General features: G+C 67.0%; 70 protein-coding genes, 3 tRNA genes and 1 riboswitch (1 of these 74 cut by a window edge). Of the genes, 19 read left to right on the forward strand and 54 right to left on the reverse strand.

What is annotated here, in order from left to right; genetic code table 11:
- From NGB94_RS13045 to NGB94_RS13105, 13 genes are all read right to left on the reverse strand, one after another.
- Nucleotides 1-69 (reverse strand) — tRNA-Ile (locus NGB94_RS13045) (it extends 5 nt beyond the left edge of the window).
- A 97-nt stretch (nucleotides 70-166) separates the two neighbouring features.
- Nucleotides 167-1,351: a glycosyltransferase gene (locus NGB94_RS13050; RefSeq protein ID WP_325791090.1), complete on the reverse strand. Its 1,185-nt coding sequence runs from the start codon at nucleotides 1,349-1,351 to the stop codon at nucleotides 167-169.
- Nucleotides 1,352-1,396: 45 nt separating this feature from the next.
- A complete protein-coding gene (locus NGB94_RS13055) occupies nucleotides 1,397-2,329 on the reverse strand; it encodes a DMT family transporter (RefSeq protein ID WP_325791091.1) in 933 nt (310 codons plus the stop codon).
- Between the two features lie 24 nt (nucleotides 2,330-2,353).
- Complete coding sequence (locus NGB94_RS13060; RefSeq protein ID WP_325791092.1) at nucleotides 2,354-2,983, reverse strand: CDP-alcohol phosphatidyltransferase family protein; 630 nt, start codon at nucleotides 2,981-2,983, stop codon at nucleotides 2,354-2,356.
- Nucleotides 2,984-3,016: 33 nt separating this feature from the next.
- Complete coding sequence (locus tag NGB94_RS13065) at nucleotides 3,017-3,850, reverse strand: phage holin family protein (RefSeq protein ID WP_325791093.1); 834 nt, start codon at nucleotides 3,848-3,850, stop codon at nucleotides 3,017-3,019.
- A 64-nt stretch (nucleotides 3,851-3,914) separates the two neighbouring features.
- Entirely contained in the window at nucleotides 3,915-5,303 is a 1,389-nt protein-coding gene (locus tag NGB94_RS13070; RefSeq protein WP_325791094.1) for a sugar porter family MFS transporter, read from the reverse strand.
- A 238-nt stretch (nucleotides 5,304-5,541) separates the two neighbouring features.
- Entirely contained in the window at nucleotides 5,542-6,699 is a 1,158-nt protein-coding gene (locus tag NGB94_RS13075) for an NADP-dependent malic enzyme (RefSeq protein ID WP_325791095.1), read from the reverse strand.
- A gap of 329 nt (nucleotides 6,700-7,028) precedes the next feature.
- A tRNA-Asn gene (locus tag NGB94_RS13080) sits at nucleotides 7,029-7,101 on the reverse strand.
- A 129-nt stretch (nucleotides 7,102-7,230) separates the two neighbouring features.
- Nucleotides 7,231-7,303, reverse strand: a tRNA-Asn gene (locus NGB94_RS13085).
- A gap of 51 nt (nucleotides 7,304-7,354) precedes the next feature.
- On the reverse strand, nucleotides 7,355-9,322 hold the full coding sequence (dnaG, locus tag NGB94_RS13090; RefSeq protein WP_325791096.1) for a DNA primase: 1,968 nt from the start codon (nucleotides 9,320-9,322) through the stop codon (nucleotides 7,355-7,357).
- A gap of 36 nt (nucleotides 9,323-9,358) precedes the next feature.
- The gene (locus tag NGB94_RS13095; protein ID WP_325791097.1) at nucleotides 9,359-10,642 is read right to left on the reverse strand and encodes a deoxyguanosinetriphosphate triphosphohydrolase; all 1,284 of its coding nucleotides are present in this window, start codon (nucleotides 10,640-10,642) and stop codon (nucleotides 9,359-9,361) included.
- A 6-nt stretch (nucleotides 10,643-10,648) separates the two neighbouring features.
- Nucleotides 10,649-11,821 carry a tRNA dihydrouridine synthase DusB gene (gene dusB / locus NGB94_RS13100; protein ID WP_325791098.1) on the reverse strand — a complete coding sequence of 391 codons (1,173 nt, stop codon included), beginning with the start codon at nucleotides 11,819-11,821 and terminating at the stop codon, nucleotides 10,649-10,651.
- 241 nt (nucleotides 11,822-12,062) lie between these two features.
- Nucleotides 12,063-13,487 carry a YibE/F family protein gene (locus NGB94_RS13105; protein WP_325791099.1) on the reverse strand — a complete coding sequence of 475 codons (1,425 nt, stop codon included), beginning with the start codon at nucleotides 13,485-13,487 and terminating at the stop codon, nucleotides 12,063-12,065.
- Nucleotides 13,488-13,635: 148 nt separating this feature from the next.
- Between NGB94_RS13105 and NGB94_RS13110 the strand changes: the two genes are divergently transcribed.
- Genes NGB94_RS13110 through NGB94_RS13120 form a run of 3 tightly spaced genes read left to right on the forward strand, consistent with a single transcriptional unit; the run spans nucleotide 13,636 to nucleotide 17,040 of the window.
- Complete coding sequence (locus NGB94_RS13110; protein ID WP_325791101.1) at nucleotides 13,636-14,313, forward strand: ATP-binding cassette domain-containing protein; 678 nt, start codon at nucleotides 13,636-13,638, stop codon at nucleotides 14,311-14,313.
- Nucleotides 14,313-16,436, forward strand: a complete 2,124-nt coding sequence (locus NGB94_RS13115) for a YhgE/Pip domain-containing protein (protein WP_325791102.1) — start codon at nucleotides 14,313-14,315, stop codon at nucleotides 16,434-16,436. The genes NGB94_RS13110 and NGB94_RS13115 overlap by 1 nt, the downstream gene beginning before the upstream one ends.
- Before the next feature lie 40 nt (nucleotides 16,437-16,476).
- Nucleotides 16,477-17,040 carry a TetR/AcrR family transcriptional regulator gene (locus NGB94_RS13120; RefSeq protein WP_325791103.1) on the forward strand — a complete coding sequence of 188 codons (564 nt, stop codon included), beginning with the start codon at nucleotides 16,477-16,479 and terminating at the stop codon, nucleotides 17,038-17,040.
- 76 nt (nucleotides 17,041-17,116) lie between these two features.
- Here NGB94_RS13120 and NGB94_RS13125 read toward each other — a convergent pair whose 3' ends face one another.
- From NGB94_RS13125 to NGB94_RS13135, 3 genes are all read right to left on the reverse strand, one after another.
- The gene (locus tag NGB94_RS13125; protein ID WP_325791104.1) at nucleotides 17,117-18,022 is read right to left on the reverse strand and encodes a GNAT family N-acetyltransferase; all 906 of its coding nucleotides are present in this window, start codon (nucleotides 18,020-18,022) and stop codon (nucleotides 17,117-17,119) included.
- On the reverse strand, nucleotides 18,022-19,410 hold the full coding sequence (locus NGB94_RS13130; RefSeq protein WP_091606354.1) for a glycine--tRNA ligase: 1,389 nt from the start codon (nucleotides 19,408-19,410) through the stop codon (nucleotides 18,022-18,024). Before NGB94_RS13130 ends, NGB94_RS13125 begins: the two co-directional genes overlap by 1 nt.
- Nucleotides 19,411-19,567: 157 nt before the next feature.
- A complete protein-coding gene (locus NGB94_RS13135) occupies nucleotides 19,568-20,554 on the reverse strand; it encodes a DMT family transporter (RefSeq protein WP_325791105.1) in 987 nt (328 codons plus the stop codon).
- A gap of 111 nt (nucleotides 20,555-20,665) precedes the next feature.
- Here NGB94_RS13135 and NGB94_RS13140 point away from each other — a divergent pair, with 111 nt between their 5' ends.
- Nucleotides 20,666-20,896 (forward strand): RNA-binding S4 domain-containing protein, encoded by a 231-nt coding sequence (locus tag NGB94_RS13140; RefSeq protein ID WP_325791106.1) that lies wholly within the window; start codon nucleotides 20,666-20,668, stop codon nucleotides 20,894-20,896.
- A gap of 2 nt (nucleotides 20,897-20,898) precedes the next feature.
- Here NGB94_RS13140 and NGB94_RS13145 read toward each other — a convergent pair whose 3' ends face one another.
- Complete coding sequence (locus NGB94_RS13145) at nucleotides 20,899-21,552, reverse strand: alpha/beta hydrolase (RefSeq protein WP_325791107.1); 654 nt, start codon at nucleotides 21,550-21,552, stop codon at nucleotides 20,899-20,901.
- A 187-nt stretch (nucleotides 21,553-21,739) separates the two neighbouring features.
- Between NGB94_RS13145 and NGB94_RS13150 the strand changes: the two genes are divergently transcribed.
- Nucleotides 21,740-22,531, forward strand: coding sequence for an SGNH/GDSL hydrolase family protein (locus NGB94_RS13150; RefSeq protein WP_325791162.1), 792 nt, complete (start codon nucleotides 21,740-21,742; stop codon nucleotides 22,529-22,531).
- 7 nt (nucleotides 22,532-22,538) lie between these two features.
- On the opposite strand, the gene NGB94_RS13155 is transcribed toward NGB94_RS13150, so the two are convergent.
- From NGB94_RS13155 to NGB94_RS13165, 3 genes are read right to left on the reverse strand one after another with little or no spacing between them, the layout of a single operon-like run.
- On the reverse strand, nucleotides 22,539-23,072 hold the full coding sequence (locus NGB94_RS13155; protein WP_325791108.1) for a DUF3995 domain-containing protein: 534 nt from the start codon (nucleotides 23,070-23,072) through the stop codon (nucleotides 22,539-22,541).
- Nucleotides 23,073-23,097: 25 nt separating this feature from the next.
- Complete coding sequence (metX, locus tag NGB94_RS13160; RefSeq protein WP_325791109.1) at nucleotides 23,098-24,234, reverse strand: homoserine O-acetyltransferase MetX; 1,137 nt, start codon at nucleotides 24,232-24,234, stop codon at nucleotides 23,098-23,100.
- On the reverse strand, nucleotides 24,231-25,547 hold the full coding sequence (locus NGB94_RS13165; protein WP_325791110.1) for a bifunctional o-acetylhomoserine/o-acetylserine sulfhydrylase: 1,317 nt from the start codon (nucleotides 25,545-25,547) through the stop codon (nucleotides 24,231-24,233). Before NGB94_RS13165 ends, metX begins: the two co-directional genes overlap by 4 nt.
- 65 nt (nucleotides 25,548-25,612) lie before the next feature.
- Nucleotides 25,613-25,729, reverse strand: a riboswitch (SAM riboswitch).
- Nucleotides 25,730-25,853: 124 nt separating this feature from the next.
- Here NGB94_RS13165 and NGB94_RS13170 point away from each other — a divergent pair.
- Nucleotides 25,854-26,495 carry a VOC family protein gene (locus NGB94_RS13170; RefSeq protein ID WP_325791111.1) on the forward strand — a complete coding sequence of 214 codons (642 nt, stop codon included), beginning with the start codon at nucleotides 25,854-25,856 and terminating at the stop codon, nucleotides 26,493-26,495.
- 406 nt (nucleotides 26,496-26,901) lie between these two features.
- Nucleotides 26,902-27,852, forward strand: coding sequence for a type IV toxin-antitoxin system AbiEi family antitoxin domain-containing protein (locus tag NGB94_RS13175; RefSeq protein ID WP_325791113.1), 951 nt, complete (start codon nucleotides 26,902-26,904; stop codon nucleotides 27,850-27,852).
- Nucleotides 27,853-27,932: 80 nt separating this feature from the next.
- On the opposite strand, the gene NGB94_RS13180 is transcribed toward NGB94_RS13175, so the two are convergent.
- Together NGB94_RS13180 and NGB94_RS13185 are read right to left on the reverse strand one after the other, a co-directional pair.
- Nucleotides 27,933-29,729, reverse strand: coding sequence for a glycoside hydrolase family 2 protein (locus tag NGB94_RS13180; protein WP_325791114.1), 1,797 nt, complete (start codon nucleotides 29,727-29,729; stop codon nucleotides 27,933-27,935).
- A gap of 7 nt (nucleotides 29,730-29,736) precedes the next feature.
- Nucleotides 29,737-30,516, reverse strand: coding sequence for a type II CAAX endopeptidase family protein (locus NGB94_RS13185; RefSeq protein ID WP_325791115.1), 780 nt, complete (start codon nucleotides 30,514-30,516; stop codon nucleotides 29,737-29,739).
- 138 nt (nucleotides 30,517-30,654) lie between these two features.
- Here NGB94_RS13185 and hutH point away from each other — a divergent pair, with 138 nt between their 5' ends.
- Both hutH and NGB94_RS13195 read left to right on the forward strand, forming a co-directional pair.
- Nucleotides 30,655-32,271: a histidine ammonia-lyase gene (gene hutH, locus NGB94_RS13190; protein ID WP_418910655.1), complete on the forward strand. Its 1,617-nt coding sequence runs from the start codon at nucleotides 30,655-30,657 to the stop codon at nucleotides 32,269-32,271.
- A 9-nt stretch (nucleotides 32,272-32,280) separates the two neighbouring features.
- Nucleotides 32,281-32,598, forward strand: coding sequence for an acylphosphatase (locus tag NGB94_RS13195; protein WP_325791117.1), 318 nt, complete (start codon nucleotides 32,281-32,283; stop codon nucleotides 32,596-32,598).
- A 259-nt stretch (nucleotides 32,599-32,857) separates the two neighbouring features.
- Here NGB94_RS13195 and NGB94_RS13200 read toward each other — a convergent pair whose 3' ends face one another.
- The 9 genes from NGB94_RS13200 to NGB94_RS13240 form a co-directional block, all read right to left on the reverse strand.
- Nucleotides 32,858-33,622, reverse strand: coding sequence for a hypothetical protein (locus NGB94_RS13200; RefSeq protein ID WP_325791118.1), 765 nt, complete (start codon nucleotides 33,620-33,622; stop codon nucleotides 32,858-32,860).
- Nucleotides 33,623-33,776: 154 nt separating this feature from the next.
- Complete coding sequence (locus NGB94_RS13205) at nucleotides 33,777-34,862, reverse strand: FAD-binding oxidoreductase (RefSeq protein WP_325791119.1); 1,086 nt, start codon at nucleotides 34,860-34,862, stop codon at nucleotides 33,777-33,779.
- Nucleotides 34,855-35,658, reverse strand: a complete 804-nt coding sequence (locus NGB94_RS13210) for a hypothetical protein (protein WP_325791120.1) — start codon at nucleotides 35,656-35,658, stop codon at nucleotides 34,855-34,857. The genes NGB94_RS13205 and NGB94_RS13210 overlap by 8 nt, the downstream gene beginning before the upstream one ends.
- A 20-nt stretch (nucleotides 35,659-35,678) precedes the next feature.
- Nucleotides 35,679-36,572, reverse strand: coding sequence for an aminoglycoside phosphotransferase family protein (locus NGB94_RS13215; protein ID WP_325791121.1), 894 nt, complete (start codon nucleotides 36,570-36,572; stop codon nucleotides 35,679-35,681).
- Nucleotides 36,573-36,695: 123 nt separating this feature from the next.
- Entirely contained in the window at nucleotides 36,696-38,213 is a 1,518-nt protein-coding gene (gatB, locus tag NGB94_RS13220) for an Asp-tRNA(Asn)/Glu-tRNA(Gln) amidotransferase subunit GatB (RefSeq protein WP_325791122.1), read from the reverse strand.
- Nucleotides 38,213-39,715, reverse strand: a complete 1,503-nt coding sequence (gene gatA / locus NGB94_RS13225) for an Asp-tRNA(Asn)/Glu-tRNA(Gln) amidotransferase subunit GatA (RefSeq protein ID WP_325791123.1) — start codon at nucleotides 39,713-39,715, stop codon at nucleotides 38,213-38,215. Before gatA ends, gatB begins: the two co-directional genes overlap by 1 nt.
- A gap of 8 nt (nucleotides 39,716-39,723) precedes the next feature.
- Nucleotides 39,724-40,020: an Asp-tRNA(Asn)/Glu-tRNA(Gln) amidotransferase subunit GatC gene (gene gatC, locus NGB94_RS13230; RefSeq protein ID WP_091606413.1), complete on the reverse strand. Its 297-nt coding sequence runs from the start codon at nucleotides 40,018-40,020 to the stop codon at nucleotides 39,724-39,726.
- 167 nt (nucleotides 40,021-40,187) lie between these two features.
- Nucleotides 40,188-40,682 carry a GNAT family N-acetyltransferase gene (locus NGB94_RS13235; RefSeq protein WP_325791124.1) on the reverse strand — a complete coding sequence of 165 codons (495 nt, stop codon included), beginning with the start codon at nucleotides 40,680-40,682 and terminating at the stop codon, nucleotides 40,188-40,190.
- Between the two features lie 134 nt (nucleotides 40,683-40,816).
- Nucleotides 40,817-41,263, reverse strand: coding sequence for a TraR/DksA family transcriptional regulator (locus NGB94_RS13240; protein WP_325791125.1), 447 nt, complete (start codon nucleotides 41,261-41,263; stop codon nucleotides 40,817-40,819).
- A gap of 333 nt (nucleotides 41,264-41,596) precedes the next feature.
- Between NGB94_RS13240 and NGB94_RS13245 the strand changes: the two genes are divergently transcribed.
- Nucleotides 41,597-41,848 (forward strand): hypothetical protein, encoded by a 252-nt coding sequence (locus tag NGB94_RS13245; protein WP_325791126.1) that lies wholly within the window; start codon nucleotides 41,597-41,599, stop codon nucleotides 41,846-41,848.
- Between the two features lie 39 nt (nucleotides 41,849-41,887).
- On the opposite strand, the gene NGB94_RS13250 is transcribed toward NGB94_RS13245, so the two are convergent.
- The 5 genes from NGB94_RS13250 to NGB94_RS13270 all read right to left on the reverse strand — a co-directional run bounded on the left by NGB94_RS13250 (nucleotide 41,888) and on the right by NGB94_RS13270 (nucleotide 46,938).
- Entirely contained in the window at nucleotides 41,888-42,559 is a 672-nt protein-coding gene (locus NGB94_RS13250; protein ID WP_325791127.1) for an ABC transporter ATP-binding protein, read from the reverse strand.
- Nucleotides 42,549-43,457, reverse strand: a complete 909-nt coding sequence (locus NGB94_RS13255; protein ID WP_325791128.1) for an ABC transporter ATP-binding protein — start codon at nucleotides 43,455-43,457, stop codon at nucleotides 42,549-42,551. Before NGB94_RS13255 ends, NGB94_RS13250 begins: the two co-directional genes overlap by 11 nt.
- Nucleotides 43,454-44,320, reverse strand: coding sequence for an ABC transporter permease (locus tag NGB94_RS13260; protein WP_325791129.1), 867 nt, complete (start codon nucleotides 44,318-44,320; stop codon nucleotides 43,454-43,456). Before NGB94_RS13260 ends, NGB94_RS13255 begins: the two co-directional genes overlap by 4 nt.
- Nucleotides 44,313-45,275 (reverse strand): ABC transporter permease, encoded by a 963-nt coding sequence (locus tag NGB94_RS13265; RefSeq protein WP_325791130.1) that lies wholly within the window; start codon nucleotides 45,273-45,275, stop codon nucleotides 44,313-44,315. Before NGB94_RS13265 ends, NGB94_RS13260 begins: the two co-directional genes overlap by 8 nt.
- A gap of 61 nt (nucleotides 45,276-45,336) precedes the next feature.
- The gene (locus NGB94_RS13270; RefSeq protein WP_325791131.1) at nucleotides 45,337-46,938 is read right to left on the reverse strand and encodes an ABC transporter substrate-binding protein; all 1,602 of its coding nucleotides are present in this window, start codon (nucleotides 46,936-46,938) and stop codon (nucleotides 45,337-45,339) included.
- 148 nt (nucleotides 46,939-47,086) lie between these two features.
- Here NGB94_RS13270 and NGB94_RS13275 point away from each other — a divergent pair, with 148 nt between their 5' ends.
- Nucleotides 47,087-47,464, forward strand: coding sequence for a helix-turn-helix transcriptional regulator (locus NGB94_RS13275; RefSeq protein WP_325791132.1), 378 nt, complete (start codon nucleotides 47,087-47,089; stop codon nucleotides 47,462-47,464).
- 6 nt (nucleotides 47,465-47,470) lie between these two features.
- Here NGB94_RS13275 and NGB94_RS13280 read toward each other — a convergent pair whose 3' ends face one another.
- Together NGB94_RS13280 and ligA are read right to left on the reverse strand one after the other, a co-directional pair.
- Complete coding sequence (locus tag NGB94_RS13280; protein WP_325791133.1) at nucleotides 47,471-48,271, reverse strand: inositol monophosphatase family protein; 801 nt, start codon at nucleotides 48,269-48,271, stop codon at nucleotides 47,471-47,473.
- On the reverse strand, nucleotides 48,268-50,514 hold the full coding sequence (gene ligA, locus NGB94_RS13285) for an NAD-dependent DNA ligase LigA (RefSeq protein WP_325791134.1): 2,247 nt from the start codon (nucleotides 50,512-50,514) through the stop codon (nucleotides 48,268-48,270). The genes NGB94_RS13280 and ligA overlap by 4 nt, the downstream gene beginning before the upstream one ends.
- 174 nt (nucleotides 50,515-50,688) lie before the next feature.
- Here ligA and NGB94_RS13290 point away from each other — a divergent pair, with 174 nt between their 5' ends.
- Entirely contained in the window at nucleotides 50,689-51,132 is a 444-nt protein-coding gene (locus NGB94_RS13290; protein ID WP_055240360.1) for a YciI family protein, read from the forward strand.
- 4 nt (nucleotides 51,133-51,136) lie between these two features.
- Nucleotides 51,137-52,426, forward strand: coding sequence for an RNA polymerase sigma factor (locus tag NGB94_RS13295; protein ID WP_325791136.1), 1,290 nt, complete (start codon nucleotides 51,137-51,139; stop codon nucleotides 52,424-52,426).
- Here the strand turns inward: NGB94_RS13295 and NGB94_RS13300 are convergent.
- From NGB94_RS13300 to NGB94_RS13330, 7 genes are all read right to left on the reverse strand, one after another.
- Nucleotides 52,423-52,776 (reverse strand): hypothetical protein, encoded by a 354-nt coding sequence (locus NGB94_RS13300; protein WP_325791137.1) that lies wholly within the window; start codon nucleotides 52,774-52,776, stop codon nucleotides 52,423-52,425. The genes NGB94_RS13295 and NGB94_RS13300 overlap by 4 nt on opposite strands.
- 178 nt (nucleotides 52,777-52,954) lie before the next feature.
- The gene (locus NGB94_RS13305) at nucleotides 52,955-53,590 is read right to left on the reverse strand and encodes a hypothetical protein (protein WP_325791138.1); all 636 of its coding nucleotides are present in this window, start codon (nucleotides 53,588-53,590) and stop codon (nucleotides 52,955-52,957) included.
- A 398-nt stretch (nucleotides 53,591-53,988) separates the two neighbouring features.
- The gene (locus tag NGB94_RS13310; RefSeq protein WP_325791139.1) at nucleotides 53,989-54,471 is read right to left on the reverse strand and encodes a hypothetical protein; all 483 of its coding nucleotides are present in this window, start codon (nucleotides 54,469-54,471) and stop codon (nucleotides 53,989-53,991) included.
- Between the two features lie 2 nt (nucleotides 54,472-54,473).
- Complete coding sequence (locus tag NGB94_RS13315; RefSeq protein WP_325791140.1) at nucleotides 54,474-57,257, reverse strand: hypothetical protein; 2,784 nt, start codon at nucleotides 57,255-57,257, stop codon at nucleotides 54,474-54,476.
- Nucleotides 57,258-57,309: 52 nt separating this feature from the next.
- Nucleotides 57,310-57,693, reverse strand: a complete 384-nt coding sequence (locus NGB94_RS13320; protein WP_325791141.1) for a DUF6507 family protein — start codon at nucleotides 57,691-57,693, stop codon at nucleotides 57,310-57,312.
- 3 nt (nucleotides 57,694-57,696) lie between these two features.
- Nucleotides 57,697-58,002: a pore-forming ESAT-6 family protein gene (locus NGB94_RS13325; protein WP_325791142.1), complete on the reverse strand. Its 306-nt coding sequence runs from the start codon at nucleotides 58,000-58,002 to the stop codon at nucleotides 57,697-57,699.
- A gap of 38 nt (nucleotides 58,003-58,040) precedes the next feature.
- The gene (locus NGB94_RS13330) at nucleotides 58,041-58,376 is read right to left on the reverse strand and encodes a hypothetical protein (RefSeq protein ID WP_055240353.1); all 336 of its coding nucleotides are present in this window, start codon (nucleotides 58,374-58,376) and stop codon (nucleotides 58,041-58,043) included.
- A gap of 234 nt (nucleotides 58,377-58,610) precedes the next feature.
- Here NGB94_RS13330 and NGB94_RS13335 point away from each other — a divergent pair, with 234 nt between their 5' ends.
- The 6 genes from NGB94_RS13335 to NGB94_RS13360 are packed head-to-tail and all read left to right on the forward strand — an operon-like array spanning nucleotide 58,611 to nucleotide 66,769.
- Nucleotides 58,611-59,003 (forward strand): hypothetical protein, encoded by a 393-nt coding sequence (locus NGB94_RS13335; protein ID WP_325791143.1) that lies wholly within the window; start codon nucleotides 58,611-58,613, stop codon nucleotides 59,001-59,003.
- Nucleotides 58,979-60,316 (forward strand): type VII secretion integral membrane protein EccD, encoded by a 1,338-nt coding sequence (eccD, locus tag NGB94_RS13340; protein ID WP_325791144.1) that lies wholly within the window; start codon nucleotides 58,979-58,981, stop codon nucleotides 60,314-60,316. The genes NGB94_RS13335 and eccD overlap by 25 nt, the downstream gene beginning before the upstream one ends.
- Nucleotides 60,317-61,345, forward strand: coding sequence for a hypothetical protein (locus NGB94_RS13345; RefSeq protein ID WP_325791145.1), 1,029 nt, complete (start codon nucleotides 60,317-60,319; stop codon nucleotides 61,343-61,345). It begins immediately after the preceding gene.
- A complete protein-coding gene (gene eccCa, locus NGB94_RS13350; RefSeq protein WP_325791146.1) occupies nucleotides 61,342-65,349 on the forward strand; it encodes a type VII secretion protein EccCa in 4,008 nt (1,335 codons plus the stop codon). The genes NGB94_RS13345 and eccCa overlap by 4 nt, the downstream gene beginning before the upstream one ends.
- A complete protein-coding gene (locus tag NGB94_RS13355; protein WP_325791147.1) occupies nucleotides 65,346-65,759 on the forward strand; it encodes a hypothetical protein in 414 nt (137 codons plus the stop codon). Before eccCa ends, NGB94_RS13355 begins: the two co-directional genes overlap by 4 nt.
- A complete protein-coding gene (locus tag NGB94_RS13360) occupies nucleotides 65,759-66,769 on the forward strand; it encodes a DUF6177 family protein (protein ID WP_325791148.1) in 1,011 nt (336 codons plus the stop codon). Before NGB94_RS13355 ends, NGB94_RS13360 begins: the two co-directional genes overlap by 1 nt.
- An 80-nt stretch (nucleotides 66,770-66,849) precedes the next feature.
- Here NGB94_RS13360 and NGB94_RS13365 read toward each other — a convergent pair whose 3' ends face one another.
- The 9 genes from NGB94_RS13365 to NGB94_RS13405 all read right to left on the reverse strand — a co-directional run bounded on the left by NGB94_RS13365 (nucleotide 66,850) and on the right by NGB94_RS13405 (nucleotide 83,678).
- Nucleotides 66,850-67,860 (reverse strand): RDD family protein, encoded by a 1,011-nt coding sequence (locus NGB94_RS13365; protein ID WP_325791149.1) that lies wholly within the window; start codon nucleotides 67,858-67,860, stop codon nucleotides 66,850-66,852.
- Nucleotides 67,861-67,917: 57 nt separating this feature from the next.
- A complete protein-coding gene (locus NGB94_RS13370; RefSeq protein WP_325791150.1) occupies nucleotides 67,918-68,622 on the reverse strand; it encodes a hypothetical protein in 705 nt (234 codons plus the stop codon).
- Between the two features lie 146 nt (nucleotides 68,623-68,768).
- Entirely contained in the window at nucleotides 68,769-70,388 is a 1,620-nt protein-coding gene (locus NGB94_RS13375; RefSeq protein ID WP_325791151.1) for a serine/threonine-protein kinase, read from the reverse strand.
- Nucleotides 70,385-71,998, reverse strand: coding sequence for an FHA domain-containing protein (locus tag NGB94_RS13380; RefSeq protein WP_325791152.1), 1,614 nt, complete (start codon nucleotides 71,996-71,998; stop codon nucleotides 70,385-70,387). The genes NGB94_RS13375 and NGB94_RS13380 overlap by 4 nt, the downstream gene beginning before the upstream one ends.
- Nucleotides 71,964-72,821: a PP2C family serine/threonine-protein phosphatase gene (locus NGB94_RS13385; protein ID WP_325791153.1), complete on the reverse strand. Its 858-nt coding sequence runs from the start codon at nucleotides 72,819-72,821 to the stop codon at nucleotides 71,964-71,966. The genes NGB94_RS13380 and NGB94_RS13385 overlap by 35 nt, the downstream gene beginning before the upstream one ends.
- A 56-nt stretch (nucleotides 72,822-72,877) precedes the next feature.
- Complete coding sequence (locus NGB94_RS13390) at nucleotides 72,878-75,355, reverse strand: transglutaminase-like domain-containing protein (protein WP_325791155.1); 2,478 nt, start codon at nucleotides 75,353-75,355, stop codon at nucleotides 72,878-72,880.
- On the reverse strand, nucleotides 75,352-76,551 hold the full coding sequence (locus NGB94_RS13395) for a DUF58 domain-containing protein (protein WP_325791156.1): 1,200 nt from the start codon (nucleotides 76,549-76,551) through the stop codon (nucleotides 75,352-75,354). The genes NGB94_RS13390 and NGB94_RS13395 overlap by 4 nt, the downstream gene beginning before the upstream one ends.
- Before the next feature lie 10 nt (nucleotides 76,552-76,561).
- Nucleotides 76,562-77,533: a MoxR family ATPase gene (locus tag NGB94_RS13400; protein WP_325791157.1), complete on the reverse strand. Its 972-nt coding sequence runs from the start codon at nucleotides 77,531-77,533 to the stop codon at nucleotides 76,562-76,564.
- 46 nt (nucleotides 77,534-77,579) lie between these two features.
- The gene (locus tag NGB94_RS13405) at nucleotides 77,580-83,678 is read right to left on the reverse strand and encodes an Ig-like domain-containing protein (protein ID WP_325791158.1); all 6,099 of its coding nucleotides are present in this window, start codon (nucleotides 83,676-83,678) and stop codon (nucleotides 77,580-77,582) included.
- Nucleotides 83,679-83,907: the final 229 nt, after the last annotated feature.

Consider the following 83,907-nt stretch of genomic DNA (forward strand, 5'->3'; position numbering starts at 1 on the left):
CTGGTGGGGCTTGAACCCACGACCCACGGATTATGAGTCCGCTGCTCTGACCGGCTGAGCTACAGCCCCGCGTACTGCCGCGGGGTTTCCCCAAAGGCAGTAGGAACATCCTAATCGGCTGCAGCCCCGGGCACCGAATCCAGCGATGCCCGGGGTGCGGCTGGGATTAGCTGGGACTCTCGGTCTGGTAAAGCTTCTCGAACGTGGCCAGTGTGCCTTCAAGGCTGTGCGAATCCACCATCGCACGGCTGTGCTGGCCCATCTTCACGCGCTCGGCCTCGGGCAGTTCCAGGATTTCGGTGATCCGGCCGGCAACTTCGGTGCTGTTGCCGGGTTCGAACAGGAAGCCGTTCCGGCCCTGTTCCACCAGGTGGGGCAGGGCCATGGCGTTGGCCAGCAGCACCGGAGTGGAAGCAGACATCGCTTCAAGCGTCACCAGGGACTGCAGTTCGGCGGTCCCGGGCATGCAGAAGATGTCTGCGCGCAGGTAGGCCTCGCGCAGTTCCTCATCGCTGACCAGGCCGCGGAACGCCACCCGGTCTTCGATTCCCAGCTGTTTGGACAGGGCGATGAGGGTCGGCTTGACCTCTCCTCCACCAACGATCTCAGCGTGGACGTTCAGTTCCCGCGGGGTCTTGGCAACGGCGTTGATCAGCACGTCAACATGCTTCTCTTCGGCCAGGCGGCCCACGAACAGCACAGTGGGATGGTCCGGACGGTCAACCGATTCACCGGTGCGGAGTTCGTAGGTGGACGCGTCGATTCCGTTGGACAGCGGCATGACGTCCGGGAGGCGTGCGTACTTGACCATGGCCTTGGCGGCCAGCGGGGTCGGCGTCGTCACGACGGCCGCCTTGCCCATGACCTTGCCCATGTCCCGCCAGGAGTTCCGGGCAACAATACGCTTGAACCACTTGGGGAACGGCAGGAACGGATCCAGGTTCTCAGGCATGAAGTGGTTGGTGGCTATCACCCGGATGCCGCGCTTGCGGGCCGCGTAGAGGGTGTATTCGCCAACCATGTAGTGGCACTGGATGTGCACGACGTCGGGCTTGACCTTGTCCAGCAGCATCGAGATGTGCTTCTTGATTTCCCACGGAAGGCAGATGCGCCAGTACTCGTGTGTCGGCACCCCGTGCGAGCGGAGGCGGTGCACGGTCCAGGGACCGTCTGTCTCAGAGTGGGCGGGCCCGCTCTCCGGGCTGGGTGCCAGCACGTGCACGTTGTGGCCTCGTCCGTGCATTCCCTGCGCCAGGCGGAAGCCGAACTGGGCGGCGCCGTTGAGGTGGGGCGGGTAGGTGTCGCAGGCGATCAGGATGGTCAGCGGTTTGTCTGCCGGTTCCTCGGTCACGTAAGAAGTCCTCTATTGGTGTTGTGGCGGTCGGGCCATACGGTATCAGGGCTTGCGGGTGGCCCCGGTCCGGGTGGACGCGGGCTTTTGCCGCCGCTTGTTCATTGCCCGGCGCTTTATGACGTCCGGGTGGTAGCGGGACAAAGCGACCACCCCAACAATAGCAATCACAGCGCAGACGCCCATCGCGACTCCCAGTACGGCGGGGACATCGGGGCGAAGTTCGTTCAGCACGCCGATTCCAATGGCGATGCCCACCATCGGATCGATCACGGTCAGGCCCGCGATGACCAGGTCGGGCGGGCCGCTCGAATAGGCACTCTGCACGAACCAGGCGCCCAGCCCGCCCGCAACGGCGATGCCCACAATGGTGTACCAGGGGACGTTGAGCAGGAACCGGCCGTTGGGATCCAGCAGGTCGGCGGCGATGGTCTTGGTCAGCACTGCAACGAAGCCAAAGAGGATGCCTGCTCCGAGGATGTGTGCGATCGCCCCGAGCCGCTTGCCGAAGACGAGGTTCAGCATGCCGAAGAACGCGACGACGACGGCGAGGATCAGGACGATCACGATCTCCTGCCGCGGCTCAACCACCGCCTCGCTCCTGGTCGCTCCCACTGCGAGCAGCACAAAGAGCATGCTGCCGAGCACGCACGCCACAATTGAAACCACAGTCACCCGGTTCAGGCGCAGGCCCTGGTCGCGGGAATTCACTATGGTCGTGATGACCAGGGCGAGGGACCCGATGGGCTGCACAACCGTCAGCGGAGCCATCGCCAGGGCAGCGACGTTCAGGGCAGTTCCGGTTCCCAGCAGCAGGAGGCCGAAGAGCCACCGCGGGTTGCGCAGCAGGCGTCCGAGGCCGGCGGAATTAAGGCTGAGCCCGCCGGTATCCGCGCTGACCGCGCTCCCCTGGCGCTGGGCACCAAAGGCGAGGAAGACGGCGCTGGCAAGCGCACAGGCGATCGCGACGGCGGTCATGGCGGAGGCGTCCCCCGCCCGGGCCTAGGAACCATGGGCGTCCCCGGCCGTCGCGAGCTGCCGCCGGTGCTTCTGCCAGGAGGCCCGGAGGTAGCCAAAGAAGGCCGCGATGTGGCCTATGCAGCCAAGGACCAGAACCGTGTTGCCGGCAATGACCAGCCACTCATAATCGAAGCCCGGAACTTTCTGGAGCAGCAGCATCGGCGCACCAACGAGCAGCAGCGCCGTCCGGATCTTGCCGATGTTGCTTACCGGGAGATTGGGACTGCCGCGGAACAGGATCAGTGAATTGATGATCAGGATGATGTCCGGGATGACGATTGCCCAGATAAACCAGCCCGGCGCGATCCGGTCCACAACGAAAACGGTGGCAACGATGATCAGGGCCAGCCGGTCCGCTACTGGATCCAGCCATTTCCCGGCCGCTGAAACCTGGTCCAGGCGGCGCGCAAGATAGCCGTCCACCCAGTCCGTGGAACCCACGATGACCAGCGTGATGAACGCTGCCCCGTAGTTGTCCTGCACGATCAGCCAGACAAACAGCGGTACGCCCAAGAACCGCAGGATGGTGATCAGGTTGGGGATCGTCCAGAAGGTTTCCAGGACCCGCTCGCCCCGGCCCGGTCGTGTCCCGGCGCCGATGAGCCTGATCACTGCTGAACTCCTTCTGCCTTCCTTATCAAGGCGTTATTTTCGCAGGAGCCTGCGCAGCAGGATCCCCATGGCCAGCAGGGAGGCACCAAGCACCGCAAGGGGCTGCTTGCGTTCGCGGAACATGGCACCGACTTCGTCTGCCATGCCCTCGCCCTGCCGGGCGCCGGATCCGGCCGTACCGTTCCGGCGGTCTGCCGCGCGGCGGGCCTTGAGGTCCGCCATCTGCTTCTTGACGTCTGCTTTCTCGCCCAGTCCGTCGCGGACGGCGGCAATGTGTTCGCGGCGCTGGCGCAGCCGGATCCGCAGTTCCTCGGGGGTCGGCTTCTGCACTGCGTCCTCGGGCTTTTCCTGCTTGCCGTCTTCGGGCTTCTTTTCCTTGGGCTTCGCATCAAGGGTTGAGGGATCGAAGCTGCGGCCTTCCTTGAGCACACCGAGGTCGTAGCGGATGCCGCGGAGGGCGTCCTCGGGCAGCAGCGGCATGGTCTTCTTGAACCGGTTCACGCCCACCAGGGCAGCGACAGCGGCAATGATCAGGAACAGTGCGGCGACCAGCAGGGCTGCCAGCCAGGCCGGCATGACGGTGGCGAGGCCCAGGATGGCAGCGGCAATCAGTGCCACGCCCAGGGCGGCAAGGAAGAGAAGCGCGACGACGAGGAAAGCGGCAGCGACGCCGGCCTTGATCCCCTTCTGCTTCATCTCCGCCAGGGCCAGGGACAGTTCGTCGCTGACCTGGCGCGGCAGCAGCCGCGCCATCACCTTGGTAAGTCCAGCGAGGGAGGAGCTTCCGTTAGCCCGCTGGGTCCTGGTGCTTGCGGAGCTGTTCATCGGCTCTGCCTCCGTCTGCTCATTACTGTTCGCCGTTGCCATTACCCAAAATTACCATTCTCCTCAGGATTCACTAGCCGATGCCCAGCCGCCCCAGCACCATCAGTCACAGTTTGTCCCGGTTCTCCTCCAGCTCCCGACCGGAGAGTTCGGGAAGCCGGGTCTTGACGAACCAGAAGGACACCACGGCGAAGATCGTAAAGATGGCGTACATGATCCACAACCCGAAGTTCTCGCTGACCCAGGGGAAGGAGAGCGTGACGATGAAATTGAAGATCCAGTTCACCATGGTGCTCAGGCCCAGGGCGAGCGACCGGATGTTGTTGGGGAAGATCTCTCCCAGCGTCACCCACATGACCGGTCCCCAGGTCGCAGCGAAGAACACGACGAAGAGGTTGGCGCCGATCAGCGCGATGGCTCCCCAGGGCTGGGGCAGCACGATTTCCCCGCTGCTGTTGTCCGCCTGGAAGAAGGACACGGTAGCCGCCAGCAGGCCGATGAACATGCCGATGGAACCGGTCATGAGCAGTTTCCGCCGGCCCACCCGGTCCACGAACGCGATTGCGACAATGGTCATCAGCACGTTCACCACGGAAGTGATGACCGACGTCGTGAAGGAGTCCGATTCGCTGAAGCCAACCGACTGCCACAGCGTGGTGGAGTAGTAGAAGATCGCGTTGATGCCGACCAGCTGCTGCAGGGCGGCAATGGACATGCCGACCCACAGGATGGGTTTGAGCCCGAGCATGGTTCCGCGCAGGTCCGCGTAGGTGGCGCGTTCTTCGTTTTCGAAGCTTTCCCGGATCTCGCTGATCTTCTTGTCCGTGTCGCGGACCCCGGTGATGTCCCGCAGCACCCTGGCCGCTTCCTCGTCGCGGTTCTTCCGCACCAGGTACTGCGGGGATTCGGGGATTGTCAGGGCCAGGATCCCGTACACGATGGCCGGAGCGACGCCCACCAGGAGCATCCACCGCCACGCGGCCATGCCCCACCAGAGTTCGTTGAAGGCGCTGCCGGCCGCGCTCGCGAGCCAGGCATCGGAGAGCAGGGCGGCGAAAATACCGATGGTAATGGCCAGCTGCTGCACGGAGCCCAGCGCGCCGCGCCATTTCGCCGGTGCAACTTCGGCGATGTATCCGGGAGCGATGACCGACGCCGTACCGATAGCCAAGCCGCCGATCAGCCGCCACAGCATCAGGTCCCAGACACTGAACGCCCAGGCCGATCCGACTGAGTTGGCGGCAAAGAGGATGGCTGCAGTGACCATGACGGTCTTGCGGCCAAGCCGGTCCGCCAGCTGGCCGGCGAACCACGCGCCAATCGCGCAGCCCAGCAGCGTGATGGCGACCGTGAAGCCCAGGACGCCTGCACTGAGCGAGAATTCGCCGCCGATCGCGTCCACGGCTCCGTTGATGACGGCAGTATCAAAGCCGAAAAGCAGGCCGCCGACGGCGGCCGCCACGGTAACGGCAATGACCTTCGCCGGATGCGACACACTTCCGGTGCTTCCCTGGCTAGGGCCTGTCTGGCTGGCGCCCATCGGTTCCTCGGCTTTCCTAATACTGGGAAATAACCAATAAAGCCTACTCCAACACTAAGCATGCTTTAGGTGGCTGGGAACTGCGGCAGCGTGATTCAGGGCTTTGGGGAAAGGCCCGGTGTGTGTTCCCCGTGCACGGCACGAAGAACGCACGCCTGGCCCAAGCCGGACCGGGGCGCCTCCCCCGCCCGGTCTAGCCAGCCGCGGCGGCGACTGCGGAAGCCACCGCGGGTGCCACCCGGGGGTCGAGGGGGCTGGGCACTATGTGGCCGGCGTCCAGGTCACTGCCCACGAGGTCCGCGATGGCACGGGCTGCGGCAACCTTCATGGCAGGGGTAATGCGCCGCGCACCGCTGTCCAGTGCTCCGCGGAAGACTCCGGGGAAGGCGAGGACGTTGTTGATCTGGTTGGGGAAGTCGCTGCGGCCGGTAGCGACAACGGCGGCATAGCGGGCAGCGATGTCCGGGTGAACTTCGGGATCGGGGTTGGAAAGGGCAAAGATGACCGCTTCCGGGGCCATCGTGGCCAGGATTTCTTCCGGTACGGTGCCGGAGGAAACCCCGATGAAGACGTCCGCGCCTGCCAGGGCCTCGGCCGGACCGCCTTCGAGGCCGCGCGGATTCGTGCGGGCAGCGAGTTCTCCCTTGACGCCGCCCAGTGCGCGCCCGGAGGAGATGATCCCGCGCGAGTCCAGGACAACGACGTCGTCCACCCCGGCCTCCAGGAGGATATTGGCGCAGGCAACCCCGGCGGCTCCCGCTCCGGAGATCACCACCCGGAGGTCTGCCATCCCGCGGCCGGTGACCCGGGCGGCGTTGGTCAGCGCGGCAAGCACCACGATCGCGGTGCCGTGCTGGTCATCATGCATCACCGGGCAGTCCAGCGCTTCAATGAGGCGCTGTTCAAGTTCGAAGCAGCGCGGCGCGGCGATGTCCTCGAGGTTCACCGCGCCGAAGCTGGGACGCAGCCGCACCAGGGTCTCGATGATCTCGTCCACGTCCGTGGTGTCCAGCACCAGCGGGATGGAGTTCAGGCCGCCGAAGGTCTTGAAGAGCGCCGATTTGCCCTCCATGACCGGCAGGGAGGCTGCAGCACCGATGTTACCCAGCCCCAGGACGGCGGTTCCGTCGCTGACCACGGCTACCAGCCGGGACGCCCAGGTATGGGTGGCTGCCAGCTGCGGATCGGCGGCGATTCCCCGGCTTACCTGGGCCACGCCCGGGGTGTAGGCCACGGAGAGCGCGCGGGTTGAATCCAGTGGCTGCGTGGTTTCGACGGAAAGCTTCCCGCCTTCATGGAAGGCAAAGATTTCCTGCTGGCTGATGGCTGCGGGTGCGGCGGTAGAGGTCATGGCTGTACTCCTGATGACGGAAGAGAAGAGGACCGCGGCTGAGGTTCCCGCTGGATCAGCGGCCTCGTGTGCGCGGTTACGCGGCGGAACAGTACGGTTCCGGCATGGGCATCAGGATAGGTACGCCCCTGGCGCCTGCGGCACCGGATTGTTGTGGGTCCAGTGCTCTTTGCGGCGGCAGATCCCCAGTGTAGCCACGCCCGGCGCGGATTCCGCAAACCGGGCGGCGGGTGTGGCGCGGCCGGGACACCGGGACGCCGCTCCGGAAACCGGCCGGCAGCACGAAAGCACGAAGGCCCGTAACAGCAGTTACGGGCCTTCGGCAGTTGCTCCCCCGACTGGACTCGAACCAGTAACCCTTCGATTAACAGTCGAATGCTCTGCCAATTGAGCTACGGGGGAAAGCGGCGACAATCAGTCTACACCGAACAGGCAGCTGCCACCGACCGCCTGTCCTGCCTTCCCGCTTTCGGAGACCGACGCAGGAAGAAGGCTCCTGACCTGTTTTTATACAGGTCAGGAGCCCATTTGCTCCCCCGACTGGACTCGAACCAGTAACCCTTCGATTAACAGTCGAATGCTCTGCCAATTGAGCTACGGGGGAAAGCGCGACTATTACTTTACAGACGAAGCGCGCAGAAACGAAATCCGCGTCTCACTGCATCTCGCGCAGGGCACGGCGCTGCATTTCAAGCTCCATCAGCTCGCGGTTGAGCTGCTGGAACAGGGCCGGATCCGCGTTGGGATCCAGCCGCTGCAGCTGGCCGAGCTTCTCTGCCTTCAGGTGCGTCACCTGCAGTTCGAAAAGCCGGTTAAGGATGTCGCGGCAGTACATGGCCAGTGCATCCGCGTCGCGTGCCGGAATGGGGGTGACAGCCAGTTCGCTGACAAAACCGCGCAGCGCGTCCGGCAGCTCCTGGCGGACCTGCTCCACCCAGGCAGCCGCTGAGGCAGGTACGTCTCCGGCGGCCCGCACGGCGTTGTGCACGGCAACGTACGCCGGCACGGTGAACCGCGCTGCCTTGAACCGCTCCCACTGCCCGGCGTCCAGGAGTCCGGGCTGCTGGAGCACGACTTCAAGCGCCTGGCGCTCCATTCTTGCTGCAGGGTCGTTGGGATCCGGGCGGGTGAAGGACTGGGTTTCCGGTACGGCGCCCTGCGGAGTCCCGCCGCGGCCGGCGTCATGCCCGGCATGCGGCTGGCCCTGCTGGCCGTGCTGTCCGGACTGGCCGTGCATTCCCTGCTGGTTTTTCTGCTGCTGCGGGCTGTTCGGATCCCGGGCCTCGCGCTGGCGCTTGGCTGCTGCGTTGACGGCGCGCAGGACGTCGTCAACTTCGCTGCCCAGCCATCCGGCAAGCTCCCGTGCATAGGCGGGGCGCATAGCAGAGTCACGGATCTCGGCCACCACGGGAGCGGCCGCCCTGAGGGCTGAGATGCGTCCCTCCACGGTGTTCAGGTCGAACTTGGCCAGGGTGGAGCGGATCGCGAATTCGAAGAGCGGGCGGCGGGAACGGATCAGCTCGGCAACCGCCGTGTCGCCCTTCTGCTGGCGGATGTCGCAGGGATCCATTCCGTTGGGGTCAACGGCCACGAAGGTCTGGGCGTTGAAGCGCTGGTCTTCCTCGAACGCGCGCAGTGCCGCCTTCTGTCCGGCGGCATCGCCGTCGAACGTAAAGATGACCTCTCCCCCGGTGCCGTCGTCGGAAAGCAGCCGGCGGGCAATCTTGATGTGGTCGGTGCCGAAGGCGGTGCCGCAGGTCGCGACGGCGGTGGTGATCCCGGCCAGGTGGCAGGCCATGACGTCCGTGTAGCCTTCCACCACTACCAGCTGCCGGTCCTTGGCGATGGAACGCTTGGCCAGATCGATCCCGTAGAGCACCTGGGACTTCTTATAGAGCGGGGTTTCGGGCGTGTTCAGGTACTTGGGACCCTGGTCGTCCTCGTAAAGCTTGCGGGCGCCGAAGCCGATGGTCGCACCCGTGAGGTCCCGGATGGGCCAGATGAGCCGGCCGCGGAACCGGTCGTAGAAGCGGGAGGCATCCTGTCCGGTGGAGAACATGCCGGTCTGGGCCAGTTCCTCCCGGGTGAAGCCACGGCCCGTGAGGTGCTTGAGCAGGGAATCCCAGCCCTGCGGTGCGTAACCGACGCCGAAGTGCTCCGCGGCGGCCGGATCGAAGCCGCGTTCGGCCAGGAAACTGCGGGCTGCGGCAGCTCCCGGGATGAGCAGCTGCTCCCGGAAGAACTCTGCGGCAACCTTGTGGGCGTCCAGCAGGCGCTGGCGCTTGCCGACGTCCTCGCGGCGCGGGCCGGTGCCGCCGTCTTCATAGTGCAGTTCGTAGCCCAGCCGGGACGCGAGTTTTTCCACCGTCTCGGAGAACGTGCCGTGGTCCATCTTCTGCACGAAAGAGATCACGTCGCCGCTCTCCCCGCAGCCGAAGCAGTGGTAGGTGCCTACCTGGGGCCGGACGTGGAAGGACGGGGAGCGTTCGTCGTGGAAGGGGCACAGCCCCTTGAACGAACCGATGCCGGCGGACTTGAGCGTGACATACCCGTCCACTACCGCCTTGATGTCGGTGCGGGAGCGTACTTCATCAATGTCTTCGCGTTTAATCAGGCCGGCCATGGTTCTACCTTATTCCCCGGCACCAAACCCGGATTCCTACCAGAGGGCCGGAACCGGGCCCACCAGGCGTTCGTGCAGGGCCAGCGCGGAGCCGTCCGTGAGCGAGGCCACCTGGTCGATGACCACGCGGAGCCTGGCGCCGTCGTCGGCAGCTTCCCGCCAGTCCGCAGCGAACATCGGTTCGAGGTGGCGGTCGCCTGTGGCGGAGAGCTGGGCAACCAGGTTGGTGAGGACCTCGCGCTGGCGCTCGTAGAGCGGCTGGCGCTGGTCCGTGGTCATCACGAAGGTTGTGGCCAGGCCCTTCATTACGGCGATTTCGAGCTGGGTTTCCTCCGGCACCACCATCTCCGCGTTGTAGCGGGTCAGCGGGTCCGGCCCGTAGATCTCCCGGGTGGCGTCCATGGCGCTGGAACAGAAGCGGCCGATCAGCTGGCTGGTCATGTCCTTCAGCGCCGCCATCGAACGGCGGCTGCCGTCGGCTTCGCGGACCCAGACGCCTTCGGCTTCCAGCCGGGCGAGGGCGGCGTCGACTGCGGCGGGATCAGCGGTGGGCACGTACCACTGCTGGGTGTAGCCGATCACCCGGGCGCGCTGGTCTGGGTTGTCCAGCCACTTGAGCTGCACGTGTCCGGCGACGATCGCGTCTTCGACGTCGTGCACGGAGTAGGAAATGTCATCGGCCAGGTCCATGACCTGCGCTTCCAGGCAGGACCGGCCCACCGGGGCACCGTCACGCAGCCAGGTGAAGACCGGCAGGTCATCCTCGTACACGCCGAACTTGGTGGTGCGGTGGCCGTTGACCAGCGGGGCGTCGACGGCGGACCACGGGTACTTGCAGGAAGCATCCAGGCTGGCCCGGGTCAGGTTCAGGCCGGCCGGCGACCCGTCCGGCGCGATGATCTTCGGTTCCAGCCGGGTCAGCAGCCGCAGGGTCTGTGCGTTGCCCTCGAACCCGCCGATCGCGTGCGCGATGTCGTTCAGCGCCGTCTCGCCGTTGTGCCCGAACGGCGGATGCCCCAGGTCGTGCGAGAGGCAGGCGGCATCAACGACGTCGGGATCGCAGCCCAGCGCGTTGCCCAGTTCGCGTCCCACCTGCGCGACCTCGAGGCTGTGGGTGAGCCGGGTCCGGACAAAGTCGTCGGTGTCCGGAGCCACAACCTGCGTCTTGGCGCCGAGCCGCCGCAGGGCCGAGGAATGCAGTACCCGGGCGCGGTCGCGGCCGAACTGGGTCCGGTGCGTGCTCTTGGCCGGTTCGGTTACCCAGCGCGCCAGATCGACGTCCGTGTAGCCGGCGGTACGGAAAACCTGCGGAAGGGTCATGTGTTCTTAGCCACCTGATACATCGAGTTCGGCTGCCGCAATGATGGCTTTCTGGGCGGGATTCAGTTCCCGGCCGTCCAGCCACCCTTCCGGCAGGGCTGTCTTCTTTGGTGTGCCGGCCCGCCCGCGCGGGCCTTCGGCATCCGCGCCCGGGTAGGGCGCAGTGGGATCGAGTTCCGCCAGGAGCCCGCGGAGCACCTCCAGGGAGGGCACAGTCGCCAGCTTAGCCCGCAGCTCTCCCCCTACGACGTAGCCCTTGAAGTACCAGGCCATGTGCTTGCGGATGTCCCGCAGTGCAATGACTTCGTCGCCGAAGGTTTCCACCAGGAGTTCCGCGTGGCGGTAAACACTGTCCGCGACTTCCTTCAGCCCGGGGCGGTGCCGTTCGTCACGGCCTTCGAAGGCTGCCTGCAGGTCGGCGAAGAGCCACGGCCTGCCCTGGCAGCCGCGGCCAATAACGACGCCGTCAACACCGGTCTGCTCGACCATGGCGATGGCGTCCTCGGCCGACCAGATGTCTCCGTTGCCCAGCACCGGAACATCGGGCAGGGATTCACGGAGTTCGGCAATCGCGTTCCAGTCGGCCTTGCCGGAGTAGAACTGCGAGGCGGTACGGCCGTGCAGCGTCACTGCGGCCACGCCGGCGTCGCGGGCGATCTTGCCGGCCTCGCGGAAAGTCAGGTGGTCCTCGTCGATGCCCTTGCGCATCTTGATGGTCAGCGGGATCCCGCCCTTGGAGGCTTCCCGGACTGCGGTCTGGACGATCGCGGTGAACAGGTCCAGCTTCCAGGGCAGGGCTGAGCCGCCGCCCTTGCGGGTGACCTTGGGGACGGGGCAGCCGAAGTTCAGGTCAATGTGGTCCGCGCGGTCTTCGTCCACCAGCATCCGGATGGCTGCGCCGACGGTCACGGGGTCCACGCCGTAGAGCTGGACCGAGCGGATCGACTCGTCGTCGTCGTGCTGGATGATGCGCAGCGACTCCGGCGAGCGTTCTACGAGCGCCCGCGAGGTCACCATCTCCGTGACGTAGAGTCCGCCGCCGTACTCACGGCACAGCCGGCGGAACGCCTTGTTGGTAATGCCTGCCATGGGAGCCAGGATCACCGGCGTATCAATGGTCAGTTTGCCCAGCTGCAGCGGCGGCAGTTCGAGCCTGGTCTTAGTGGTTGCAACGCTCACCTTCCTATTCTCGCAAGCGGGTGCAAATCCTGCGCTGCTTTCGGCCGGGGGTGTTGCTGCCGGGGGTCTCCCCGGGGTGCCGGTGCGGCTGGTGTTGCTGCTGTGCCGGTGCGGCTGCGACACTGCGGGGTCGCCCCGTTCCTCCACTTCGGGACATCCCGGCCGGTTGGGGACAATCCTCCGCGGCGCCGGGGCAGGATTGTCCCGAAGTGGCAGGGGTGTCCCCTACCGGAGCGGCCTGCTAGTCCGGAACCTGGTCCTCCGCAGTCACGCCGGACGCCGAGCGCCGGGCCCTGGCACTGCGCCGTGTGCCGGGGGTGTCCAGGGCAGTCCCGTCCCCGGTTTCAGTACCAGCCGGAATCCAGGCCGGTTCACGTTCTGCAGCCCCGGCACCCTGGAGTTCCTCCGGGTCCCCTGCCACACCGCCGCCCGAATCCGCCCGGGCACCGGAGAGACCCACGGCCTTGACCACCAGAACCGCGACGGCGGTGGTCACCGGGATCGCCAGCACCAGTCCAATCGAGCCGACCAGGGTGCGCACCACTTCCTCGGCCAGTTCTCCGCTGGTCAGGGTTTCAAGCAGGGTGCGGTCGTACAGGGAGACCAGGATCAGGACCGGCAGGGCGGCACCGGCGTAGGCGAACGCGATGGTGTAGACGGTGGAGGCAATATGGTCCCGGCCCACGCGCATTGCGCCGGCGAACAGCCGCCGGGCAGAGGCACCGGGTGCCAGTTCGTACATTTCCCAGACCGCGGAGGACTGGGTGATGGTCACGTCGTTAAGCACGCCGAGGCCGGAGATGATCAGGCCGCACAGAATGATGCCGGAGATGGACAGCTCATCGGAGGCGTTGATCAGCGTGTAGGCGTTCTCGTTGTCGACGCCGATCAGGTGCGCGGCATCGGTGGCCCAGGCAGCCAGTCCCGCTGTGATGCCCAGGCCAAAGAGTGTGCCGAGCAGCGCCGTCGACGTCCGGGCGGAGAATCCGTGGGCGAAGTACAGGACGCCGATCATGATCACGCTGGATCCGACCAGTCCCAGCAGCAGCGGAGGCTTGCCCTCGACCAGGCCGGGCAGGATGAACCCGGCGAGCACGGCGTACGCACCGCCCAGCCCGATCAGGGCACGCAGTCCGCGCCAGCGGGCGACGGCGATGACGACGCCGGCGTACAGCACGGCGAGCGCGGCGATGGGAACACTGCGGACGAAGTCCATGAAGATGTACGGCGGCGCCCCGCTGTCCACCATCACGCCCTCGAGGTTGAGGTAGCGGATGCTGTCCCCTGCCTCGATGGCGTTGGTCTTGGCGACTTCGGGCGGAACTTCCACCGCTACGGCCGCGCCGCCGGAAGACGGGAGCACGTGGGCTACCTGGCACTGCTGCGCCTGGGCGCCGGCCTGGGTAAGTGTTGCCGAGGACGGGCAGTCCTCGATTCCCACCCGCTGGACCGAGCCGGTGTCGATGCTGACGCCCTGGGCCGTGGCGTAGGGGTCGGCAATGGTGATCTCCCCCGGCTGGCCGCTGGGCCAGAGCGCGATCATGCCTGCCACAGCCAGGAGGCCGAGGGGAACAAGGAGCGCCGTGAGCAGGCGGTTGGCCCTTCGGCGGGCGGCGAGCGCCGCGCGGCTGGGGGTTCCGGCGTCGTGCTGGTGGCTGTGTCCCATGCAGGTCCTCACTGGGTTGGGCTGACCGGATGCCCGGTGCGGGGCGCCCTCCATTCTCCCCATGCGGCAGGCGGATTTCCGAATTCGCCGCCCTCAGGGTCTAGACTGACTGGTCAGTACAAAAAGTCGATTTCCCGAAAGGCACTTCGTGCAACCGGTTATCTCTGCGGAAGAGCTCAGCCTCACCGCTGCCAGGGGCCGCGTCTACGGCCCGCTTAGTTTCACTGTCAAAGATCCGCTCACCGTCCTGTGCGGTCCGGCGGGGAGCGGTAGGACGAGCCTGCTGCTTACCCTGTCCGGGCGCATGAAAGCCGGAAGCGGGAGCCTCGAGGTGCTGGGTGCGGCACTCCCCCGGGACGCGCGCCAGGTCCAGAAGCAGACCGGCATTGCCGGGTTTAGCGGGATAGACGACCTGGAGCCGGGCGTCACCGCCGGCGCAGCTGTTCGCGAGCGCCTGGCCTGGCTGGCCCCGTGGTGGCAGTTCGTTCCCAAGGTCTCCGACCGCCAGCTGGCCCGGGTCTGCAGCCCCGTCTTTGGCAGCCTGGACGTACCTGCCGCTAAAACCGTGATCTGGGACCTCGGCGAGGCGGAGCAGTTCCTGCTGCGCATTTCGCTGGCCATGCTTTCCCGCCCGCGCATCCTCTTCGTTGACGACCTGGAACAGGTGCACAGCAGCCAGGCGCGCGCCCTGGTGGAGGAACGGCTGGCGGCCATCGCCTTGTCCGGTACCGCCGTCGTTGCCGGAGCAGCCTCGGTGCCAACCCAACCGTGGAGCGGTTCCGAGACTGAGCCCGCCACCGTGCTGATCGCAGAGGAGTCGCACTGATGTTTGCCATGTTTTCCCCCGGCACCGAACTGAGCCGGTTTAGGCGCGGCACCCTTCCGAAGATCGCAGTGGTTGTCATGCTGTTCATTCCGCTGATCTACGGCGCCCTGTACCTGTGGGCCTTTGACTCCCCGGACAAGCACCTGGACGGACTGTCCGTGGCACTGGTCAATGAGGACAAGGGGGCAGACCGGGACGGTGAAGCCCTCAACGCCGGAAAAGAACTCGAACAGAAGCTCCTGGACGGCGCAGACCTGGACTGGCATGCCACGGATGCCGCAGATGCGGCCGACGGCGTCTCTGACGGGACGTATTACCTCTCCCTGACGATTCCGGAAGACTTCTCCGCGAGCGCAGTGTCCGTGGGAACCGACCATCCCGTGGCAGCGAAGCTCAAGGTCGACTACAACGACTCCAACAACTTCCTGGCCGGTGTGCTCGGCAAGCAGGCGATGGCACAGGTCCAGGCTGCGGTCTCCTCCCAACTGGGCAACCAGGTTGCCTCCACGCTCCTGGTGGGCCTGAACGACGCCGGAACAGGCCTGCGGGACGCAGCTGCCGGTGCCGGTGAGCTCACCGAGGGAATCGATTCCGCCGTATCCGGTGCCGGCCAGCTGACCGCTGGACTGGGCAGCCTGGCGGACGGAACGCTCACCCTGCAGGACGGTGCATTCCGCCTCTCCGCCGGAGCCGGCTCGCTGGCCTCCGGCCTGAACGACCTCTCTTCCGGAACCTCAGCCCTGTCTGCTGGCAGCGGCGACCTCGCCGCGGGTGCGCAGTCCCTCTCCGACGGAACCGCCCAGCTTTCCATCGGCGCCTCAGGCGTGGCAGCCGGCGCCCAGTCGCTGGAAGAGAACCTGGCCCTGCTCTCCGGCAAGCTCAGCGGCGCGGTTCCGCAGGCGCAGAAGCTGGATGCCGGCGCTGCACAGGTCTCCTCCGGACTGGACCGGGTGATAGCCGGAATCACCGCCCAGGATCCGAACAGTCCGCTTCTGGCACAGCTCCAGCCGCTGGCCGAAGGAGCACACCAGGTGGCATCCGGAACGGACACCCTCCAGGCCGGCATCGGCGAAGCAGCAAACGGTGCGGGCCAGCTCGCGGCCGGAAGCTCCGACCTCTCCGCCGGCGCGGCCCAGGTTTCCGCAGGGGCACAGTCCGCGGCGGACGGGGCAGCTGCCCTCTCCTCGGGCGCCTCGGACCTTGCGGCGGGCTCTGCGCAGGTCGACGCGGGTGCCCGGTCCGCTGCCCAGGGTGCCGCTGAACTGAACGCCGGAGCTGCCACCCTCAGCGGAGGCACCACTGACCTGGCGGCCGGCGCCGGTGAGCTGCTCGACGGCGGTACCGCGCTGTCTGAAGGGGCCGGGGAACTTTCCGCCGGCAGCCACACCCTTGCAGATGCACTTGCCGACGGCGGGGACGCCCTTCCGCAGGACGATGACTCCCTGATCGGCGCCAAGGCAGCCGTTGCGGCGGACCCCGTGGAGCTCGACGCCGGTTTCGCCACCCAGGCGGACAGCTTCGGTGAAGGCTTCGCTCCGTTCTTCCTGGCACTGGCCACCTTCGTGGGCGCGCTGATCACCTGGCTGCTGCTCCGTGCCCTGCCCACCCGGGCACTGGCCGCGGGGATTTCCGGTTTCCGCGCCGCAGCCACCGGCCTCATCCCCGCCCTGGCCATCGGCCTGGGACAGGTGCTGATCATGATGGCCGTGCTGGTCTGGGGACTGGACATCCATCCCGCGTACCTGCTGGGCACCGGCGCTTTCCTCTACCTGACCACCGTGGCGTTCCTGGCCCTGCAGCAGATGCTGATCATCGTGCTGGGAACGGCCGCCGGCCGGGTGGCCTCCCTGGTGCTGCTGATGCTGCAGCTGAGCTCCTCCGGCGGCACCTATCCGGTGGAAACCACGCCGGGCTTCTTCCAGGCCCTGCATCCGTTCATGCCCGCAACCTATGTGGTGAACGGGCTCCGCGCCCTGATCACCGGCGGCGTGGATGCCCGGATGTGGACCGCCGTCGCCGTCCTGGGCCTGCTGACCGCGGCCTGCGTGGCGGTAAGCGCCCTAAGTGCCGGCCGGCAGCGCATGTGGACCATCAAGCGGCTGCACCCGGAGCTGCACCTCTAAGATCAGAGGGGAAGCACCGGAGAAACAAAGGACTCACTGCATGCCACGGGTAACAGGCACCAAGCGCTCCATCCTGGATGCCGCATTGGAACTGGCGTCACTGAACGGGATCACCGGCACCACCATGGAAGACGTCGCGGTGCGTGCCGGGGTGGCCAAAGGCAGCGTCTACTACAACTTCTCGTCCAAGGACAAGCTCTTCGAACAGCTGCTCCTGGACGGGATCGGCGCGCTGGCGGAAACCCTGCGGCAGGCCCGGGAAGGCAAGTCCGGAGCCGGCGCACTGGGTGCCATGATCACCGCCATGCTGGAGGTGATCGCCGGAAACCAGCCGCTGGCCAAGCTCATCGCGGCAGAGATCTTCCGCACCGATCGGTCCTGGCAGACCCATCTGCAGACGGTTCGGCGTGAGGCGCTCGCGGAGTTCACGGCGGTCATCCGCGAAACCCAGCCGGAGCGAACGGACGCGGAGCTGATGGCGGGCACCGTCTTCGGTGCCGTCCTGGTGGGCGGCATCGAGTGGCTGGCGTTCTCTCCCGAGCGCAGCGTGCGGGAAGTCTCCGAGTCGGTGCTCTTTACGCTCTCCGGGCGGCTGACTGCCTAAAAACCGATACCAGCAACGACGGCGCCGGATCCCCTCAGGGATCCGGCGCCGTCGTTGTTTGGGTCCTGCTCCCGGCCTAGCTGGACAGGATCAGGGTGTCCGGCCCGTCCTGCCGGGCGGCACCCGCTGCCAGCAGCGGCTCCAGGACCCGCACCAGCGCGGTCATCGAGTCATCGACTTCCAGCTGCACCGGGTACTGGTAGGCGAGCATGGCCAGCAGAGATTCAACCGCAGCTTCCGCTTCGGTCTCCTCCAGCGAGGTGTCCCAGCCCAGCAGCACGTCCGCCGGGGCGTCGGTGCGCTCGGAGGTGTAGCTCACGGCGAAGGCCGCGATCTTCCCGCCTTCATGCTTCGGCTTGTCCCGCAGCACCACGGCGCCGGAGGCACCAGTCGCCTCGTGCAGCAGCATCTGCTGGGCACGGCCGATCCCCATGTCCGCCCGGTCCCAGCCGTGGACGGCGTTGTAGAAGTCGGCGACGGCGCGGGTCAGTTCCACCGACCCGGTTGCCGCTTCCTCCAGCTGGGGTCCGTGGTCTTCGAAGACGGGCAGCTTGAGCTTGCCCGGTTCAACGATCACTGACCGGGAACGCTGGATCGGCTCCAGCCCGGCGGCAGCAGCGAACGCCGCCCCCGGGGTGTCCGGGGATACCTTGGCGCGGAGCTTCGTGACGCCCGACGGCGCGTTCTCGGCTTCCTTGCGCAGCATTCCCAGCAGGGTGGAGCCCAGGCCGGCGCGCCGGTTCTCCCGGGCCACCTCGATGTAAGCCCACAGCCGGTCCGGGTGCAGGCTGGTCTCGTAGACAACGCCGGCGGCCACGGGCACGCCGTCGTCCTCAGCCACGATGCACCGGCTCCACGGCTCGTTCGCCGAAGGCCGCAGCACGGAACGAAAGTGCGCAGCCTCACCGGTCTCCGGGTCCCCCCAGAGCTGGATCAGGGCGAGGTCGTCGTCCTCACGCCATTCGCGGAAAGAGATTGCCATTACGCGCCGATCAGCCGTTCGGCCAGGTAACCCTGCACCTTGTCCAGGCTCACGCGCTCCTGGGCCATGGTGTCCCGTTCGCGGACGGTGACGGCCTGGTCTTCGAGCGTGTCGAAGTCCACCGTGATGCAGAACGGGGTGCCGATCTCATCCTGGCGGCGGTAGCGGCGGCCAATGGCGCCGGCGTCGTCGAAGTCGATGTTCCAGTTCCGGCGCAGCTGGGCAGCCAGCTCCTTGGCCTTCGGGGACAGGTCCTCGTTGCGGCTCAGCGGCAGTACGGCTGCCTTGACCGGGGCCAGGCGCGGGTCAAGGCGCAGCACAGTGCGCTTGTCCACGCCGCCCTTCGCGTTGGGAGCCTCGTCCTCGGTGTAGGCATCCACCAGGAAAGCCATGAAGGAACGGGTCAGGCCGGCCGCAGGCTCGATCACGTACGGGGTGAAGCGTTCGTTGGTGGCCTGGTTGAAGTAGCTCAGGTCGGTGCCGGAGTGCTTGGAGTGCGTGCCCAGGTCGAAGTCGGTGCGGTTGGCGATGCCTTCCAGCTCGCCCCACTCCGAGCCCTGGAAGCCGAAGCGGTATTCGATGTCCGTGGTGCCCTTGGAGTAGTGGCTCAGCTTCTCCAGCGGGTGCTCGAACAGGCGCAGGTTCTCCGGGTCGATGCCCAGGTCCGTGTACCAGTTCTTCCGGGTCTCGATCCAGTACTTGTGCCATTCCTCGTCCGTGCCGGGCTCGACGAAGAACTCCATCTCCATCTGCTCGAACTCACGGGTGCGGAAGATGAAGTTGCCCGGGGTGATCTCGTTGCGGAAGCTCTTGCCGATCTGGCCGATGCCGAACGGCGGCTTCTTGCGGGAGGTGGTGAGCACGTTGTTGAAGTTCACGAAGATGCCCTGGGCCGTTTCAGGGCGCAGGTAGTGCATGCCTTCTTCGCTGGCCACCGGACCCAGGAAGGTCTTGAGCAGGCCGGAGAATTCCTGCGGTTCGGTCCACTGGCCCTTGGTGCCGCAGTTGGCGCAGGCAATGTCCGCCAGGCCGTTTTCCGGGGCGCGGCCCTTCTTCTCTTCGTATTCCTCTTCGAGGTGGTCCGCACGGTAGCGCTTGTGGCAGCTCAGGCACTCGACCAGCGGGTCGGAGAAGACCTCAACGTGGCCGGAAGCTTCCCACACGGCGCGCGGGAGGATGACAGCGGAATCAAGGCCGACGACGTCGTCGCGCCCGCGGACCATGGACTGCCACCACTGCTTCTTGATGTTTTCCTTCAGCTCTACGCCGAGGGGCCCGTAATCCCAGGCGGAACGCGAACCACCGTAGATCTCACCCGACTGGAAGACGAAGCCCCTGCGCTTGGCCAGGGAGATGATCGGATCCAGTTTGGATTTGGTCGAAGCCATGTGAATGGTACCGCCGTTCTTTCTGCTCACGCAGGCCGCTGGGTGCGGTCCGCTTTTGATCCCGTTCCGCCTCGCTTTCCGGCGCGGAAGTGCGCAGGTGCGGGCCGGAGGGCAAAACCTATAGATACCAGCTTAAGGTCACGGCAGCGAAAGCCGGCTACCCGTTGCGCCGCCGCGCCCAGGGGCGGAATCCGGGCATGTTCCACGGCAGTGTGGCGATGACGATCGCCACCAGCGTCAGGGCAGTGCCCAGCACGGTCGCGGCGACGACGACGGAGCCCGGAGCCGGAAGGAAAAGATCCAGCAGCAGGGACCCGATCAGCTGCCCGCCGATCAGGCCAAGGCTGGTCAGCAGGACACCGAGCGTCTTCACCAGCATGGCGCTGACGCCAATGAAGATGCAGCCCATTACTCCGCCGAGGTAGTACCACCAGGTGTCCGGCAGCGGATTGCCGAAACCGGACACCGCTACCTTGACCAGCCAGACCACCAGCAGGGCTGCGAATCCGGAAACGAAGTTCATCAGGGTTGCGGTGATGGGGGTTCCGTAATGCATCCCGGTGGTTCCGTTCATGGCCTGCTGGAAGCTCATGGCCATGCCGGCGCTCAGCGGCAGCAGCACGGTCAGCAGCCAGTCGGCGCCTCCCCCGCCGCCGGAAAGCTTGGGGCTCACGGCCCACGCGACGGCGGCGATGGTCAGCACTGCCCCTACTACCCGCATGATGGTGAGGGTTTTCTTGCCGCCGGGACCAATGCCCATCCGGTCCACCACCAGCCCGGTCAGCGTCTGGCCGGCAACCGTGGCAACGGTGAAGACGGCAACCCCCAGGACGGCGATGGTCAGCGTCTGTGTGAGCACGAACCATGCTCCGATGACACCGGCCAGGATGTAGATCCGAGGAAAGCGCCTTTCCCGCAGGGCGGGGAGGATTTGCCCGAAACCGGCCCGGCCGCGCGGAAACACGGCAGTGACGAGGATCATCACGGCCAGTCCGGTACCAAAGCTCACCAGCGCGGCGGCAAGGGAATCGTCCAGGGCTACGCCCAGGGCACCGTTGATGCGGGACTGGGCGGGAATAGCAACCCCGGAGGCAAGGGCAAGGGGAAGTCCGACGGCGGCGGGGATACGGGCAGGCTGTGGCACCGTTTCACATTACTCCCGGTTGGGCTCCTCCCCCGCCCCGCGCATTTTCCCGGAGCCTGCGCAGCTGCCCGTGTACCGGCGTCGTACGCTTTCTCCGGCAGAATAGGATCCATGAGTTCAACCGATCCCCAGGACCTGCCCATCCGTGACGACATGATCCGCCTTGGCCAGGCACTGAAACTCGCCAGCCTTGCCGAGGACGGCGTTGAGGCCAGGGAACTGATCGAAAACGGCCTGGTGAAGGTCAACGGCGACATCGAGGAGCGCCGCGGCCGGCAGCTGCACGCCGGCGACACCGTTGAGGTGAACAGCCAGGCCGTGCGGATCGTTTCCGGCGGCTAGCCCTACCGGGAACCGAGGACCGTGTGGGTCAGGAACTCCCGCACGTGTCCCAGTTCCTGCATGTTGATGCTGTGTCCCATGCCCGCGTAGAGCACCTTGGTGAGCTTGGTGTGGCCGTTCAGCCAGGCGTGGGTGTACTCGATCCGCTCGGCGTCGATCACCGGATCGGCCTGGTCCCGTCCCCAGAAGAACGGCACCTTCAGTGCTGCAAGCTCCTCGTCATGGAAGAAGCCGTTTCCTTCGGCCGGCACCACAAAACCGGAAAGCCCGACGACGGCGGCGAACTCCTCGGGCCGGTGCCGCATCAGCGTGCTGGCCACCGCCATGCCCATGGAGAAGCCGAGCAGGCTGACGCTGGAGTGCTGTTCCCTGGTGCCGTCCAGCCAGTCCGAGACGTCCTGGACTGCCGCAACCACCCGGTCCACTGAGTACTCCGGTTCGTGCATCAGCGGGAACCAGCTGTATCCCGGGCCCAGCGCCTGCGGGGCACGCACTGAAGCGATGGTGAACTCCTGCGGAAGGTACTGTGCCAGCCCCATCAGGTCTTCCTCGTTGGCCAGGTAGCCGTGGAAGAGCACCAGCAGCGGCGTTCCGGCCCGCTCCTCCTCCGGCTTGGAGAAGAGCACAACGGGGTTCCAGGGGGAGTTTTCAGTCATAAAACCCATTCTGGCATGCGGCTGGGCCAACCTACGGTCGCGTAGCCAGGCACCCGCGGGCAATCATGGTCTGGTGACCGAAAATGCACAGCACCCCCCAGTATCATCCGAACAGCAGACCGGCTCCGGTCCGGCAGCGCAGGCTGCTCCGGTCCAAGGCCACCCGGACCATCCCTTCAACCGGTATGTGGCGATCGGCGACTCGTTCACTGAAGGAATTGGAGATCCCAGCCCGGAGAGTCCAGGCGGACACCGCGGCTGGGCCGACCGGCTGGCAGAGGAACTCGCTGCCGGGCACGACGACTTCGCCTACGCCAACCTGGCGATCCGCGGACGCCTGCTGAACCAGATCGTGGCGGAGCAGGTCCAGCCCGCCATCGACCTGAAACCGGATCTGGTGACCATCTGCGCCGGCGGCAACGACGTCATCCGCCCCGGCGGCGACCCCGACCGGCTGGCCGAGACCATGGACACGACGATCGCGAGGCTGCGGGAAACCGGGGCCACCGTGGTGCTCTTCACCGGACCGGACATTGGCGCCACCCCGGTGCTGGGCAGCGTCCGCGGACGGGTAGCCATCTACAACGAGAACCTGCGCACCGTCGCCATGCGGCACGACGCCGTCATCGCGGACATGTGGGCGCTGCGGGAGCTGAGCAACCAGCAGATGTGGGCGCCAGACCGGCTGCACTTCTCTCCGATGGGCCACCAGACCATTGCGGCCATGGTCCTGGAAACCCTGGGGGTTCCGCATACCCTCGAACCCGCCAAGGTCAAGGAACTTCCGCCCAAGAACTGGCGGACCGCGCGCTCCGAGGATCTGTTCTGGGCCCGCGAATACCTGATGCCGTGGGTGATGCGGCGGGTCCGCCGGCGCTCCTCCGGTGACGGGATAACGGCCAAGCGTCCGGATGCCGGCCCCTACTTCGGCCAGCGCATGCCCCAGGGCTCCTCCGAAGGCGCGGAACCGGTCCGCTGAGCCGGGGCTAGCCGGCGGTGGACGGGGCCGGCCGTGCCGGCCCCGTCCGCGAAAGCCACAGATAAACCACCAGCGCTGCACCCCAGGCGAAGAACAGCGGGTCCCACAGCCAGGCGTGGCCTTTCAGCCCTTCAAGATCAGCGTCCGGTCCTGCCGGGATCCAGCCGGCCAGCACTGCGCAGGCTGCTGCTGTGTTGACCGCCCCGTACAGGACCAAACCGGTGCCGCCTGCCCAGCAGAGGACCCGGATGAGCCGGGGAAACGGAAACCTGCCGTACCCGGAGGCCAGCGGAATAACCGCTGCTGCTGCCTTGAGCAGCGCGGCACCGGTGAGGACCAGCGCAGCCTGCACCGGAGACTCCTGCCTGGCCTGTACGGCGAAGCCGCCCACCGTGCCCAGCAGCCACTGCCCGCCGAGGGCCCAGTACGCGCTGAAGGACGCGTGGACCAGGCCCAGGACGCCGGCGGCCCACAGGAAAATGATTCCGCGCCGGGTCCCGGTGCCCGCTGGCCGCGGCGGTTCCTGCGGTGCACTGCGCATCCCCCCCCATGGTGCCGCGCAGTGCTCAGGCGAAGAAGTCCTGCCGCAGAACATCCTGGAGCTGGAGCACATCGGTGAGGAAACCGTCGTGGCCAATGGGCGCACTGATCAGGTGCACGCGGTTCTCGCCGGGAAGCGCTGCGGCCAGTTCGCGGGACTGTTCGGGGAAGTACAGCCGGTCCGAGTCCACGGCTGCTATCAGGAACTGCGCCCGGGTGCCCGCGAGGGCTTCGGTCAGGCTGCCCCGTCCCCGGGTCACGTCGTGGCTCATCAGCGCCTCGGTGAGGATGACGTAGCTGTTGGCATCGAACCGGCCGGCAAGTTTTTGTCCCTGGTGGTCCAGGTAGCTCTCCACCTGGTACCGGCCGCGCTCCGCCGGAAGCGCCGCTCCCAGCGGGTCCTCCCCCGGCTGCGGTGTCCGGCCGAACCGGTACTGCAGTTCTGCCTCGGAGCGGTAAGTGATGTGCGCGATCCGGCGGGCCAGCCCCAGGCCGGCCAGCGGGGCGCGTCCGTTGTAGTAGTCCCCGCCGTTGTAGTCCGGATCCAGCCGAATGGCCGCCACCTGCGCCTGGGCGAAGGCGATCTGCTCACCCGTGCTTGCTGCCGTCGCGGCTATCACCGCGCAGCGTGCCACCCGCTCGGGTTCCGTTACCGCCCATTCGAGGGCACGGGCACCGCCGAGGGAACCGCCCAGCACGGTGTGCCAGCGGCGGATGCCCAGCTGGTCCGCCAGCCGGGCTTCTGCGTGGACGGAGTCGCGGATGGTGACAAACGGGAAGCGGGACCCCCACGGCAGTCCGTCCGGATCGGCGGACGCCGGCCCTGTGGAACCGTAGCAGCCGCCAACCATATTGATCGAGACCACGAAGAACCTGTTGGTGTCGATAGTCCTGCCCGGACCCACCAGGCCGTCCCACCAACCGGGTTCGTCAGTGCAGCCCTGGGCCACGTGGGTGCTGCCGGTAAGGGCATGCGGAACCAGCACGGCGTTCGAGGCGTCGCCGTTCAGCCGGCCCCATGTTTCATAGCCCAGCACTACGTCCGGCAGGACACCGCCGGTCTCAAGGGCCAGGTCACCGATCGAGGCGTACTGCAGCACGCCGTCCTGTAGACGGACGGGGTGCTCTGGTGCAGGAGGATACGTGGTCACGCTGTACTTCATGCTCCCTTGGCGGCGCGGAAACCGGCGTCGAGGTCCGCGATGATGTCATCGATGTGCTCCAGTCCCACAGACAGGCGCACCAGGCCGGGGGTCACGCCGGCGGCTGCCTGCGCCTCAGCACCGAGCTGGCTGTGCGTCGTCGACGCCGGGTGGATCACCAGCGAGCGCACGTCGCCCACGTTCGCCACGTGGGAGTGCAGCTCCAGCGCGTCGACGAAGCGCTTGCCGGCTTCGACGCCGCCCTCGATTTCGAAGGACACGATCGCCCCGGTTCCGCGCGGGCCGTACTTGCGTCCCCTTTCGAACCAGGGGCTCGACTCCAGCCCTGCGTACGCAACCGATATGACGTCGTCGTGCGCTTCCAGCCAGCGCGCGACGGCGACGGCGTTTTCAACGTGCCGCTCCATGCGCAGGCTCAGCGTCTCCAGGCCCTGGGCCAGGAGGAACGCATTGAATGGCGACAAGGCCGAGCCCAGGTCGCGGAGCAGCTGTACCCTCGCCTTGAGAATGAATGCCAGGTTGGCGCCGAGGACTCCGTTTGCACCCAGGTCACGGGCGTAGACCAGGCCGTTGTAGCTCTCGTCCGGGGTGTTGAAGCCGGGGAACTTCTCCGGATCGGCGCCGAAGTCGAAGTTGCCCGAGTCCACGATCACGCCGGCAATCACGGTTCCGTGCCCGCCCAGGTACTTGGTGGCCGACTGCACAACGATGTCCGCACCCCATTCGATGGGCCGGATCAGGTACGGGGTGGACAGGGTGTTGTCCACGATCAGCGGGATGCCGGCCTCATGCGCGACGGCGGAGATCCCCTCGATATCCAGCACGTCCTGGCGGGGGTTGGAAACCACTTCGCCGAAGAACGCCTTGGTGTTGGGCCGGACTGCTTCCCGCCACTGGTCCAGGCTGTCCGGGTCCGCGACGAAGCTGACATCGATTCCGAACTTCTTCAGCGTGTGCTTAAACAGGTTGTACGTGCCGCCGTACAGGCTGGGGCTCGCAACGATGTGGTCGCCCGCCTGGGCGAGGTTCAGGATGGCGTAGGTTTCGGCGGCCTGGCCCGAGGAGAGCAGCAGGGCACCGAGGCCGCCTTCGAGGGACGCGATCCGGTTCTCGACTGCTTCCTGGGTGGGATTGCCGATCCGGGTGTAGATCGGTTCCAGCTCAGCCAGGGCGAACCGGTTCGCAGCGGCTTCGGCGCTGGGAAAAACGAAGGACGAGGTTTGGTAGATCGGCAGGGCGCGGGCGCCGGTAACGGCGTCGGGCTCCTGACCTGCATGGATCTGGCGGGTTTCGAAGGACCAGTTGGCAGACATTTTGTGCTCCCTATGACCAGGGGCCCCACAGGGTCTCAGCCGGAATACACCGGAGCGACACGTGTGGCCCGCGCTTGCCGGTACGCCTGTTTGCGTACGGCCAGGTCTTCACCCGGGGCACCCCACCGCGGTTGGAGGGTTGCCGGCCAGCAAGCCGGGGCTATCTGCTGGCACTCATGACCTGTACCTATAGAACCAACGCTCCGGCTGTTGCGCAACCCATATGACGCAGCGTGAAAGTTGCTCATTACGCGCCTTAGGCTTGCCTTAGTCGAGACACACGTCACAACGTGCCAAGATGTTCGCATGCGCCTGGATCACGTCTCTTACGCCTGCGAATCCGACGGCCTGCTGGCCACCACGGAACGCATTGCTGCTGCCCTGGGAACCGACTTCGTCAAGGGCGGAGTCCACCCCCGTTTTGGTACCCGCAACATGATCCTCCCGCTGGCCAACCACCAGTATGTTGAGGTTGTTGAAGTACTGAACCACCCCGCGTCGGACAAGGCTCCCTTTGGGCAGGCCGTCCGTGCACGCTCCGAAGCCGGCGGCGGCTGGATGGGCTGGTGCGTTGCCGTTGAGGACCTTGCTCCCTTCGAAGAACGCCTTGGCCGCTCCTCCGTCCCCGGCAACCGCAAGTTCCCCGACGGACAGGAACTCACCTGGCGGCAGATCGGCATCAACGGCCTGATCGCCGACCCGCAGGTTCCTTACATGCTCCGATGGGATGAAGACAAGGCGGACCTCCACCCGTCCCGTGCCTTCGAAGGCACGGTCTCACTGCAGTCGCTCACCATTGCCGGCTCTGCTGCGCGGGTAACCGAGTGGCTGGGCATGCCCGTGGAGAAGCCGCTGGAGTCCGTGGACGTCACCTGGGTCTCCCCCAAGGGCACCCCGGGCATCATGTCTGTCACCTTTGCTACGGAGAAGGGTCTCGTCGAGATCTAGTTCGGCTCCCGGTTCGCGCAAAACGCCCCGGTTTGTGACGACCGCTCCGGTACGCCGGAGAGGAATCGTCACAAGCCGGGGCGTTTTCACTTTCGCCGGGTTGTTTGCACGGTTTCCCTCCGCTTCGGGACATCCCTGCCGGCTGGGCACATCCCTGGCACAGTTTCCCTCCACTTCGGGACATCCCCGCCGACTGGGCACACCCCCCCGGCACAGTTTCCCTCCACTTCGGGACATCCCTGCCGGCCGGGGACAATCCTGCGCGGCGCGACGGCAGGATAGTCCCAAAGTGGCGGGCAGGTCCCCAAGTGGAGGGTTTTGGCCTGAGGCCGTTCGATTTCGCGGCTCTTTCCACAAATTTGCTCCCTGACCGCCGGACACGGCAACCAGGCTGCAGAGTGATCCCATGCCCACCACTTTCGTGTTCTCCTCTGAGGCCGACCTGGACGGAACGAGCCGCCGGGATCTGGCACGCAGGTGCTCCAAGGGAGAACTCGTTCGACTCAGACGGGGGGTCTATATCCTCGCCGAGCAGTGGCGGGGCCTCGCTCCCTGGGAGCGCGAACGAGTGAGGCTCGCGGCGGTGGCAGGTGACCAGACACCGGGCAGAATCCTCATTCAGGAGTCAGCTGCGAGAGTCTGGTGCCTTCCCGTAGTTGGACGCCAAGCCGGGGTCATGCTGCTGGCACGAGGCGCAACGCATGGACGTTCCCGTGGCGACCTGCGCTGGGCAGAGCGGCGCCTGCTTGAACCTGTGGCCAGTATTGACGGCATCCAAGTCACGTCACGCGCCCAGACAGCCGTGGACATGGCCGCATATTTACCCTTCGAACAGGCCGTGCCAGCCATGGACCATGTTCTTCGAATCGACCACGCCCAGAAACTCCCAGCGCTGGACAAGGAACATCTTCGGCGCCTGGCAGGCCAATATGCCGCGGCAACCAAGCAGGCGCGGGCGACGCGGGTCATCGACTTCGCAGATGCCCGCTCCGAATCACCCGGCGAGTCCTACTCCAGGGCGCTCATGTACCGGCAGGGAATCCCGGCCCCGGTATTGCAGCGCGAGTTCCACGGTCCGGACGGGCGGCTGCTTGGCCGGACTGATTTCTTCTGGGAAGAGCAAAACGTGGTCGGAGAGTTCGACGGTGCACTCAAGTACGGCGAGCGCCCGGGCGGAATGCAGCAGCTTGGGCGGGACGCACTGCTGAGGGAGAAGCAGCGTGAAGACGCGATTCGGGCGACCGGAGTGGGATTCGTACGCTGGTCCTGGGCCGACCTCCAGGGTTCACCGCAGAATCCCGACGGACTGGTTCAGCGGTTGGTGAGGGCGGGCCTGCCCCGAAAACGACGTCGCTGATCCCGCTGCCAATTGCGACATCTGCTCACGTTTAGCGTTTCTGCTGCCTGCTCTAACCGGCAGCAGAAACGCTAGACGGTCTATTTGCCGGGATTCGTACGGGAAGAGCCGAACGCACGCACCAGATCCGCATTCACACCGCGGACCACGGCCGGATCCACCTTAAGCACCTTCCGGTCGTAGGTGAGCAGGCCGTTGACCTCGTCCTCGACGTCGGTGAGCTGGGTGTACACGGTGGCGGCAAGACCTTCGCGCACGGCAGGTTCAATCTGCGTGCGGTGCAGTGCGGTGTATGCCCGTTCAAGTTCGGACCGGCTGTGCAGGGTTTTGCCGTAGCCGAAGACCTTGCTGTTCCAGGTGTGACCGTCCAGCGGCAGGCTGAAACCGCCGTACTCGGAGAGGACGATGGCCCGCGGGTCACGCTGCCAGCGCCGGCGGATCCGGAACGGGACGGCGTAAACATGCAGGCTCTTGGCATCGCCGGCACCCTGGTCGTGCCAGCCGCTGGCATGGTCGATGCTGCGGGTGGGATCGAGTTCCCGCAGCTCGCGGGCGATATCCGCTGCGTCGAACTGCCCCCAGCCTTCGTTGAACGGAACCCAGAGGGCAATGCTGGGAACACTGCGCAGCAGGTCGACCGTCCCGCGCATCTCGCGCCGGAAAGCTTCCCGGCCGGCGGCGTCGCTGCGGCCGAACTTGGCGTAACTGCGGTCGCTGCGGCTTCCCCGCCCCGGCAGCGGTACAGGCTCGGGAGCCCGTCCCTCCCCCATCCCGCCGTTGACCAGGTCTTGCCAGACGAGCATGCCCAGCCGGTCGCAGTGGTGGTACCAGCGCAGCGGTTCTATCTTGATGTGCTTGCGCAGCATGGTGAACCCCAGGTCCTTGGCGGTCTGGATGTCGAAGACCATCGCCTCGTCCGACGGCGGGGTGTAGAGCCCGTCCGGCGAGTAGCCCTGGTCCAGCAGGCCGGCGTGCAGGTACGGCTTGCCGTTGAGCAGCAGGCGCCGGTGCCCGGCAGAGTCGGTGCCGGTCCCAAAGGTACGCAGGCCAAAGTAGGACTGGATTTCGTCAGCGCCGAGGCGTACCCGCACGTCATAGAGGAACGGTTCCCCCGGACTCCACAGCCGCGGCTCTGGCAGCGTCAGCTGAAACGGTTCACCGGGAACAAACGCGGCCGCAGCCAGCTCAGTGCCGCCGGCCAAGACGGCCGCCTCAGCGGTCAGGTCTCCGTTCCCGCCGGTACCGTCGGCGAGCACGGTGATTTCGACGCCGTCAAGCGTGTCCAGCGGCCTCAGCACCACGTCCCGGATCCAGGTTTTGGGCACCCGCTCCAGCCAGACGGTCTGCCAGATACCGGACTGGGCCGTGTACCAGATGCCGCCGCGTTCGAGCTTCTGCTTGCCGCGGGATGCGCCGTTCGTATCGGTGGCATCCAGTACCCGCACCACAAGTTCCTGCTCGGCCGAACCGGCGTCCAGCAGCGCGGTGATGTCCAGGGTGAAGGGGAGGTAGCCGCCGTCGTGCGTTCCTGCCTGCTGCCCGTTGACCGTGACGGTGCAGGACTGGTCCACCGCCCCAAAGTGCAGCAGCACGCGTCCCTCCGGTCCGTCCGGGAGGGCGAACGTGCGCCGGTACCAGAGCGCCTGGTCCGGCTGCAGCTGGCGTTCGACGCCGGAAAGCGGCGCCTCCGGTGAGAACGGCACCAGGATCCTGCCGTCCCAGGACTCGGGCGGATCCGTTTGGCCGGCGGAAGTGATGGCATAGTCCCAGTGCCCGTTGAGGTTCAGCCAGTTCCCGCGGACCAGCTGGGGCCGCGGGTATTCGGGCAGGACGTTTTCAGGGTTCAGGGCTTCGCCCCAGGGTGTAAGCAATGCCATTGAGGCGTCAGTCTCCAATTCCGATGGCGGATCCGAACAGGGCGAACCCCACGAACCCGGCGATGTCCACAAGGGCGTGGGCAATGACCAGCGGCATGACACGCTTGGTCTTGTAATAGGCGTAGCCGAACAGCAGGCCCATCAGGAAGTTGCCGATTCCGGGGCCAATCCCCTGGTACAGGTGGTAGCTGGCACGAACGAGGGCGCTGGTAAGGATCATGGCGGGCACGGACCAGCCCAGCGCACGCAGCCGGGTGAAGAGGTAGCCCACCACAATGACTTCCTCGAGGACCGCGTGCCGCATCGCTGAGAGCACCAGCACGGGAAGCGTCCACCAGTAGGTGTCCAGCGCGGCCGGAACAATGGCCGTAGTGATGCCCATCGCCCGTCCAGCGGCGTAGACCCCCAGTATCCCGACGCCGATGACGGCGGCCAGGGCAATACCAAGCCCGAAGTCCAGGCCAGGCCGGGAGAACGTGAAGCCGATCCGCCGGAACGCCGAGCGGCCCGGCTCCGTCAGGAGGTAGAGGACCAGCGCCACCGGGACCAGGGAAAAGAAGATGCCCAGCAGCTGATAGACGAGGTCAAAGACGGGGCTGTCATCCAGGACCGGGTTGAGGGTGGTCGTCTGGCCCTGCAGCGGCCCCTGCGTCATCTTGTCGATCAGGCGGACGACGGCGTAGACGCCTGACTGCCCCAGGGACAGTCCCAGCACGATCAGGATTTCGGCGACCAGCCTGCGCCGGGTTCCGGCATCAGGGACGGAGGCGGCGGAAGCGGAGCGCATGTGCCTATTGTGCCTGATCGGCCTCCCGGGCCGCTGCTCCCCCACTTGCGGATAACTGCCGTGTGCATTTCACTGGTTGAAATGCCAATACCACTGGATGGCATTTCACGGTATGCGCAGAGCCGCGCTACATGCGTGATGACAGCAAACAGACAGGATGACGTCTTGGTTCTTTCTTCTCAGGATTCAGCTTCGGGGACAGCCCTGACGGTGGAGGTTGGCACGGGCCCGCTGGACCCCGGGGCAGTCCTGGCCGTGGCACGCAGGGATGCCCGCGTGGCCCTGACCGCGGAGTCCCTCGCCGCCATGGAGGCCTCCCGTGCCGTCATCGAGTCGCTGGCCGCTGATTCCAAACCGCACTACGGCGTCTCGACCGGATTTGGGGCGCTGGCCACGAAACAGATTCCGCCCAGCCAGAGAAGCGTGCTCCAGCGCTCGCTGGTGCGCAGCCACGCGGCGTCGTCCGGCCGTGAAGTGGACCGGGAAGTGGTCCGCGCGCTGATGCTTAACAGGCTTTCCACGCTGGCAACCGGCAGGACCGGTGTCCGCCCCGACGTCGCCCGGGCCTACGCCGCGCTGCTCAACGCGGGCATCACGCCGGTCATCGGTGAGTACGGTTCACTGGGCTGTTCCGGTGACCTGGCGCCGCTCTCCCACTGCGCGCTGGCCCTCATGGGTGAAGGCAGGGTGCGGGACAGGGACGGCCGGGAACTCGACGCGTCGGACGCGCTCGCGGCCGCCGGCCTGGAACCCCTGGAACTTCAGGAAAAAGAAGGGCTCGCGCTTATCAACGGCACTGACGGCATGCTCGGCATGCTCACCCTGGCCATTGCGGACCTGCACCGGCTGCTGACCACCGCGGATATTGCCGCTGCCATGAGCGTCGAAGGTCTGCTGGGAACCGACGCCGTGTTCGCGGCCGATCTGCAGGCGCTGCGCCCGCAGCCGGGTCAGGCCGAGTCGGCGGAGAACATCCGGACGGTCCTGCGCGGATCGGTGCTGGTGGAAGAACAGAAGACAGGAGAGTTCACCCGCGTCCAGGACGCCTACTCGCTGCGCTGTGCCCCGCAGGTCCACGGAGCAGCGCGGTCGACCCTGGCCCATGCTGAGCACGTTGCGGCCTGCGAGCGGGCCTCCGCGGTGGACAACCCGGTAGTGACCCCCGACGGCCGGGTTGAGTCCAACGGCAACTTCCACGGAGCGCCCGTGGGTTATGTCTTGGACTTCCTCGCCATCGCCGTCGCGGACGTCGCGTCCATGAGCGAGCGGCGCACCGACCGGTTCCTGGACCGCAACCGCAGCCATGGCCTGAACGCGTTCCTCGCCGACGACCCGGGGGTGGACTCCGGCCATATGATCGCCCAGTACACCCAGGCCGGGATTGTCTCCGAGCTCAAGCGTCTCGCCGTGCCCGCGTCGGTCGATTCGATCCCCTCCTCTGCCATGCAGGAAGACCACGTGTCCATGGGCTGGGCGGCCGGGCTGAAGCTGCGCAGGGCCCTGGACGGGCTGGCACGGGTGCTGGCCATCGAAGTGCTGACTTCGGCCCGGGCACTGGATATGCGCGACGGCGGGGTGGCGACCGCCCGCAGCGCGCCGGTTTCGACCGCAGTCCGTACCGCAGTCCGGTCCGTAGCCGAGGGCCCGGGGCCGGACCGGTACCTGGCCCCTGAGATTGAAGCGGTCTTTGGCCTGGTTTCTGCCGGCACCGTGGTTACCGCGGCAAACAGTGTGCTGGCTGCACCGCTGCACTAAGCTGCTGGCATGAATTCGCAGAACACACCCGCGGGCCCTGCCGGCAGCCTCGGAGACGAAATCCGGGTCACAGCCGTGGTCCGCGGGGTGGTTCAGGGAGTCGGGTTCCGGTACCGCGTCCTGCGGCAGGCACTGAAACTGAATCTGACCGGCACGGTGGTCAACTTTCCGGACGGGTCCGTGGTCATCACCGCCGAAGGGCTGCCCTCAGCACTTGACGGGCTGCTCGAATGGGTGCGCTCTCCCGCGGCACCGGGAGTTGTCGAGAGCGTGGAAGAGCGCCGCTCCCCTGCTACCGGTGAGTTCAGCGGCTTCGACGCCGGATAGCCCGGGCTCCGCGCCGGCGTTACGATGAGCCGGCTGAAGGACTCCGGAGAGGTCCCCGCACGGGAAAAGACCCCGGACATGAAGAACGCCGGCAGACTGTGGGTTGGTTGGGGGGAACAACCCTAGTCTGCCGGCGCCGGATAGTTCACTACGCTATCCATTCATCACTCGCACCCTTATGAGGTACTAACTACGTTAGGACAGGGGTCTGGAAAGCTCCTGTCAGCAAGCTGGCAACTTCCTGAGAGTGGTTGCAGTCCTACGCTGCGCGCTTGAGGTCCTGGCCGGCCGAGGGCCTGGAATCCGCCGGACGGCCCGCGGGGGCCGTGCGGGGCTTGCTGCTCTTTTTCTTTTTGGCCGAGGCCTTTTTGTTCACCACGGACTTACCCGCAGCAGGACTCTTCGTCGGAGCACTCTTCGCAGCCCCGGAGGAAACCGGACCGGCCGACGCACCTGCAGCCGGCGCGCTGCCGTCGGGGCGGCCGGCTGCAGGTGCGCTGCCGGCAGGGGCTGCGGCGGATGCCGCAGCTGCAGCACCGGCGGCAGGTGCGCTGCCGGGCTCACGGGTGAGCAGTTCGCGGGCGAATGCCGTCTCCGCTCCGGGCTCACGGAATACCGGCACGGCTGCGGCACGCTGGTCAGCGGCAGCAGACCAGGCGGATACCGCAGGGCGGCTGCCCGGACGCGCGGGAGTCAGCGCAGCACGGATTTCCTCCGCTGCGAAACGGGTGGCGTCAATGAACGCGGCGGCTGCCGCGTCTTCGGGTGCATGCTCCATGCGGCGCACTGCCGACCGCTTGACCAGCCGGTAGATGGCGGCGGCCACCACGAGGATCGCTATGCCCGTGCCGTACATCAGTGCCAGGGAGAGTGCCAGGGAAGTCGTGCCGCCGGAGAAGGAGCCATACCCCGCCACCGCCAGGACCAGCCACACAACACTGACCGCGGTAATGACCGAACGGGCTTTGACGTAGAAGGGACGCTGCTGCACGCCGGCAAGCTGCGGCGGCATGATTTCTGGCACTGACGAGACCTCTCAAAAGCACAAACAGCAGGACTGGAAAATAGGAAAATGGCCGGAGCCGGCCTGCCCTTCAACTGTAGGTTTTCTTGGGACTGCCTTTGACCATTCCCGCGCCGTTTCACCGATTCGTTACGCGCCGGGGATGAGAGATTGGTCACAGCCCTGCGCGTGCGGGCGAAAGCGCCTCCGAGACGTCCAAAACGGGCTGTTCGCCCAGCAGCTTGGCCGCGGCGAATTCGGCGATTCCGGAGGAGGTTTGGAACCCGTACCCGCCCTGCCCGGCCAGCCAGAAGAACCCGTCAACGGCGTCGTCAAACCCCACCACAGGCACTCCGTCCGCCGCCTGGGTGCGCAGCCCCGTCCAGGCCCGCAGCGTGCGGCCAAGCCTAAGGCTGGTCAGCGAGTTGACCAGCTCCACCAGGTCTGCCACGTCTTCGGGCCGGTGCCGGGCGTCCTCTGCCGGGCTGGGAACTGTCTCCGACGGGGAGATCAGCACACCCTCGAGGTCCGGCCGGTAGTAGAAGTTGTCCAGTGCGCCGGCAACCATCGGCCCGTCCGCCGCGGGCGGATTACCGGCATCCACAATTGCCGCAGTGCGCCGGTACGGCTGCAGTCCGCGCCGGCGGGCCCCGAAGAGCTCCGCGACCGCGTCCGCCCATGCCCCGGCGGCATTGATGGCTACGGGTGCCGTGAAGGTCTCCCTGCCCGCTGAGACAACCCAGTTCCCGTCTGCGCTTCGCCCGGCAGCGTCTACCCTCCGGCCGGTGAGTATCCGCCCGCCTCCGGCCTCGATCCGCGAGCGGTGCCAGTCCATAAGGATGTCCGTGTTGCAGGAGACCGAGGTGGTGTCCAGGCCCGCAGCCTCGAAGTTCCCGGCCGCCAGTTCCGGTGCCAGTCCTGCGGCCTCGGCCATCGTGATGGGGTGCATGTGCCCGCTGGCCCGGTCCCGTACGTCTTCCTCGCGCCCGACGAGCATAAAGGACCGCGGCCTGAGGATCGGTTCGGGCAGACCGGCTTCCAGTTCCCGGATGAGCGCCAGGGTGCGCACCGTGAGGTCCTGGACCACGGGCGGCCCGTAGCTGGGGATAAGCTGCCGGGCAGAGCGTGAGGAAGTGTGGTAGCCGAGTTCGTTCTCGGCTTCCAGGAGGACGACGCCGGTGTCCCCGGCCAGCTTGGAGGCGAGGGACAGTCCGGCGATGCCTCCGCCGATGATCAGGACTTCAGCTGTTGTTTCAGGCACCGGGCACCACCGTCAGGATCGTGGCGTCATCGGCCTTTTCGCCGATGGCTGCCTGCCGCTCCCGCAGCTCGAGCAGAAGCTGCTGCACGCCGACCGGGGTGGACGCTGCCCGCAGGAAGCTGCACGGGCTGTCCACCAGGCCCAGGTCCACTGCCCGCCACGCTCCGTCCGAGGCCAGCACCACACGGCGTGGTGCCGGCAGCCGGACCAGGTGCGCGTGCTGCACGGCTTCGGGCTCCCGCCGGGCCACCCAGAGCCGCCCGGGGGTGTTGCGCAGTTCCCGGTCCCGGCGCAGCAGTTCCCGTGCCTGGTCCGGGTCTGCGGGGTGTTCCCGGTGGACCCGCAGGTCCGCCGGTTCGCTGGTTACGTGCACCACTGATCCATCCTCCAGTTCCACTGCTGCGTGGCAGTCAGCCAGCACCAGCACTTCGACGCCGGCCGCAGTGAGCTGCGCAATGGCCAGGGCCGCGCTCGGGAACCGGGTCCGCTCGCTTCCGGCACGCTCCTCCCCCACCAGGTCAACCCGGCGCAGCGCTTCGGCGAGCACCCCGCCGGCTTCGGATCCGGCACCGGTCCCCGGATCCGGCTGGGTGCAGGCGCTTTCAGCAAGCAGCAGGTCCAGCGTCCGTGCATACCAGGACGGGTTGGATGCGCCCGGCAGGTCCAGCTCCGGCAGCAGCGACGTGGCGCCGTCGATTACCCAGGCGCTGGCGGCCGCGAAGCCGCAGCTGTCTTCGGTGACGTGCCCGTCTCCTTCGGTCTGTACGCGGACGGAGTGACTCCAGGAAAAGGGCATAGCTCATTCTGGCATGCCGCCTAAAGCCAGGAGAGGTCATCGGTAAGGATCTCCATGAGTGTCTCCGAGCCCACCAGGTACAAGCCGGGGTGGTGCCGGGCGGCCAGCAGGTTTGATGCCATGCACAGCGCCCAGCCGCGCGCCCGCAGCCAGACGTAGGGGTCGGCGCCGTACCGGGTGCCCAGCGCGCTGCGGAAGGCACGCCGCCCGGCCGGCTCGAACACCAGCCACGCTGCGGCGAGGTCTGCGGCCGGGTCGCCGGCGGTGAGGTCGCCGAAGTCGATGATGGCCCGCAGCGTTCCGTTTCCGGCGATGAGGTTGGCCGGGTGCAGGTCGCCGTGCAACCACACCGGGTCCGAGTTCCAGCCCGGCACCTCCACGGCCTCGGCCCAGAGTTCACCAACCCGGGCTGCGTGCGGCACCATCCCCGCATGAAGCCGCTCCTGGACAGCCGAATCGCGGGACGCCAGCGGACCGCCCACCAGGGGGTTCCGCGGATAGTCCTTAGGTGCCGGGGTGTGGAAGGCGCTGAGGAACTCCGCCAGCGGGGCCGCCAGGTCCAGATTCCGGCCCCTGGGCTGCAGGGAGACGTCCAGGCCGTCGTACCAGGCGCTGATGCTCCAGGGGTAGGGATACGGCTCCTGCGGAACCCCGGCGTACACGGGAACCGACGTGGCCGTGGGCAGCCCCTCGGCGAGCACCGGCAGCCACTGCTGTTCCTTGGCCATCAGGCGCGCGGCTTCTTCCCGGCGGGGCAGCCGGACGGCGAATTCGCTGCCGAGCCGGAAGACGTGGTTGACCCAGCCGTCGCCCACTTCCACCAGCGGGTGGTCCGCCAGCTGCGGCTGCTGGCTCCGCAGCAGGCCGCGCACCAGCTCTGCATCCACCCTGAGCTGGGACGGCACGCTAGACATGCCTTGCACCCTACCCCGCCCGAAGCCGTTCGGGCAGGGCGGTTAATGCCGAACGGCCCCGGGGCCGGTGCATCGGTCCAGGGACCGGGCACCGGCTCCAGGGCCGGAGCGGGTTGGGTACAGCTAGGCGGAGACGCCCAGGCGTTCCAGGATCAGCTCGCGTACGCGGCCGGCGTCGGCCTGTCCGCGGGTGGCCTTCATGACGCCGCCGACGATCGCGCCGACGGCCTGGATCTTGCCGCCGCGGATCTTGTCCGCAACGTCGGGCGCTGCGGCCAGTGCGGCGTCGATGGCTTCCAGCAGGGCTCCGTCGTCGGAGACCACGGCGAGGCCGCGCTTCTCGATGACTTCCTCCGGGGTGCCTTCGCCGGCGAGGACGCCGTCGAGGACCTGGCGTGCCAGCTTGTCATTGATCTTGCCGGCCTGGACCAGGCGGTCCAGTTCCACGATCAGTTCCGGGGTGACGCCGGTATCCACCGGATCAACTTCGGCTTCCTTGGCGCGGCGGGCAACTTCACCCATCCACCATTTGCGGGCCACCTGCGCGGAGGCACCGGCTGCGATGGTCTCCTCGATGGCTTCCATCACGCCGGCGTTGACGACGTCGCGGAACTCGGCGTCGGAATAGCCCCAGTCGGCCTTGAGCCGCTTGCGGCGCTCGGCCGGCGGCTCGGGCAGGCGGGAACGCAGTTCCTCGATCCACTCCGGGGTGGTGACCACGGGCAGCAGGTCCGGTTCCGGGAAGTACCGGTAGTCATCGGCGTCGGACTTCGGCCGGCCCGAGGTGGTGGAGCGGGTGTCCTCGTGCCAGTGGCGGGTTTCCTGGACGATCTTCTCGCCGGATTCAAGGACGGCGGCGTGCCGCTGGATCTCGAAGCGGACGGCGCGTTCGACGGCGCGCAGCGAGTTCACGTTCTTGGTTTCCGAACGCGTGCCGAACTTCTCCTGGCCGTGCGGGCGCAGCGAAACGTTGGCGTCGCAGCGGACGTTGCCGCGCTCCATCTTCGCGTCGGAAACACCGAGGTTCTTCACGATTTCCCGGATGGCTGCCACGTAGGCCTTGGCGAGCTCGGGTGCACGGGAACCGGCGCCCTCGATCGGCTTGGTCACGATTTCCACCAGCGGAACACCGGCACGGTTGTAGTCCACCAGGGAGAAATCCGCGCCCTGGATACGGCCTGCGGCACCGCCCATGTGGGTCAGCTTTCCGGCGTCCTCTTCCATGTGCGCGCGTTCGATTTCAACGCGGAACACGGTTCCGTCTTCCAGTTCAATGTCCAGCCAGCCGTCGTACGCGATGGGATCTTCGTACTGGGAAGTCTGGAAGTTCTTGGGGGTGTCCGGGTAGAAGTACTGCTTCCGGGCGAAGGTGCAGGATTCGGCGATCTTGCAGTTCAGCGCCAGGCCGATCAGGATCGAGTACTCCACGGCCGTCTTGTTCACCACCGGCAGCACGCCGGGCAGGCCAAGGTCCACCGGGGTGACGTTGGTGTTGGGCTCGTCACCGAACACGTTCGGGGCATCGGAGAACATCTTGGTCTTGGTGTTGAGCTCCACGTGGACCTCGAACCCGAGTACCGGGTCGTACTTCTCCATGGCCGTCTCGAAGGGAAGGGTTTCTTCCTGGGTGTGCACGGACATTACTTCACTCCTCCAAGTACGGGTGCCGAGGCCAGCAGCGGGCCGCCCCACTTCTGCTCCAGCAGGCCTTCAAGTGCCGCGCCGGCACGGTAGAGGCGCACATCTTCACGGGCCGGTGCCAGGAACTGGATGCCAACCGGCAGGCCGTCGGCCAGGCCGCCGGGGATGGAGATGCCGGGGACGCCGGCCATGTTGGCCGGGATTGTGGCGACGTCGTTCAGGTACATGGCCAGCGGATCATCCAGCTTCTCGCCCAGCTTGAACGCGGTGTTCGGCGAGGTCGGGGAGATCAGCACGTCAGCCTGGGCGAACGCGGCGTTGAAGTCGCGCTGGATCAGGGTGCGGACCTTCTGGGCCGAGCCGTAGTAGGCGTCGTAGTAGCCGGCGGAGAGGGCGTAGGTGCCCAGGATGATCCGGCGCTTGACTTCGTCGCCGAAGCCGGCGGCACGGGTCGCGCCCATCACGCGCTCAATGGTGAGCGGCGGATCGGAGGGCAGGCGGCGCATGCCGTAACGGACGCCGTCGTACTTCGCCAGGTTGGAGGAAGCTTCCGAGGGCATGATCAGGTAGTAGGCGCCCAGGGCGTACTTGAAGTTGGGGCAGGAAACCTCAACGATTTCCGCTCCCGCGTCCTTGAGCAGTTCCAGCGACTCGTCGAAGCGGGCCTGCACGCCGGGCTGGTAGCCCTCGCCCTGCAGTTCCTTGATGACGCCGATGCGCATGCCCGCGACGCTGCCGTTGCGGGCGGCCTCGGCGAGGTTGCCCACCGGATCGGTCAGGGAGGTGGAGTCGCGCGGGTCGTGTCCGCCGATGACTTCCTGCAGCAGTGCGGCATCCAGCACGGTCCGGGAGACCGGGCCGATCTGGTCCAGCGAGGAGGCCATCGCGATCGCGCCGTAGCGGGAGACGCCGCCGTAGGTGGGCTTCACGCCCACGGAACCGGTGACGGAAGCGGGCTGGCGGATGGAGCCGCCGGTGTCAGTACCGAGGGCCAGCGGGGCTTCGAAAGCGGCAACGGCTGCTGCCGAGCCGCCGCCGGAGCCGCCGGGGATGCGGTCCAGGTCCCACGGGTTGCGGGTGGGGCCGTACGCGGAGTGTTCGGTGGAGGAACCCATGGCGAATTCGTCCAGGTTGGTCTTGCCGAGCATCGGCATGCGGGCGGCACGGATCCGGGAGATCACGGTCGCGTCGTACGGGCTCATCCAGCCTTCGAGCATCTTGGACCCGGCGGTGGTGGGCTGCCCCACCGTCACGATGAGGTCCTTGATAGCGATGGGAACGCCGGCCAGGGTGTGCAGTTCTTCACCGGCGGCGCGGGCCTTGTCCACACCGGCGGCAACTTCGAGTGCCTCATCGGTGTTGACGTGCAGGAACGCGTTGATGTCCCCGTCCACGTCGGCGATCCGGTCCAGGTGTGCCTGGGTGACCTCGACGGCGGAAACCTCGCGGGAGGCCAGTTTCTCCGCCAGGACGGCAGCGGGAGAGGTAATCAGTTCACTCATGGAAGTCTTTACTCCTCATCCAGGATGGCAGGGACCTTGAAGCGGCCTTCGGCGTTGTCCGGCGCGCCGGACAGGGCCTGCTCATTGGTCAGCGTCTGCCCCACAACATCCTCGCGGAACACATTCGCCAGCGGGATCGGGTGGGAGGTGGCCGGGATGTCCTCGCCGGCAACTTCGCTTACGGATTTGATCGAATCCACGATGACGTCAAGCTCTCCGGCCATTTTGTCCAGCTCGTCATCGGTCATCTCAATGTGGGCCAGCCGCGCCAGATGCGCCACAGCCTCACGATTGATCTCAGACATGAGTCTCCCATGCGTCTTATGCAGTATTTTCGGCCTTTACGCCGGTATCCGTACCAGTCTACGGCGTTTGGGCCTTCGGTTCGGGTGGCTGGGACATACAGGGCGCGGCTGCTTCACGCACGCGCGGAACGCAGCGTCCGACGCCGGAGGGCGTGTTCCGCCTGCGGTCAGAGTTCCAGCCGGAAGACCCACAGAACGTAGTCTTCGCCGGGAACGGTCCAGTCGCGCTCGGGCACGCGTTCAAAGCCCAGTGACAGGTACATGCTGTGCGCCCCGAGCATGCTGGTCATGCTGGTGAGGGACACAGCGTGGATGCCCTCCAGGCTGCGGGCATGCTCCACGATGGCGTTGACCAGGGTGCGCCCCACTCCCCCGCGCTGGACTGCAGGGTCTACGGCCAGCATGCGGAACTCGAGTTCACCTTCGACGGCGATGTCCGTGTAGGGCTGGCCGGCAAACGTAACGGCCGCTGAGCCTGCTACCACGCCGTCTTTCTCTGCTACCCAGAGTTCGGCGTGCTGGTCCCGGTGCTCGACGTTCTCGAGTTCCTGCACGTAAGGATTGTCGGCTTCAATGAACCCGGCCTTGAGGTAGGCCTCGCGGGTGATCCGGCGGATGTCTTCATAGTCAGCCGGTGTTGCCCGCCGGACGGTGATGCTCATTGGTGTTACGAATCCTTACATGGGGGTTGATTTCCACGCTTGATTCTATCCGCGTGCCCGCACCTTCAGGCGCCGGTGGTGACGGTGCGCACAGCAGTGGGTGGCAGCGGTCGGCAAAGCGGACCCTGAGCTGGTCAGCGCCGGCGGGATGCTGCTGCGCAGGCCACGCAGAACCGTGCTTCCGGCCGGATTTCGAGCCGTGCCTCGGGGATGGGCTCGCCGCAGCGTTCGCAGATACCGTAAGCACCGTCGTCGAGCCTCACCCGGGCGTCGAGGAGCTCGACGAGCGAAGCCTCCAGTGCGGCCAGCATGGAGACCTCATTGGCACGTTCAACGCTTACGGTCGTGCCTTCGGGATCATGCTCGTCGTCCGCCGGCGTGTCCTTGGCCGCCGCGGTCACTTCCCGGATATCGGCCAGGACCGTGTCGATTTTTGCCCGGGCGGAATCTATGTGTTCGTCGAGAATGGCAGCGAAGCGGGCGGCATCCAGGTCCCTGGGCGTTTCAGGCTTCGGTTCCCGGACACGTGTGGTGACGGCTGGTGCCAGCTTGCGCGATGCCGCTGTGACTTTACGTGGCATGGGGCGTCCTTCCGGGTCCATGGATCTCGAACAGTTCCGGCTGCTCGAGCAGTTCCATCAATTATCCGCGCGGGGCCTTCATTTACCCGCCCCCGCAAGCCCCGCTTTCCTCAGGGCTTAAACCTTTCGGCCAGGTTCGTAATAGACGTGGCCAGAGTGTCTGGAGAGCACCAAAGCTCAAGATTGGCTCAAGCCATCCGCAGGAAAGGCGAAATTCTTGGGCCCAGCAAAAATCAGGTAGCCGGGACCGCTCCTTTTCACACATGTGTTAGCTAGTCTCACTTCACCGTTCCTGATTGGTCTCGGAGCGGAGTCCTAGCACTGGGGGTAGAGATGAAACAGGAAATCCGGCTTGCTCCGGGCATGATTGTCAGCTGCCAAAAAGGCATCAGCTCCGTGAAGCTCCGTGTGATGGGGGCCAGCCGCTGTGACGGCTGCAGCAAGATGGGCGTCATTGTCCAGGTCATGGAAGATGCCGTCGTGGACAGTTTCCATTACTGGAAAGGCCACGTGATCGTGATGGACCGGGACAAGATCACGGTGGATTCCAAAACCTCCGTGCCCTCCTGGACCGGTTCCTACTAATCCCGCCAGTGTGAACCGCGGGGCCGGGCTGCCTGCGGTTCACTGCTCCCTGGAAGCAGCACAAAGTGCCGCCAGCGTGGTGACGGTGGTGCACCACGCGTCGAGGAGCAGACGGTCATGGCTCAGCGCCAGGACACCCATGCCGCGGGTCTGGACCTCGGTGCTGATTACCCGCACCAGCGACGCGGTGGTCGCTGCGTCCAGCATCGCCGTCGCTTCGTCGCAGATCAGATACAGCGGCTCTGCCGCGAGCGCCCGCGCCAGACAGGCCCGCTGCAGCTGCCCGTCAGAGACCTCGCGGGGATACCGTTCCAGCAGGTCGGAGGTCAGCTGCACCTCCGCCGCGAGTTCCCTGACGCGGTGTGCTGCTTCCCGCCGGTTTAGCCCGCGTATCCCTTCGGCGATGACCTGGCGCAGCGGCAGACACGGGCTGCAGGAGGCACGGGGCGACTGGAAGAGCATCGCGATCTGGCCTTTCCGGCCGCTGCGTCCCCTGCCGGCGAGGGGAACAGGCTCGCCGTTGCAGGTCACCGTTCCGGCAGCAGCCGGGATCAGGCCGGCCAGCAGCCGGGCCAGAGTTGTCTTCCCCGTTCCGGAAGACCCCGTGAGGCCCAGCTGGTGCCCGGCAGCCACCCTGACGGTGACATTGCTCAGGATGGGGACAGCGCCGTAGGAAAAGCCTGCGTTGCGGGCTGCGAGTTCAGCGGGCATAACCTGCTGCCTCCTCCGCCCCGGACGCCTGCCGGTCGGCATAGCTGTACTCCACGGCAAGGTCCGTCAGCTCCGGAGATGAACCGGCTATAGCCTGAAGACCGTTCGCCGGCAGGGCTGCCAGCAGGTCCCGTGTGTAGGGATGGGCCGGCAGCCGCAGAACCTCTGCCGCGGGGCCGGTCTCCACGATCCGCCCGGCGTACATGACGGACACCTCGTCTGCGGTGCCGGACTCCATGAGGCGCTGCAGATCGTGGGTGATGAGGACGACGGCGGCGCCCGCGTCGGCGACGCGCCGCAGCATCCCCAGGGTCAGCTGCGCCAGGTCGGGGTCAAGTCCGGAAACCGGTTCATCAGCCAGCAGGACCTCGGGCCCGCCGGCCAGCGCGAAGGCGATCGCCGCCCGCTGCAGCATGCCGCCGCTGAGCTCATGCGGAAATGCCTCCAGGGCGTCCCGGTCCAGGTTCACCTGTTCCAGCAATTCCAGCGGGCTGGATTGTCCGTCAAGTTCCCGTACCGTCTCCCACAGCTGGGACCCCACCGTCCTGACCGCCGTCAGGTAGGTGGCGGCGGACTGCGGCACGTAACCGATGGTCCGGCCGCGAAGCGCGGCCGCCCGGGCTGCTCCGCTTCGGCCCGCCGTCAGCGGGGTCCGGGCGCCGGAGGCGGCCACGTAGTCCAGCCGTCCGCCTGCCACCGTTCCGGCGGGGAGCATGCCGAGAATCGCGGAGGCCAGGGTTGTTTTCCCGCACCCCGATTCGCCCACCACCGCGTGGACCCGTCCCCGGTATGCGCTAAACGCCACGTCGGTTGCGGCGTGGACCCACGCCGTGCCCCGCCGCCTGCGGACGGGAATGCGTACTGTGTGCCCCTCGGCCCGGATCGCGATGCTGTTCATTGTCTTCCTTCCGTTCGGGACAGGATGCCGTTCCCGCACGCCGCGACAGCCAGGGTGGTAGCCAGCAGGAGCAGCGCCGGGAAGGCCAGCGCCCACCAGCCTCCGAGCATCACCTCCGACTGCGCTTCTTTGAGGAGAGTGCCGAGGGATGCCTGGTCCGGGGACAAGCCCAGTCCCAGGAAGGAGAGGGTGGATTCGTGCCAGATGGCGTGCGGCAGGAGCATCACGGTGGCCAGCACCCCCTGGGCCAGTGTTCCGGGAAGGAAGTGCCGCCGGAGCACCTGTCCCCGGGTCAGCCCAAGGAGGTAGGCGGCATCCACGTACTCGCGGCTGCGCAGCGAGAGGACCTCGGCACGGATAATCCTGGCCACCTGGGTCCAGTGGGTGAGCGCGATGGAGGCGATGATGGCCGTCACTGAGCCGCGGAACATCGCAACGATCACCACCCCCAGCAGCAGATGCGGAACCGCGTTGATGCCGTCGATGACCCGCATGATGATTCGGTCCGTCCGGCTGCCGAGCGCCGCCGACGCAGCTCCCGCGAGCATCCCGAGTCCCATTGCGAGCAGTGCACAGAGCACCGCGATGAGCAGTGAAACGCGCAGTCCGGAGGCTAGCCGGAGAAACAGGTCGCGTCCGGCATGGTCGGTTCCGAAGAGATGCTCGGACGACGGCGGAAGCCGGGCGGAGCTGAAATCGGTCAGCTTCTCATCCGTTCCGGCCAGCATTGGAACGAAGACGGCGTAGGCCGTGATCAGCACCAGGACGGCGATCCCGAGGATGGTGCCCGCGGCGCGGAGTCCCCGCTTCCGGGCGGCGGGACCAGTGAGCCGAAGCTCGGCTGCCGCCACGGCGCTAGACATCGGCCCTCACCCTTGGATCAATCCAGACGTACAGCAGGTCAGCGAGGAGCGAGCCGGCCAGCACTGCTGCCGTGGTGATCACCGTCAGGGCCGCCAGCAGCGCAAAGTCCAGGGCCTGTGCCGAGGAAACCACCGCTGCGGCCAGTCCCGGCCAGGAAAAGACCGTCTCCACCAGCACGGCTCCGACTATGATTTCCGGCAGGCGGGAGCCAAGAACGGCGATGAAGGGAACCAGTGCGGAGGGCATCACGTGCCTGCGGATGACGGTTTCCTCGCGCAGCCCCCGCAGTCTCGCCCCGCGCACGGCGTCGGAGGCGAGCGCCTCGGTGGTGGAGGCCCGCAGGGAAAGGACCAGCCAGGGAACCTGCGAAAGTGCCGTAGCCGCAACGGGGAGCGCCATGTGGCGCAGCACCTGCCCTGCGGTCGGCGCCGTTCCCGGATCGCTCAGTCCTCCCCCGGGCAGGACGGCAAGGCCGAGGGCAAAAACGGCAAGCAGCCCGAGGGAAATCACAAACGGCGGCAGCCCCTGCAGCAGCGTTGCCGCGGCGGCAGCGGCCCGGTCCAGGACGCCACCGGGACGGCGGGCGCAGCGGGCAGCGATCAGCAGCGAACCGAGGGCTGCCAGGAACAGCTCGGTGCCGGCCACCAGCAGGGTCCAGGGCAGCCGTTCGAGAATCACTGCCGTGACAGGCTGCCGGAACACCCGGGAATAGCCCAGGTCCCCGGACAGTGCGGATGTCATCCAGTGCCACCACGCCTGGATCCAGGAGCTGCCCAGGCCGAGGGATTCCGAGAGCACTTCCCGCTGCTCCGCCGAGGTTTGCGCAAAGCGGTCCCCCAGGTACGCGGCGAGCGGGTCGAACGGCGAGACGCTGGCCAGCAGGAACACCAGCAGGGAGACACCCGCTGCGACGGGGAGCCCTAAGGCAAGGCGCCGCAGAATGATCAGGCGCACCTCCCGCAGGCGCCTCCGCCGTCGGGCTGGCCGGGAGACGGCCGGGACGCCGGGCACCGGGTTAGTCCTTCGTCCAGTCGCGGAGGCTCCACCAGAAACCCCAGCCGACGTCGTGGGCATGCGGTTCCAGCACGGTCTGGACGTTGTTCCAGCCCTGGTCCTCCTGGACGTAGTTGTGGTCGATGAACGCCAGCATCACGTAGCCGGGATCCTGGATGTACAGGTCCTGGACGGCCAGATAGTGTTCCGTGCGTTCGTCCGCGTCCAGGCTGCTGCGCGCGGCCTGGAGATGGGAGTCCATTTCCGCGCTGCCGGTGCCTCCCGGGTTCGCGAAGGGCGAGCCTCCCGGAAGGGGGCTGTGGAGGGTTTCAAAGAGCTGGGTGTCCAGGTCGTAGGGTTTGTCGCCGCCGCCGAGCAGGATGCCCACTTCCCGGCGGCGTTCCTCGATGACGTTCCAGTCCGTGCCGAGTAGCGTCACATCCACGCCGAGTTCGGCCATGTCGGAGGCAAAGGCGAGCGCCAGGTCCCGGCGGAGGGTGTCCGTGGCGTTGTACGCAACCTCAAACGCAGCACGTTGTCCGTCCCTGACACGGATGCCGTCAGCGCCGCGCAGCCAGCCGGCGTCGTCAAGCAGCTGCCCTGCTCTCTGCGGGTCGTAGGGAAAGACGGCTTCGGGGTCGAACGCTTTCCCGTAGATCTCAGCCACGGGAGTATGGGCCGGTGTGCCGTATCCGCCCAGGACGTGGTTCACCATTCCCTGGCGGTCGACAGCCATGTTCATGGCAAGAACAGCTGCCGGATTCGTGGCAAAGGCGTTGTCTGCGGGCAGCGAAAGCCCGCGCCAGTCTGCCGTTTGAACAGCCTCGTAGGAGTACCCGGATTTTCCCTCATACAGCGCGGCCAGCAGCGGCGGCAGCACGGTTCCGTCGATTTCCCCGGATTGGAGCCGCTGGGCGCGGGAATTGTCATCCGGCACGTGGATCACGGTGACGGTCTCCACTTCGGGAGCGCCGTTCCAATGATCCTCATTGGCTGTGAGGACCGCTTCACCGGGACGCAGGGACGTCACCTTGTAGGGTCCGGATCCTACGGGGTCCGTGTTGAGGGAGGACTCTGCTGCCAGGCCCGGCGTCAGCCGTTCGGACGGGGCGATGCCCAGCAGCAGCCGGCTGGGGAATCCCGCATAGGGGTATTTCAAACTGAACGTGACTGTGCCGTCCTCGGCGGCCGTGACGTCCTGCAGCATGTCATAGGACGTTGCCAGTTCCGAGGCCGAGGCCGGATCGATAACAGCCCGGTACGTTGCTGCGACGTCACCGGCGTCCAGGTCCGTCCCGTCGGTGAACTTCACGCCGGAGCGGACCTGGACGGTCCATTCGGTTCCCCCGGAATTGCTCTGCGGCATATCCGTTGCCAGCCAGGGTTCGAATCCCGGCAGGGATGAGGAGCCGTTCACCGGGGAGAGGCGCAGCAGACTGTCGTAGATCTGGGACTGGCCGCTGTCCCCGTGCCCGCCCACGGGGTTGAACTGCCCGGGTTCATTGGCGTCGGCCAGGACGATTCCGGCTGCCTCCCCCGGGGGTCCGCTGCAGCCCGCCACTGCCCCAAAAATCAATACTGTGCCGGCGGCTAAGGCCCGGCCCGAGTGCTTTTCTGCTGGCATAGGGAAACCCCTCAACGTATGAATACGTGTGCAGCTATTGGTGGATCAACTCTCGACCCCCGCACCGGACCCAGCTAGGGTTCAGGCATCGAAAGGACGTTTCCCACCGACATTCGTCCGCGGCCACAACCTGGAAGGAACGTGGAAGATGGCAGCCCCTCCCGGCGGGACCTCCGGAGATCCCATCTCCCGCGCCTTGGACGCCGTTGATGTTCCGGCCTGGTCCACCCGGTTTGAGCTGGCCGCGGATCCAACGCGGCTGCAGCTGCTGCTGTGCCTGCACTTCAGCCCCGGTATCACCGTGACCCGTCTGGCTGAGGCCTCCGGAGTCTCGCAGACTGTGGTGAGCCAGTCGCTGCGGAGGCTGCGGGACCGCGGGTGGGTGGAAGCGGCGAAGGCCGGGCGGGAACACCACTACCGGATTGTGGATGATTCGCTGCACCGGCTGCTTCATCTCATCGGCGCCCCGCACTCTGAGCGGAGCGAAGACCACTCCGGCAGCCGCGGCGGTCACGGGTACGGCTGAACCTGCCTAGGCAGGCGGCGCCAGCCAGGCCGTGGTCACGGCTGCCAGCCGCTCGGCGTCGTCCATCCTGCGGTCCGGGGAACCTGGCCGGTCCACCGTGAGGCCGGCCTCCTCCGCGATAAGCGCGCCGGCGGCGAAGTCGTGTTCGTTCAGGCCGCGCTCCGCGTAGGCATCCAGGGTGCCGTCGGCCACCATGCACAGATCCAGCGCCGCGGACCCGAGCCGGCGCAGGTCTGCATAGCCGTCCATCAGCTCCGCGAGACCGGCGTACTGTTCAGTCCGGACCTCCGGTTCGTAGGAGAAGCCCGTGCCCAGCAGCTTGCCCGTCCGTTCCGGGTCCGGGCCGTGGAGCTGCCGCAGGTTGCCGTGCTCTGCCAGCCAGGCGCCGTGGCCCTTCGCGGCCCAGTAGACGCGCACCAGCGCCGGGGCGTGGACCACCCCGGCCAGCCATTCGCCGTCGGCGTTAACCGCGGCCACCGAGGTGGCGTAGAAGGGAATGTTGCGGATGAAGTTGGTGGTTCCGTCCAGCGGGTCCACTGACCAGCGGATGCCGGACGGGTCCTCGGGAACGCTGGCTTCGAGTTCCTCGCCGGTCACGGTGTCAAAGGGACGCAGCCGGTTGATCACTTCCCGGACGGCGTACTCGGCCTCGGTGTCATAGGCGGTGACCCAGTCGCCGGAGGCTCCCTTGTTCTCCACGTGCAGCCCCGCCTCCGAGCGCTTGGCCAGCACAGCGGCTCCGGCGGCAGCTGCCTGCCGGGCGACGTCGAGCAGTTCAAGCGGATCGGGGGCGGGTGCTTCCGTCATGGCGCGGTTTCCTCGTCCTCTGCATTGTTTTCTGCGTCGTCCGCCGGAGCTGAGTCCAGCGGTCCGTTTTCAAGCAGTTGCCGGAATCCGTCCTCATCCAGCACGGGGACCCCCAGCGACTCGGCCTTGTCCAGCTTGGTGCCGGCGTTCTCCCCCGCCACCAGGTAGTCGGTCTTCTTCGAAACCGAGCCCGAGGCCTTGCCGCCGCGGGTGATGATTGCTTCCTTGGCTTCGTCCCGGCTGAAGTTCGGCAGAGTGCCGGTGACGACGACGGTGAGCCCTTCCAGGGTGCGGGGCTGGGAGTCGTCCCGTTCGTCGGCCATCCGCACGCCCGCACGGGCCCAGGAGTCGACGATTTCAACGTGCCAGTCCTCGGCGAACCATTCCTCCAGCGCCGCAGCGATGGTGGGGCCGACGCCATCCACGTGCGCGAGCTGCTCTTCCGTGGCCGCCCGGATGTTCTCCATGGAGCCGAACGCGGTGGCCAGGGCGCGTGCCGCCGTCGGGCCCACATGCCGGATGGACAATGCCACCAGGACACGCCAGAGCGGCTGCGATTTGGCCTTCTCGAGCTCCTCGAAGAGCTTGCGGGTGTTGGCGGAGGGCTCGGACGGCTTCTTCGCGGTGCCCTTCGTGTAGAAGTACGGCACCAGCTCGGTACCCACTACAACGCCCTTGGAGCGCTTGGGCCGTTCGATCCGGACGTCTGCCAGGTCTTCGATCTTCAGGTCGAAGAGTGCTGCCTCGCTGGTCAGCGGCGGGTTCTCCGGTTCGGCGGGCGAGGTCAGAGCGATGGCAGCTTCCCAGCCCAGGGCTTCGATATCGAAGGCCCCGCGGCCGGCCAGGTGGAACACCCGCTCGCGCAGCTGGGACGGGCAGGAACGGGCGTTGGGGCAGCGGATGTCCACATCGCCTTCCTTGGCCGGCTTCAGCTCGGTGCCGCAGGAGGGGCAGTGCGTGGGCATCACGAAGTCCCGCTCGCTGCCGTCGCGGAGTGCGACGACGGGTCCCACGATTTCCGGGATCACGTCTCCGGCCTTGCGCAGGACGACGGTGTCGCCGATCTTCACGCCTTTGGCCTTCACCACGTCCTGGTTGTGCAGGGTGGCCATCTCCACGGTGGAGCCGGCGACCTTGACCGGTTCCATAATGCCGTACGGGGTAACGCGGCCGGTGCGGCCTACGTTGACCCGGATGTCCAGCAGCTTCGTGTTCACTTCCTCCGGCGGGTACTTGTAGGCCACGGACCAGCGGGGCACCCGGGAGGTGTGGCCGAGCGCGCGCTGCAGCGCGAAGTCGTCAACCTTGACCACAATGCCGTCGATCTCGTGGGCCAGGCTGTGCCGGTGCTCGCCATTGGCGGCAATGAACTCCAGCACCTCGTCATAGGTGTCCAGCACCTTGTAGTACGGCGAGGTGGGCAGGCCCCAGGCCTTGAGCAGCTCGTAGGTTTCCGACTGGCTGGAGGCTCCCAGACCTTCCCGGGCGCCGATGCCGTGCACGTACATGCTCAGCGGGCGCTCCGCGGTAACCTTCGGGTCCTTCTGCCGCAGCGACCCGGCGGCAGCGTTGCGCGGGTTCGCGAACGGCGCCTTCCCGGCGTCGACCATTTTCTCGTTGAGCCGCGTGAATTCCTTCGACGGGATAAAGACTTCGCCGCGGATCTCGACCTCAGCGGGAAGGTTCTCACCCTGGAGGCGGCGCGGGATGGAGTCAATCGTGAGCACGTTGTGGGTGATGTCTTCGCCGGTGGTGCCGTCGCCGCGGGTGGCGGCCCGGACCAGCTCGCCGTTGCGGTACAGGAGGTTCACCGCCAGGCCGTCGATCTTCAGTTCGGTCAGCCAGCGGACCTTCGACCCCGGTGCGATGGACGCGATGGAGGCTTCGGCGCGCTTCACCCAGGCATCGAGTTCATCCAGTGAGAACACGTCTTCCAGGCTGTACATCCGGGAGAGGTGTTCCACCGGCGCGAACGCTGCGGATACTTCTCCGCCGACTTCCTGGGTGGGCGAATCGTTGGTCACCAGCTCGGGATGGAGTGCCTCGAGCTTCTCAAGCCGGCGGTACAGCTCATCGAACTCGGCGTCGGAGACCAGCGGGGCGTCCTCGTTGTAGTACGCGAAGCGGTACTTCCGGACCTGGTCGGAGAGGGTCTCGTACTCTTCGCGCAGGCTGTCACTCGGAGGGGTATCCGTGCTGACGGCGTCGACGGCTTCTTCGGGGGAGGTCTTGGCTGTGCTCACCTACCCAATCTTGCCGTATGTACGACGGCGGCGGGAGCTTTGCGGGGCCCGCCGGCTGCCGCGCGTCCCGGGTCCGGGAGAAAATTTCCCGATGGTTGTCGATATCTGTGCGGCCCATTCGACGGCATAGTAGGAGCTGCACCGAGCGCTCCCTCTAGAGGTCAGGAGAATGCCATGAAGTACATGATGATTATGCGGACCACTGATTCGGCCGTTGAAGCTTCCAAGGACATGCCGTTTGAAGAAATCATCAACGCCATGGGCGCCTACAACGAGTCGATGATCAACGCCGGTGTGCTGCTGGCCGGCGAAGGACTGGCCGAGGCCACGGAGGATGCCAACTTCCTGGTGGACTTCGCCCAGGACCCGCCGCTGATCACCGACGGCCCGTACGGCGAGACCCACGAGCTCTTCAACGGATTCTGGATCATCCAGGCTTCCTCGAAGGAGGAGGCTGTGGAGTGGGCCAGCCGGTGCCCGCTTGGCCCCGGCGCGAAGCTGGAAGTCCGGCGGGTTACCGATGCCTCTGACTTTGAGGACTTCGCTGACAACGAGTACATCCAGAAGGAAGAAGGCTGGCGCGAGCAGGAAGAGAAGCTGCGCGCAGAGAACCCCTAGCACCATGGCGGATGCAGGCAGCGGGGTCCCGGCGGGTGAGGAGACGGCTGGTGAGGACGCGGCGGCCGCGGCAGTCCGCCACCGGATAGACGCCGTTTGGCGGATTGACGGTGCCGGGATTGTCGCGGCCCTGGCCCGTGCCACCGGGGATCTGGGTCTGGCGGAGGACGTTGCCCAGGAAGCGGTGGCTGAGGCGCTGGCCTCCTGGCCAGCTGGGGGCGTGCCGCGGAACCCGGCTGCGTGGTTGACCTCCGTCGCCAAGCGCCGGGCGATTGATGCCTGGCGGCAGGCGGAGCGTCTCGAGGAGCGTTACGCGGATCTCGGCAGGGAGCTCCGGGACGAAGCCGCCCCGGCGTGGGATCCGCTGCCGGACGACGTCCTGAAGCTGATTTTTGTGGCCTGTCATCCGGTGCTGTCCCGTGAAGCGCAGGTGGCGTTGACCCTGCGGATTGTGGGCGGACTGTCCACCGGGGAGATCGCGCGGCTGTTCCTGCTTCCGGTGGCTGCGGTGCAGCAGCGGATTGTCCGGGCAAAGAAGACCCTGGCCGCTGCCCGGGTTCCTTTCGATGTACCGGAACCGAATGAATGGGGAGCCCGTCTCGGCGGGGTGCTAGCGGTGATCTACCTTCTGTTCACGGAGGGGTACGCTGCGTCCGCCGGGCAATCGTGGATGCGCCAGGACCTTGCTGCAGAGGCACTGAGGTTGGGCCGGCTGCTGTCCCGGCTTGTTCCGCGGGAGCCGGAGGCGCTCGCTTTGGTGGCCTTGATGGAGTTCCAGGCATCCAGGTTCCGCGGCAGAACGCGTGCGGATGGATCACCAGTGCTGCTGGCCGACCAGGACCGCACACTGTGGGACCGCGCCCAGATTGAGCGCGGACGGGCTGCCCTGGCTCAGGCTGATGCTCTGCGGCGAGGCCGGGGTAACTATGCACTGCAGGCTGCGATCGCGCAGTGCCATGCCGTTGCGCCGAGTGTCGAGGGTACGAACTGGCAACGGATCGTGCTGCTGTATGAGGCTTTGGGCCGGCTGGCACCGTCTCCTGTGGTGGAGCTGAACCGCGCGGTGGCGGTATCCATGGCCACCGGTCCGGCGACGGCGCTGGAGATGGTGGACCGGCTTGCTGCCACGGGTGCGCTCCGCGGTTCATATCTGCTGCCCAGCGTGCGGGGTGAACTGCTGTCCCGCCTCGGCCGGGTCGAAGAGGCACGGACTGAATTCAGTGCTGCTGCTGCGCTGGCGCGCAACGACCGGGAGCGGGAGGTTCTGGAGCGCCGCGCGGCTGGAATGCCTTAGCGCGTCAGCAGATCGTGCTCGGTCAGAATGAGGTCCCTGAGGTCTTCCCAGCGGAACGTTCCGTGATACTCGCCCGGTCCGGCAATAGTGATCTCCGGGATTTCTCCGCGGCGAATCTGCTCCTCTTTCGGGCGGATATCGACAAAGGAGTACGCCGTTCCGTCGATATATACGTGGATACCTAGCCCGAGGCCTTGCCACGTGGCGAGCACTGACACGTCCACCAGCCGGTCCAGGTCGCTTTCCTCGACGATGAGGTGCCATGACAACGGCCGGCCCGCGCCGTCCACTTCGACTGACGGCTGCCAGCGTTCCCCAGGACATTCGGTAGCCGGCGTAAAAAGAATCATACGTCCGTGGCCCATTGAGTTAGCCCTAAACCACTCACCCTGCAGCACACCGTACATGCCCGGGACCCGCATCCCGTTGGGCAAGTATCGCTGTGCGCGCCGGTACTCTGGCCCGGGTGTCCCTCGCTCGTCTCCGGTATCGGGAAGAGGCGGGACCAATCGCAATCCAGTCACGGGGTCACCCCCGGAACGCCAGGGACGGCAACCGGTTCTGGATCACCTGAACATCTTGCACCTGCGACGCCGGCACCACCGTCCAATACACCCCGGCATCTGCCTTGTTCAGCCCCAACGCCTCAGCCCGATCCGCGTTATGCCCGGTATAGAACAACCGGTACACCTGCCCGTCCTCACCCTGGGCGACATCCGTAATCCTGAACGGTTCCCCCTGCCACGAACACGTCGCCAGCAGATCATAGAAGTCCTGGATCTCCCCCAGCCCCACCGTCCGGCGCCAGACCCCCTTCGGGGTCCGCTCAAAACCCTCCACTCCGGGATCCGATGTAGCCGCCACTTCAACGGAACGGCCCTCGTTCACCAAGTCAGCACGGAATACCTGCCCTTGCCACACTGCGGACCAGCCCATTATGTGCGACGGGGTATGCGCACCAGGCCGGGAAATCCCCGAGGCATCGGACACACCCCAGCCGGTCGCAACCTCAAAATAGACGGCAATCAGTTCCTCGGGCTGACCGGCCCGGATCCGCCACAGCTCAGCTCCCGGCGGAATGGCACATTCATCCAGGAAATACACCGGCACCACACCACCGGACCACGCCGCGAACCCCGTCCCCGTAAACGGCGGACGGTCCACAAACTCCGGACCTGCCGCATCGTGCACATAAACGGACAACGGCACCTGGAACCGCAGCACATCAACGTACCCGGCAGCCCGGTCCCACGGCGACCCCGGGAAATCCAAGCCATGAACCGCAAACAAGTCCTCCGGCGTCCGCGCATTCACCGCATCCGCGGCGTTCACCACAAACCCCGACACAGTATCCCGGTTCCCACCTACCAGGAACTCAACCTGCGCCGGACTCAAAGCCTTCTGCATAAAAACCAAAGTATTCCCCTCATCATTTCTCCGCGTTCTCACGGGGCCTAGCCGGCATCCTTCCACCACGTGCCCGTAGGCCGCTCGGGCACCGGACCTAAACCATAATCACAGTAAACGTGACCGGTTACCGTCGACCGTGAACCAATAGACTATTATTCTGGGGTATCATGCAAAACTGTCCGGCTCTCAATGTTGGTTATACGCTGCGCCGGAAGCCAACCAAAAACCATAGTCCTTTCAAGCGGTTCATTTTCATACATGGGCTTAAACCCGTGATTGCTAATCAGTTGCCGCTTGTATAATGCAGCCATTCGATTGGAAGCCTCAACGGCCAAGTTTCCTTCATCATCTTCACTGATGATTACCAATTCGCGCCCCGGCCCCATGGATCCTGTTACTTTTACAGAATTGACATCAGAAACTTCCAGCGCCGGTACCCTGCGGAAATGATGATAAGGAGTCCGCGCAAAACGATTGGGGAAAACAGTGGTATCCCACTCTGGTCCCGGAGAGTCGCCGCCTTCCTTAACAAGAATTAGGGTGCCGTTGGCAGGAACCCAGGAATGAAGCTCATATTCGACGTCATTCCATGTCCCATAGTCGCCAGTCAGCTTCGTTCCGTCTCGTCTCCACATATCTAGAGGTTAACCCATTTCTGACCTGTATAAATGCCAACTAGAACCTCATTGCCGTAGCGGTCGATACGCCACATCTCAGCCCCGTCGTTCAGCCGAATACCACCATCAATGTCAAGTTCCGGGATCAGGGGCGACTTATCAACCCTGCTGCTGGTAAGCCCGTGACCGGTGTTCGGCCAGACGGCCGAATCGTCGAAAATCAGGGCGCCCGCTTCGGTGTTCATGTCTTCCCGATACTGCATCTTGTCCCGGATCTCCCACTCACGGTCGGCCGCAGTTTGAGAGCCATCAGCTGCCCGGCCACGTTCTGCGTGTCGGTTTCGCTGGATTTCCTCAACTCGGGCACGGTTCGAAGCGTCCGGGATTCCGATTTGATCGGCACTGTCAGCCCGGAACCTCACCGCGTATACCTCGTCCACTGCGCCTACCTTGAACGGGATGCTTCCGTCCTCGAGACGATAGTCGAGCCGAAGCCCGAGAATGATCTCATCCACAGTACGAAGGTGCACAGTGTCCGATGCCTGGGATATGAAGCCACCAACACTGCCTGGGTACTGATCCGTTCCTGCCAAAGTTCTGCGTCCGCCTTCAGCTCCGAGAATCTTCTGGAACGGTTGGCTGATGTCGCCGCTGCCCAGCAAATGCCGGACGTCGTGCACCAGGACCGCCTGCGTATCGGTCAGGTCGTAATAGTAGCGAGTTGGGATTCCCCGCAGCGCGTTCTCCAGCGGGCTGGCACCGGGGCGAACAGGTCCGCGGGTCTCGCCGTCGAAAGCCTTCTCCAGCAGGTCAGCAACCTGTGTCTCCACCACATGCGGCGGCAGCTTGCCGTCCGGGCCGCGCAGCCCGTCCAGGGCCTGGAACTCGGAAGGCGAGAGATGGGTCGCAAGGAAATCGTCAGTGTTCTTCCACGTCACAGGATCCAGCGAACGCTGCAGCTGCGCAATCTGGTCATTCCGCGTCGAGACAGTATGGGTGTGGTCACCGAACTCAACCTTCTCAACCCGGCCTTCAGCGTCGTAGTGCACAACAGGCTTGGGCGCCGGCGCATCCGGCGCATCAGCTGACGCGGGCGAATCAGCATCACCGTTCCGCGGTCCGCCGGAACCATCGTCAACCGCTGCAGCACCAGGCCGCGCATCGTCGACATCACCCTTTCCACCCGCACGGGCGTCGTCGCCATCCACACGTCCCGCGGGAGCAGACGTCTCCGTGGTCTTGCCCGACGCTGTGCGGTCCTCCGGGACGGCGTGGCCAGGCTTGCCCGACGGCGATTCAGCACCAGAACCGTTGCCGCGCACCGGGGCATCCGGTGCAGATGACCGGCCGTTACCGGAGGACTCAGGAACGTTCGTGCGCACCGGGGCATCCGGCGTCGCCGTCGAATGCGCGACCGTGGACCCGGCACCCGAACCGCCGCCGGTGCGGGCCGGCGGAGTATCCGGGGTGAAGGCCATGACGCGGGGGCCTGCCCCGCCGGCACCAGCAAGTGCAGGAGTGCCAAAACGGCCGTGCCCGGCATTGGCCAACGCAGTATCCACCTTATTCACGGCCGCCCGTCCCGAATCGATCAGAAACTGATCCGCTGCCTGCCACGCAGCGCCGACCTTCCCGACGGTCACGCGGGAGGTATCCACCACCGTGGTGATGGCGTTGATCTTGAACGCCTGCGCGGCGTCGGCAACCTTCACCGTCACCCCGGCTACCTTCCCGATTCCGGTGGCATTCACCACGGCCGAGACCTTGCCCGAGGCATTGGCTACATCGCCGATCTTCCCCGCCACCGAACCGACCTTCGCCGTGGCACCGGCACCGGCCGTCAGCAGGATGGACGCCAGGTCAAACGACGTCGCACCGGCAGCGTAGGCAGGATCGGTCTGCCACTCGTCCCAGTGGATGGCAGCCTTGCCAACCGCCAGCAGTTCATCCCCCGCCTGCTGAACCCGGTCAGTGTTACCGCTGGCGTGCAAGGCAATCTGGACCACGGGGCTGGTCATGATGGCCAGGTTGACCGCGAGGTTACCCAGGCCCTTCCAGGTCTGTTCAAAGGCCTCAGCGCCGCCGAGCCCAACCATGTTGCCGAGCCCGGTGACGGTGCCGGTAACACCGCTCCACACACCCTTGCCAAAGGACGCCACGCCATCCCAGGCGTCCCGGTACCAGGGTTTGTCCCATTCGGTGGGCTGCCCCCAGGGCACGTTGCCCTCCACCGCTGCGGCGTCGAGCTGTTCCCCGCTGAAGCCGAACTCCACTTCGCCGGTCCCGGCGCCTTCTTCGGTGGTCAGCACGTACTTCGGGCCGCCGTAGACGGCGCTGATCGCGTTGGCGCAGACGCGCTGGGCTTCCTGTAGATCCGAGTACAGCCGGTTCAGGTCGCCGATGATGTTCTGCTCGGCCTGGATCAGTCCTTCGTCGTCGTCCCAGTCATCCTGGCTTCGGCCGCGGGTCCGGGAGAAGAAGTTCGCTGCATCGGCTTTAACCGCGTCCAGCCGCAGCTTCAGGGAGTCCACGGTATCCGCGTAGGCCAGGACCGCTGTATCGACGGTGCCAACGTCCGAATCGAGATCTGCAGCGGAGGACGTAACCGGGCGGAAAGCGTTGAACACCACTTCGGAACCGGCAATGTCGTAAACATCCGGTGATTGCAGGTGTCCCCATGCGACGGCCGATTCCTCCGCGGTGTCCACGACCTCGCCGACGGCGCTGACGAGCGCGGCGGCGGCTGCCCGGATCGCTTCCGGATCCGGCAGCACAGCTTCGAATGCTGCGATGTCGATGCTCAATGGATTCCCCCGGTTAGAACTGGATACGAGTGCTGGTGCGCCTGCGGCAGGACTAGACGGCCTGCGGACCTGGCCCGTAGTGGGCCGCAGGTTCCGGAGCCGGCGGCGGATCGTCCGCGGCAGCCTGAGCCGCGCGCATTGACGCCTCGCGGGCATCGGCGTCCATTTGCGCGTCCGCTTCCAGCAAGATGTTCAATACGTTGTTGACGGCGTTCACGGCGTTTGAGGAGCGGCCGGCAATGTTCGTAAAAGCCGGGTTGATCAGCTTCTCCGTCAGTGCGCCCAATTCGGCTGCCACCGGCTCGGCCATGCAGGCCGTGGCCAGCTCGCTGATTCTCTCCCCAACAGCCGGAAATTCTGTGCCGTAGTCCTCCAGCAGTGGTGCTACCTGCTGGAGGACTCCGGAAACGGCACCGGGGTTGACGTTGTAACTCACCGGCTAGCCAATGTTCTGGACAGCGCTCCTGGCGCGGGAGCCGGCGTTGGAAGCGGTCTGGTCGTTGAGGTTCAGCGTCTGCTTGACCAGGGCAATGATGTTGCGGGTCTCGTTGGCGGCGTTGCGGAAGCGGTTCTCCACCGCCTGGTACTCCTCGGAGACTCCGTCGGCCTGGAAATCGGACATGGCCGCGTTCACGGCCTTCTCCCGTTCGCCGATCAGGGACTCCAGCCGGGCAACAATGGCCTGGATGTCTCCCTGCACGGCTGCGGAGGTGTCGGTGTCATAGCTCAAACGGTCCTGGGACATGGCGATTCCTTCTCTAAGACTGTGTAAAAGGGCGGGAGTTAGCGCGAGGAGCCGAAACGTGCTGCGTCAAAGCTGGCGGCACCCTGCTGCTGGGCTGCGTTGTCCGCGGATTCCTGGTCGCCCATCTGGAAGGAACGGTCCATTTCCGACTGGCCCATCAGGATCGCGGACAGCGAGCTGTTGAGCTCGTTGGCGATCTCATCCGTGCGGGCCTTGAATTCGTCGAAGCGCACCCGGCCCTGGCCGTTGAACTTGCCCTGGAGCGGGGTGACAGCGTCCATGAGGTTACGGACCAGCTGGCCCAGGTCCTCGTTGGAGTGTCCCGTCTGCTGCGTCAGTGTGCCCAGGGTCGATGACCCCATATCGAATTTCATGCTCAAACCACCTCCGGCACCTGTGTGCCAATTGTCCGGTCATTCCCCCCGCTGCCGGTCCCCCTGCCACATACGTGGCCTGGCCGCCGCGCGGTACCCCCCTCATACAAGCCGCACATCTTCCGGCCCGCAATGGGGAGAACTACCCATGTGGATAACCGCCGGGCCGCGCCGGGAAAGGCGCCGGGGCATGTAAGGATATGTAGCGTACTTGTGATTGGGGGAATACGCATCGTGGCAAGCGACTACGACAACCAGCTCATTGAGTCTGTTGCTGTCCGCCGCAACCGGCTGCTTACGGCCCTGCTCTACGGGAACAATCCCAATGAACGCCGCTGGGCTGACACCGTGAAACTGTTCCTCTTCAGCGTTGCCGTCGCGGCACTGATCGCAGCTGTCTGCGTCGGCTACTCCTTTGTCACGAATCTGCTGGAGCAGAACCGTGCCAAGCAGGAGCAGCAGCAGCAAAGCGCCGCAGCGGGTCCCGGAACGGCCTACGACGGCGGCTGGGCAGCTGCCGCAGGCGCCGGATCGGAGAGCAGCACAGGCCCTGAAAACACAAGCATCGAACACCTCAGCTACGAGACGGGAGCCTGGCAGCCATGGCGCATGCCTACACACGGGTGACACTGGTGGGCCAGCAGCGTCACCTGGATCTGCTGCTGCCCTCGGACCAGCCGGTGGCGGCCCTGATGCCGCAGGTGCTGGACCTCCTGGGCGATGAACCCGCAGCGGACGTCGCAGCCAAGGTCCTCGTTGCTCCGGACGGGTCCGAACTTGCTCCTACGGACACCCTGGCGCAGGCCCAGGTGCTGGACGGCACGGCCCTGCAGCTGTGCAATGCTTCCGAAGCCCCGCCCGCTCCGATCGTGTACGACGTCACCGACCTGGTGGTGGCCGAAACCGAAGCCGTGCGCGGGCGCTGGAACCGGCACTGGAAAAACGCCACCGCCGGCGTCTTCGCAGCAGCCGGGCTCTGGGCAGGAGCAGAGCTGCTCCTCGCTGCAGTGGCGCCGGAAGCCGCATGGTGGCTGCTCGCCGTCCTGTCTGTCCTCGCCGCAGCGGCAGGAGTCCTGGTTTCCCGGCGCAGCCCGGACTCCGCTGCGGGCCCGGCCGCGCTTGCGGCAGGATGGCTTGCCGGACTCGGGGCCGCCCTGCACACCGGCGGCATGGACGGCGGAAACTACGGACGTGCCGGGCTGGTGCTGGCTGCCGCAACAGTCCTGACACTGCTCGCACTGGGTGCCTCCGACCGGCGGCCAAAAGCCATGTACACCGGCGCTCTGGTGGCCGCGCTTGCTGCCGCGGCATGGACGGGCGCGGTCCTGCTGACCGGCAACGCTGTCCAGGCTGCTGCACTGGCCGGCATCGCCAGCGTGCTGCTGCTCGGCCTGCTCCCCGGCATGGCGCTGGCCGCCTCGGGGCTCGCCGCATTGGATGACCGGCGGGCCAAGGGCGGCCAGGTGGGACGGCCGGACGCGCTGGACGCTGTCGCCTCCGCGCACACCGGCCTGGTGGTCAGCACCGCTGCCGCCGCGGCTTCGGCAGCCCTGGGCTTCTGGCTTTTGGGCACCGATACAGCGCAGCAGGCCTGGTCACTTCCCCTGCTGGCGGTGCTCACCCTCGCGGTGTTCCTGCGTGCCCGGGCTTTCCCGCTGGCACCGGAGCGGCTGGCACTCTACGCCGCGACCGCCGTCGGGCTTGCCGCACTCGTGTCCGGGAGCAGCAGGTGGTTCAGCGACCAGCCCTGGGCTACCGGGGTTATGGTGCTGGTGCTCGCGGCCGCCGTCTGGATCGCGCTGTCGCTGGACCTGCCGGATCATGCCCAGGCCCGGTTCCGGCTGGCGGCGAAGCGGCTGGAAACCCTGGCAATCCTCGCATCCGTCCCGCTGGCCGCAGGAATGTTCGGAATCTTCGCGCAACTGCTGGAGAGCTTCTAGATGACACAGATAACTTCGGGCGACGGCTTCGGTGCGCCGGCAACAGCCCAGGGCGACGGTTTTGAGTCCACACCCCAGCGGCTGCGCCGCACACTGCGCACCCGCCCTGCCGAAGGTCCGGCCCGCCGCTTCCTGCAGCAGGCCGCAGACATGTTCCGCGGCGACGACTATCCGCAGTCCCTGGCCGAGGCCGCGGCCGGCGTCCAGCAGCCGGTAACCACCGGGCGCCGGATCGCCGTCGTGGGTTCCCGCGGCGGCGCAGGCCGCAGCACAGCCTCCGCCCTGCTGGCCCGCACGTATGCTTCGCTGCGCTCCGACGCCGCGGCCGCTGTGGACCTGGCCGAAGCCGGAACGCTCGCGGCGCGTCTGGCCGCTCCAGCGGCTCCGTCGCTGGACGCCGCCGCGGAGCGGCTGGGACGCACCATTCCGGGTTCGCTGGCCGGGGTGCGGGAGTACATTGCCTCGCCCGGTCCGGAGAACCTGCTGGTCACCGGACGCCGTCCGGCCGGCGGAACGAAGACGGCCGACGACGACGTCACCCATCTTTCCCGGGTGCTCTCCCGCTACTGTCCGGTCACCCTGTTTGACTGCCCGCCCGGGCTCGGGCCGGACGCAGTCCGCTGGGCGCTGGGCGAATCGCATCTGGCCCTGTTCGTCACTCCCGCCAGCGTCGCCGGCCTTGACGACGCCGAGCGCGCCGCCGACCTGTGGCGGACCCGGCCGGACCTTGGCTCGGTTCCGCTCCTGGTCCTGCTCACCCGGACTTCGGCGCGCAGCCCCTTCAAACCTGAGGCAGAGGCGCGCAGGCTCGCCCGGTCCGGCGTTGATACCGCTTACCTGGACTATGACGCGCACCTGGCTGCCGGTGTGGAGATCCAGCCGCGGCTGCTTTCCCGTGCAGCCCGGCTGCAGGGCACCGAGCTGGCTGCCCGCGTGCTTTCCGCCGCGTCCGCAGCCGCCAGCCGGCCCGGCACGCCGGTTGCCTCCCGCCGCGCCGAAGCAGGCTCCGGCAGGAGGGCCCGCACATGAGCGTGAAGCTGCTGCACCGGCCGGCACGCACCACTCCCCCGGCACGCAGCATGGATCCCTTCACCCTGGACGCGCCGCCGCAGCTCGAAGGCGGCAAGGGCGGGATGAACATGATGTCCCTGGTGCCGCTGCTCGGCGCAGGCGTCTCGATGACCGTCATGATGCTGTTCCGCGGTTCGCCGCTCGCCGCGGTGGGCGCGCTGATGATGATCGTGACCATCCTCGCCTCGATCGTGATGATGGTCAGCCAGCGCGGCAAGCAGGGACGCGCCCGCCGGGAGCAGCGCGAGAACTACCTTGAATACCTCGAACGCTGCCGCACCACCCTTCGGGTCCAGGAACAGGAGGCCGCCGCCGTCGCGCGTGCCGCCAACCCGCCGCCGGAAGCGCTCTTCGACATCATCCGCAATCACCGCCGCGTGTGGGAACGCCGCCGCCACAATGAGGACTTCCTGCAGACCCGCATTGGCACCGGCACCAGGACCAACCGGGAAATCACCGTCCTGGATTCCGGTTCCGCGCTGGCCCGCGACGACACCTTTATGACCACCGAGCTGCAGATCCTCAAGCGCCGCTACGAAGCCAGCCCCGATCTGCCCGTCACGGTGCCCCTGGACGGCGCCGGAACGGTCAGCGTGGTCGGGTCCCGGCCCTTCGTACTCCAGGTGGCGCGTCTGCTGCTGCTCCAGTCGGCTTCCGTCTCCTCCCCCGAAGACCTGCACCTTGCCCTGGTTTCCCCCGAGGAAACCCGCGCGGACTGGGAGTGGGCCACCTGGCTGCCGCATCTGGCCGACCAGGACAAAACCCACCGGACCGGTCCGGTGCGCCGCATTGCGCCGAGCATGGACGCGCTGGCTGATTTGGTGCAGGATGATCTCTCCCGCCGCTCCAACATGGCTGCGGAAGCCCGCAAGAACTTCCTGCGCGGCGGCATCGGCTCAGCGCTTCCCCGGCTGCTGGTGGTGGCCGACAGCTACGGCACGCTGCCCTCGGAGCTGCCGCTGCCGGACCGCCAGGCCGCGCCCGGGCAGCTGGGCATCACCACGGTGTTCCTCGCAGCCGAACGCGGGCAGGAACCCGGCGAGGTGGCCGTCCGCATCTCCGAAACCGAGTCCGGTTTTGTGCTGGAGAACTACCGCAAAGATCCGGTGGATCCGCAGGTCGGAACCGGCACCCTGGACTCCCTTCCGGTCGCGCTGGCGGAGTCGCTGGCCCGCTCCCTGGCGCCGCTGCGGCTTTCCCCCGATTCCCTGGAGCACGAGAGCACGGGCAGCTCCGAAGGCTTCCTGGACATGCTTGGGCTGTCCCCGAACCTGGACGAAGCGGACATCCGCCGGCTTTGGCAACCGCGCAGCGAGGTGGACTTCCTCCGGGTTCCGCTCGGCGCTGACGACCGCGGGCGGCCGGCACTGCTGGATCTGAAGGAATCCGCCCAGTTCGGCCACGGCCCGCACGGACTGTGCGTCGGCGCCACCGGCTCAGGCAAGTCCGAAATGCTCCGGTCACTGGTGGTGGGCCTGCTCGCCACGCATCCCCCGGAACTGCTGGCCATGGTCCTGGTGGACTACAAGGGCGGCGCCACCTTTGCCCCGTTTGAGAACGCGCCGCAGGTCACGGGCGTGATCACCAACCTCTCCGACGACGTCAGCCTCATCGAACGCGTCTACGCCAGTCTCTCCGGCGAAATCCAGCGCCGCCAGGAAGTGCTCAAGGACGCGGGGAACCTGGCCAACATCACCGACTACCAGCTGCACCGCAAACACCGGCAGGGACAGGGCGAAGAGCTGCCGCCGCTTCCGCACCTGGTGGTCATCATCGACGAGTTCGGTGAACTGCTCACCGCACGCCCCGACTTCATCGAACTCTTCCTCTCCATTGGCCGGATCGGGCGGTCCATCGGCGTGCACCTGCTGCTCTCCAGCCAGCGGATCGAGGGCGGCAAACTGCGCGGCCTGGACACCTACCTCTCCTACCGGATCGGCCTGCGGACCCTGTCCGAATCCGAATCGCGGACTGTCCTGGACACTCCGGATGCCTTCCACCTTCCACCCGTTCCGGGCTTCGGATACCTCAAGGTGGACACCACCACCTACACCCGGTTCAAGGCCGGGTACGTCTCCGGCCCGCTGGAAGACGCGGCAGCCCCGGCAGAACTGGAAACAGACGAACAGCCTCCGGTCCTGGAAGTCCCCCGCTACGCGGCCTCGCTGCAGGCCCCCGGCGACGGCGGCGGCGCGCCCGCGGCGGCCACGGCGTCTTCCGCCAAACGCACCACCGGACCCACGGTGCTCTCCACCCTCATGGATACCCTGGCCCGCTTCCCGCGGGCCGTGGACCCGATCTGGCTGCCGCCGCTGCCCCGCGGCCTGGCCCTGGATACGGCGGCCGGCGGGGTGCTCACCACCAGCCAGGGACTGCGGCTGAACGCCGGCGGCAGCCTGTCCATCCCCATCGGGCTGCTGGATGATCCTGCCAAGCAGTGGCAGGGCATCTGGAACCTGGACCTGGCCGCCAACGGCGGGAACGCCGCCATTGTGGGCGGGCCTTCCACCGGTAAAAGCACGGCCCTGCGGACCATCGCCGCGTCCCTGGCACTGACCCACACGCCCTCGGAAGCCGGCATCTACGCCGTGGACCTGCTGGGCAGTTCCCTGCTCCCCCTCGAAGGCCTGCCGCACGTCGGCGGGGTGGCGGTGCGTACCAACCGCGAGGTGGTCCGCCGAACCGTGGACGAGATCCTGGCGATGCTCACCCAGCGTGAGCGGATTTTCGAGAAGCACCAGATCGATTCCCTCGGCACGCTGCGCACGCTCCATGCCCAGGGCCGGATCCCGGAGCTGCCCAGCGCTGACATTGTGCTGCTGGTCGACGGCTACGGGCAGCTCTCGGACGAATTCGAGGACATCGAGAAGTCCGTCCACGCACTGATCTCCCGCGGCGGCGGCTACGGCATCCATGTGGTGGTCACCTGCTCGCGGATGAATGAGATCCGAATTACCCAGCAGAGTTTCTTCGGCAACCGGATCGAACTGCGGCTGGCTGATCCCGGCGAATCCGCGCACGGACGCAAGCTGGCCGAGGCGCTGAGCCCCGGCACACCGGGGCGGGCGCTGACCGACCGCAAACTCCAGGGACACCTTGCCCTGCCCCGCATCGACGGAAACCCGGACGAAGGTTCCGCCATCCAGGGGACGCGGGACCTGGTGGCCGCCGTCGCCGCGTCCACCGACGGCCGGGCCATGGCCGTGCGCGTCCTTCCCTCCGTGGCGCCGGCGGATCCGGCAGCGGTGCCGTCGGTGCCGGGCCTGGTGCCGCTGGGGCTGCGGGAAACCGACCTGGGCACCGAGAACCTGGATCTCCAGGGCCGCGAACACCACCTGGTGGTCATGGGCGATGATGCCTCCGGCAAGTCCAATGTGCTGCGCAGCGTGGTCCGCACGCTGGCTGCGCAGCACACTGCCGAGAACATTGTGTTCGCGGTCTTTGATCCGCGCCGTGCCCTGGCCGGCGAGGTGCAGGAAGACTATCTGGGCGGCTACGCCACCAGCGCCGCCATGGCTGAGAAGCTTGCCGCTGCCGTCGCCTCCGAACTGGAGAAGCGGGTAGGTGCTTCCCCCGAGGAAGTCGCCGCCGCACCGCGCGTCGTCCTGGTGATCGATGACTATGACGTCCTGACGGCTGGCGGTTCCTCCCCGCTGGCGCGGCTGACACCGTACCTGCCGCTCGCCCCGGAAATCGGACTGCACGCCGTGCTCACCCGCCGGGTCCGCGGCGCCAGCCGCGGCATGTATGAATCCTTCTTCACGGCGCTGCGCGACTCCGGCAGCGCCGCCCTGATCCTCTCCGGCGACCGGACCGAGGGCGGACTGATCAACGGAGTCCGGGCCCGTGTGCTGCCCCCGGGCCGCGCCCAGCTGATCCAGCCCGGCCGTCCGGTGCAGATGCTCCAGCTGTTCCTCAATGATCCGGCCGGCGCTGTTACCTCGGTGGGGACGGGCCAGTGAGTTCGCGCTGGGTGGTGGTGAGCACCGGAGAGCCGCACCGGCGCACCGTCGTCGAGGCCCTGGCCAGCACCATGCCGGAAATGAGCATGCGGGAAGCCGCCGCCGGGGAGGTCCTGGAGATTCTCGACGGAGACAGTGTCCCCCTGGTCGTTGAACTCCCCCGCCTGATCCGGCTCCCGGGCGAGGTGATGCGCCTGCATCCGGGTGCGGAGGTCAGTGCGCCGGCAGGATCCGCCATTCCGGAGTTCTTCACCGCGGAAGGCACCGGTTCCCCCGCACCGCTGTGGTGGCTTGAGGTCTATGCGGCGTCAGGGGCGCCCGACGGCGGCAGGCTGGCCGATGCGCTCAGCCACGCCATCGCGCGGCTTGCCGGCGGAGTGGTCCTGCTCCCGGACGGAGTACGGGCCTGATGCACGATTCCGCCTACGATTTCCTCACCGCGTCCACGGCCATGGTGTTCTGCGACCAGCCCGTCGTGGGGCTGAGTCCATGGCTGGCCCGGGCGCACGCGGGCGCCGTGGAGTCCGGCCGGCGTTTTGTGCTGCTGACCCCGTCTGCTTCCTCCATCACCCTTCCACTCTCGGCGCTGTTCGACGGCGAGTCCTCCGCGTGGCTGGCCACCGGCTCCGACGGCGGGTTCTTTGACGCAGTGACGGGCCAGACGCAGGTCTGGAACGGTGCCGATCTGATGCCCGGCGGGTCCGTTGCGGACGACTTCCTGGCTGCCGAGCGGATCCCCAGCACCTACGTCCACGTCCGCGCCGCTGTGCTGCACCCGGCGTCGCTCTCTACCCGTGCGGGGTCCTTCAGCGCACGGATCTTCGAAGCGGTCACCGGCTCGGCGCCGCTGGGCTGGGGGCTGTACGAACCGGTGAGCGAAACCTGGGACGAGGCCGCTTTCTCCGACTACTGCTACCGCCGTGCACCGCATCCCAGCCGGCTGGTCGTCCTAGGAGCCGCATCCGGCGGCACGGGCAGCCCCGGGTCCGCCGCAGGATCCATCGCCGTCGTCACGGTGGAACGCACCTGCGCGGGTGTAGTGGAAAGCGTTGAACTGCTGGCCGGGGCGGATGCCCCGCTGGATGCGGCCGGGCAGGATGCCTTCCTGTCCGCCATGCACCGTGCCCGGGCGCGTACCGCGGTGCTGGCCTACGGGCTGGGTTACCGGGACCTGCTGCGTCCGGCCCGGTTCACCGGAACAGCCGTTCCCGGTGCTGCGCTCTTTGGCCCGGAAGCCCTCGCCGGACGGCAGGCGTCATCCGTGCTGGCCTCCGCCGGTCCCCGTGCGGAGCTGCTCGGCACCGCCCCGGCGCAGTCCCTGGGTGTGCGGTATTCACTGGAACAGGTTCCGGGAGAAATCCATCCACTGGAGGCCTATGCCCGCCTCGCTGTCGAGCTGGCTCCAAGGCAGATTTCCTAGGCGAGGCGTTTCGTGTAGCCCCGCATCGCCGAGCGAGGAACGAGCGAGGTGTCTAAGGGGCGGCGAAACGCCTCCCTAGGTCAGCCGACGGTGAAGTGACGGTCCCCGAAGTAGACGGTGCTGCCCGACGGCGCGAGCACGGGACTGTGCGCGGCGAGGGCCTCGTGGCGGCCGTCGGGAGCCACGATGGAGCTGCCGTTGGTGGAGCCCCGGTCCGTGATCCAGAGCCCGGTTGAACCGTCCGCCTGCAGATGCAGGTGCGTCTTGGACACGGACCGGCCCATATCTGCGAAGTCGATCAGCTGGTTGACCTTCTCGCCAATGGCGGGAGCAGGATTGCGGCCCAGCAGCGCGGTTCCGGTGACGCGGACGGCCGCGCCGTCGTCGAACACCAGGCGGCAGCCGGTTCCCTGGCCGCGGGAGACAACCCGCGTGAGCTCAACATCCTCTTCGTCTTCCGCGGCGGGAGCGTTTGCCTCAGGCTGGACGGCGGTCGCTGCCCGCACTCCAGGGACACTGCTGATCGGAGCAGCGGCCGACGGCGCTGCAGGCGCCGGGTCAGCTGCCCGCGGCACCCAGCCGGCAGCAGGTCCACCGGCACCGGGGTCGTCAGCCGGGGCCGGCCCGGGAGCCGTACCGCCTGCCCAGCGACCTCCTGTCAGCAGAGGATTCCGGCCTGCCCGGACATCCACTACCAGGGTGCGGGCAACCTTGTCATGCCAGCCCTGCCGGCGGGTGGGATGGTCCCAGAGGTTGGAAACCGTCAGGATCCACGGTCCCACCACGGTCACAGCGGAGGCCACCAGCAGCAGGTTCCGGACCAGGACAGCCCCGATGCCCGGAGCCAGCCCGTCGTCGTTCACGGTCCGCAGATCCATCACGCGGTTGCCGGGTGTCTGCCCGCTTCCGGCTTCCCAGAGCCAGAGCCAGGCGAGGTATCCCACAGCACCGGCTGCGCAGAGCAACAGGGCCGGCTGTCCCGGAACCAGCACTGCCACGAGCACCAGGACCAGCAGGGGCACGCTGTCCACGGCCCGGGCAGCAAGCCGCTGGCCGGCGGTGGCGTTCACAAGATTCGGGTTGGTTACCATTGCCTCTTCGTTCCTAGCTTCTCTTCTCAACGCGCACCCCGGGGAGCGCCGCCGAACCTATGCGTCGGATTCCGCGGAGACCTGGTCCAGCAGGACAAGGTCCGCTGTCGTTACCAGCTGGGACGTCACGGCGTGCTCCACCAGCCGGGCCCTCCGGTTCACTGCCAGTTTCCCCGGCCCGCCGCGCAGGCCTGCGACTCCCACCCGGTCCAGCTTGTCGCACACGTTGTCCAGCTTGCGGTTGAACCTTGTCTGCGACCAGCCAAGCCTCGCCGCAGCGTCGGCAGAGGTAGGGAGGGCACTGTAACCCGTGCCGTCCCGGCGCAGCATGGGTTCGGCCAGCGCCACGATGACGGCGCGCTGCGAGTCGGTGAACATCACCGGTCCGATGGTAGTCTCCCCGGATCCGGCACCGTCCAGCGGGTCCGGCCGGAACGCCGGGGTCTTCAGGTGGACGTCGAATTCATAGGTGGTCGGCCCCGCGGTAAAAATGATTCGCGTCTGTTCGAACACCAGGGGGATGCGCGCACCCGGGGATACCCAGGCCTGCATGCCGCCCTTGGAGTCGGAGATGGTTGCGGAGATCCGGCTGCCGATGTTTGTCAGCCACCAGATTCCGTGCTCCTGCGAAATCGTCAGGAACTGCCGGTGCAGGTACGGGTTGTCATCAATCGCGAGGTCCCCCTCGCGCCCGATCCGGAACACGGTTCCGTCCCCGGGCTCGTACCATTCCCCGCTAAAGTCAATCGCCAGATCCCCCAAGATCCCCCTCCTTCGTAGCGGCTCCGGCGCGTGGCGCGCAGCGGGAGCCTTGCCCGAGCAGCGCGGCGTTGGCGCTCCTCAGAGGCTTATTATGTCCCATCGTCAACTCATCCCCGCACCGCCGCCCCCACGGCGGTGACGGCACCTTATCCGGTGCAGGCTGCAGCCGGTTCGGACGCCCTTCCGTTGGCCCTGGCAACCTGGACTTCAATGCATGTCTGGGTGCCTGCGGCCGGCAGCACCGCCTCCGCCTGCGACGTGCGCACCAGCTCGCCCTTGCTCGTGGCAGTCACGCTGCGCCAGAGGAAGATGTCTCCCTCCTGAGGCTCCGGGTTCTTCCAGGTGAACACTGCTTCTCCCGCTTCCTGCACACCGGCAAGGTCCGACGGCGGTGCCACCGAGCCTTCCAGCCCGCCCAGTGCGTTCGACGGCGGCTGGGACGGTGCAGCAGCGTCACGGCGGGGAGCCGGGTCGGGGGCCAGCACCAGTGCCGCCACGGCTGCTGCAGCCAGTGCTGCGCCTGCGGCTCCGGCCAGGATGCGTCCCCGCCGGATCCGCTTCCGTCCGGCGTCCGGGGCAGTGCCGGATGCGCTCTCGGTTTCGGCCAATGCCGGCGCCCCGCCTGTTACCGCCGGCTGCGGACCGGCTCCGGATGAAGGCTCTGCGGTCCCCGATCCGGAGCCTGGACCATGCGGTACGAGCACAGACGATGCGTCGGCCGGTGCCCGCAGGACCGTCCCTTCGGCGTCGTCCCCTGCGTCCGCGTGCATAGGCGGCACCAGATTCCCGCCACGCCGCAGGGTGGGCGGAAAGGTGGTTGCAGCCGGGTCGATGGAGACGATCCGCCGCACACGGGTGCGGTCGCCGTCGTCCCCTGCCGCTTCCTGGCGCCCGGCCTCGTCCAGCACCGCGAATTCGGTGACTGCCAGATTGAGCTCGGCCTGGATCCGCTGCAGCGCCAGCGCGAAGGCATAAGCAGACGAATACCGGGACTCCGGGCTCTTTGCCATCGCCGTTGCCAGGGCCAGTTCCAGGGATTCCGGCACATCGCTGCGTCCGGTGGGGCGCAGCTGTTCCGAAATGATCCGGGCCACCAGGTCTCGCGGGGCGTTGCTGCGGCCGGGACGCAGGTACGGGGACCGCCCGGCCAGCAGCGTGTAGAGCGTGGCGCCCAGTGAATAGACATCCGCGCGGATTCCGTCAACGCGGGCGCCGGACAAGGCTTCAGGCGGGGACCAGGGTATGGACATTCCGACGTCGCCGTCCTCGTCGCTGTCCATGGTGCCGGAGATGCCGAAGTCGGTCAGCGCGGGCCGGTTGTAGTCCGTGGTGAGGATGTTCGCCGGTTTGATATCCCGGTGGGCAATCCCGGCCCGGTGGGCGGTCTCCACCGCGGAGGCGACCTGAATTCCGACGGCGAGCACCTCCGCCAGCGGCAGGCCGCCCTGGCGGTACCTGGCGTCAAGGCTGGGGCGCGAGCAGTATTCCATGGCCAGGTAGGAGCGGCCCTCTGCTGTGGTGTCTGCTTCATAGATAGTGACGATGTACGGGTGGGTGGAGAGCTGGGCCATGAGGTTCGCCTCCGCCTCAAAACCCGCCCTTGAAGCCTCCCCGCGGAGGTCCGACAGCAGGACCTTTACAGCCACCCGGCGGCGCGGACGGTCCTGTTCGTAGAGGTACACATCGGCGAAACCGCCCGAACCCAGGTGTTCCAGGAAACGGAATCCCGGAATCCGGGGCGGCGGCGCGGGGGGCCGCTTTTTCATGCGAGCCCTTCGAAACGAAGCGTGATGCCGTCGCCCAGTTCCGCGATGTCACCGTCCAGCAGGATCGCGGCTTCGCCCTGCGCCAGCCGGCGGGGCAGGGAGCCTTCCCGGATCAGCACCGTGCCGTTCGTCGAGAACAGGTCGCGGAGCATCACGTGCCAGCCTTCCAGCCGGACTTCAGCGTGGGAACGGGAGATGTCCCCGCTGTCGCTGGGAACCTGCACCATCCGCGGCAGGGCTGCTCCGGCGACGCGCGACGCCGAGGGCTGGCGCCCAATGACGATGTTCCGGTCCAGCTCATACACCGCGCCGGTGGAAAGCCGCATGACGCCCAGGCTTGGCCGGGCGGCCGGCTGCGGGCCCCCGGATAGTTCCGCCCCGCAGAAACGGCAGGCGGATGATGTGGGCGGGTTTATGTGGCCCTGCGGGCAGGTACGGGCCAGCACGGTGGGGCCGGTCTCAGGGCCGCATGCGGCTCCGGCCGAAGGGGTTCCGGCGGGCGGCACTGCGGGGGCGGAGCGAATCGTCTCGCCGTCGTCGTCGGCTTCCCCTGCGCGGTCCTGGACTGAACTGTCCTGGGCTGAACTGTCTTGGGCTGCCGGAACGGATGGACCCGGCGTCGGGGTTCCCGGCAGCGCGGTTCCGGGCTGGGCCCTGAACCCCATCACCGTATGGCCGTCGTGGTCCACGGGAGGGAGGGTCTCGGTGGGCTCGCCGCTGTCCGGGACGCCGCCGGCTTCCGGTTCGCCGGCAGCGGCTGCGGTGTCCGGAGACAGCGGAGGGGGTGTGAGGTTCAGCCACGGAACGGCCGCACTCAGGTCGGGGCCTGGTGCGGGTTCGGTGCCTTCTTCGACGTCCGCCGGGGCGGGGGTTGCCGGGGTGCCGGGAAGCAGGGCAGGCCCAGCCTCCGCGGGCGGGTCAGCCTGAACCGGCGATTCGGCAGGCGTGGGCGAATCGGCAGGCGCGGCAGGTTCGACAGGCGCGGGCGGCTCGGCGGCCGCGGGAGGCGCAGCGGGCGCGGGCGGCGGCTGCACAGGTGCCGGTGGAATGTCTGCCGGCTCTGGAACCGGGCGGGCCGCAGTGCCGGACGGCACGGACGCGGTACCCGGTACGGCATTCAGGTCCATCTCGATCTCCCGGACGGCAGCCATGCCCTCGCGCAGCTGCAGCAGCGGCACCGACGGATGGTTCGGTTCATCCTGCGGGGCGGCAGCGCGCAGAATAAGCCTGCCCGAAGGCGGGAGGACCTGCTCGCTCCAGGTACGCAGGTTGCGGCCCGAACCAGCCGGAACACCGTCGATCTCAAGTTCCAGCGGTCCGCGCAGGAGCACGTTGACCTGGTCGTCCACCGAGACAAGCCCAAAGGACGGCAGCCGGCTCAATGAGCCTGCAAGCCCGCCGGTGACGGCGTCGAACACTTCCTCCAGCGGTGCGCTGCCCTGCAGGGAGGCCCACACTGTATCCACCCGTTCCTGGCTGCTGTCAGCCGGCAGCAGCACTGCCCGGGTGCCGCGCAACAGCACCAGCCAGGCTGCCCCGGGGTCCTGCCTATACCGCAGTCCGTCCATCAGCCGGTCACTGTCCGTTTCCTGCCGGTTCCCCCGCCGCATCCTGGCTGGCTGCCGTATCCGGCGCTGTTAGTCCAGGCAGCGTGATGGCGCCGGAATCGGGGTTTACGGACCCGGAGTGCGCGTCAATGACCAGCACGGTGATGTTGTCGCGTCCTCCGGCGCGCAGGGCTGCCTGCACGAGGGCGGCACACGCGTCCTGGGGATTGGCCACCGAGGAGAGGATCTGGAAGATGTGCCCGTCGCTCACCTCGCCGGTGAGTCCGTCGGAACAGACCATCAGCCTGTCCCCCGGCTCCACCGGGATGAGCCAGAAATCCGCATTGGTGTCGCTGCCCGTGCCCAGGGCCCGGGTCACCACGTGGCGGCGGGGGTGGACCAGGGCCTCGTCCGGAGTGATCTGGCCCAGGTCAACCAGTTCCTGCACTTCGCTGTGGTCCACAGTGATCTGTTCCAGCGCTCCTTGGGAGAGCCGGTAGGTCCGTGAGTCGCCGACGTTGAAGACCAGCCAGTAGGGGCGGGATTCTTCCTGGACCAGCACCGCACCGGTCAGGGTGGTGCCGGCACGGCCGCCAGTGGCTTCGCGGATCTGGCTGTCTGCCTTGGCCAGCAGTTCCTCGATCTCGGCTGCAGGAACCTCGGGCAGGTGTTCACCCACCAGCCGGGAATCGCCAAGGGTGCGGACGCAGATGCTGCTCGCAATTTCACCGGCCTCATGCCCGCCCATGCCGTCAGCCACGGCAAACACGGGGTCTGCCGCAATCAGCGAGTCTTCGTTCAGCTCCCGCCGCAGCCCGCGGTCCGAGGCATAGCCAAAGACCGCTTCGAGTTCCAGGGGCTCAGATGTCTTTTCGTCGGAGTTCATTCACGCCCTATCCGGAAGCTGCTCACTGTAGTGATCTGTCTTACCTGTTCTCTTCATTACCCTAACGGACCTTGGGGGTCTTGAGCAGCGCCGGTGCGGCGGGTCACTTTCGTTGCCGTACGCCGCAGCCTTCGGCTCAGTTCCGCCTTCCGGCCCAGTGCTCCCGGGGACCGCGCTGCGAGCCTGGATTCAAGGCGCAGTGAACGCAGCGAATACCGGGCCCGCTGGCGCTGCCAGAACCCGGCGGTGCCCGTCAGGGACGTGCGGACTTTGTCCACGTCCTCCCAGTAGGCACGCACCTCGTCCTCCGACGGATCGCCGGGTCCGAAGACTCCTGCGTCGGCACGCCGGGCCAGTGCCGCCGTTGCGGCAGCGCCCGAGGGGAAAGCCCGGCCCAGGGCGGCGGCGTCCTGCCTGCGGGTCCGGCGGCCGGTGACGGCTACCCCCAGATCGGCGGCAGCACCCAGCACTTCCCGCCAGCCGCCGGCTACCTGCTGTGCCGTACCGCCGGAGGTGCGGCGCCTGGTACGCAGCCGTCGCTTGAGCAGCAGGATGGCCAGCAGCGGCCCGAACAGGACCACGAGGGGCAGCGACGCAAGTCCAAGGATGCGCAGGAAGCCTGAGACACTCTCCCAGAGGTCCTCGTCCTTTTCGTCGGCGTCCTGCGGATCCGCTGCCGTGTCCGGCGGCAGCTCAGCCGGTTCCTGGGGCGGGGGCGGCGGCTGCAGCACCTGCGGCTTGGGGGTGGACTTGGGCTGCTGCTGCGGCGGGACGGGTTCATTGTCCTCATCCGGCGTGGGGAAGAAAGGAACCCAGCCGACGCGTTCAAACTCCACTTCCACCCAGGCATGGACGTCGTCGCCGGTAATGTCGATCCTCCCGGGTGTCCCGTCCAGCTCCTCCCAGTCCGGGTAGAAGCCCATCACCACGCGTGCCGGAATCCCCAGTTTCCGGGCCATGAGCGCCATGGCCACGGCATACTGCTCGTCGTCGCCCACCATCTGCTCGGCGTCGAGCAGGCCAACCATCCGGGCGGCGCCGTGTCCGGGGAGGGAGGGCGTCTGGCCGTCCTTGCCGTTGCTGAAGTAGCCCTCCGTAGCCAGGATTTGCTGCAGCTGCCGGACCCGCTGGATGGGGGTGGTTTCCTCGCCGGCGAACTCCGCTGCCTTGGCCCCGATGATTGGCGGATCCTGCTGCAGGCGCGGCATGGCGGTCTGGGCGAAGCCGTACTGGGCCAGCTGCGCGTCGTCGTACTCCTCCGGGAAACTGACAGCCATTTCATAGCTGTCGCCCGAACGCACACCGGAGGTGGAGAGCATCGTGCTGGTTCCGGCGTCGTGGTAGAGGCCGGCCGCGATCTCCCGGGCGCGGTCACCGCCGGGGCTCAGGGCATGGACCTCACCCCCGGAGGGCAGCCACGCTCCGCTGTAGTCCCGGATCTCGAACCGGAGAGCCGCGGCTGTTCCGTTGTCTGCGCCGCCGCCAAGTGCCCCGGCGTCTCCCACCCGGGCAAACCCGCCGGCAGCCTCGCCGCTGACGTTGTACACCACCCCGTCATAAGCGTCCATCGCCGCGAGACGGACCCGCTGGCCCTCGGGCAGTCCCTGGACGGTGAACAGCGTGGTGTCCGAGTTGTCCTTCACATAACGGCGGAAGTCGGTGAGCGGGCTGGGAAAATTAAAAAGGTCGACGGGCGGTTCAACGGTGTCACGGAGGACTTTGCGGTCCAGATCGGTTCCCAGCAGCGGCGCTGCCGCCAGAGAGACAGCTGCGGCTGCGGCTATCACTGCACCGCCGTAAATCCGGCGGCGCAGCCGGGCCGCCTTGGCCGGGGCCGAACTCAGGGCCGCCTGTGGTGCCGCGGCGGCTGACTGCACCCGGGCCCGCCGGTAGGAGAGAAAAACCAGCAATCCGGCAGCGAGCAGCAGGGCACGCAGTCCGGGCAGCGGCGCGTCCTTGGTGCCGAAGGCAATCCCGGCGGCGAACAGGGCCAGCACGGGAAGAGCCGGCCAGTACGCGCCCCGGACCCGCCAGGCCAGCAGACCGGCGGCCAGCGCTGTGAGCAGGCTGAGCAGGAACGGAACCACCAGCATGCCGCCCGCGGTGCCCACAGGCGGGGCAACGGTCAGCAGGTCTTTCCACGCGAAAACGAGACCCTGGGCCAGCACCCGGAGTGATGCAGGGGTGGGAAGGACCCCGGCTGCAGCTTCGACGGGTGCTGCCAGCGCGGATCCCAGGAGGAGGTAGGTGCCGCCAGCGGCTCCGGCGGTGGTCCAGGTGCCCCACCGGCGGGCAGCAGCCAGCGCGGCCAGGGCCAGTCCAAGGATGATGCCGCCCAGCCCGGCAGCGAGGTAGCGGGGGTCTCCGCCGAAGCTCGGGCCGAAGCCCAGCACGCCGGCAAACAGCAGCAGCCCCAGGGCCGCGGCCTCCAGCCCACGCCGGAGCATGCCGGGACCCGGAAGCCAGGTACCTGCCGGTTTGGTGCTGCGCGGGCGGTGCCGTTCCCGCGGCCGGAGGGGTGCCTGAGTGCTCACGCCGTGCCCTTTCGGATCAGTGCCGGCAGGTCATCGAGGCTGCCGCAGGTCAGCACCGTGAGGTCGGCGATGTCCCGCCGGCCCGGAGCCTCACCCTCGACGCACCGGACTGCAAGGGTTCGGATGCCCGGCGGGATCGCCGCAGCCGCTGAGCGCAGTTCACCGGCGCCGGGCACGGAGCCGGTCACCAGGATGACCACGGACGCGTTGGGCACGGTGTCAGCCGTGAGCGCCGCGAGGTCCCGGATTCCTTCCCTCCGGTCAGCAGTTTCAAGCCGCGTCATTCCGTCCAGCAGAATGGTCCCGCTCCCGCTGCGCAGCAGACCGTCCTGGGTCAGCATGCTCAGGTCCCGCTGCTCCCGGAGGGCCTGCAGGCCCAGGGAACCGGCAGCGGAGACGGCCAGCTCAAATTCCTGCTCGGAGCCGTAGTCTGCACCGCGTGCTGAAAGGGCAACGGCCAGATGGGATCGCCGGGTCTCCTCAAACTGACGGACCATCAGGGTGCCGGTCCGGGCGGTGGTTTTCCAGTGGATGTGCCGCCGGTCGTCCCCGGGAACGTACTCGCGCAGTGCATGGAACGAAACGTCCGCGGTGCTCAGGTCACGGGTTGGCAGGCCTTCCAGGTCCTTGATGAACCCGGTGGCCGATCCCTGCAGGTTCACGGTCCGGGGATGGACAAACAGGTCCACCGGGTCCGTCCACCGCAGCCGCCGTCCAAGCAGGCCAAAGGGATCCCGGCGCACCGATTCCACCGGCCCCACCACAATCACTGCCCGTTTCTGGGTTGGAATCCGGAACAGTTCCTCGTGCTCCTCCCCCGGAGCCATGCGCGGCAGTTCGAAGACTGCGGTGGCAGCGCCTACGGGAAGTTCCAGCAGGGCCGGGAGCAGCAGCCGCGCACCGGGATTGCCGACTGTCAGGGATCCGACGGCGTCGTCCCCCACTGCCACCCGGGTACGGGCCAGGTCCAGGCGCACGGAGTAGGCCTGGCGCCCCAGGACAAAGACGACGGCGGCGGCAAACACCAGCGACAGAGCCAGCGCCGCGATCAGCGCCTCCTGCCACCCCAGCAGTCCCCCGGCCAGCCAGCACGCGCCGGCCAGGGCTGCCATTGTCCAGCCGAGCGGCGTGACGCCGGCGGCAGCCGTTGCCGGGGCACGGAGAAAGGCAGCGGGGATCCGGGGGAAACTGGGCACGCGGGTGTTCCTAGGCGTTCACGCGCTGCTGCGGCGCTGCGGTGGAGGCGAGCACCTGGTCCAGGACGGCAGAGGCGGTGGCGCCGGCGAACTCTGCTTCGGGGTCCATGACGAGCCGGTGGGTGAAGACGCTGGGTGCCAGCGTGAGCACGTCGTCGGGCAGCACGTAGTTGCGCCCCTCTGCCGCGGCCCACACCTTGGCGGCACGGACCATGGCAAGGGCGCCTCGGACGCTGACGCCCAGCCGGGTTTCAGGCGCTTCCCGGGTGGCAGCGGTCAGGTGCGCAATGTACTCGAGCACGGCAGTGTCGGTGTGCACGGTCGCCGCCAGGTCGGCCATGTCCCGAACGGCGGCGGACGTGATGACGGCAGTCAGCGCAGCGGAGCGGTCCCGCGTGGCGGATCCGGCGAGCAGTTCCACGGTGGCGGCGTGATCCGGATATCCCATGGACGTCTTGATCAGGAACCGGTCCAGCTGCGCCTCCGGCAGGCGGTAGGTGCCGGCCTGCTCGATCGGGTTCTGCGTCGCGATCACCATGAAGGGGCGCTCCTGCGTGTAGGTGGTGCCGTCCACGGTGACGCGTGATTCTTCCATGACTTCCAGCAGGGCCGACTGGGTCTTGGGCGAGGCACGGTTGATTTCATCCGCCAGCACCACGTTGGCGAAGATCGGTCCGCGGTGGAATTCGAAGGCCTGGGTCTTCTGGTCGTAAATGGTGATGCCGGTGACGTCCGACGGCAGCAGGTCCGGGGTGAACTGGATGCGGGAGGTGGTTCCCTGCACCGTGGCGGCCAGGGCGCGGGCCAGCATGGTCTTGCCCGTGCCGGGGGCGTCTTCGAGCAGCACATGTCCTTCGGCCAGCATGGAAGTGAGGATCAGCCGCACGGCCTGCGGCTTGCCCAGCACTGCCTGGCCAACGTTGGTGACCAGCTTGGCGAAGGTCTCAGCGAACCAGGCGGCCTGTTCTTCGGTCATGGACATGGTGGTGTTCCCCTAGGTGGTGCGGATGGAGTGTTTCGAAGCGGGTTCAGCATCGGCCCATCCCGCCGGGCGGGTTGAAGCCGAAGCTGGTATGGATGCCCTTGATGTGCAGGCCGTTGTTGCTGGCGTTCGGACCGGAGTGCTGGCGGTACCAGACTTCTCCGCTGCTGCGCACGATATAGCAGCGGGTCTCGATCCGGTCATTGGTGTACGCCCAGTGACCGCCAACGCAATTGCCGCCCACGAAGTTGGTGCTGCCCACGGGGTCCATGCAGGTGCGGCGGTCGCCTCCCAGCTGGTTGCCCACGGTCAGCGTCCAGGTGGCCGGCGGCGGTTCGCTGCCGGTCCGCGCGGAGGCTTCCGCGATTCCGCCGGCGGTGCCCTGCGAGTTCAGCACCCGGACCCGGATGCTTACCGTCTGCTCGTATCCATTGCCGACACTGCGGCTGCCGGAGACTCCCACGTTCTCCCAGCCGCCGCCGTTGACGGAGATCTGGACCTGCGCGACGTCGTGCGCGTTCTGGTTGGGCGGGCCCCAGGAAAGAGTGGCCGTGCGGCTTCCCTGCCCGCCATTGGATCCCGACGCCGACGGCGTGCCGGGGCTGCCGAATACTTTGACGCCGCCCGACGCCGCAGAGGCGGCACTGTCGTAGGAAGAACCGTCGGAATTCACGACGGCTGTCAGCCGAGCAGTGATCGTGGCCCCGTTGCTGAAGCCGGTGATTTCCTGGCCGCTGATGACCATCATTGAACGGCCGTCGCTGAAGCTTGCGCGGTAGCTGATTTCCTCTGCCCGGGCGCCGTTGCGGGCGCCGGGTGCAAGCGGGGTGAAGGTAATTGTGACGGCACGTCCCTCGGCCCCGGTGCGCGATGCTGCCAGGGACGGAGCTGCGGGAGCATCCGGAACGCCAACGGCGCGGCGCGGCGCGGAGGCCTGTCCCCAGCTGCTCCAGCCGGCCTTGTTATAGGCACGGACGGCGTAGGAGTAGTTCTGTTCCGAGTTGTCCACCCGCACCGTCATGTTCGAAGCAGCACCGGCCTCCAGGGTGCGTACGAGGGTGGAGCCGCGGTATTCGCGCAGCTCGTAGGCGGTAACGTCCGCACCGTTGGCAGCGGCGTCGGGCCAGTCCACCGTCAGCTGGCTCTGGACGCCGACGGAACTGGCTTTCGCCGTCGTCGGCGTCCCGGGCACTCCCGGCACACCGGCGGGAATCTCAGGAGACGAGTAGTCGCTGAACCCGGACGGTTCCGGGGCCGCGTTGCGTGCCTGGACCCGCACCCGGTAGCTGGTGCCGTTCGCCAGGCCGGTCCAGGTGGTCCGGGTCATGGACGCCGGAACGGTTTTCTGTGACGCGCCGCCCGGCGGCGCCGGAGAGATCTGCAGGTCGTAGCTTTCGATCGGCGAGCCGTCGTTGGCCGGAGCTGTCCAGGTGATGTCCAGCTGCCGGTCACCGAAGGCAAGGCTCGGCGGGGCGGGCTGGGCCGGCTGGGTGTCCGGGCGGGCGGCAGCGGACTGGGGTGACGGGTCCGAGGTTCCGTTGGCGTTCGTGGCCGTCACCGCGAACGTGTACTCCACGTTGTTCGTCAGTCCGGTCAGGGTGCAGGTAGTGGCCGGGCATTGCTGGGTGAAACCGCTGCTGCCGGTGACGGTGTAACCGGTGATGGGAGACCCGTTGGCGGCCGGCGGGTCCCAGGCGAGGACCACCGTGCGGCTGCGCGTGCTTTCCACCACCGGAGTGGACGGCGCGTCGGGGCGCCCCTGCACGGAAAGCCTGATCTGTGCCGAAGCCTGGCGGTCCGCCTGCCCGGTCTTGTCCTCCACCCGGTACTGCACGCTCATGCTTCCGACAAAGTCGGCGTCCGGGGTGACCACGATCGAATCGCCCTGCACCACGGCCGTACCGTTGCCGTCAGCGGTTGCTTCCAGGATCCGCAGCGGGGTGTCCGGGAACGGATTGTCGTCGTTGGCAAGTACGTCCACGGTGACCGGGCGGCCCTGGACGGCGTCGTCCACTGAATCGTCGGCGGCGACCGGCAGCGGCCTGGTGGACGCGAGCACCGTAAGGTCAACGCGGCCCGGCACCGGGTCGCTGCGCCCGTCCGTGACGGTGACGGCGAGCTGGCCCAGGGTGCCGACGGCGGCGCCGTCGGCAGCTGCGACCTCCAGGACGGTTCCGGAAAGCCGTGCCTCGAAGCCTTCCGGGACCGGACCGGCCAGGGCGAAGCTCAGGCGTCCGTCGTCTTCCGGGTTCGGGTCGGTGGCGAGCGGCGCCAGGTCAAGCCTGACTGCTTCCTCGCCCTTCGCTGCCTCCAGCGAGCCCGGGTTCATGACCGGGGGAAGATTCTGTTCGGGGAGCGGCGTCACATTGATCAGGACGGTGAGGGTCGCCTTGAGCCCCTCCGGGTCATCCGGGCCCGAGCCGTCAGTGACTTCGAAGGTGATCGCGCCCAGGCCTGAGTAGTCCTCGTCAGCGGTGTAGGCCAGGGTGTCCTCGTCCGCGACCCAGGTGTCCCGGTTGGAGGAACCGATCGCGCTGACCTTGGCGGTCTCGGTGATCCGGGGTGTCCTGCCCTCGCGCACTTCCACGAGGTCCCCCAGTTCCAGGTCCAGGGTGTCCCCGGCCTGGACTTCCTGGACGGCGCTGCTGGCCAGCGTCGGATACTGGGCGCTCAGGCCGGGAACCCAGAGCACCGCCGTCGCGGTCCCGCCGTCCATGTCCTGGACGGTGTAGGGAATGGCCTGGGCTTCCTCTGTCAGTTCCACCCGCACGCTGTCTCCCACCACGGACGCAGTGGTACGGGAGGGGTCTACTGAAACCTGCAGGTCCTCGGCTACGCCGTCCGGATCCTCATCGTTCTCCAGCACCGCAGCATCCACGGCGGTCCGGCCCCGGATCTCGGAAACCTCCACCCGGTCATCGCGGGCGATGGGGGCCAGCAGTTCAGCGTTCGGATCGGAGACGACGGCGACGTTGCCGTTCGCGGAGCCGCCCCGGTTGTCCTTCACGGTGTAGCGGACGTTGTAGGTGCCTGCCTCCGCCGGCACGGTGAAGCGAACGCGGGGTCCGTCGGCGCGGGCGTCCATCGATTCTTCCTGGCTGGTCACGCCGTCCGGGTCCAGGGAAAGCGGATCGCCGTCGGGGTCTGAATCGTTGGCCAGGACCGGTACAGCAACCTCCCGCCCGGGACGCACGCTGACGGCGTCGTTCACTGCCACCGGTTTCTGGTTTGCCTCCGCTGCCGGGGCAATGCCCACCCGCACGGTGCCGGAGTTCACCAGCCCCAGCCGGTCCCGGACGGTATAGGTGAAGGAGTCGGTGCCTGCTCCCGAGGCGGAGGCCGTGTAGTCGATGTAGTCAGGGCCGGGAACCGCGGCGCCCTGTGCGGGGGCGGCAGCGATTCCGTCCAGGAAGACCGAGTCGCCGTCCGAGTCGAGCCCGTTCAGGGGCACCGGTATGCGCACAGTGGTCCCGGCGATTGCCCGTCCCTCCAGGTTCCGCGGAACCGGCGGCGTATTCTTCTCGTCGTCCCGGGGCAGGATGTTGATCCGCACCTGCGCCGAGTCGCTCTGGCCGGTGGAGTCGCGGACCTCGTAGATGGCGTACACGGTTTTAGCCGTCTCGCCCGCAACAAAGCGGAGCGTGTTCTCCGAGACGAAGAGCTGTCCGTCTGCAGGGTCAACACCCTGCGGCAGCACGGGGTTGAGGGTCAGTTCATCGCCGGTCGGCGAGGTGTCGTTTTCGAGGACGGCGATGTCCACGACGTCCCCGACCCGCACCGTGGCAGTATCCGCCGAGGCTGCGGGCGGCAGCAGTGTTTCCGGCGGTTCCACCGGCAGCACGCTCACCTCGCCGCTGGCGCTGGCCGTGCCGTTGGAGACGGTGTAGCGGATGGCTCCCTGCTGCTGCATGCCCCGGACGTCGTGGATCTGCAGAATGTTGTGGTCCAGCACCTCCACGTCCAGCGGCGAACTCGCACCGGTGTTCACGGACTGGACCACCAGCACCCCTCCGGTGGGATCGGTGTCGTTGCCCAGCACATCCACGAGCACGCTTCCGCCCCGGGGAAGCAGGGCCACGTCGCGGACCGCCACTGGTGCGCCCTGCCGCCCGGACTCTGCAGCATCAACGCGGATCAGGCCCGCGGCACTCTGCGGCCCGTTCGTCACCAGGTATTCAAGGTAGTAGGTCGACGCCGCCGCGGGAGTAAAGGAAACAGCTCCCGTTTCATAGTTCGGTACCAGCTCCGAACCGTCGTCGTCCTCCGGGTCCACCCGGGCCAGGCTGAGCTGTCCGCCGGCCGGATCCAGGTCATTCTGCAGCGGATAAAGGGTGACGGCTTCGCCGACCGTGGCGGTGAAGTGGTCGAAGTTGGTTACCGGCGGGAGCACACCGGCCGGGCGGACGTCGAAGGTCACGGTTCCGGTTGCCGTCTCCGTGCCGTCCGAAACGGTAACCGCCACGTCCTTCACGCCCTGGGTCTTGCCGATGTCGCGGAAGGTCAGCAGCCCGTCGGAGCGGCTGCGCACCTGGTCGCCGTCGGCGGTTGGCTCGGCAGAGAGCAGGACCAGGTCATCGCCGTCGGGGTCCATCCAGTCATTAAGGATGTTCTGGCTGACGGACTTGCCCTCTTCCACCAGGATGCGGGTTGAGCGCCGGGGTTCGGGCGGAGCGTTCTCGCCTGCGCCTCGGACCTGGATGGTAGCCGTGGCGGAAGCGGTTCCGCCCCGGCCGTCACTGACCTCGTAGGTGAACGTGCTGGTGCCGGAGGCATCGGCGGGAACCACTACCTGGAGCCCGGCCCCGTTGTAGATTTCCTGGACCACGCCCGCGGCCGGCTGCTCGCCCGTGGGCGTAACGGTCAGCAGGTCACCGTCCGGGTCGGTGTCGTTGTCCAGGACGTTCAGGATGGTGGTGCGGCCGGCCCGGACGCCGAAGCGGTCATCGGAAGCCACCGGCGGACGGTTCTCCCCGGTACGGTCCGGGAGCGTGTTGACCGGGTTCTCGCTGGCGGATTCCTCTTCGTCGTCGCTGGAGTCCTGCTTGGGCGGAATAACGTCGCCCCAGTTGTCCACGAGCTGCATGTTCTCCAGCACCAGCCACACGTTGCCGCCGTTGATGTCATTGAGCACCACCACTGAGCGGTTGACGCGGAAAACCAGGTCCGAGGACGCTCCGATTCCGGGGATGTCCTCGCGGAGGTTGTCGGCCTCCTGCGCGCAGTTCCGCACATAGGACCCGGCACCGGACCAGGCGGCGTGCACGCAGCCGTCCACCAGAACGGGAGGCGCGGGTGTGCCGCCTCCGGCTATTTCGGTAACGGTTGCAGCAGATCCGTTCAGTGGCTGCTCGATGAGCGCGTTTGAGGTGGCGAGGGCCACGGAGTCAGCGCCGGGGCCGGAGTCCTGCAGCCTGGCCCCGCGGGTGTCATCGAACTCCACGGTGCGGCCGCCGGGCAGCACCATGGTGCCCGACTCGGCGTCGAAGACCACTGCCTTGTTTCCCACAGCGGCGACCTGCACATCGCCGAATCCTTTCAGTTCCTCGGCGTCGGTGATCAGCGGGTCGCCGTAGCTGCCGTCATCGGCAACCTCAAAACTGTAGATCCGGCCGCCGCGCGGGTCAGCCACCACAGCCGTTCCCTCCGGGGAAACGCCGGCAGCGGCGCCGGGTGCGTTTTCAACGGCAGGTTCAAGCTCGGTATCGCTGAAGAATGGAAGGGACCCGGTGCTGGTCAGCCAGACATTTCCGGCTGCGGGATCGGTAACGGCCACGGCGCTGCCGCCCTGGCTGAGAACCGCCGACGCCGGAAGCTGGACCTCGGTGCCGCGCGCCACGTTGGCGACATCCACCGGGGAAACCTTGGACTGGTCAGTGTTGGCGTGGAAGACGGCGCCCTCATGCTGGCTGAGGTCGAACCTGTCGCTGTTCGCTGCGTAGGCGCCGTCGAGCATCCGGGAGGGGTAGTTTAGGTGGCCAACCATGCCCTGGGTCTGGTTGGTGACCCATACGCCGCCGTCGTTGAGGTCCACGTCCGCGCGGGCGAATCCGGGATACAGGATGGCCGTCGCCACCAGCGCTGCGGCTGCTGCCACGGCGGAGCCGGCCGAGATGGCTTTCCGGTGCGTACGCAGACGCGCAGGCACAGCCCCCCTCAATGCTGACACGTAGTTCCCCCTGTTGCATTCCCCAATAGCCGTGCCGGTTCTTCAGCGCCGGTAGATATGCGGTGTCCAGTCGCACGGCGGCAGCAGAACGGCAGGCAGACGGACCTAGTGTGCCATATTGCTAATCTTCCTGCCCAAATCGTTACCGGCGGGGGCGGGAGTCGCGCAGGTTGCGGGGGCCGGGCGGGGTGCGGCGGGCGGGCGGCGT

This window comes from Arthrobacter koreensis, assembly GCF_035792275.1.
Classification (GTDB): domain Bacteria; phylum Actinomycetota; class Actinomycetes; order Actinomycetales; family Micrococcaceae; genus Arthrobacter_B; species Arthrobacter_B koreensis_A.

Coding starts and splice junctions, on each gene's coding strand:
- NGB94_RS13245 (WP_325791126.1), top strand. CDS start 41,597: ATGAAACAGGAAATCCGGCTTGCTCCGGGCATGATTGTCAGCTGCCAA.
- NGB94_RS13195 (WP_325791117.1), top strand. CDS start 32,281: ATGAATTCGCAGAACACACCCGCGGGCCCTGCCGGCAGCCTCGGAGAC.
- NGB94_RS13240 (WP_325791125.1), bottom strand. CDS start 41,263: ATGCCACGTAAAGTCACAGCGGCATCGCGCAAGCTGGCACCAGCCGTC.
- NGB94_RS13280 (WP_325791133.1), bottom strand. CDS start 48,271: ATGACGGAAGCACCCGCCCCCGATCCGCTTGAACTGCTCGACGTCGCC.
- NGB94_RS13295 (WP_325791136.1), top strand. CDS start 51,137: ATGGCGGATGCAGGCAGCGGGGTCCCGGCGGGTGAGGAGACGGCTGGT.
- NGB94_RS13365 (WP_325791149.1), bottom strand. CDS start 67,860: ATGGTAACCAACCCGAATCTTGTGAACGCCACCGCCGGCCAGCGGCTT.
- hutH (WP_418910655.1), top strand. CDS start 30,655: ATGACAGCAAACAGACAGGATGACGTCTTGGTTCTTTCTTCTCAGGAT.
- gatC (WP_091606413.1), bottom strand. CDS start 40,020: ATGTCTGAGATCAATCGTGAGGCTGTGGCGCATCTGGCGCGGCTGGCC.
- NGB94_RS13115 (WP_325791102.1), top strand. CDS start 14,313: ATGTTTGCCATGTTTTCCCCCGGCACCGAACTGAGCCGGTTTAGGCGC.
- NGB94_RS13400 (WP_325791157.1), bottom strand. CDS start 77,533: ATGTCCATGACCGAAGAACAGGCCGCCTGGTTCGCTGAGACCTTCGCC.
- eccD (WP_325791144.1), top strand. CDS start 58,979: ATGGCGCATGCCTACACACGGGTGACACTGGTGGGCCAGCAGCGTCAC.
- NGB94_RS13165 (WP_325791110.1), bottom strand. CDS start 25,547: ATGTCTGCCAACTGGTCCTTCGAAACCCGCCAGATCCATGCAGGTCAG.
- NGB94_RS13185 (WP_325791115.1), bottom strand. CDS start 30,516: ATGCGCTCCGCTTCCGCCGCCTCCGTCCCTGATGCCGGAACCCGGCGC.
- metX (WP_325791109.1), bottom strand. CDS start 24,234: ATGAAGTACAGCGTGACCACGTATCCTCCTGCACCAGAGCACCCCGTC.
- NGB94_RS13065 (WP_325791093.1), bottom strand. CDS start 3,850: ATGGCAACGGCGAACAGTAATGAGCAGACGGAGGCAGAGCCGATGAAC.
- NGB94_RS13075 (WP_325791095.1), bottom strand. CDS start 6,699: ATGACCTCTACCGCCGCACCCGCAGCCATCAGCCAGCAGGAAATCTTT.
- NGB94_RS13260 (WP_325791129.1), bottom strand. CDS start 44,320: ATGTCTAGCGCCGTGGCGGCAGCCGAGCTTCGGCTCACTGGTCCCGCC.
- NGB94_RS13175 (WP_325791113.1), top strand. CDS start 26,902: ATGCCCACCACTTTCGTGTTCTCCTCTGAGGCCGACCTGGACGGAACG.
- gatA (WP_325791123.1), bottom strand. CDS start 39,715: ATGAGTGAACTGATTACCTCTCCCGCTGCCGTCCTGGCGGAGAAACTG.
- NGB94_RS13155 (WP_325791108.1), bottom strand. CDS start 23,072: ATGCGCAGTGCACCGCAGGAACCGCCGCGGCCAGCGGGCACCGGGACC.
- NGB94_RS13380 (WP_325791152.1), bottom strand. CDS start 71,998: ATGCGGCGGGGGAACCGGCAGGAAACGGACAGTGACCGGCTGATGGAC.
- NGB94_RS13360 (WP_325791148.1), top strand. CDS start 65,759: ATGCACGATTCCGCCTACGATTTCCTCACCGCGTCCACGGCCATGGTG.
- gatB (WP_325791122.1), bottom strand. CDS start 38,213: ATGTCCGTGCACACCCAGGAAGAAACCCTTCCCTTCGAGACGGCCATG.
- NGB94_RS13375 (WP_325791151.1), bottom strand. CDS start 70,388: ATGAAAAAGCGGCCCCCCGCGCCGCCGCCCCGGATTCCGGGATTCCGT.
- NGB94_RS13250 (WP_325791127.1), bottom strand. CDS start 42,559: ATGCCCGCTGAACTCGCAGCCCGCAACGCAGGCTTTTCCTACGGCGCT.
- NGB94_RS13180 (WP_325791114.1), bottom strand. CDS start 29,729: ATGGCATTGCTTACACCCTGGGGCGAAGCCCTGAACCCTGAAAACGTC.
- NGB94_RS13270 (WP_325791131.1), bottom strand. CDS start 46,938: ATGCCAGCAGAAAAGCACTCGGGCCGGGCCTTAGCCGCCGGCACAGTA.
- NGB94_RS13345 (WP_325791145.1), top strand. CDS start 60,317: ATGACACAGATAACTTCGGGCGACGGCTTCGGTGCGCCGGCAACAGCC.
- NGB94_RS13215 (WP_325791121.1), bottom strand. CDS start 36,572: ATGTCTAGCGTGCCGTCCCAGCTCAGGGTGGATGCAGAGCTGGTGCGC.
- NGB94_RS13255 (WP_325791128.1), bottom strand. CDS start 43,457: ATGAACAGCATCGCGATCCGGGCCGAGGGGCACACAGTACGCATTCCC.
- dnaG (WP_325791096.1), bottom strand. CDS start 9,322: ATGGCCGGCCTGATTAAACGCGAAGACATTGATGAAGTACGCTCCCGC.
- NGB94_RS13105 (WP_325791099.1), bottom strand. CDS start 13,487: ATGGGACACAGCCACCAGCACGACGCCGGAACCCCCAGCCGCGCGGCG.
- NGB94_RS13130 (WP_091606354.1), bottom strand. CDS start 19,410: ATGGCTTCGACCAAATCCAAACTGGATCCGATCATCTCCCTGGCCAAG.
- NGB94_RS13300 (WP_325791137.1), bottom strand. CDS start 52,776: ATGATTCTTTTTACGCCGGCTACCGAATGTCCTGGGGAACGCTGGCAG.
- NGB94_RS13290 (WP_055240360.1), top strand. CDS start 50,689: ATGAAGTACATGATGATTATGCGGACCACTGATTCGGCCGTTGAAGCT.
- NGB94_RS13235 (WP_325791124.1), bottom strand. CDS start 40,682: ATGAGCATCACCGTCCGGCGGGCAACACCGGCTGACTATGAAGACATC.
- NGB94_RS13310 (WP_325791139.1), bottom strand. CDS start 54,471: ATGTGGAGACGAGACGGAACGAAGCTGACTGGCGACTATGGGACATGG.
- NGB94_RS13385 (WP_325791153.1), bottom strand. CDS start 72,821: ATGAACTCCGACGAAAAGACATCTGAGCCCCTGGAACTCGAAGCGGTC.
- eccCa (WP_325791146.1), top strand. CDS start 61,342: ATGAGCGTGAAGCTGCTGCACCGGCCGGCACGCACCACTCCCCCGGCA.
- NGB94_RS13055 (WP_325791091.1), bottom strand. CDS start 2,329: ATGACCGCCGTCGCGATCGCCTGTGCGCTTGCCAGCGCCGTCTTCCTC.
- NGB94_RS13095 (WP_325791097.1), bottom strand. CDS start 10,642: ATGACCCTTCCGCAGGTTTTCCGTACCGCCGGCTACACGGACGTCGAT.
- NGB94_RS13210 (WP_325791120.1), bottom strand. CDS start 35,658: ATGCCCTTTTCCTGGAGTCACTCCGTCCGCGTACAGACCGAAGGAGAC.
- NGB94_RS13330 (WP_055240353.1), bottom strand. CDS start 58,376: ATGAAATTCGATATGGGGTCATCGACCCTGGGCACACTGACGCAGCAG.
- NGB94_RS13120 (WP_325791103.1), top strand. CDS start 16,477: ATGCCACGGGTAACAGGCACCAAGCGCTCCATCCTGGATGCCGCATTG.
- NGB94_RS13140 (WP_325791106.1), top strand. CDS start 20,666: ATGAGTTCAACCGATCCCCAGGACCTGCCCATCCGTGACGACATGATC.
- NGB94_RS13170 (WP_325791111.1), top strand. CDS start 25,854: ATGCGCCTGGATCACGTCTCTTACGCCTGCGAATCCGACGGCCTGCTG.
- NGB94_RS13125 (WP_325791104.1), bottom strand. CDS start 18,022: ATGGCAATCTCTTTCCGCGAATGGCGTGAGGACGACGACCTCGCCCTG.
- NGB94_RS13275 (WP_325791132.1), top strand. CDS start 47,087: ATGGCAGCCCCTCCCGGCGGGACCTCCGGAGATCCCATCTCCCGCGCC.
- NGB94_RS13145 (WP_325791107.1), bottom strand. CDS start 21,552: ATGACTGAAAACTCCCCCTGGAACCCCGTTGTGCTCTTCTCCAAGCCG.
- NGB94_RS13325 (WP_325791142.1), bottom strand. CDS start 58,002: ATGTCCCAGGACCGTTTGAGCTATGACACCGACACCTCCGCAGCCGTG.